Source organism: Pseudoduganella sp. GW821-FHT12E03 (genome assembly GCF_058807115.1).
Window position 1 is genome coordinate 57,672 of the sequence record NZ_JBXAQJ010000002.1, and the last position, 115,343, is coordinate 173,014.

At 64.1% G+C, this 115,343-nt stretch carries 94 protein-coding genes and 1 pseudogene (2 of these 95 cut by a window edge); 62 read left to right on the forward strand and 33 right to left on the reverse strand.

All coding sequences use genetic code 11. From position 1 onward, the window contains the following. From AC1RRC_RS04105 to AC1RRC_RS04160, 12 genes are all read left to right on the forward strand, one after another. Positions 1–1,602 carry the 3' portion of a DUF1302 domain-containing protein gene (locus tag AC1RRC_RS04105; RefSeq protein ID WP_493053989.1) on the forward strand. It extends 27 nt beyond the left edge of the window, so only the last 1,602 of its 1,629 coding nucleotides appear in the window; its start codon lies beyond the left edge, outside the window; the stop codon is at positions 1,600–1,602. Between the two features lie 139 nt (positions 1,603–1,741). Continuing rightward, entirely contained in the window at positions 1,742–4,063 is a 2,322-nt protein-coding gene (locus AC1RRC_RS04110; RefSeq protein ID WP_493054691.1) for an efflux RND transporter permease subunit, read from the forward strand. Positions 4,064–4,075: 12 nt separating this feature from the next. After that, on the forward strand, positions 4,076–5,080 hold the full coding sequence (locus AC1RRC_RS04115; RefSeq protein WP_493053990.1) for a WD40/YVTN/BNR-like repeat-containing protein: 1,005 nt from the start codon (positions 4,076–4,078) through the stop codon (positions 5,078–5,080). A 24-nt stretch (positions 5,081–5,104) separates the two neighbouring features. After that, the gene (locus tag AC1RRC_RS04120) at positions 5,105–6,529 is read left to right on the forward strand and encodes an amidase (RefSeq protein WP_493053991.1); all 1,425 of its coding nucleotides are present in this window, start codon (positions 5,105–5,107) and stop codon (positions 6,527–6,529) included. Position 6,530: 1 nt separating this feature from the next. Then, positions 6,531–7,883, forward strand: coding sequence for an APC family permease (locus AC1RRC_RS04125; protein WP_493053992.1), 1,353 nt, complete (start codon positions 6,531–6,533; stop codon positions 7,881–7,883). Between the two features lie 58 nt (positions 7,884–7,941). Then, on the forward strand, positions 7,942–9,498 hold the full coding sequence (locus tag AC1RRC_RS04130) for a flavin monoamine oxidase family protein (protein WP_493053993.1): 1,557 nt from the start codon (positions 7,942–7,944) through the stop codon (positions 9,496–9,498). A gap of 200 nt (positions 9,499–9,698) precedes the next feature. Beyond that, a complete protein-coding gene (locus AC1RRC_RS04135) occupies positions 9,699–11,228 on the forward strand; it encodes an aldehyde dehydrogenase family protein (RefSeq protein ID WP_493053994.1) in 1,530 nt (509 codons plus the stop codon). 21 nt (positions 11,229–11,249) lie between these two features. Continuing rightward, entirely contained in the window at positions 11,250–12,713 is a 1,464-nt protein-coding gene (locus AC1RRC_RS04140; RefSeq protein WP_493053995.1) for an amidase, read from the forward strand. A 39-nt stretch (positions 12,714–12,752) separates the two neighbouring features. Next, positions 12,753–13,523: a TetR/AcrR family transcriptional regulator gene (locus AC1RRC_RS04145; protein ID WP_493053996.1), complete on the forward strand. Its 771-nt coding sequence runs from the start codon at positions 12,753–12,755 to the stop codon at positions 13,521–13,523. A 143-nt stretch (positions 13,524–13,666) separates the two neighbouring features. Next, positions 13,667–15,049: a glutamine synthetase family protein gene (locus AC1RRC_RS04150; protein ID WP_493053997.1), complete on the forward strand. Its 1,383-nt coding sequence runs from the start codon at positions 13,667–13,669 to the stop codon at positions 15,047–15,049. After that, complete coding sequence (locus AC1RRC_RS04155; RefSeq protein WP_493053998.1) at positions 15,049–16,347, forward strand: NAD(P)/FAD-dependent oxidoreductase; 1,299 nt, start codon at positions 15,049–15,051, stop codon at positions 16,345–16,347. Before AC1RRC_RS04150 ends, AC1RRC_RS04155 begins: the two co-directional genes overlap by 1 nt. A gap of 185 nt (positions 16,348–16,532) precedes the next feature. Continuing rightward, entirely contained in the window at positions 16,533–17,288 is a 756-nt protein-coding gene (locus tag AC1RRC_RS04160; RefSeq protein ID WP_493053999.1) for a substrate-binding periplasmic protein, read from the forward strand. A gap of 7 nt (positions 17,289–17,295) precedes the next feature. Here the strand turns inward: AC1RRC_RS04160 and AC1RRC_RS04165 are convergent, their stop codons facing one another. Next, positions 17,296–17,976 (reverse strand): TetR/AcrR family transcriptional regulator, encoded by a 681-nt coding sequence (locus tag AC1RRC_RS04165; protein ID WP_493054000.1) that lies wholly within the window; start codon positions 17,974–17,976, stop codon positions 17,296–17,298. Positions 17,977–18,152: 176 nt separating this feature from the next. Between AC1RRC_RS04165 and AC1RRC_RS04170 the strand changes: the two genes are divergently transcribed. Both AC1RRC_RS04170 and AC1RRC_RS04175 read left to right on the forward strand, forming a co-directional pair. Then, positions 18,153–19,817 carry an AMP-binding protein gene (locus tag AC1RRC_RS04170; RefSeq protein WP_493054001.1) on the forward strand — a complete coding sequence of 555 codons (1,665 nt, stop codon included), beginning with the start codon at positions 18,153–18,155 and terminating at the stop codon, positions 19,815–19,817. A gap of 41 nt (positions 19,818–19,858) precedes the next feature. Further along, positions 19,859–21,241, forward strand: a complete 1,383-nt coding sequence (locus AC1RRC_RS04175; RefSeq protein WP_493054002.1) for an MFS transporter — start codon at positions 19,859–19,861, stop codon at positions 21,239–21,241. 64 nt (positions 21,242–21,305) lie between these two features. On the opposite strand, the gene AC1RRC_RS04180 is transcribed toward AC1RRC_RS04175, so the two are convergent. Next, complete coding sequence (locus tag AC1RRC_RS04180) at positions 21,306–22,319, reverse strand: AraC family transcriptional regulator (RefSeq protein WP_493054003.1); 1,014 nt, start codon at positions 22,317–22,319, stop codon at positions 21,306–21,308. 201 nt (positions 22,320–22,520) lie between these two features. On the opposite strand from AC1RRC_RS04180, the gene AC1RRC_RS04185 reads away from it, so the two are divergent. From AC1RRC_RS04185 to AC1RRC_RS04215, 7 genes are read left to right on the forward strand one after another with little or no spacing between them, the layout of a single operon-like run. Then, positions 22,521–24,026, forward strand: a complete 1,506-nt coding sequence (locus AC1RRC_RS04185; protein ID WP_493054004.1) for a CoA-acylating methylmalonate-semialdehyde dehydrogenase — start codon at positions 22,521–22,523, stop codon at positions 24,024–24,026. Positions 24,027–24,035: 9 nt separating this feature from the next. Next, the gene (locus AC1RRC_RS04190) at positions 24,036–25,196 is read left to right on the forward strand and encodes an acyl-CoA dehydrogenase family protein (RefSeq protein WP_493054692.1); all 1,161 of its coding nucleotides are present in this window, start codon (positions 24,036–24,038) and stop codon (positions 25,194–25,196) included. Beyond that, entirely contained in the window at positions 25,193–25,984 is a 792-nt protein-coding gene (locus tag AC1RRC_RS04195) for an enoyl-CoA hydratase (RefSeq protein ID WP_493054005.1), read from the forward strand. The genes AC1RRC_RS04190 and AC1RRC_RS04195 overlap by 4 nt, the downstream gene beginning before the upstream one ends. Next, positions 25,984–27,138 carry an enoyl-CoA hydratase/isomerase family protein gene (locus tag AC1RRC_RS04200; RefSeq protein ID WP_493054006.1) on the forward strand — a complete coding sequence of 385 codons (1,155 nt, stop codon included), beginning with the start codon at positions 25,984–25,986 and terminating at the stop codon, positions 27,136–27,138. Before AC1RRC_RS04195 ends, AC1RRC_RS04200 begins: the two co-directional genes overlap by 1 nt. A gap of 12 nt (positions 27,139–27,150) precedes the next feature. After that, complete coding sequence (gene mmsB, locus AC1RRC_RS04205) at positions 27,151–28,050, forward strand: 3-hydroxyisobutyrate dehydrogenase (protein ID WP_493054007.1); 900 nt, start codon at positions 27,151–27,153, stop codon at positions 28,048–28,050. Continuing rightward, on the forward strand, positions 28,047–28,796 hold the full coding sequence (locus AC1RRC_RS04210; protein WP_493054008.1) for an electron transfer flavoprotein subunit beta/FixA family protein: 750 nt from the start codon (positions 28,047–28,049) through the stop codon (positions 28,794–28,796). Before mmsB ends, AC1RRC_RS04210 begins: the two co-directional genes overlap by 4 nt. Positions 28,797–28,806: 10 nt before the next feature. After that, positions 28,807–29,763 (forward strand): electron transfer flavoprotein subunit alpha/FixB family protein, encoded by a 957-nt coding sequence (locus AC1RRC_RS04215; protein ID WP_493054009.1) that lies wholly within the window; start codon positions 28,807–28,809, stop codon positions 29,761–29,763. Between the two features lie 21 nt (positions 29,764–29,784). On the opposite strand, the gene AC1RRC_RS04220 is transcribed toward AC1RRC_RS04215, so the two are convergent. The 3 genes from AC1RRC_RS04220 to AC1RRC_RS04230 all read right to left on the reverse strand — a co-directional run bounded on the left by AC1RRC_RS04220 (position 29,785) and on the right by AC1RRC_RS04230 (position 34,902). After that, entirely contained in the window at positions 29,785–30,798 is a 1,014-nt protein-coding gene (locus AC1RRC_RS04220; protein ID WP_493054010.1) for a bestrophin family protein, read from the reverse strand. Between the two features lie 56 nt (positions 30,799–30,854). Next, positions 30,855–33,428: an ATP-binding protein gene (locus AC1RRC_RS04225; protein WP_493054011.1), complete on the reverse strand. Its 2,574-nt coding sequence runs from the start codon at positions 33,426–33,428 to the stop codon at positions 30,855–30,857. A gap of 61 nt (positions 33,429–33,489) precedes the next feature. Beyond that, on the reverse strand, positions 33,490–34,902 hold the full coding sequence (locus AC1RRC_RS04230; protein ID WP_493054012.1) for an aspartate kinase: 1,413 nt from the start codon (positions 34,900–34,902) through the stop codon (positions 33,490–33,492). 161 nt (positions 34,903–35,063) lie between these two features. Here AC1RRC_RS04230 and AC1RRC_RS04235 point away from each other — a divergent pair, with 161 nt between their 5' ends. Continuing rightward, on the forward strand, positions 35,064–36,449 hold the full coding sequence (locus tag AC1RRC_RS04235; protein ID WP_493054013.1) for a Fic family protein: 1,386 nt from the start codon (positions 35,064–35,066) through the stop codon (positions 36,447–36,449). 7 nt (positions 36,450–36,456) lie between these two features. Here the strand turns inward: AC1RRC_RS04235 and AC1RRC_RS04240 are convergent, their stop codons facing one another. After that, complete coding sequence (locus tag AC1RRC_RS04240) at positions 36,457–39,069, reverse strand: TonB-dependent receptor (RefSeq protein ID WP_493054014.1); 2,613 nt, start codon at positions 39,067–39,069, stop codon at positions 36,457–36,459. Between the two features lie 164 nt (positions 39,070–39,233). Here AC1RRC_RS04240 and AC1RRC_RS04245 point away from each other — a divergent pair, with 164 nt between their 5' ends. The 3 genes from AC1RRC_RS04245 (at position 39,234) to AC1RRC_RS04255 (ending at position 41,698) form a co-directional block, all read left to right on the forward strand. Beyond that, on the forward strand, positions 39,234–40,553 hold the full coding sequence (locus AC1RRC_RS04245; RefSeq protein WP_493054015.1) for a sensor histidine kinase: 1,320 nt from the start codon (positions 39,234–39,236) through the stop codon (positions 40,551–40,553). Then, positions 40,550–41,194: a response regulator transcription factor gene (locus AC1RRC_RS04250; RefSeq protein WP_493054016.1), complete on the forward strand. Its 645-nt coding sequence runs from the start codon at positions 40,550–40,552 to the stop codon at positions 41,192–41,194. The genes AC1RRC_RS04245 and AC1RRC_RS04250 overlap by 4 nt, the downstream gene beginning before the upstream one ends. A gap of 111 nt (positions 41,195–41,305) precedes the next feature. Then, a complete protein-coding gene (locus tag AC1RRC_RS04255) occupies positions 41,306–41,698 on the forward strand; it encodes a hypothetical protein (protein WP_493054017.1) in 393 nt (130 codons plus the stop codon). A gap of 60 nt (positions 41,699–41,758) precedes the next feature. Here AC1RRC_RS04255 and AC1RRC_RS04260 read toward each other — a convergent pair whose 3' ends face one another. From AC1RRC_RS04260 to AC1RRC_RS04280, 5 genes are all read right to left on the reverse strand, one after another. Next, positions 41,759–42,637 (reverse strand): cupin-like domain-containing protein, encoded by an 879-nt coding sequence (locus tag AC1RRC_RS04260; RefSeq protein WP_493054018.1) that lies wholly within the window; start codon positions 42,635–42,637, stop codon positions 41,759–41,761. After that, the gene (locus AC1RRC_RS04265; protein WP_493054019.1) at positions 42,634–44,466 is read right to left on the reverse strand and encodes an AI-2E family transporter; all 1,833 of its coding nucleotides are present in this window, start codon (positions 44,464–44,466) and stop codon (positions 42,634–42,636) included. Before AC1RRC_RS04265 ends, AC1RRC_RS04260 begins: the two co-directional genes overlap by 4 nt. A gap of 62 nt (positions 44,467–44,528) precedes the next feature. Further along, positions 44,529–46,304, reverse strand: a complete 1,776-nt coding sequence (locus AC1RRC_RS04270) for a putative bifunctional diguanylate cyclase/phosphodiesterase (protein ID WP_493054020.1) — start codon at positions 46,302–46,304, stop codon at positions 44,529–44,531. A 141-nt stretch (positions 46,305–46,445) separates the two neighbouring features. Next, on the reverse strand, positions 46,446–46,958 hold the full coding sequence (locus tag AC1RRC_RS04275) for an ankyrin repeat domain-containing protein (protein WP_493054021.1): 513 nt from the start codon (positions 46,956–46,958) through the stop codon (positions 46,446–46,448). A 91-nt stretch (positions 46,959–47,049) separates the two neighbouring features. Further along, positions 47,050–49,278: an NADP-dependent isocitrate dehydrogenase gene (locus tag AC1RRC_RS04280; RefSeq protein ID WP_493054022.1), complete on the reverse strand. Its 2,229-nt coding sequence runs from the start codon at positions 49,276–49,278 to the stop codon at positions 47,050–47,052. A gap of 323 nt (positions 49,279–49,601) precedes the next feature. On the opposite strand from AC1RRC_RS04280, the gene AC1RRC_RS04285 reads away from it, so the two are divergent. Further along, positions 49,602–51,545 (forward strand): DUF4214 domain-containing protein, encoded by a 1,944-nt coding sequence (locus AC1RRC_RS04285; protein WP_493054023.1) that lies wholly within the window; start codon positions 49,602–49,604, stop codon positions 51,543–51,545. On the opposite strand, the gene AC1RRC_RS04290 is transcribed toward AC1RRC_RS04285, so the two are convergent. The 3 genes from AC1RRC_RS04290 to AC1RRC_RS04300 all read right to left on the reverse strand — a co-directional run bounded on the left by AC1RRC_RS04290 (position 51,528) and on the right by AC1RRC_RS04300 (position 53,557). Next, on the reverse strand, positions 51,528–51,758 hold the full coding sequence (locus AC1RRC_RS04290; protein ID WP_493054024.1) for a DUF4287 domain-containing protein: 231 nt from the start codon (positions 51,756–51,758) through the stop codon (positions 51,528–51,530). The two genes, AC1RRC_RS04285 and AC1RRC_RS04290, sit on opposite strands and share 18 nt — an antisense overlap. Before the next feature lie 106 nt (positions 51,759–51,864). Then, the gene (locus tag AC1RRC_RS04295) at positions 51,865–52,512 is read right to left on the reverse strand and encodes a hypothetical protein (RefSeq protein ID WP_493054025.1); all 648 of its coding nucleotides are present in this window, start codon (positions 52,510–52,512) and stop codon (positions 51,865–51,867) included. A gap of 7 nt (positions 52,513–52,519) precedes the next feature. After that, positions 52,520–53,557 (reverse strand): 5'/3'-nucleotidase SurE, encoded by a 1,038-nt coding sequence (locus AC1RRC_RS04300; protein WP_493054026.1) that lies wholly within the window; start codon positions 53,555–53,557, stop codon positions 52,520–52,522. Positions 53,558–53,707: 150 nt separating this feature from the next. Between AC1RRC_RS04300 and AC1RRC_RS04305 the strand changes: the two genes are divergently transcribed. From AC1RRC_RS04305 to AC1RRC_RS04330, 6 genes are read left to right on the forward strand one after another with little or no spacing between them, the layout of a single operon-like run. Then, positions 53,708–54,928 carry an acyl-CoA dehydrogenase family protein gene (locus tag AC1RRC_RS04305; RefSeq protein ID WP_493054027.1) on the forward strand — a complete coding sequence of 407 codons (1,221 nt, stop codon included), beginning with the start codon at positions 53,708–53,710 and terminating at the stop codon, positions 54,926–54,928. A gap of 7 nt (positions 54,929–54,935) precedes the next feature. Then, positions 54,936–56,600: an FAD-binding protein gene (locus AC1RRC_RS04310; protein ID WP_493054028.1), complete on the forward strand. Its 1,665-nt coding sequence runs from the start codon at positions 54,936–54,938 to the stop codon at positions 56,598–56,600. After that, on the forward strand, positions 56,587–57,360 hold the full coding sequence (locus AC1RRC_RS04315) for a glucose 1-dehydrogenase (RefSeq protein ID WP_493054029.1): 774 nt from the start codon (positions 56,587–56,589) through the stop codon (positions 57,358–57,360). Before AC1RRC_RS04310 ends, AC1RRC_RS04315 begins: the two co-directional genes overlap by 14 nt. Before the next feature lie 10 nt (positions 57,361–57,370). Further along, positions 57,371–58,414, forward strand: coding sequence for a 2Fe-2S iron-sulfur cluster-binding protein (locus tag AC1RRC_RS04320; RefSeq protein WP_493054030.1), 1,044 nt, complete (start codon positions 57,371–57,373; stop codon positions 58,412–58,414). A gap of 3 nt (positions 58,415–58,417) precedes the next feature. Continuing rightward, positions 58,418–60,019 (forward strand): FadD3 family acyl-CoA ligase, encoded by a 1,602-nt coding sequence (locus tag AC1RRC_RS04325; RefSeq protein ID WP_493054031.1) that lies wholly within the window; start codon positions 58,418–58,420, stop codon positions 60,017–60,019. A 60-nt stretch (positions 60,020–60,079) separates the two neighbouring features. Continuing rightward, positions 60,080–60,256 (forward strand): hypothetical protein, encoded by a 177-nt coding sequence (locus tag AC1RRC_RS04330; protein WP_493054032.1) that lies wholly within the window; start codon positions 60,080–60,082, stop codon positions 60,254–60,256. 116 nt (positions 60,257–60,372) lie between these two features. On the opposite strand, the gene AC1RRC_RS04335 is transcribed toward AC1RRC_RS04330, so the two are convergent. The 7 genes from AC1RRC_RS04335 to AC1RRC_RS04365 form a co-directional block, all read right to left on the reverse strand. Then, positions 60,373–60,819, reverse strand: coding sequence for a hypothetical protein (locus AC1RRC_RS04335; protein ID WP_493054033.1), 447 nt, complete (start codon positions 60,817–60,819; stop codon positions 60,373–60,375). Between the two features lie 2 nt (positions 60,820–60,821). Then, positions 60,822–61,337 carry a hypothetical protein gene (locus AC1RRC_RS04340; protein WP_493054034.1) on the reverse strand — a complete coding sequence of 172 codons (516 nt, stop codon included), beginning with the start codon at positions 61,335–61,337 and terminating at the stop codon, positions 60,822–60,824. A 282-nt stretch (positions 61,338–61,619) separates the two neighbouring features. Continuing rightward, complete coding sequence (locus AC1RRC_RS04345) at positions 61,620–61,892, reverse strand: hypothetical protein (RefSeq protein ID WP_493054035.1); 273 nt, start codon at positions 61,890–61,892, stop codon at positions 61,620–61,622. A 65-nt stretch (positions 61,893–61,957) separates the two neighbouring features. Further along, positions 61,958–62,518 carry an RHS repeat-associated core domain-containing protein gene (locus tag AC1RRC_RS04350; RefSeq protein ID WP_493054693.1) on the reverse strand — a complete coding sequence of 187 codons (561 nt, stop codon included), beginning with the start codon at positions 62,516–62,518 and terminating at the stop codon, positions 61,958–61,960. Between the two features lie 531 nt (positions 62,519–63,049). Then, positions 63,050–64,171, reverse strand: a complete 1,122-nt coding sequence (xerC, locus tag AC1RRC_RS04355; RefSeq protein WP_493054036.1) for a site-specific tyrosine recombinase XerC — start codon at positions 64,169–64,171, stop codon at positions 63,050–63,052. 2 nt (positions 64,172–64,173) lie between these two features. Continuing rightward, a complete protein-coding gene (locus tag AC1RRC_RS04360) occupies positions 64,174–66,564 on the reverse strand; it encodes a toprim domain-containing protein (RefSeq protein WP_493054037.1) in 2,391 nt (796 codons plus the stop codon). After that, a complete protein-coding gene (locus AC1RRC_RS04365) occupies positions 66,543–67,211 on the reverse strand; it encodes a CHC2 zinc finger domain-containing protein (protein WP_493054038.1) in 669 nt (222 codons plus the stop codon). The genes AC1RRC_RS04360 and AC1RRC_RS04365 overlap by 22 nt, the downstream gene beginning before the upstream one ends. A gap of 249 nt (positions 67,212–67,460) precedes the next feature. On the opposite strand from AC1RRC_RS04365, the gene AC1RRC_RS04370 reads away from it, so the two are divergent. Next, the gene (locus AC1RRC_RS04370; RefSeq protein WP_493054039.1) at positions 67,461–67,703 is read left to right on the forward strand and encodes a hypothetical protein; all 243 of its coding nucleotides are present in this window, start codon (positions 67,461–67,463) and stop codon (positions 67,701–67,703) included. After that, the gene (locus AC1RRC_RS04375) at positions 67,700–68,317 is read left to right on the forward strand and encodes an ORF6N domain-containing protein (protein ID WP_493054040.1); all 618 of its coding nucleotides are present in this window, start codon (positions 67,700–67,702) and stop codon (positions 68,315–68,317) included. Before AC1RRC_RS04370 ends, AC1RRC_RS04375 begins: the two co-directional genes overlap by 4 nt. Before the next feature lie 168 nt (positions 68,318–68,485). Here AC1RRC_RS04375 and AC1RRC_RS04380 read toward each other — a convergent pair whose 3' ends face one another. From AC1RRC_RS04380 to AC1RRC_RS04400, 5 genes are all read right to left on the reverse strand, one after another. Beyond that, on the reverse strand, positions 68,486–68,791 hold the full coding sequence (locus AC1RRC_RS04380) for a hypothetical protein (RefSeq protein WP_493054041.1): 306 nt from the start codon (positions 68,789–68,791) through the stop codon (positions 68,486–68,488). Then, complete coding sequence (locus AC1RRC_RS04385) at positions 68,781–69,914, reverse strand: RHS repeat-associated core domain-containing protein (RefSeq protein WP_493054042.1); 1,134 nt, start codon at positions 69,912–69,914, stop codon at positions 68,781–68,783. Before AC1RRC_RS04385 ends, AC1RRC_RS04380 begins: the two co-directional genes overlap by 11 nt. A 12-nt stretch (positions 69,915–69,926) precedes the next feature. Continuing rightward, positions 69,927–71,639, reverse strand: coding sequence for a hypothetical protein (locus tag AC1RRC_RS04390; protein ID WP_493054043.1), 1,713 nt, complete (start codon positions 71,637–71,639; stop codon positions 69,927–69,929). Beyond that, the gene (locus AC1RRC_RS04395) at positions 71,636–73,681 is read right to left on the reverse strand and encodes an RHS repeat protein (RefSeq protein ID WP_493054044.1); all 2,046 of its coding nucleotides are present in this window, start codon (positions 73,679–73,681) and stop codon (positions 71,636–71,638) included. Before AC1RRC_RS04395 ends, AC1RRC_RS04390 begins: the two co-directional genes overlap by 4 nt. A 437-nt stretch (positions 73,682–74,118) precedes the next feature. Next, complete coding sequence (locus tag AC1RRC_RS04400; RefSeq protein WP_493054045.1) at positions 74,119–75,093, reverse strand: flavin reductase; 975 nt, start codon at positions 75,091–75,093, stop codon at positions 74,119–74,121. Between the two features lie 182 nt (positions 75,094–75,275). On the opposite strand from AC1RRC_RS04400, the gene AC1RRC_RS04405 reads away from it, so the two are divergent. The 17 genes and pseudogenes from AC1RRC_RS04405 to AC1RRC_RS04485 all read left to right on the forward strand — a co-directional run bounded on the left by AC1RRC_RS04405 (position 75,276) and on the right by AC1RRC_RS04485 (position 95,045). After that, the gene (locus AC1RRC_RS04405) at positions 75,276–76,172 is read left to right on the forward strand and encodes a VOC family protein (RefSeq protein ID WP_493054046.1); all 897 of its coding nucleotides are present in this window, start codon (positions 75,276–75,278) and stop codon (positions 76,170–76,172) included. 10 nt (positions 76,173–76,182) lie between these two features. After that, complete coding sequence (locus tag AC1RRC_RS04410) at positions 76,183–77,058, forward strand: CoA transferase subunit A (RefSeq protein WP_493054047.1); 876 nt, start codon at positions 76,183–76,185, stop codon at positions 77,056–77,058. A 10-nt stretch (positions 77,059–77,068) separates the two neighbouring features. Then, on the forward strand, positions 77,069–77,839 hold the full coding sequence (locus tag AC1RRC_RS04415; protein WP_493054048.1) for a CoA-transferase subunit beta: 771 nt from the start codon (positions 77,069–77,071) through the stop codon (positions 77,837–77,839). Continuing rightward, complete coding sequence (locus AC1RRC_RS04420) at positions 77,836–78,738, forward strand: enoyl-CoA hydratase (RefSeq protein ID WP_493054049.1); 903 nt, start codon at positions 77,836–77,838, stop codon at positions 78,736–78,738. Before AC1RRC_RS04415 ends, AC1RRC_RS04420 begins: the two co-directional genes overlap by 4 nt. Beyond that, entirely contained in the window at positions 78,735–79,865 is a 1,131-nt protein-coding gene (locus tag AC1RRC_RS04425; RefSeq protein WP_493054050.1) for an NAD(P)H-dependent flavin oxidoreductase, read from the forward strand. Before AC1RRC_RS04420 ends, AC1RRC_RS04425 begins: the two co-directional genes overlap by 4 nt. Next, on the forward strand, positions 79,862–80,626 hold the full coding sequence (locus tag AC1RRC_RS04430) for an enoyl-CoA hydratase family protein (RefSeq protein ID WP_493054051.1): 765 nt from the start codon (positions 79,862–79,864) through the stop codon (positions 80,624–80,626). Before AC1RRC_RS04425 ends, AC1RRC_RS04430 begins: the two co-directional genes overlap by 4 nt. A gap of 2 nt (positions 80,627–80,628) precedes the next feature. Further along, complete coding sequence (locus tag AC1RRC_RS04435; protein WP_493054052.1) at positions 80,629–81,801, forward strand: acyl-CoA dehydrogenase family protein; 1,173 nt, start codon at positions 80,629–80,631, stop codon at positions 81,799–81,801. A gap of 24 nt (positions 81,802–81,825) precedes the next feature. Then, a complete protein-coding gene (locus AC1RRC_RS04440) occupies positions 81,826–82,881 on the forward strand; it encodes an acyl-CoA dehydrogenase family protein (protein WP_493054053.1) in 1,056 nt (351 codons plus the stop codon). After that, positions 82,881–84,035 carry an acetyl-CoA C-acetyltransferase gene (locus tag AC1RRC_RS04445; RefSeq protein ID WP_493054694.1) on the forward strand — a complete coding sequence of 385 codons (1,155 nt, stop codon included), beginning with the start codon at positions 82,881–82,883 and terminating at the stop codon, positions 84,033–84,035. The genes AC1RRC_RS04440 and AC1RRC_RS04445 overlap by 1 nt, the downstream gene beginning before the upstream one ends. A gap of 10 nt (positions 84,036–84,045) precedes the next feature. Then, complete coding sequence (locus AC1RRC_RS04450; protein ID WP_493054054.1) at positions 84,046–84,924, forward strand: SDR family oxidoreductase; 879 nt, start codon at positions 84,046–84,048, stop codon at positions 84,922–84,924. Positions 84,925–84,931: 7 nt separating this feature from the next. Further along, positions 84,932–86,095: pseudogene (locus tag AC1RRC_RS04455) on the forward strand (acyl-CoA dehydrogenase family protein); the annotation flags it as partial. 72 nt (positions 86,096–86,167) lie between these two features. Continuing rightward, the gene (locus tag AC1RRC_RS04460; protein WP_493054695.1) at positions 86,168–87,304 is read left to right on the forward strand and encodes an acyl-CoA dehydrogenase family protein; all 1,137 of its coding nucleotides are present in this window, start codon (positions 86,168–86,170) and stop codon (positions 87,302–87,304) included. Next, positions 87,301–88,089, forward strand: coding sequence for an SDR family oxidoreductase (locus AC1RRC_RS04465; protein WP_493054055.1), 789 nt, complete (start codon positions 87,301–87,303; stop codon positions 88,087–88,089). The genes AC1RRC_RS04460 and AC1RRC_RS04465 overlap by 4 nt, the downstream gene beginning before the upstream one ends. Before the next feature lie 8 nt (positions 88,090–88,097). Further along, the gene (locus AC1RRC_RS04470) at positions 88,098–88,556 is read left to right on the forward strand and encodes a MaoC family dehydratase (RefSeq protein ID WP_493054056.1); all 459 of its coding nucleotides are present in this window, start codon (positions 88,098–88,100) and stop codon (positions 88,554–88,556) included. Positions 88,557–88,580: 24 nt separating this feature from the next. Next, positions 88,581–89,786: an acetyl-CoA C-acyltransferase gene (locus tag AC1RRC_RS04475; protein WP_493054057.1), complete on the forward strand. Its 1,206-nt coding sequence runs from the start codon at positions 88,581–88,583 to the stop codon at positions 89,784–89,786. Positions 89,787–89,927: 141 nt separating this feature from the next. After that, the gene (locus AC1RRC_RS04480; protein ID WP_493054058.1) at positions 89,928–90,905 is read left to right on the forward strand and encodes a WD40/YVTN/BNR-like repeat-containing protein; all 978 of its coding nucleotides are present in this window, start codon (positions 89,928–89,930) and stop codon (positions 90,903–90,905) included. A 42-nt stretch (positions 90,906–90,947) separates the two neighbouring features. Continuing rightward, positions 90,948–95,045: an FAD-dependent oxidoreductase gene (locus tag AC1RRC_RS04485; protein ID WP_493054059.1), complete on the forward strand. Its 4,098-nt coding sequence runs from the start codon at positions 90,948–90,950 to the stop codon at positions 95,043–95,045. Between the two features lie 355 nt (positions 95,046–95,400). On the opposite strand, the gene AC1RRC_RS04490 is transcribed toward AC1RRC_RS04485, so the two are convergent. From AC1RRC_RS04490 to lipP1, 5 genes are all read right to left on the reverse strand, one after another. Continuing rightward, entirely contained in the window at positions 95,401–95,847 is a 447-nt protein-coding gene (locus AC1RRC_RS04490; RefSeq protein ID WP_493054060.1) for a hypothetical protein, read from the reverse strand. Next, positions 95,844–97,049: an RHS repeat-associated core domain-containing protein gene (locus tag AC1RRC_RS04495; protein WP_493054061.1), complete on the reverse strand. Its 1,206-nt coding sequence runs from the start codon at positions 97,047–97,049 to the stop codon at positions 95,844–95,846. Before AC1RRC_RS04495 ends, AC1RRC_RS04490 begins: the two co-directional genes overlap by 4 nt. A 12-nt stretch (positions 97,050–97,061) precedes the next feature. Then, the gene (locus AC1RRC_RS04500) at positions 97,062–98,777 is read right to left on the reverse strand and encodes a hypothetical protein (RefSeq protein ID WP_493054062.1); all 1,716 of its coding nucleotides are present in this window, start codon (positions 98,775–98,777) and stop codon (positions 97,062–97,064) included. Beyond that, positions 98,774–101,224: a DUF6531 domain-containing protein gene (locus AC1RRC_RS04505; RefSeq protein WP_493054063.1), complete on the reverse strand. Its 2,451-nt coding sequence runs from the start codon at positions 101,222–101,224 to the stop codon at positions 98,774–98,776. The genes AC1RRC_RS04500 and AC1RRC_RS04505 overlap by 4 nt, the downstream gene beginning before the upstream one ends. 321 nt (positions 101,225–101,545) lie before the next feature. Then, a complete protein-coding gene (lipP1, locus tag AC1RRC_RS04510) occupies positions 101,546–102,481 on the reverse strand; it encodes a LipP1 family hormone-sensitive lipase (protein ID WP_493054064.1) in 936 nt (311 codons plus the stop codon). A 157-nt stretch (positions 102,482–102,638) separates the two neighbouring features. Here lipP1 and AC1RRC_RS04515 point away from each other — a divergent pair, with 157 nt between their 5' ends. Continuing rightward, entirely contained in the window at positions 102,639–103,673 is a 1,035-nt protein-coding gene (locus tag AC1RRC_RS04515) for a 3-ketosteroid-9-alpha-monooxygenase, oxygenase component (protein WP_493054065.1), read from the forward strand. A gap of 25 nt (positions 103,674–103,698) precedes the next feature. Next, the gene (locus tag AC1RRC_RS04520) at positions 103,699–104,847 is read left to right on the forward strand and encodes a helix-turn-helix transcriptional regulator (protein WP_493054066.1); all 1,149 of its coding nucleotides are present in this window, start codon (positions 103,699–103,701) and stop codon (positions 104,845–104,847) included. Positions 104,848–104,978: 131 nt separating this feature from the next. On the opposite strand, the gene AC1RRC_RS04525 is transcribed toward AC1RRC_RS04520, so the two are convergent. Together AC1RRC_RS04525 and AC1RRC_RS04530 are read right to left on the reverse strand one after the other, a co-directional pair. Next, positions 104,979–105,398 (reverse strand): nuclear transport factor 2 family protein, encoded by a 420-nt coding sequence (locus AC1RRC_RS04525; protein ID WP_493054067.1) that lies wholly within the window; start codon positions 105,396–105,398, stop codon positions 104,979–104,981. After that, positions 105,395–106,228, reverse strand: coding sequence for an alpha/beta fold hydrolase (locus AC1RRC_RS04530; protein ID WP_493054068.1), 834 nt, complete (start codon positions 106,226–106,228; stop codon positions 105,395–105,397). The genes AC1RRC_RS04525 and AC1RRC_RS04530 overlap by 4 nt, the downstream gene beginning before the upstream one ends. Positions 106,229–106,354: 126 nt before the next feature. Between AC1RRC_RS04530 and AC1RRC_RS04535 the strand changes: the two genes are divergently transcribed. From AC1RRC_RS04535 to AC1RRC_RS04575, 9 genes are all read left to right on the forward strand, one after another. Next, positions 106,355–107,125: an SDR family oxidoreductase gene (locus tag AC1RRC_RS04535; protein WP_493054069.1), complete on the forward strand. Its 771-nt coding sequence runs from the start codon at positions 106,355–106,357 to the stop codon at positions 107,123–107,125. A 223-nt stretch (positions 107,126–107,348) separates the two neighbouring features. Continuing rightward, on the forward strand, positions 107,349–109,082 hold the full coding sequence (locus AC1RRC_RS04540) for a DUF1302 domain-containing protein (RefSeq protein WP_493054070.1): 1,734 nt from the start codon (positions 107,349–107,351) through the stop codon (positions 109,080–109,082). 14 nt (positions 109,083–109,096) lie between these two features. After that, positions 109,097–110,485: a DUF1329 domain-containing protein gene (locus AC1RRC_RS04545; protein ID WP_493054071.1), complete on the forward strand. Its 1,389-nt coding sequence runs from the start codon at positions 109,097–109,099 to the stop codon at positions 110,483–110,485. 33 nt (positions 110,486–110,518) lie between these two features. Continuing rightward, complete coding sequence (locus AC1RRC_RS04550; protein ID WP_493054072.1) at positions 110,519–111,301, forward strand: fumarylacetoacetate hydrolase family protein; 783 nt, start codon at positions 110,519–110,521, stop codon at positions 111,299–111,301. Between the two features lie 24 nt (positions 111,302–111,325). Next, the gene (locus tag AC1RRC_RS04555) at positions 111,326–112,228 is read left to right on the forward strand and encodes an acetaldehyde dehydrogenase (acetylating) (protein ID WP_493054073.1); all 903 of its coding nucleotides are present in this window, start codon (positions 111,326–111,328) and stop codon (positions 112,226–112,228) included. Further along, a complete protein-coding gene (gene dmpG, locus AC1RRC_RS04560; RefSeq protein ID WP_493054074.1) occupies positions 112,225–113,265 on the forward strand; it encodes a 4-hydroxy-2-oxovalerate aldolase in 1,041 nt (346 codons plus the stop codon). The genes AC1RRC_RS04555 and dmpG overlap by 4 nt, the downstream gene beginning before the upstream one ends. A 31-nt stretch (positions 113,266–113,296) precedes the next feature. Beyond that, positions 113,297–114,022, forward strand: a complete 726-nt coding sequence (locus tag AC1RRC_RS04565) for an EthD domain-containing protein (RefSeq protein WP_493054075.1) — start codon at positions 113,297–113,299, stop codon at positions 114,020–114,022. Continuing rightward, the gene (locus AC1RRC_RS04570) at positions 114,023–114,511 is read left to right on the forward strand and encodes a nuclear transport factor 2 family protein (RefSeq protein WP_493054076.1); all 489 of its coding nucleotides are present in this window, start codon (positions 114,023–114,025) and stop codon (positions 114,509–114,511) included. Positions 114,512–114,642: 131 nt separating this feature from the next. Next, positions 114,643–115,343, forward strand: partial view of a diguanylate cyclase domain-containing protein gene (locus AC1RRC_RS04575; protein WP_493054077.1) — the beginning only. Its footprint extends 994 nt past the window's final position; only the first 701 of its 1,695 coding nucleotides appear in the window; it begins with the start codon at positions 114,643–114,645; its stop codon lies off the right edge, out of view.

Genomic DNA, 115,343 nt, shown 5'->3' on the forward strand with positions numbered 1-115,343 from the left:
GCGGTCGGCACGGCCGTCGCCAGCCTCGGCGCGCACGCCGAAACCTTCAGCACCGACACCATCAAAGGCAGTTTTGACTCCACCATCAGCATCGGCACCGGCATCCGCACCCACGCGCCCAGCCCCGGCCTGGTCATCGCCGGCAACAGCGGCGGGCCGGACGGCTTGCTGTCTCCCACCAGCGGCCTGGGCGACCAGGGCGATTTGAATTACGGCAAAGGCGATCCGTTCACCACGTACTTGAAAGGGTCGCACGAACTGTTGCTGCGCTTCCCGCAAGGCATTACCACCATGGCGCGGGTCAGCTGGCTGCGCGATTTTTCATCCACGCACACCACCGGCTGGACCAGCGCCGGCACGCCGCCGGGCCTGGACGGCAACCTGGCGCCGGACGCCCGCAAGGATTTGCGCTTCAAGGCGCGCCTGCTGGACCTGTGGGTCAGCAAGCGCTTTGACTTCGATGAACAGACCCTGCGCATCCGCGCCGGCAACCAGGTGATTTCCTGGGGCGAAAGCCTGTTCATCGCGGGCGGCATCAATGTCACCAACGCGGTCGACATCATGCGCCTGTCGCAACCGGGCACGCAGTTGAAGGAAGCGATCCTGCCGGCCCCGATCGTCAGCGCGGCGGCGGGCTTGGGCCACGGCTGGAACGCGGAAGCCTATGTGCAGCTGGGCTGGAACGCCAATTACATGCCGCCGACCGGCAGCTACTGGTCCACCTTCAACGGCATCGGCGCAGGCCACGACAGCTACTTCCTGCAAGAGACCAAGGCGAAGCACAGTGGCCAGTGGGGCATGTCGCTGCGCTACCAGCCGCCCGGCACGCAACTGAACCTGGGCGCCTACGCCATCAATTACCACGACAAGTCGCCATCGTTCACGTTCAATAACCCGAACGGCACGCTGGGCTGGGTGTATGGCGAGAACCGCAAGCTGTATGGCGTGTCGGCCAACTTCCCGGTCGGCGACTGGGCGGTCGGCGGGGAATTCTCGTACCGCCCGAAAGATGCCGCCACCCTGAACGCGGCCACCACCGGCTGCGCCTCGCAGGGCGGCAATTGCTGGGTCAACACCGCGCGCATGCAGGCCGCCGTGACGGGCATGTTCAGCCTGACGCCGGATACCGCGCCGGCATTGCTCGGCTTCCTGCGCGCCGATTCCGGCAACTTGCTGGCTGAAGCCGTGGCGATCCGCTTCCCGCATTTGCAGCAGCAATATGGCGCCGACCTGGTGTCGGCGGGCGGCTGGGGCTGGGGCCAGGAATATTCGCCGGCCAGCTTGCCGGTGGCGAAAGGCACGCGCAATTCGTCCGGCATGAATGTCGATTTCAGCTGGGTCTACGACGGCACCTTGATCCCGGGCTGGCAAGTGGTGCCGGAAGTGTTTTACTTCCGCGCGCTGGGCGGCCGCACGCCGAACGGCGCCGCCACCTTCATGAAGGGGGCGCAGTCGGTCAACTTCATCGTCAGCTTCATCCAGAATCCGGCCAACTGGCAAGTCTCGCTCAACTATGCGCGTTTCATGGGCGGCACGTCCGTGTTCGACCAGCCTTACCGCGACCGCAGCTTTGTCGGCTTGACGGTGGCGCGCAACTTCTGATCGGGATGCCATGAGTGAAATGACCGATATGAGCGGCATCGCGGATGCGCCTGGAGCAGCGGCCGCCGCGCCGGCCCGGGTCCGCCCGGGGCTGCTGGCACGCTTCGAAGCGGCCTGCTTTGCGCACCGCGCCTGGCTGATGTGGGCGTTGCTGGCGCTGACGGCGGGCATGGGCGTGCTGGGCGCGCAGTTGCGGATGGAAGCGGGCTTTGAAAAGCAGTTGCCCGCCAACCACCCGTATGTGGACACCTTCCACCAGTACCGCGCCGACGTGATGGGAGCCAACCGGCTCACCATCGTGGTCCGCGCCCGCAACGGCACGATCTGGAGCACGGCGGGGTTGAAACGCCTGTACGACGTGACGCAGGCCGTGACGTTCCTGCCGAACGTCGAGCGGCTGGGTGTGCAGTCGCTGTGGACGCCGAACTCCTTTGTCAATGAAATCACGGAAGAGGGTTTTCGGGCCGACCCGCTGATCGACGGCAGCGTGACGCCGGAACGGCTCGATGCCGCGGCGATCGCGAAGATCCGCGCGGCCGCCGCGCAGGGCGGGTTTGTCGGCACACTGGTGTCGCGCGGCCAGGACAGTGCGCTGGTCAGCGCCGAGTTGCTGGAAACGGGCCAGGATGGCAAACAGCTCGACTACGTGGCGTATAACACGCTGCTCGAGCAATTGCGCCAGCGCTTCGAAGACGGCGATTTCACCATCGAGATCATCGGTTTCGCCAAACAGGTCGGAGAGATTGCCGATTCCGCGAAGTCCGTGCTGCAATTCTTTGCGCTGGCGCTGCTGCTGACGGCCGCCGCCGTGTACTGGTATTGCCGTTCGCTGGTGTTTACGCTGCTGCCGATCGTCTGTTCGCTGACGTCGCTGGTGTGGCAATTCGGCGCGCTGCACCTGCTGGGGTTCGGGCTCGATCCGCTGGCGGTGCTGGTGCCTTTCCTGGTGTTTGCCATCGGTGTGTCGCACGGCGTGCAGCAAGTCAATTTCATCGTGCGCGAAGTGTCGCTGGGCCACAGTTGCATGCAGGCGTGCCGCGCCAGCTTTTCCGGCCTGCTGATCCCGGGCACCCTGGCGCTGGCCACCGCGTTCGTGTCGTTTGTCACCTTGCTGCTGATCCCGATCCCGATGGTGCGCGAACTGGCCATGGCGGCGTCGCTGGGCGTGGCGTTCAAGATCGTGACGAACCTGGTGATGTTGCCGGTGGCGGCGTCGTGGTGCCGCATCGATAAACGCTATGCCGACGCCGCGATGGCGCTGCGTGAACAGCGCGCCGGCTGGCTGCGCGTGCTGGCCCGCATCGCGCGGCCGCGCAACGCCGCCTGCTGCCTGGCCATCGTCGGCGCCGTGTTCGCGCTGGCGGTGTGGCAGAGCCAGGGCCGGGTGGTGGGCACGGTGGAGCCGGGCGCGCCGGAATTGCGTCCCGATGCGCGTTTCAACCGCGACGCCGTGTCGATCGCCGCCAATTACGACACGGGACTGGACTGGCTGACGGTGCTGTTCGAAGCCACGCCCGGCACGGCTGGAGGGCCGGGCGTGGGCGCCTGCGGCAACGTCAACATCGGCCTGGCGCAGGACCGCTTCACGTGGGCGCTGCAGGCGGTGCCGGGCGTGCTGTCGGTGGCGTCGTTTTCGGACCAGATGAAGCAGTACAACCGTGGCTATAACGAAGGCCACCCGAAGATGGACGTGGTGCCGATCGACGAGGGCAATTTCGCCGGCCTGGCCACGGAAATTTCCCGCACCCGGGGCACCATGCGCAAGGATTGCAGCATGACGGCGGTGCACCTGTACCTGACCGACCACAAGGCCGTCACCATCAACCGCGTGATCGCCGCCGTGGAAGCGTTTGCCGCCAGTCACCACGAGCCGGGTATGACGATCCGGCTGGCCTCCGGCAATGCCGGGGTGCTGGCCGCCGTCAACCAGACGCTGGAACACAGCGAGTTGCCGATGATGCTGTGGGTCTATGGCGCCATCGTGCTGCTGGTGCTGGCGACCTACCGCGATTTCCGCGCCGTGCTGGCGTGCTGCCTGCCGCTGACGGTGGGGACGTTTATCGGTTACTGGTTCATGAAAGAGCTGAACATCGGGCTGACCGTGGCGACCCTGCCGGTGATGGTGCTGGCGGTCGGCATCGGCGTGGACTACGCTTTCTATATCTATAACCGCCTGCAACTGCACCTGGCGCAGGGTTTGCCGATCGTGCAGGCGCTGGAACACGCGATCCTGGAAGTGGGGACGGCCACGATCTTCACGGCGGTCACCCTGGCCGTGGGCGTGGCGACGTGGTCATTCTCGGCACTGAAGTTCCAGGCCGACATGGGCAAGCTGCTGGCTTTCATGTTCATGGTGAACATGATGATGGCGATGACGGCGCTGCCGGCGTTTGCCGTGTGGCTGGAACGGCTGTTTCCGCGCAGGGGACCGGTGCGGGCGCCGGGCTTGCTGCAGCATTGAATGGAGAAGGACATGAAGAATCAATTTTCCCGGCGTGTGCTGTCTGGTATTACCGCACTGGCCTGTTCCATGATGGCCACGGCATCGGATGTGTCCCCCGGCGCCACCCGGGCTGTATTGCGTCCCGCCGCCACCGTGGCCCACGCGGCGCAAGCCAATATGCTGGCCGCCGCGTGGGCCGGCAAGCGCGCCGTGGCGGTGGGCGCGCATGGCGTGATCCTGCTGTCGGACGACAAGGGGCGCACCTGGCGCCAGGCCGGCAAGGTGCCGGTCGACGCCACCCTGACCGCCGTGTCGTTTGCCGGCGACAGGGAAGGCTGGGTGGTTGGCCACGCCGGCGTGGTGCTGCATACCCGTGACGGCGGCGAACAGTGGGAATTGCAGCGCAGCGCGCCGGAACAAGACCGTCCGTTGTTTTCCGTGCACTTTTTCGACCGTGAGCAAGGCGTGGCGGTTGGACTGTGGTCGCTGGTGCTGACCACCAGCGACGGTGGCCGCAGCTGGACCGAACGCCAGCCGGACGCGCCGCCCGGCAGCCGCCGCGCCGACCTGAACCTGTATGGCCTGTTCACTGGGCCGGGAGCGGGCGGTGCGCTGTATGCGGCGGCGGAAAAGGGCTATGTGCTGAAGTCGGAAGACCAGGGACATACATGGACTTACCTCGCCACCGGCCATAGGGGCTCGCTGTGGACCGGGGCCGCGCTGCCCGATGGCGCCTTGCTGGCCGGCGGCTTGCGCGGCGCGCTGTTGCGCAGCACCGATGGCGGCCGGCACTGGAGCCGCATTGCCGGCGCCGGCGCCGCTTCCATCACCAGCCTGGTCGCCACCGGCAGTGACCGTGGCGGCGTGCTGGCGGTCGGCCAGGATGGCCTGACCCTGCGCAGCACCGATGGCGGTGCCACGTTCCAGGCCAGCCACCGGCAAGACCGCCTGCCGCTGAACGCGGCGCTGCCGATGGCCGGCTTCACGCCGCCGCTGATGTCGGCACGCGGCCCAGCGCCATCAATAAAACAATAACGGACACCTTACCGAAGGAATACCATGCAAGCTGATGATTTGTGTTACCTGCCCGCCACCGAAGCGCTGGCCATGTTCCGCAGCCGCGCGCTGTCGCCGGTGGAATTGCTGCACGCGGTCCAGGCCCGCGCCGAGCGCCTGGAACCGGTGCTGAACGCGTTCAGCGCGCAGCGGGGCGAGGCGGCGCTGGCCGCGGCGCGCGCGGCCGAACAGGCCTATGGCCGCCGCAGTGCGACCCTGCGGGCGCTGGAAGGCATCCCGGTGGCGCTGAAAAACGAGCACACGCTGTGCGGCTGGGTCACCACCAAGGGCTCGTGGCTGCAGGGCAATACGCCGGACACGGTCAACGCGCCGATCACCCAGCGCCTGCTCGACGCGGGCGGCGTGATCCACGCCCAGACCAACGTGCCCGAGTATTACATGGCCGGTTTTACCCGCTCGGCGCGCCACGGCGTGACGCGCAACCCGTGGAATCCCGCCATGACGCCGGGCGGCTCGAGCGGCGGCAGCGGCGCCGCGCTGGCGGCCGGCATGACGGCGCTGGCCTCCGGTTCCGATATCGGCGGCTCGATCCGCATGCCGGCCAGCTATTGCGGCGTGGTGGGACTGAAACCCAGCTATGGCCGCGTGCCGGTGACGCCGATCGGCTATGCGCTGCACACCATGAACCATATCGGCCCGATGGCGCGCACCGTGGCCGACTGCGCGCTGATGTTCAACGTGGTCAATGGTCCGCACCCGCTGGACCCCGCCGCCATCAGCCCCAAGCTGGAAGCGCCGCTGGAGTACGCGCCGGTGCGGGGCATGCGCATCGCGCTGTCGTATGACCTCGATTACTGCGAAGTGCATGACGAGGTGCGGGCCGCGCTGCAAGACGTGGTCGATGCGCTGCGCGCGCAGGGTGCCGTGGTGGAGCAGGTCAAACTGGGCTGGGACAGCAGCGCCGCCGATGCGGTGGATCACCGCCTGGGCTACGAGACCGGGCGCGAGTTCGCGATCCGCATCCTGCAGAACAACCTGGAGACCAGCGACTATATCCGCCATTTCTGCGTGCTGGGCCTGCAGGTGACGGGCGAACAGTACCTGGCGTCGAACGCCATCATTGGCCGCATGTATGACTCGCTGTCCGCCGTGATGGCGGAGTACGACGCGCTGATCTGCCCGACCATGGCCGGCATTGGCAGCGCGGCCGAAGGAGAACTGGACAGCATGGCGCTGTTGCGCAAGGATGCCATGACTTATCCGTTCAACCTGCTGAGCCGCCACCCGGTGTTGAGCGTACCGTCCGGCATCGCCAGCAATGGCGTGCCGACCGGCGTGCAGGTGGTGGGCCGTCCGTATGACGAAAGCACCGTGTTCCGCGTCGGCGCCGCGATCGAAGGCGCCGTCTGGCGGGGACGCCGTCCGCCGGCCAATGCCGTGCCACATCCACTTTGCGAGGAAACCTGAGATGGCAACCCTTTCCACAGGCGATGAACCGGGGCAGCTCAAGCGCGCGCTGGGTTACCGCGACCTGGTGTTCTATGGCCTGGCGTACACGGCGCCGGTGGCGCCGCTCACCATGGCGGGCTTCCTCTGGACCGTGTCCGGCGGTTTGCCGATGCTGGCCTATGTGCTGGGCGCGCTGTGCATTTACTTCACCGCCAACAGCTACGCGGTGATGACGCCGGCCATGCCGGGCGCCGGTTCCGTGTACGGTTTCGCGGGCCGCACCATGGGCCCGTTCGCTGGCTTTATCGCCGGCTGGATGATCCTGCTCGATTACCTGCTGGTGCCCGCGTTCACCTATGCGCTGTGCGCCGTCAGCCTGGAAACGCTGCTGCCGCACGGCGACCGCGCCACCTGGATCGCGGTCACGGTGGCGGCGACCTTTGCCGTCAACTGGTTCGGCATCAGCGTCACGTCGCGCGTCAGCTTCTTGTCGGTGGTGCTGCAGCTGGTGCTGATGGCCGGTGTCCTGGCGCTGTTCGTGGTGGCGCTGGCCGACGGCAAGGGCAGCGGCGGCTTGACCATGGCGCCGCTGTTCACGCCCGGAAAATTCGACGGCGCCGCCGTGCTGGCGGCCACCTCGATCTGCGTGATGTCGTACCTGGGCTTCGATGCGGTGTCGACCTTGGCCGAGGAAGTCAAGGATGGCAATACCCGCGTGGTGGGCAAGGCCATCATGACCAACCTGGCCATCAGCGGCAGCATCTTCGTGCTGGCGGCGTGGGTGCTGGGCAACCTGCTGGCCGGTTTCCCGATCGGCGATCCGGCCCGGGTGCCGTATGACTTGCTCGATGCCGTGGCGGGCCCGCAAGCCGGGGTCTGGCTGGCCTGGTTCCTGATCATCGTGGTCGGCGTGCCGAATGTGCTGCCGATGCAGGTCGGCGTGGCGCGGGTGCTGTTCGCCATGGGGCGCGACCGGACCTTGCCGGCCGCGCTGGCGAAGGTCAACCGGCGCCACGGCAATCCCTATGTCGCGATGATCGTCTCGACTTGCGTGTCGCTGGGCATCGCGCTGCTGATGCGCGACCGTATCGATGAACTGGCGATCCTGATCAGCGTGGGCGCGATGACGGGCTTCCTGTTCGTGCACCTGTCGGTGCTGGTGCACTTCGGCAGGAACCGGGAGCGCAGCTTGTGGCGCCACGTCGGCGCGCCATTGTGCGGCATCGCCGCCGTGCTGGTGATCCTGACGCAACTGAGCGCCATGGCGCTGACGGTCGGCGCCTGCTGGCTGGCGGCCGGTATCGCGTACTGGCTGGTGGCGCAGCGCAAGAACAACCGGCCGGCCACGGCCCCGGTTATGCAAGCGAAGTAGGCAGTGGCACCAAGTAGCGATCCGTTCCAACACACAAACCGATAATAAAGGAGACAACATGCCGCATTCCCCCTTGAAGCGCATCCTGATGTCCGTCATGGACGTGGCGCGCCTGCGCAACCAGCACGGGATTTCAAACCAGGAAGCTCTGGCCATGCAGCGCGAGCGCCGCAAGCTGTTGAAACTGTCGGCCGCCGGTTCCGCCGCGATGCTGGCCAGCGGGCCGCTGATGGCGGCGCGGCGCATGTTCGACGGCCCGGGCAACCGCCGCGTGGTGGTGGTGGGCGCCGGCCTGGGCGGCCTGGCCTGCGCTTATGAATTGAAGAAAGCCGGCATTTGCGCCACCGTGTATGAAGCGTCCGACCGGCTGGGTGGGCGCTGCTGGTCCAATACCACGGCGTTTCCCGGCCAAGTGGCGGAAAACGGCGGTGAGCTGATCGATACCGGCCACCTTGAATTGCGCCGGCTGGCCGCCGAGCTGGACCTCGACATGGACGACTTGAATGCCTATGACGAAGAGCAGGGCGGCGAGCTGACCTTCTGGATCGACGGCGCGCGCTATACGTGGGATGAGCAGGTGGAAGACTTTGCCGCCTTTGCCGATCAGATCGATGCCGACAACCGCGCCGCGCCGTTCCCGCAAACCTATAACCAGCACACCCAGCGCGGCGTGGAACTGGACAACATGTCGGTGACGGACTACATCACGATGTACGTGCCGGGCGGGCTGGCGTCGCGCCAGGGCAAGTTGCTCAAATTGCTGATGGATGCGTCGGCCGGTGTCGCCGCCACGCAAGCGAGCGCCCTGGACCTGGTGGGTTTCTTTGCCGCCCGTGGTTCGGACGAACGCTTCCATATCCGTGGCGGCAATGACCAGCTGGTCACCCGCATGGCCGCCACGTTGGACCCGGGCCAGGTCGTCAAGAACCATGCGCTGACCCGCATCGTCAAGAACAGCAACGATAGCTACACATTGACGTTCCGCAACGGCGTCGGCAACGTGACCGTGCCGGCCGACCACGTGGTGCTGGCGCTGCCGTTTTCCATCCTGCAAAGCGCGGTCGACTACAGCGGCGCGGGCTTCGATGCGCGCAAGGCCGAGACCATCCGCACCTTCCGCATGGGCATGCACTCGAAGTTCCAGATGCAGTTCGACCGCCGCATCTGGCGCGAGCAAGGTTATACCGGCTTGAGCGACAGCGACGAGGGGTACCAGATCAGTTGGGAAGTCACGCGCGCGCAGCCCGGGACCAGCGGCATCCTGACCTGTTTCTCGGGCGACGCGGTGGCGGTGGCCATGAACGACCAGCCACTCAACGTCAAGGCCAACGCCATGCTCAATGGCTTGAATCTGACCTTCCCCGGCATCAAGCCATTGTGGAACGGCCGCGCAATCTTGAATTACTGGCCCGGCAACCCGTGGAGCAAGGGCGCGTACACGGCGCACCCGAAAGGCAGCTACACCAGCCACTTTGGCTATGCCGGGGTACGCCAGGGTAATTGCCACTTTGCGGGGGAACACGCGTCGGTGCAGCATTCCGGCTTCCTGAACGGCGCCGTGGAAACCGGCCAGGCCTGCGCCACGGCGATCATCCGCGCGCTGCGCACCAGTTGATGCCATTGCGCTGGCGCCCAATCAATTCACCGTGTTGACGCCAAACCCGTGGGGCGGTTTCCGCCGGGGCGGAAGCCGCCATGCCGGCGCCGCCGCCAACGCGGACCGCACCGCGACGCGAGCATGGCGGCTCGATACCCCCGATCCGCCCTACGTGAGCACGCGCCACGTGGCTCACATTTTCAATAACAGGACTTACCATGCAAGTGAATTTCTCAGGCTTTAATCCACTGCGCCCGCAGCTCTACCTGGACGGCGCCTATGTCGCCCCGCTGTCGCTACAGTCGAAGGAAGCGATCAACCCCGCCACGCTGGCGCCGGTCGGCCGCTATGCCATCTGCGGCGAAGACGACGTGCAGCGCGCCGTGGACAGCGCCAACCGCGCGCAGAAACAGTGGAAACATACCGACACGCAAAGCCGCGCCGCGCTGTTGCACGCCATCGCGCACCAGCTGGAAACAGCGCCGATCCGCAGCGAGGTCGCCAAGCTGGTGTGCCGCGAAATGGGCAAACCTTACCCGGACGCGGAAGGCGAACTGGCGATCTGCGCGTCGGTGTTCCGCTATGTCGCGGAAATGGCGCGCGACGATGGCGGCAAGGTGGCGGGCAGCAACCAGCCAGGTTCGTTCCAGCACATGCGCTATGAACCGTATGGCGTCAGCGTGCACATTTTGCCGTTCAACTACCCGATCCTGCTGCTGTGCTGGACGGTGGCGGCATCGCTGGCGGCCGGCAACGCCTGCATCATCAAGCCCGCCGAAGCCACCTCGCTGTGCACCTTGCGTTTCATGGAATACTTTGCGGCGTTGCCGCCCGGCCTGGTGTCCTGCCTGCCTGGCGATGCGCAGACCGGCCAGTTGCTGGTGCAGTCACCCGGTACCCACGCGGTGGCCTTCACCGGCAGCGTCAACGCGGCGCGCGCGGTCGGCGTGGCCTGCGCCGAGCGCATGAAACCGTGCGTGCTGGAAGCGGGCGGCAGCGATCCGATGATCATATCCCGCCATGCGCCGCTGGACGTGGCGGCGGCCGGCTGCGTCAATTCCGCATTCCTGCTGGCGGGGCAGGTGTGCACCTCGTCCGAGCGCTTCTTTGTCGTCGATGCCATCCACGACGCCTTCGTGGCCGAGTTTGCGCGCCGCACGCGGCAATTGCGCGTCGGCGACGGCATGGGCGTGGCCGACATCGGCCCGCTGGTCAGCCAGGCTGCGCGCGACAAGGTGGACCGCCTGGTGCGCGGCGCGGTGGAGCAGGGCGCCACCATTGTGTGCGGCGGCCGCATTCCGCCCGATTGCCCGCCGGGCTGGTTTTATGAACCCACCATCCTGACCGGCGTCACGCCGGACATGGCCATCATGCGCGAGGAGTGCTTTGGCCCGGTGGCGGCGATTTGCAAGGTCGGCGATTTCGACCAGGCGCTGCAACTGGCCAACGACAGTGAATTCGGGCTCGGCGCGTCGGTCTTCACCACCGACCTGGCCGAAGCCATGGAAGCGGCCAGCCGGCTCGAATCGGGCATGGTGTGGATTAACAACCCGCTGATCGACAACGATGCGCTGCCATTTTCCGGCAGCAAGCTGTCGGGACTGGGCTGCGAGCTGGGACGGCAGGGCCTGGACGCCTTCCGCCGCACCAAGATGGTCATCCTCGACCACCAGCCGCGCATCCACGACTGGTGGCTGCCGCGCCCCGACACCGCGTTTTACCCGGCCCGCAAGGCCGCCACCGAATAACTCATCACCGATACCATGACCATGCAAAAACCAAGCTACCTCTCCGCCACCGAACTGCGGGCGCACTTCCGCGCCGGCACCCTGGATCCGGTGGATTACCTGGAAACCGTGATCGACGCGGCGCACGGCCAGCAAGCCACCGTCAATTGCGCGGCCGGCCTGTATCTCGACGGGGCCCGCGCCATGGCGCAGGAAGCGCGCCGCCGCTATGCGGCGGGCGCCGCCCGCGCGCTCGAAGGCGTGCCGGTCATCATCAAGGAAGAAACCAGCGTCAAAGGCTGGCCGCGTCCACTGGCGTCGCTGCTGTACCGCGACCGCATCGCCACGGAAAACCATCCGATCGTCGACAAGTTGCTGGACGCCGGCGCGATCCCGTATTTCCAGGCCACCAATCCTGAATTCTGCGTGATGGGCCATACGTGGAGCAAGCTGTATGGCGTGACGCGCAACCCCTGGGCGCTGCCGTATTCGTGCGGCGGCTCGTCCGGCGGTTCCGGCGCGGCGCTGGCGGCCGGCGTGGCGCCGCTGGCCACCGGCAGCGACATGGCCGGTTCGATCCGCCTGCCGGCGTCGCTGTGCGGCGTGTATGGCTACAAGCCGCCGTTTGGCCGGCTGCCGTGCGCGCCCGGCGATGAATACATGGTGCAGGCGGTGGAAGGGCCGATGGCGCGCACCTTCGATGACCTGGTGCTGATGCAAAACGTGCTGGCCGGCCCCCATCCGGCATCGTTCACCACCCTGCCATACACGCCGCTGCCCGCCACCTACGGCGACCTGGCCGGCATGCGTATCGCGTACAGCCCCGCGTTCGGCCACACGGCGCTGGCGCCGGATATCCGCCACAACCTGCTGCGCGCGCTGGACGGCTTGCGCAGCCGTGGCGCCATCGTCGAGGAGGTTGCCCTGCACTGGGACCTGGAAGAAGTCAACCAGGTGTTGCTGGACGGCTTGCGCGCGCTGTTCGTCGATGAATTCATGCACGGCATCACGGATGCCGAGGCGGGGCAATTGTGCAGCTATACGAGTACGCTGCATAAGCAGGCCAAAACACAGCAGCCGCCATCGATCTGGCCCAGCGCGGCGGTGGGCCAGAAACTGCACCGCGACATGCAGGAGCGGGTGTGGAGCAAGGGCTACGCGGCCTTCATTTGCGCGTCGATGCTGACCACGGACCTGGCGGCGGACCAGGACCCGGCGGCCGAACCCGTGCTGCAAGTGGGCGGGCAGGCCATCGACGCCTACCTGGGCTGGTGCCTGACCCCGCCGTTCAATTTGCTGAACCGCTATCCGGTGCTGGCCGCGCCGACCGGCTTGTCCGAACTGGGCGTGCCAACCGGGATGCAGATCGTCGCCAATGCGTATGACGATGAAACCGTGTTCCGGATTGCCGCCAACCATGCGCAGGCCGGAACCTCCCGATTGTTCGTGGACCGGTTCCCGCCGGCCGGACAGGCGTCCCTGGCGCCGCAAAAGGCTGTGGCATAATCGGCTGCGCTCCCATCAACCTGACTTACCCTGATCAGCATGCAAAAACAACCTTCCGCCGTTACTGAAGCCGAACCCGCCGCCGCTGGCACCGCCAGCGCCGCGCAGCGGACCGGCGGCAAGCGGCGCGTCCCGCAACAGGAGCGCGGGCTTAAAACCATCGAAGTCATCTTGCAGGCAACCGGCGAGGAAATCGCGCGCGGCGGCCTGGCCAAGCTGACCACCAAGCGCATCGCGGAAGCGGCCGGCCTGTCCGTCGGCGGCCTGTATGAATACTTCCCCAACAAGGAAGCCGTGGTCCACGCGCTGGCCAGCCAGTGGCTCGAGCGCGTGAAAGACGCGGTGGCGGCGGTCCATCCGGCCAAGACCGGCTGCGTGGACTTGATCCGCTACCTGGACACCGTGTATGAAGCGGTGCGTCCGCTGTATGAACAGGTGCCGGGCGTCAGCGTGCTGATTTCCGTATTGGCGTCGGTGCCGGCCTTGCAGGCGCTGGAAGATGAGATCGACTTGCAGGTCAACGCCTTGCTGACCGATGCGATTTTGCACCTGGCGCCATACGTCAGCCGCGAGCAGTGCAGTGTGATGGCGCGCACCATGACCATCCTCGATCATTACCTGCTGATCGAAGCCATCATGCGCGATCCGGCGCACGCGGCGCTGTTCGACACCAGCCACCGGGTCTGCCAGCATGCGCTGGCCAGCCACCTGATCCTGGTCAACGAGCAGGCCCGCCTGGCGCAGTCGGCGGGCCGGCAGCCCGCATCGTGGCCGGCGCCGCGTCCCGAAGCACCGCCGGACGTCATCTAAGTCCGTTTCTTGTCGCGGCGGGCCGCACGCCCGCCGCTTCAACACGCCCGCTATACACCCGATTGACACCCGATCACCGGCACTCTGCCTGCCGGTGGCGCGCTCCTGCGCGCGTGCAGGAGCGATTGCATGGAAACGACATCATGAATACGACAACCGCATTACCCCCCGCATTGAAAGCCCCGGCCGCATTCAGCCCGGACTTGCTGGCCTCGCAACCCTATGGCCGCTTCATGGTCACCGACATCGACGGCGTTTGCCGTGGCAAGCACGTGTCCGGCGAAAAGCTGGCCGCCATGCTCGAAGGCGGCGGCACCATTGCCAGCGCGGTCTTTGGCTGGGACATCGCCGACCAGTTGTATGAGAACGTCAGCTATACCGGCTTTCATACCGGCTTTCCCGATATCGGCCTGGTGCTGGACCGCGCCACGGCGCGCCGCCTGCCGTGGGATGGCGATTGTTGGCTGCTGATCGGCGACCACACGCAGGCCGATGGCGCGCCGCTGCCGGTGTGTCCGCGCCAGGTATTGAAGCGCGTGCTGGCGCAAGCCGGCGCGATGGGCTATTCCGCCCAGGTGGGCGTGGAATTCGAATGGACGGTCCTGACGGAAACCGAGCTATCGGTGCGCGCCAAGGGTTACCGGGGCTTGCAGCCCGCCACCCAGGGCCTGACCAATTATTCGCCGTTCCGCATCGGCGCCGAACAGGCCTTCGTGCGCGACTTGTTTGACAGCCTGGCCGCCATCGACGTGCCGCTGGAAGCGCTGCATACGGAAGCGGGGCCGGGCAATTTTGAAGCGGCGATCCGCTATGGCGACGCGCTGCAAACAGCCGACCGCGCCGTGCTGTTCAAGGAATCCGTGCGTGAAATCGGCCGTCGCCACGATTTGCTGAACACCTTCATGGCCAAATACTCGATGGACCATGCGGGATGCGGCCAGCACTTGCACCAGAGCCTGTGGCGCGATGGCCGCAACTGTTTTCATGATGAAGACGAGCCGCACCGCATCAGCGCCACCATGCGCCATTTTATCGCCGGCCAGCTGCATTGCTTGCCGCACCTGCTGCCGATGTATGCGCCCTTTATCAACAGCTATAAACGCCTGGTCGACCATAACCTGGCGCCCGTCAAGCCGACATGGGCGGTGGACAACCGCAATGCCTCGCTGCGCGTGATTCCCGGCAGCCGCAGCGCGATGCGCCTGGAAACCCGTACCCCGGGCGCGGATGCCAATCCCTATCTCGCCATGGCGGCGGCGCTGGCGTCCGGGCTGTATGGCATCCGCCACCAGTTGGCGCTGGACGCGCCGCCCGTTGCCGGCGCCAACAGCGGCGCGGAACAGGTCGAACGGCTGCCGCGCACGCTGGCCGAAGCGACGGAAGCCATGCGGCGCTCCGCGCTGGCGCGCGAACTGTTTGGCGCCCCCTTCGTGGACCATTTCGTCGAGACGCGGCAGTGGGAAGTGCGCCGTTTCAACCACAGTGTGACGGACTGGGAATTGCAGCGCTACCTGGAGCTGGTGTGATGACGTCCTTGAACACTGAGCGCATTTCATCGTATTACGCCGACAGCGCCAACAGCGCCGTGCGCTACCCGTCACTGGAAGGCGAGGTGCGGGTCGACGTCGCCGTGATCGGCGGCGGCTTCACCGGCCTGGCCACGGCCGTGGAACTGGCCGAGCGGGGCCGCAAGGTGGCGCTGGTGGAAGCGCACCGCATCGGCTGGGGCCAGTCCGGGCGCAATGGCGGGCAGGTGACGGGCAGCCTGTCCGGCGACGCCGCCTTGCTGCGGCAGTTGACGCGGACGGTGGGACGCGAAGCCGCCGACGATTTTATCTGGTACCTGCGCTGGCGCGGCCATGAACTGATCCGCAACCGCATCGCGCGCTACGGCATCGAGTGCGACCTGCGCTTCGGCCACCTGCATACCGCGTACAAGCGCGCGCACTTGCGCGGGTTGCGGGATACCTTTGACGACATGGTCCGGCGCGGCATGGGCGGCATGGTGGACTGGGTGCCGGAACAGGATATCGGCGCCTTCCTCGACACGCCGCTGTATCTCGGCGCGATCCACAACCGCAACAACATGCACTTGCACCCGCTGAACCTGTGCCTGGGCGAAGCCGCCGCGCTGGCGGGCCTGGGCGGGCTGGTGTTCGAGCAGTCGCCGGTGCTGGAAATCAGCCATGGCCGCCTGCCGGTGTTGCGCCTGCCGCGCGGCTGCATCGTGGCCGACCAGGTGATGCTGGCCGGTGACGTCAGCCACAAGCTGGAACGGCGCAAGCTGGGCGGCATGATTTTCCCGGCGGCGGGCGGCATCGTCACGACGGAACCGCTGGGCGAGCTGGCGCGGCAACTCAATCCGAACAACGTCGCGGTGTATGACAGCCGCTTCGTGCTCGATTATTACCGCATGACGGCCGATGGCCGCCTGCTCTTTGGCGGCGGCGCCAATTACTCCGGCAAACCGTCGCGCGACATTGCCGCCGAACTGCGGCCCTGCATCGAACGCACCTTCCCGCAATTGCGCGGCGTGGGGATTTCACACCAGTGGAGCTGCGACATGGGCATCGTGTTCAACCGCATCCCGCAGCTGGGCAAGCTGGCGCCCAATGTCTGGTATGCGCAGGGCTACTCGGGGCATGGCCTGGCGACATCGCATATCGTGGGCGAGGTCATGGCCAGCGCCATCAATGGCACCATGGAGCAGTTCGACACGTTCCAGCGCTTCAGCCATCTGCGCATGCCGGTGGGGGACTGGATGGGACGGCAGGTGCTGGCACTGGGGATGTGGTACTTCCAGATGCTGGAAAAGCTGCGGTAGTGGGGCGGAGGAGTAAGCGGTACAGTCGGCACTCGCTGGGGATGTGGTATTTCCAGATGCTGGAAAAGCTGCGGTAAAGGCGGGGCCCGATGGCGCGCGGGCCACACTCCGGTGCGGATTCGACGCCGCCGCCCGGTGTCCGGGTGTATGCTGCAAGCTCGGCTGTTTTTCTCCAGGGAGGATCCATGCTCAAGCGTACTCCGCTCGCCGCAGTGACTATCCTGGCCGCGCTGTCCGGCCATGTTACTGCTCAGGAAGTTGTCCCCGCCTACAACACTTACCAGTCGGTGCCCTTTGTCGTGGGCGAGGGCGGCCTGGCCGCCGACCTGGTGGCGTACCTGAACGACAAGCTCAAAGGCAAATACCAGTTCAAGCTGCAGCAGTTGCGGCGCGATGTGCTCAACAAGACGGTCATCCACGAGCCGAATTTCAAGGGCGCCGTGCTGTTTTTGAATCCCCTGTTTGTCGACGATGCGCAAAAGTCGAAATACAGCTGGACCCAGCCGCTGATGAGCGATGCCAACCTGGTGATTTCCCACACCTCGAAACCCATTGAATACACCGGCGTCGATGCGCTGAAAGGCTTGAAATTCGGGGGCATTGCCGGCAACCGCTACGCCGGCTTTGACGCGATTGAAAAGGATATCCAGCGCGAAGACGTGTCGGAAGAACTCACCAACATCAAGAAAGTGGCGGGCAAGAAGGTCGATGTGACCATCATGGCGGCCAGCACCTATACCTTCCTGCTGGGCCAGATGGGAAAAAGCAGTGCGGCCGGCAGCAGCCTGCATGTGTCAGCGAAAAAACATGCGGAATATGAGCGCTTCCTGTTTGTCGGCAAGGACAACACGGCGTTGCAAAAGGACTTGAACACCGTGCTGGCGGCCATGCGGGGCGACCCCGCGTGGAAAGCCATCCAGGTCAAATATGGCTTGAACTGAGCGGCTGTTAACCGGCCTGGCGCGGCGCCGGCGGCGCGAAGGTGCACGGGCTGCCGCATACGCCGCGCAGGCAAAAGCTGATGATCGCCACCGCCTGCGCCGTCAGCGCGGGGTCGTCGTCCGCCGCGTCGAGCGCCAGCGGTCCGACCAGGCCTTCGAACAGGCAGCCGACTATGCAGTCGGCCGAGGCCTGCGCGTCCTGCGCGGGAAATTCGCCGCTGCGCATGCCCTGTTCAATGATGGTGACGAACACGCGCGACAGGGCGCGGTGGTACTTCATGCGCACCGCCTCGACTTCCGGATCCACCGGCTCGGCCACCAGCGCATGGGCCATGCGGCGGCCATGCAGCGCGCGGCTGGCAAAGGTCCAGGCGGCGCCGCCCAGCCGTTCGGCGGCCGAGCCTTCGCCCATGGCGACGCCGGCCACCACGTCGATTTCACGCTGGCCGGTCTGGTCCACCACTTCCATCATCAATTCGACTTTCGCGGGGAAGTAGCGGTACAGCGTGCCGATGGCAATCCCGGCCGCCTCGGCGATGGCGGACATCTGCACCTCGCGGAAACCCGCCTGCGCCACCAGCCGGCGCGCCGCGTTCAGGATCAGCGGGTATTTGTCCGGCCCCCGGTGGCGGATGCGTGGTTTGCGCGCATTGCCGGCCGCGCCGCTGATATCGATGTCGTCGTCCACGTGTTGCCCCAGGTTGTCATGCGCGCGATTGTACGCCGGGGCGGAGGGCTCGTAAAGCGAACGATCGTTCTCGTAAAAAAACCTTTGACAACCGGGAGTCTGGGTCATAACCTTAAGTGAAGATAGATTCTAATAACTACTTAGCTTCACCATCATTTCACACAATGGAGACAACCATGGACTTCGGCACCCCAGGCGCCACGCCGCAGCAACGCATTACACAATTAACCGGACAGTACGCGGCCAGCCAGGTGTGCGCGGCGCACCTGCTGTGCGACCGCCACGACCCGGCATCGATTGCCTACCGCATCGTCGGCAGCGACCTGTCGGTCGAGGCTTTCACTTACGGCGACCTGAAACTGGAATCGGAACGGTTTGCCGCCGCGCTGGCGGCGCTGGGCGTGCGCCCGGGCGACCGGGTCGCGACCCTGATGGGCAAGAGCAAGCAATTCCTCATCGCCCTGATGGGCATCTGGCGCCTGGGCGCCGTGCACGTGCCGCTGTTTACCGCGTTTGCCCCGGCCGCCGTGGCGCTGCGCCTGACCGGCAGCGACGCCAGGGCCGTGGTGTGCGACGCGTCGCAGCGCGCCAAGCTCGATCCCGGCCCGGACATGCCGCCCGGCGCGCCGTGGCGCATCATCACGGTGGGCGGCACCAGCATTGAAGGCGATCCGCGCGCGATCGGTTTCCAGCAGGCGCTCGATGCGCACATCCCCGGATTTCCGGCCGCCACGCTTGGCCCGGACAGCCCGCTGATCCAGATTTACACCTCCGGCACCACCGGCCGCCCGAAAGGCGTGGTGGTGCCGATGCGGGCGCTGGCCGCCTTCCATGCGTACGCGGAATTCAGCCTGGGCCTGCGCCCGGACGATACCTACTGGTGCGCGGCCGATCCCGGCTGGGCCTATGGCCTGTACTTCGGCGTGCTGGGCTCCTTCACCACCGGCGTCTCCAGCGTGCTGCTGCAGGCCGGCTTTGACGCGGCGCTGACGTACCGCGTGCTGGAACAGTGCGGCGTGACGAATTTCGCCGCCGCGCCCACCGTCTACCGTTCGATGCTGGCGTCCGATGCCCGGCCCGGCCCCTTGCGCATCCGCTGCGCATCGAGCGCCGGCGAGCCGCTGACACCGGAAGTCAATGCATGGGCGGTGGGTACGCTGGGCGTGCCGGTGTATGACCACTATGGCCAGACTGAAACCGGCATGACGCTCTGCAATCACCATGATCCGCGCCTGGCGGCCCCGGTGCAAGCCGGTTCCATGGGCAGGCCGATGCCGGGATGGACGGCGGCCGTGCTGGCCAAGGAAGCCGATGTGCCGGCGGCGGCGGGGGAAGTGGGGCGTGTGGTGTTCGACCTGGCGGCCAGCCCGCTGGCGTGGTTCGGCGGCTATGAGGGCGAGCCGGAAAAGAGCGCGGAAAAATTCACCGCCGATGGCCGCTGGTACGTGACGGGCGACCTGGGCCAGGTCGACGAGGATGGCTACTTCCGGTTCTCGTCCCGCGAAGACGACGTCATCATCATGGCCGGGTACCGCATCGGGCCGTTTGAAATCGAATCCGTGCTGGCGGTCCACCCCGCCGTGGCGGAATGCGCGGTGATTGCCGTGCCGGACCTGGTGCGCGGCGAAGTCATCGAAGCCTACGTGGTGCCGCGCGACGGCGCCGGCGCGTCGGATGCGCTGGAAAAGGAATTGCAGCGCTGGGTCAAGGAACGCTATGCGGCCCATGCCTATCCCCGCAAGGTCCACTTCGCGCAGCAATTGCCCAAGACCCCGAGCGGCAAGGTGCAGCGCTTCGTGCTGCGCGAACAGCGCAAGCAGCAGCTGGCGCTGGCCGCCTGACGCGGCGTCCCGCCACACATCACTATAAAAAGGAGACAGCAGTGAAGAAAATCAACGTGAGCGAACTGGCCGGACAGGCGCGGTTCGGCGCCTTCCACCGCAAGCTATTGGTCTGGTGCGGCCTGGTGATCATTTTCGACGGCTATGACCTGGCGGTGGCCGGCATTGCGCTGCCATCGATCATGGCCACCATGGGCGTCAACGCGGCCAGCGCCGGTTTCATGGTCAGTTCGGCCCTGTTTGGCATGATGATCGGCGCGATCGGGTTCGGCACCGCCGCCGACCGCATAGGCCGGCCCAAGGCCATCGCAATTTCGATGGCGCTGTTCAGCGTATTTACGCTGGCCACCGGCTTTACCAGCGATCCCGTCACCTTCAGCGCGGTGCGCTTCCTGGCGGGGCTGGGCATCGGCGGCGTGCTGCCCAACCTGGTGGCGGAAATGGCGGAATTTTCGCCGGCCCGCATCCGCACCACGCTGACCACGTTCATGTTCAGCGGCTACGCGGTGGGCGGCATGCTGGCCGCCGTCACCGGCAAAAGCCTGCTCGACGCCTATGGCTGGCAATCGGTTTTCCTGGTGGCCGGCATGCCGGTCGTACTGGTGCCGTTCGTGCTGAAATCGCTGCCGGAATCGATGCCTTACCTGATCCGCAACCAGCGCATACCGGAACTCAAGCGCATCCTGGCGGCCATGGACCCGTCGTACCAGCCGCAGGTGGGCGACACGTTCGTGACGTCTTCCGGCACGGCGCGGTGCGATGGCGTGAAAGCCCTGTTTGCGCAGGGACGCGGTTTCAGCACGGTGATGCTGTGGATGGTGTTTTTCATGTGCCTGTTCATGGTCTACGCGCTCAGCGCATGGCTGGCCAAACTGATGGCGTCCGCCGGCTACAGCCTGGGTTCGGCGCTGAACTTTGTGCTGGCGCTCAATTTCGGCGCGGTGGTGGGCGCGATCGGCGGCGGCTGGCTGGCCGACCGCATGAACATCAAGCACGTCTTGATGGCGTTCTTCCTGGTGGCGGCGGCATCGATCGGCATGCTGGGCTATGACACGCCGCTGGCGGTGCGCTTCCTGCTGGTGGGCATCGCCGGCGCCACCACCATCGGCACCCAGTTGCTGGCGTACGCCTATGTCAGCCAGTTTTATCCGCTGACGGCCGGCGGCACGGGCCTGGGCTGGGCGTCGGGCGTGGGACGCACCGGCGCCATCATCGCCCCGATCGTGATCGGCACGATTGTCGGCATGCGGCTGGAATTGCAGCACAACTTCTTTGCCATCGCCGTGCCGGGATTGCTGGCGTTTATCGCCATGGGCCTGGTCGATCACCGTTTCCATGCATCGGCCGCGGTGGCCGGCGCATCCACTGCGCCGGAACCGCTGTTCGAGCCCGAACCGGTGCAGGCCGCGGGAGGCCGCCGATGAATGACCTCGTCAAACCGCATGGCCAGGTGCGCGGCGCCTGTAAGCAGTAAGCGGGGAAAAGGCGTCAGCCCTGGCTGGCGCCTTGCAGCCGGTATTGCCCGGGATTGGCGCCAGTCCATTTCTTGAACGCCCGGTGGAAGGCGCTCGGTTCCGCAAAGCCCAGCATGACGGCGATGTCGGCCACGCTGTGCGTGTGGTGGCACAGCAAATCCACCGCCATGTCGCGCCGCAACTGGTCCTTGATCAGCTGGAAGGTCTGGCCTTCATCATCGAGGCGCCGGCGCAAGGTGGCCGGCGTCATTTTCAGCTGTGCGGCCACGTCGTCGAAACCCGCCCATTCGCCCGCGCTGGACGCGCGCAAGCGGCGCCGGATCTGCGCCGCCAGGCCATCGGTGTTCTTGTACTTGATGACGATATTGCCGGGCGCCTTGCGCACAAAGGCGCGTGCTTCCTGCTGGTCGCGGATCACCGGCAAGTCCAGCGCGGCGCGGGAAAAATGCAGCGCCGTGGCATCTTGCCCGAAGTGCAAATTCTCTGAATACATGCGCTGGTATTCCGCGCTGTGCGGCGCTTCCGCATAGCAGAAAGCTGCCGACAGCAGCGGGATGCGGCGGCCCACCAGCCAGCACGCCAGGCCGTGCTGCAGCATCAGCAAGGTTTCGAAACCAAACACGCGCGGCGCGCCGTGCCGGCCTGCGGGACGTATCGTCAGCATGGCCTCGTTGCCGCTGGTTTCCAGCGCGCAATGGAAATCATCGAGCAACAGGTTAAAGAAGCGGGCCATGCGTTTCAGCGCATCGCCCAGGGTCGGGCAATCCGTCAAAATCGTCGCCAGCATGGCGAAACTGCCCACCTTCATGCGGCGGCTGTCCTGCCCGAATAATTCATCGTCGAGCGCGGCCGCCACCGACAGCCACAGCTTGCTGAAGCTCTCCGGCGTCACGCGCCCATGCGGTGATTGCACCGTGGCCGGCGCAATGCCGGCATCGAGCAGCAGCGTATCGGCGGCGATGCCTTTTGCCCGCAGCGAGTCCAGCGCCGATTGCACGAAATAAACAGAGACACTGCCTTTTTCCATAAACGGGAATTTTTCTGTATTGAAGAAAGCCTTACGCCACAAGGCGCCGTTCAATCAGTATAAACAGATGCGGGCGATTCGGCAAAGCACTGGGACAGTGGCTTTTTTTCGCACTGAAATTGATTTTTTCCGGCATAGGCGCGGCGCCCCGGCGTGCGTATTCTGTTTTCAAGCACTCACACCACCCTACAAGGAGACACCATGAGCACATCCATTCCTACCGTCAAACTGCTGATCAATGGCGAATTCGTCGAGTCGTCCACCACCGAATGGCGCGACGTGATCAACCCTGCGACGCAGGAAGTGCTGGCGCGCGTGCCGCTGGCCACCACCACGGAAATCAATGCCGCCGTGGCCGCCGCCAAGGACGCCTTTAAAACCTGGCGCCGCACGCCGATCGGCGCGCGCGCCCGCATCTTCCTCAAGTACCAGCAACTGATCCGCGACAACATGAAGGAACTGGCCGCGCTGTTGACGGCGGAGCAGGGCAAGACCCTGGCGGACGCCGAGGGTGACATCTTCCGGGGCCTGGAAGTGGTGGAACACGCGGCCAATATCGGCACCCTGCAAATGGGCGAGATGGCCAACAACGTGGCGTCCGGCGTCGACACCTACACCTTGCAGCAAGCCATCGGCGTGTGCGCCGGCATCACCCCGTTCAACTTCCCCGCCATGATCCCGCTGTGGATGTTCCCGATGGCGATCGCCTGCGGCAATACCTTCGTGCTGAAGCCGTCCGAGCAGGACCCGGTGGTGACCATGCGCCTGGTGGAGCTGGCGCTGCAGGCCGGCATTCCCGCCGGTGTGCTGAACGTGATCCACGGCGGCGAAACCGCCGTCAATGCGATTTGCGACCACCCGGACATCAAGGCCGTGTCGTTTGTCGGCTCCACCCGCGTCGGTACCCACGTGTACCAGCGCGCCACCCTGGCGGGCAAGCGCGTGCAGTGCATGATGGGCGCGAAAAACCACGCCATTGTGCTGCCCGATGCGAACAAGGACCAGGCTATCAACAACATCCTGGGCGCGGCGTTCGGCGCGGCCGGGCAGCGCTGCATGGCCTTGCCGGTGGTGGTGCTGGTGGGCGAAGCGAACAGCTGGATCCCGGAACTGGTGGCCAAGGCGCGCGCCATGAAGATCAGCGGCGGCACCGAGCCGGGCACCGACATCGGCCCGCTGATTTCCTGCGCCGCGAAATCCCGCGTGGAACGCCTGATCGGCCAGGGTATCGAGCAGGGCGCCAGGCTGGAACTCGATGGCCGCCAGCCGGACGTGCCGGGCTACAGCGGCGGCAACTTCGTGGGCCCGACGATTTTCTCCGGCGTGAAGCCCGGCATGGACATCTACGACGAAGAAATCTTTGGCCCGGTGCTGGCGCTGGTGCCGGCCGCCACCCTGGACGAGGCGCTGGCCTTCATCAACAGCAACCCGAATGGCAACGGCACCGCCATCTTCACGCAATCCGGCGCGGCCGCGCGCAAGTTCCAGGAAGAAGTGGAAGCCGGCCAGATCGGCATCAACGTGCCGATTCCTGTTCCTGTTCCCCTGTTCTCGTTCACCGGTTCGGGCGCATCGAAACTGGGCGACCTGGGGCCGTATGGCAAGCAGGTGATCCTGTTCTACACGCAAACCAAGACCGTCACGGCGCGCTGGTTCGAAGACGGCAGCGTGGCGGGCGGCGTCAACACCACGATCTCGCTGAAGTAGGGGGACATGATGGATTTCGAACTGACCGAAGTGCAGGGCGCATTCCAGCAAAGCGCCCGCGATTTCGCCGCGGGTGAAATGGCGCCGCACGCGGCGCGCTGGGACGCGGATTGCGAGTTTCCTTTGGCGACCATCCGCAAGGCCGGCGAACTGGGTTTTTGTGGCATGTACACGCCGCATGACATGGGGGGCCTGGGCCTGTCGCGGCTCGATGCGGCGCTGGTGTTCGAGGAACTCGCGGCCGCCTGCCCGTCGACCACGGCCTACATCACGATCCACAACATGGTCAGCTGGATGGTGGCGACCTGGGCCCAGCCCGAGGTGCGGGACCATTGGGCGCCGCTGCTGGCCAGCGGCGAGCAACTGGGCTCGTATTGCCTGACCGAGCCGGGCGCGGGATCGGACGCCGGGGCGCTGGCCATGCGCGCTGTGCTGAAGGACGGTTATTACCAGCTCGACGGCTGCAAGGCATTTATTTCCGGCGCCGGTTCCACCGATCTGCTGGTGGTGATGGCGCGCACCGGCGACGCGGGACCGAAAGGTATCAGCGCCTTTGCCGTGCCGGCCGATACACCCGGCATCAGCTATGGCCGCAAGGAAGTCAAGATGGGCTGGAACAGCCAGCCCACGCGGGTCGTGAGTTTTGACGGCGTGCGCATTCCCGCCAGCCACCTGCTGGGCAAGGAGGGAGAAGGCTTCCGCATTGCGATGCGGGGACTGGACGGGGGGCGCATCAATATCGCCACCTGTTCCGTTGGCGCGGCGCAGGCGGCGCTTGACGCGGCGCGCACTTACATGACGGAACGGCGCCAGTTCGGCAACCGGCTGTCGGCCTTCCAGCACCTGCAGTTCGAGCTGGCCGACATGCAGACCGAACTGGTGGCCGCGCGCCAGATGGTGCGCCTCGCGGCCGCCAAGCTCGATGCGAAGGCGCCCAATGCCAGCGTGTATTGCGCGATGGCGAAGCGGCTGGCGACCGATGTCGGCTTCAAGGTCTGCAACCAGGCGCTGCAAATCCATGGCGGCAACGGCTATATCCGCGAATATCCGCTCGAGCGCTACCTGCGCGATGTGCGCGTGCACCAGATCCTGGAAGGCACCAATGAAATCATGCGCGTCATCGTGGCGCGCCACTTACTCGAACAACCCAGTGCGGAGGAATTGCGATGAACACGACAAATACCTATACCAATTTGCAGGTCGAGATTACCGGCCATACGGCGATTGTCACGCTGGCCAACCCGCCGGCCCATACCTGGACTGCGCAGAGCCTGTCCGCCCTGACGCGGCTGGTGGCGGACTTGAACGTCAACCGTGAAATCTACAGCCTGGTGGTGACGGGGCAGGGCGAGAAATTCTTTTCCGCCGGGGCGGATTTAAAAGTGTTTTCCGACGGCGACAAGGCCGCGGCCCGCACCATGGCGCGCCGTTTCGGCGAAGCGTTTGAAGCGCTGTCGCGCTTCCGTGGCGTGTCGATCGCCGCCATCAATGGCTATGCCATGGGCGGCGGACTGGAATGCGCATTGGCGTGCGATCTGCGCATCGCGGAAAGCCATGCGCAAATGGCGCTGCCGGAAGCGGCGGTCGGCTTGCTGCCGTGCGCCGGGGGCACGCAAAACCTGGCGTGGCTGGTGGGCGAAGGCTGGGCCAAGCGCATGGTGCTGTGCGGCGAACGTGTCGATGCGGACACCGCGTTGCGTATAGGCCTGGTCGAGCAAGTGGTGCCGAAAGGCGAAGCGCTGGCCGCCGCGCTGGCGCTGGCGAAGTCGGTGGAAAAGCAAAGTCCGACCAGCGTGGCGGCCTGCAAGAAACTGATCCAGGGTGCGCGCCATGAAGCGCCGGCGCAATGGCTGCCGGTCGAGCGCGAATTGTTTGTCGACCTGTTTGACACCGAAGACCAGAAGGAAGGGGTGCAAGCCTTCCTGGAAAAACGCCCGGCGCAATGGAGGAATTGCTGATGGACGGTTCGAACGAATTGCCGGTCACCGCGTTGCCGGTGCTGGCGGAAACCCTGCCCACGGCCAATGGCCGCCTGATCGGCGTGCTGACCCTGAACGCGGAAAAGACATTGAATGCCGTGTCGCTGCCGATGATCGAACTGCTGGCCGGGCACCTTTCGGCCTGGGCCGAGGACGACAACATCGCCATGGTGCTGTTGCAGGGCGCGGGCCCCAAGGCGTTTTGCGCCGGCGGCGACTTGCACAACCTGTACCGCACCATGCACGCGCACCACGAATCGGCCGACAGCGGCAATGTGCTGGGTAATGAGTACGCCAACACGTTTTTCCGCTGCGAATACCGGCTCGATTACCAAATTCACACCTATCCGAAGCCGGTCCTGTGCTGGGGCCATGGCATCGTCATGGGCGGCGGCATTGGCCTGATGGCGGGCGCCAGCCACCGCGTGGCGACCGAGCGCACGCGCATGGCCATGCCGGAAGCGGGTATCGGCTTGTTCCCGGACGTCGGCGGCTCGTGGTTCCTGAGCCGCATGCCGGGCCACAGCGGGCGCTTCCTGGCGCTGACCGGCGCATCGATCGAGGCGGCCGATGCCCGTTACGTCGGGCTGGCCGATTACGTACTGCCCCATGCCGCCAAGGACGATGTGCTGGAAGCGCTGCTGGTCCAGCCGTGGAGTGCGAACCACGAAGCCAACCACGCGCTGGTCGGCTATGTACTGCGCCGGGCCGAAGCGCGCGGCGGCGACCAGGGCTGGACCCAGGCCGGGCCGCTGCGCCAGCACCAGGACCTGGTGGATCACCTGTGCGGCCACGATACGGTGGAAGCGGTATTGTCTGCCCTGGCCGCGCTGGAAACCAACAACCCGTGGCTGGACAAGGCGGCCGCCGCGCCGTTGCGGGCGTCGCCCGGCGCCCTGCGGCTGGCGTGGCGCATGCTGGAAGCGGCCAGGCACCTGTCGCTGGCCGAAGTGTTCCGCCTGGAGTATGGCGTGGCGCTGCATTGCGCGGCGCAGGGCGATTTCGCGGAAGGCATCCGCGCGCTGCTGATCGACAAGGACATGGCGCCGCGCTGGCTGCCCGCCAGCAGCAGCGCCACCTTCCTCGACAGCCTGTGGGCAGCGGAACGCCATCCGCTGGCGGACCTTAAATAACCTGGAGACATCATGAGCAACACCAACATCGCATTTATTGGCCTGGGCAACATGGGTGGCCCAATGGCACTCAACCTGGTCAAGGCAGGCCACACACTGACCGTGTACGACCTGTCCCCGGCCGCACTGAAAACGCTGGGCGACGCCGGCGCCACCGTGGCCCAATCGGCACGCGCCGCCGCCGAAGGGGCGGACATCGTGATTTCCATGCTGCCGGCCAGCCGCCACGTGGAAAGCCTGTACCTCGGCACGGACGGTGTCATCGGCGTGCTGCGTCCCGGCGCCCTGGTGATCGATTGCAGCACCATCGCCGCGCAATCGGCCATCGCGGTGGCTGGGGCGGCCCAGGTGGCGGGATTGGACATGATCGATGCGCCGGTATCGGGCGGCACCGGCGGCGCGCAGGCCGGCACGTTGACCTTCATGGTCGGCGGCCCGGCCGACGTGCTGGAACGGGCGCGCGGCGTGCTGCTGGCCATGGGCCGCAATATCTTCCATGCGGGCGGTCATGGCGCGGGCCAGACCGCCAAGGTGTGCAACAACATGCTGCTGGGGATCCTGATGGCCGGCACCGCCGAAGCGTTGGCGCTGGGCATGGCCAACGGCCTCGATCCGCGTGTGCTCTCCGACATCATGGTCAAGAGTTCCGGCCGCAACTGGGTGCTGGAGCTGTACAACCCGGTGCCTGGCGTGATGGACAACGTGCCGGCTTCGCGCGGCTACAGCGGCGGCTTCGGCGTGGACCTGATGCTGAAAGACCTGGGCCTGGCGGCGGAAGCGGCGATGGGCGCGAAGTCGCCGGCGCCGCTGGGGGAACTGGCGCGCAACCTGTATGCGCTGCACAGCACGCGGGGCGCGGGTGCGCTGGACTTTTCCAGCATCATCGGCTTGCTGCAAAAGGCGCCAGCATGAAGGTACTGGTGCCCGTAAAAAGAGTCGTCGACTTCAACGTCAAGGTGCGTGTCAAGGCCGACGGCAGCGGTGTCGACCTCGCCAACGTGAAAATGGCGATGAACCCGTTCGATGAAATCGCGCTGGAAGAAGCGACCCGCCTGAAGGAAGCCGGCAAGGTCACGGAAATCGTCGCGCTGTCGTGCGGCGTGGCGCTGTGCCAGGAAACCCTGCGCACCGGCATGGCGATCGGCGCCGACCGGGGCATCCTGGTGGAAACCAGTGTGGCGCTGGAACCGCTGGCGGTGGCCAAGCTGCTGAAAGCCGTGGCGGACCGGGAGCAGCCGCAATTGATCATCCTGGGCAAGCAGGCGATCGACGACGACGCCAACCAGACCGGCCAGATGCTGGCCAGCCTGCTGGGCTGGCCGCAAGCCACGTTTGCATCGAAGGTGGTGCTGGACGAGGGTACTGCCGTGGTCACGCGGGAAATCGATGGCGGGCTGGAAACCCTGTCGCTGTCGCTGCCGGCCGTCATCACCACCGATTTGCGCCTGAACGAGCCGCGCTATGTGACCTTGCCGAACATTATGAAGGCCAAGAAAAAGCCGCTGGACACGGTGACGCCGGAAGCGCTCGGTGTCGATGTCACGCCGCGCCTGAAAACGCTGAAAGTCGCGGAGCCCGCGAAGCGCTCAAGCGGCATCAAGGTGCCGGATGTGGCGACCTTGCTGGCCAAACTGCGCACTGAAGCCAAAGTCATTTGAAGGAGTCAACATGGTTGCATTAGTCATTGCGGAACACGACAACACCAGCCTGAAATCGAGCACCCTGCACGTGGCCACGGCGGCGGCGCAGTGCGGCGGCGCGGTCCACGTGCTGGTGGCGGGTGCTGCTGTATCGGGCGTTGCGGCGCAGGCCGCGCGGATCCCGGGTGTGGCGAAGGTATTGCTGGCCGACGCGCCGCACTTTGCGGACGGCCTGGCGGAAAACGTGGCGGAACAGGTGCTGGCGCTGGCCACCGCTCACACCTACACCCACATCCTGGCCCCGGCCACCGCGTATGGCAAAAACATCTTGCCGCGCGTGGCGGCGCGGCTGGATGTGGCGCAAATTTCAGAAATCACGAAAGTGCTGGACGGCGCGACGTTCGAGCGGCCGGTTTATGCGGGCAACGCGATCGCCACCGTGCAGTCGGCCGACCCGGTCAAGGTCATCACCGTGCGCACCACGGGGTTTGACGCGGCGCCGGCCGATGGCGGCAGCGCGGCGGTCGAACCGGTGGCCGTGGTGAAGGGCCTGGGTTTGTCCGCCTTTGTCCGCCGCGAACTGGCGAAGTCGGACCGGCCGGAATTGACGGCGGCGAAAGTCATCGTGTCCGGCGGACGCGGCATGGGTTCCGGCGAAGCGTTCGGCTTGCTGGAACCGCTGGCCGACAAGCTGGGCGCGGCGCTGGGCGCATCGCGTGCGGCGGTGGATGCCGGCTATGTGCCGAATGACTGGCAAGTGGGGCAGACCGGCAAGATCGTCGCGCCGCAGTTGTATATCGCGGTGGGGATTTCCGGCGCGATCCAGCATTTGGCGGGCATGAAGGATTCGAAAACCATTGTCGCCATCAACAAGGACCCGGACGCGCCGATCTTCGCGGTGGCTGATTATGGCATTGTCGGGGATTTGTTTGAGGTGGTGCCTGAGCTGGCCGCAGGTTTGCAGGACGCGCTGCCCCGCGCGTAGCCGCCCTGGCCGCGCGCCGCGTCACAGGATGATAGCGCTCCGCGCCGGCGCAGCGTCGGCCGGCGGCGCTTCCTCCCCCAGCAGTTCGCGCAGATCGCCTTCGATCTGACGGCACATGTGTGTGATCGGCACGTCGTTGGCGCCGCCCTCGAAGGGATTCTCGGTGCTTTCGCCCACCTGGTCGAGCGAAACGTACATCCACGCCACCAATACACTGAACGGAATTGCCAGCCAGGCCATGTGGCCGGCCAGCGCGCCGCCCACCACATCGTTGAGTTTGTCGAATTCCCTGACCACCCCCAGCGGCAGCAGGGTGGCGAAGATCCACACGAAGATGGTGTGGATGATGGCGTACTGGCGAGGGTAGGGGAAGTTTTTGATGCGCTCCGCGCGGCTGTGCAGGTCGATCATGTCCTTCAGCGTCTTCTGCATCTCGGTGTGATGCAGCACCGGGATCGCCTGGCTGGCAAACAGCTCCTTGATGGCGCGGCTCTGCATGCCGATCAGCGTCAGCGCGGGCTGGCGGGAGTGCGCCAGCCTCGCCGCGTCTTCGGCAGGCAGGTAGCCGCCCAGCACCGATTCCAGAGGCACGTCGTGCTCGGGAACCGTATAGCAGTTGGTGCGGTATTCGAAGTTGTAGCGATTGGCCGCCGTTTCCCACACGCGGGCGGTGCGCAGCTGGTAGCGCAGGCATGCCAGCCACGCCAGATGCTGCTGCACCAGCTCCCGCGCCGCCTGCGGCATGCCGGTGAAATCGCGGCAAATCACGCCCCAGTAGCGGCTGATGCCGGCGATGCTGCTCCACACCTGCTGCGCTTCCAGTGTCCGGTTGTAGGTCTGGACGTTCTTGAAGCCCACAATGAACGAGGCCGCCGTGCCCAGCAGCGCCGCCACCGCCCACGGCATGGCCAGCCAGCGCCATTCCAGCAACTCGTAGGCCGCCACCTGGGCGGTGGACAGCGCCAGCAGGATATAGGCCTTGCGCCGCGTCCAGCGCAGGAATTCGGCCAGGCTATAGGATCGTCCGATGTGCATGATGTGCTCCGTGGGCGTGGGATGAATACAGTATCGCACGCGGGGGGCGCCTTGAATCAGCTCGGCGGGCTTTCCGTTCGCATTGCTTCGGGTGGCGCACGATACCGTTCCACCAAGGCCATGATGGCCTTGGATTGATAGCTGTCCGCAAGGCGCCGAAGGCGTGACGCGAAGGGACGGTAGCGCTGGTCCAGCTGTTCCAGGTAATCGGCGCGCGCCCTGATCATCGCCATGTTGCCCAGCCTGGCCAGCCCGTACAGCGTTTCGATTTCGTCCGGTGGAGGGGCGGTGAAATCCCCGGTGTCGGCCGCTTTCTCCAGTCCTGCCTCGTCGTGAATCCAGGCCAGGGACAGCAAATTGCCGATGGTTTCCAGCAGCAGGTCATGTTCGATGGGTTTGGGAATGAAGGCGCTGGCGCCGGCTTCCATGTTTTTCGCCTCATCGTCGCGGCTCGCACTGGCCGTAACGATGATGATGGGAATGCCGGCGAACTCCGGCATGCGGCGTATCCTGCGCGTCGCTTCCCGGCCATCCATGACCGGCATCATGACATCCATCACGATGAGATCAGGGAGGACGGCATCGAGCATTTCCAGGCATTCCGCGCCATTGGCCGCATCGACGGCGTCGAAACCGAGCGGTTGCAAGACTTCGAGCAGCATGGCGCGATTGTGCGGCACGTCATCCACGACCAGTATTTTTTTGCGCGGGCCCGCATAACCGACTATCCGCGCCGGTGCCGGCAGTGCGGTCAACAGGGGAGTGGCAAGTGGCAGGTCCAGCTCAAACCAGAACAGGCTGCCCTTGCCCAATTCGCTGCATACCTGGATAGTCCCGCCCATCAGCCGAATCAGTTGCTGGCTGATGGCCAGGCCAAGGCCCGTGCCCGCTTCGCGCCGCCGTATATCGCCGACCTGTTCAAACGGTTGGAAGATGCGTGTGAGCTGTTCATCGCTCATGCCGATACCGTTGTCCTTCACTTCGAAGCGCAGCCGGACCGTGGCTTGGTCGTTCCCTGCGGCCCCTGCGGCCACAATGCGCTGTACGCCCAGGACGACTTCGCCCTGGTCGGTGAACTTCACCGCATTGCCCAAAAGGTTGAGTAGCACCTGGCGCAAGCGCTTGGCGTCCACGTTGACCGCCGCGGGCAGGTCCGGCGCGGCCTGGAACTCGAACGACAGGTCTTTCTCGTCCGCCTTGACGCGGATGATGGCGTCAACCATGCGAAGAAGGTCGGCAAGATCGACATCGGTGGGATCCAGGTGCAACTTGCCGGCTTCAACGCGCGCCAGGTCGAGGATATCGTTGATGAGCGTGAGCAGGTGGTGACCGCTTTCATGGATCGTCGCCAGGCCTGCGGTCTGCCGCGTCGACAAGTGCGGATCCCGCTGCAGGATTTGTGCATAGCCGAGGATGGCGTTCAGCGGTGTGCGCAATTCATGGCTCATCTGCGCCAGGAATTCGCTGCGCTGGCGCGCCAGCCGCACCGCTTCGGCCAGCGCCGTTTCGCGTGCATCTTCGGCCGCCTTGCGCTCGCTGATGTTGCGCGACACGCCCACCATCCCCAGCAGTGTGCCGTCGTCGTCCAGCACCGGGGCCCGGTAGGTTTCCATCCAGACCAGACCGTCCGCGCTGGCGATGGCCTGTTCCACGGTGACGCGTTGGCGCGTCGTGATTACTTCGGTGTCGCTGGCGTGAGAGGGCATGGCCAGTTCGGGTGGCCACAATTCCCGGTCCGACTTGCCCACCATCTCGTCGACGCTGCTCCCGCAGGCCGCGGCTTTGGCCTGGTTGACCGCCAGATAGCGGTAGCCTGTATCCTTGAGCCAGACCCACAGCGGCAACGTGTCGATCAGTGTGCGCAGATAACGGGTTTGCTGGCGCAGTTCGGCGGTGCGGCTTTGCATGGTGACCAAGCCAAGAATGCCGAATCCGATCCACACGGACACCAGATACATCAGAAGTTTTGCCTGCGATATCCATTTTCCCCGGAATTGAATCGACTGCAGCTCGATGGTGATCGGTTGACCAGTCGGGTAGCTTGCCGTTGACAGTTCCACGGCCGTCACGTTGTCAAACCGGGCGTAGCTCTTGGACAGCGGCACCTTGTGTGTGCCGCGCCACCAGTCCGCCGTGCGCAGGACATTGAAGGGAATCGTGACGGTGGGCTGGCCGGCGGGTTCAATTTCAGCTTCGTTATACCGCTGCGAGTTCCATTCTCCAACCGTGGAAAACTCCGGTTCGAAATTCATCAGATGGAGCCGGATATATTGCGGGGACGATGCTGAATAGCGCAAGTTGAGCGCAATCGTGTCGAACTGGGAAAGGTTCACCCCTTTATCGGCGGCGCCGATCAGGAATTGCAGCTTGCAAAAAGGATAAGCAGCGGCCCGCCCCAGCGCGCAGCGCATGATGAAGGCATCGTCGCTGCGAACCAGCGACGAGACCGAGTTACCCTGATCGCGCTGACTGTCATCGGTCACCCTGGCGCCGTGCGGCTGGAGAGGGGATATCTCAATGACCCGGGTCATGCCGAAATGCTGCCAGATCAATAGTGCGGGCGTGAGCAACAACAGACAAGTTATTAAATAATAACTTGTCCTCATCGTGCGGGAGGCTGGCAGATTCATGTTCGGCATTCCGCGAGAGGCCTGCTAAGGATGCGACTCCCCCTGGCCACGCACCGTATCGTCAGGACTGGCCTGCCCCAAAGAAGTGATCGTGAATCGCCTGCAGCGCCAGCTTGCGGTCATTGCGGTCCACCAGCATGTAAGCCGCCACTTCGCTGGCCCCTGCCGCCGCCAGGGTCACGCGCACGCCGCCCGCCAGCGCGGCGGACAAGGCCCGGCTGGCGATCGCGCTGCCGACATTCGACGCATCGAGCACGCCATCGCCGACCACGGCGACGATCGCCACCGCATCGTTGCGGGACACTTCCACCACGCCGGGGATATGGTGTTCCGCCAGCGCCGCATAGGCCGCATCGAGGTGATCGCGCGCCAGCAGGACATTAATGGCGGTTTGCGCCGTCAGCACGCTCTTGATATTGATGCCGTTGCGGTCCAGGGTGGACGTGACTTCCGCCAGGATGCCGGGCTTGAAGCCGACGCCGGGACCGTGCAGTTTCAGGATCGCCACGTCGTCGCTGGACGACACGCTTTTCACCACGTCATGCGTGACGGTGCGCTCGGCATCGATGACGGTAAACGGATGCAGGCCCAGTTCCGGCTTGGTGATGTTCAAAATGCGGATCGGGATGCCCTGGTCGAAAATCGGTTCTACCGTGCGCGGATGCAGGATCTTCGCGCCGAAGTAGGACAATTCCGCCGCTTCCAGGTAGTGCAGCCGCGCGATCGAATGCGGTTTGCCAACGGCGCCCGGATCGGCGCTGAGGAAGCCATCGACATCCTTCCACACGTCCAGCGATTCGGCGCCGATGCAGCGCGCAATCGAGGCGGCGGAATAGTCGGAACCGCCCCGGCCGAACAGGGTCGGCTTGCCTTCGCGGCTGACGCCATAAAAGCCTGGCACCACCACCACGCCGTCGCCGGACAAGGCTTGCGACACCGGTCCGGTGCTGGCGTCGAAGTCGCAGGCGGCGTTGCCGAAGACGCCATCGGACACCAGCCCGATATCTTCCGGCAGCGCTTCGCGCGCATTGATGCCACGGCTTTGCAGCACATCGGCCAGCAGCAGGCTCGACAGGCGTTCACCATAACTGAGGATGGCGTCGTTGACGAAGTCCGGCACGTCGCCTATGTAATGGATGCCGGTCAGGTAGCGCGTCAGCTGGTCCAGCCGCGCATTCAACGCCGCCTCGGTTTTCGCGCGCTGCGCCGGATCCTTGATGTTGGCTTCGAGGATTTCTTTTTTCAGCGCACGCAGCGCCAGCGTGTAATCCTGGCTTTCTTCCAGCGCCGAGATGGTGCCGGCGCCCTTGCGGGCGGCCTGCACGCAATCGATCAGCGCATTGGTGATGCCGTAGAAGGCTGACACCACCAGCACCAGCGGGCGGTTATAGGTTTGCACCACATCGGCCACGCGGTCGATGTCTTCCGGCCGCCGCAGGTTGGAGCCTCCGAATTTCACGACGATTTTTTTCATTTTCATATTCCCGCTGGGCAAAAGTGCAGTATAGCGGGATTCCCGGTGCAATCGATGTCGCGATATGTCGCGATATGTCGCCATACACGGTTTTACTGCGAGTTTTACGTCGCGATAGTAGAATTGCGACACCGATGTCGCGATACTGCCCTGAAGAGACGATGAACACACCATCCTTACCCGCATATTTGAAAGCGGTCCTTGACGTTGTCGGGACATTTTCCGATGGTGTAACGCTGGAAGAAATCGAAGCGGCCTTGCCTGCACCGCCGACGCGGCGCACGCTGCAACGCTGGCTGGCAAATCTCATCGAGCGACAGTTGTTGCTGCGGAATGGCTCCGCGCGCGCAATCCGTTACCATCATTACGGTCCGATCTCTTCCGAAGCGGTGCGCCACCCGGATGATGTCATGGAAGCATCGTCTTCGATTCCTTTGTCCGATGCGGCACGGGAAGTGGGGGCGTACGTCACACAACCGCTGACGAAGCGTGAGCCTGTTGGCTATAACCGCCAGTTCCTCGATGCGTATCGGCCGAACGAAACGTTTTACCTGTCTGACGAGATGCGGGCAGCCTTGCTGAAGCAAGGGCAGTCGGTCGCGTCCGACGAACCTGCCGGAACGTATGCGCGGCAAATTGCCAATCGTCTGTTGATTGACCTGTCCTGGAATTCCAGCAGGCTTGAAGGAAACACGTATTCGTTGCTGGAAACTGAGCGTTTGCTGTCCGCCGGCGTGGCCATCGATGGCAAGGATGCGCAAGAAACCCAGATGATTCTCAATCACAAAGGCGCCATTGAATTCCTGATCGAGTCGGCGGGGGAAATCGGTTTTAACCGCTATACGGTCATGAACCTTCATGCCTTACTGTCCGATAATTTGCTGCAAGACCCGACGGCCGGTGGCCGAATCCGCGCGATACCTGTTGGTATTGGGCGCACGGTGTTTGTCCCGCTGGCAGGACCACAATTGATCGAGGAGTGTTTTGCACAGGTACTCGATACGGCTGCGGCCATTCGCGATCCATTTGAGCAGGCTTTCTTTGCCATGGTGCACCTGCCTTACTTGCAGCCCTTCGAAGACGTCAATAAGCGGCTCTCGCGACTGGTGGCGAATATCCCTTTTATTCAACGGAACCTTTGTCCGCTCTCGTTTGTCGACGTGGAGCAAGCGCTGTATATCAGCGCGGTCCTTGGCGTTTATGAATTGAATCGGGTGGAATTGCTGCGTGACGTGTTTGTCTGGGCCTACAAGCGTTCGTGTGCCCGCTACTCTGCTGTGCGCCAGTCATTAGGAGAGCCAGACCCGTTCCGTTTGCGGCATCGCCAGTTGATTATGGATACGGTGGCGCACGTGGTGCGTCTGCGGCTTGGTAAAAGCGAGGCGGTACGGTTTGTTCGCGAGCAGGCGGAACATGCCTTGGGCAGCGAGGAGCGGCAGAGGTTCGTCGAGGTTGTGGAGACGCAATTGATGGCGCTGCACGAGGGAAGCATTGCCCGCTACCGCTTGCGGCCCAGCGAATATCACGCCTGGGCCGCCGGCTGGTAAGGAAGGGCTACTTCCCAAACTCATACCGCAACCCCAACCGCACCATGCGCGGCGCGCCGGGGGCGTAAAACGTGGACGACATCAACGTCGCATTGTCGCCCTGCGCCGCATAGGGACGGGCAATGAAGTTGCCGTTGGCCGTGAACGCGGTGGCGCCCAGTTGCGCGGCGGTGGCGTAACGCTTGCCGAACAGGTTGCCGATGTGGGCAAACACGGTCAGGCGCGGTGTGGCGCGGTAGCGGGTATCTAAGTCGAACACCGCGTACCCGGACGACTTGCCGGGTCCCAGGAAGTATTTGCCATCGGCCTGGTGCCGCCCGTTTTCATTGCCGCGCGCGGTGGCGCCGGACACCGCCTGCAAGCCCAGGCCCACTTTCCACGCCGGCGTCACTTGCCAGTCCAGGTTCGCCTTCAGGATATGGGCCGGGACCAGCGGCAGCCGGTCGCCGGGATGGATCGCGATGTTGCCATCGGCATCCTTGCTGCTGTTGGCGGCGCCGTTCACCAGTTCGGCGCTGCGGAAGGTGGCATCGAGCCACGTGTAGCTGGCCGAATACGTCACGGCGCCGAGGGCGCCATCGATGCCCAGTTCCAGCCCCTGGCGGCGGGTCTTGCCGAAGTTGCGGAAGTAGCCGAAGCCGGCGGCGTCGTCGGCCACGAACAGGATGTCGCCGGTATTGGCGGCGCGGAACAAGCCTGCGTGCCATTGCAGGCCGGCGCCGGAGTTGCCTGCGCCGCCGCGCATGCCGGCTTCCCAGGTCCGGGTCACCACTTGCCGCAGCGGCGGATCGCCCGCCATCGCGTTGGGCAGCTTGCACGGGTTGGCCGGGTCGGCGCAGCCCAGTTCCACCGCGGTCGGGGTGCGGCTGCCTTCACTGTAGCCGCCATAGACGGTGGCCTGCGGCGACCAGTCCCAGGTGGCGCCCAGCGCCGGATTGAGGCGGCGGAAGTGGTGGTCGCCATCGAGCGAACCGCCGCCGCCGCCCGGCGTGATGCGGTCGCGGTTATGCACGGTGGTGCGGTTGTAGCGGCCGGACAGGGTCACGTGCAAGCGGTCGGTGATGCCGACGGTATCGGTTGCATACAAGCTCCAGGTCCGTGTCCGTCCCTGCAGGTCGACGCGCATGTCGATGGGATGGCCATCGTCATCGGTTTGCGTGCCATCGGCATAAAAATCCACCGGCTCGATGCCTCGGCCGGGATTGACGTAGCCGAATTGCGCGGTTTGCCGGAAATCCGCACGGCTGGCGTCATGGGCCGCGCCGATGGCGACACGGTGCCGCAGCGCGCCAGTTTTGCCCTGAGCGGCAAGTTGTCCGCTGAAACCCCATTGCTGTTGCTTGGTGGCGGTACGGTTGATCAGGCCATTGCATTTTTCCGCCGGTTCATCCCGCAGCAAGACATTGGCGATGCAGCGCCAGTGAGGGAAGGGCGTGTTGGCCGCATTGGCGCCGCTGGCGGGAAAACCCGTGTAGCCGGCGGCCGCCAGCGCGTTGCGTTCGGCCACGCCGGGCTGGTACAGCGACTGGTCCAGCGCATCGTCATTGATGTCGCCGTTGTAAGTCGTGGTGCGGATCTTTCGGTGATACGCGTTGCCGGACAGTTGCAGCGCGCTCGATAAGCGATGGCTGCCGCTCAGCGTGAGCAGCATGGCGCGGTTGCTGGTCTCATCGGGTTTGGTGTACACGCCGCGGTAGTCTTGCAGCAGCAGGCGCTGTTCCTGCAAGCCGTTGCCGGTCAGGCGGGAATTGGCCAGCGCGGCGGAAATGGCCACCTCGGTCCCGACATCGGCCCAGCCCAGTTTGCCGAACAGCTGGCCGACGCGCGAGGGAGAATCGTCGCGCCAGCCGCGTTCCTTGAAGCCATTGCCCGTGACAAACCAGTGCAGACCCCCGCCATCGTGGCCGCCATGTTCGAATTCCACGGTGCGGCGGCCATGGCGCCCGGTTTGCGCCTGCAGCGATGTCCCCGCGTGGTCGCGGCCATCCTTGGTGTGCATGGCCAGTGCGCCGCCCAGCGTATTCAAGCCAAACAGGGGATTGGAACCCGGCATCAGGCTGGCGCCGGCCATCGCGGCGCGCGGGATCAGGTCCCAGCTGACCACGTCGCCAAACGGCTGGTTCAGGCGCACGCCGTCGACATAGACCGACAAGCCTTGCGCCGTGCCCAGTAACGGCGACGCGGTGAAGCCACGGTAGCCGACGTCGGCCTGGAATGGGTTGCCCTGGATATCGTTGATGACGATGCCGCCCAGGCGGCGGTTCAGCAAGTCCGGCACGCTGGCGTACGCAGGATCGTCGAGCAGGGGCGCGCCCAGCGATTGCAACTGGGCCGGGACTTGCCGGTACGGCAGCGCGGCGCCGGGCAACGGCGTGGCGCTGATGACCACCACGGCGGCGGGGGCCACGGCAGCCGCGCCGGCCGCACCCGTCATACCAGCCACACTGGCGCCACCGGCCGCGCCAGCGGTACTTGCCGCCTCGGCGGCATCCGGCGCGGCAACCGCCGCCGGAGCCGCTGTCGCCGTGCATTGCCAGCAGACGGCCAGCATGGCGGCGATCACGGTCAATCGGCATTGCCGTCCCGGCGCGGCGCCCGGTGGTGGGTTCAGCTGGTTCATGCTTTTGTCTCCCGATGTTGACACCGCTGTGGCGGCGTTGGTTTATGGCGCCGATTATTCCGGCACAGGCATGACGGCCGCTAGGGAAAAATTCCCGCTGTCGTTTCCGCTGATGCGCTGGCACGGGAGTTGCACTCATCCGTGACAAACAATCGGAGGAAACCATGGACTTGCGCCGCCGCCTGACCGCGACACTGGGCTTGATGCTGGCTTGCCTGATGGCTGTTGCCACGGTGATCCAGTTTTATTCACTGCGTTCCGATATCGATGCGGAAATCAGTGCGTCGGCGCGGATGGTCAACCTGCTGCTGGCGGCGGAAAGCGGCGGCAGCGCCATGGCGGCGCAGTTGCCGGAAACTGGCATCCGCCACTTGCGCATCCGCGCCGCCGGGCAGCCTGCGGCGCCGGTGGCTATGCAGTCCGTCACCCACCCTCTGCTGACCTGGCTGGGCATGGCGCCGCCGGTGCAGGGCGAACGGGAAATCCATCTCGGCGGCCAGACCCTGTACATTTCCTCCAACCCCGGCTCGGAAATCAGTGAGCGCTGGCGTGACACTGTGCGAATTTGGCACACCCTGTTGTTCTTTTCCGGCACAACCTTGCTGGCGGTGTGGTGGGCGGCGGACCGCGCATTGCGGCCGGTGCGGGCGCTGGAAGAGGGCTTGCAGCGGCTGGCGCGGGGTGAAACCGACCCGGACCTGCCGCCATTCGCGCTGCGCGAATTCCGCCAGGTGGCTTGCGCCATCGAGCAACTGGCCGGCGCCCTGGCTGAATCGCGCGCCGCGCAGCAGGTGCTGGCCCGGGATCTGATCTCGGTGCAGGAAAATGAACGCAAGGCGCTGGCGCGTGAACTGCACGATGACATGGGCCAGACCCTGACCGCGCTCAACGCCACGGCGGCGCACCTGGCGCGCAACGCGGCAAAGCTGGCGCCGGGTGACGTGGCGGAATGCGCCAACGAGATGCGCCACGATATCCGCGCCAGCGGCGAACAATTGCGCGCCATGCTGGCATCGCTGCGCCCGCACGGCTTGCATGCCAGTGGCGTCATGCGGGCACTGGGCGACCTGGTGGAAAGCTGGCAGGGACGCGGCACCGGCATTGCCTTTTCCATGGCGGCGCCGGACACGGTGCCCGAGGTGGCGGACATTACGGCGCTGACCTTGTACCGCGTGGTGCAGGAAGCCGTGACGAATGTGGTGCGCCATAGCCACGCCAGCCATTGCGCCATCACGCTGACGTGCATGCCGGGGCAATTGCGGGTGGAGGTGGCGGACAATGGCATTGGTCTACAGGCGACAGGCATGGTTACGGCCTGGCGCGGCGGCTTGCTCGGCATGCGCGAGCGGGTGGAAATGGCCGGCGGCGCGTTGTCGCTGCTGCCGAATGGCGACGGCGGATTGCAGCTGGCGGCGCGGCTGCCGGTTCAATGTACAGGCGCCGGCGGCGAACAAGCCCTGCCGGCCGAAGGAGCACTGGCATGATACGAATGATCCTGGTCGACGACCACGCGGTGGTCCGCAACGGCTATCGCCGCCTGCTGTCGGCGGAACCGGATTTCCAGGTGGTGGGGGAGGCCGCCAGCGCCGGCGAGGCCAATGCAGTGGTGCAGCAGGCGCAGCCCGACGTGGCGCTGGTGGACTTGAGCCTGAAAGGCAGCAGCGGCCTGGAAGCCATCGCCGGCATGCTGGCGCGCCAGCCCGGCTTGCGCATCCTGGTGCTGTCGATGTACAGCAGCCATGGCCACGTCAGCCAGGCGTTGAGGGCCGGGGCGCACGGCTATCTGACCAAACACAGCGAACCGGAAGACGTGATCGACGGCATCCGCCAGGTGATGCGGGGCCGGCGGGCTTTTTCCGCCGACGTGCGCAGTGCGGCGCTGGCCGATGAATCGGGTGGCGATGCGTTGCGGCACCTGACTCCGAGGGAATTCGAAGTACTGCGCCAACTGGTGCACGGGGAATCCGCGCACAGCATCGCGTCGGCCATGCATTTGAGCCCGAAGACCGTGCTTAATTACCTGACCCTGATCCGGCAAAAGCTGGCGGTCGATAACGATTTCAAGTTGATGCACCTGGCGGCGCAAACGGGGATGGTGGAATTCGGCGGGGCCACGGTGGCGTGAGCGCCGGCTTGGCATGCGGACACATTTGCTTGCATCTTTTTCATTGCCAGGAGGTTGTGAAAAAAACCACCATGCGTACAATCGAAAATTCCTGAATGCAACGAGATCCCCATGAAACAATTGACCGTGTTATTTGCCTTGTTGCTCGCGGGCGTGGCCCACGCCGACAGCAACAGCCTGTGCAAACCCGTGTGTGAAACCGAGAAGCGCGAATGCCGCAGCCATGCGGCATCGGTGGCGGAAGACGACAAGCTGCCGTTGTTATCGATGGAAGACAGGAACCCGAATGCGCGGGTCGCGCGGGGGCTGGCGGACAAGCCGAGCGATGCCCAGGCGCGGCAGGGTTATGAAAGCCGCCGCTTGCGCGAGCAGCGCACGTGCGATACGCAATACCTGCGCTGCGTGCAGGCTTGCGCAAAACAGGCGGCCCCAAAGCAGGAAACGCCTAAGCAGGAAACGCCTAAGCAGCCGGCGCCGGGGGCGGATGCGCCCAGGCAGAATTAAGCGGGGCAGGAACCGGCCAGTGCGGGGCAACCGTCATATGCCCTGATGGCCATTGCGGGATCAAGGCGGCAGCGTTGCATCGCCCTGCAAGGCAAACGGCACGCCGCGCGCCCAGCGGTTGGCGGACAAGGAAAACGTTTGTGCCCGCACCTGGTGGTACCAGCCGGCCGGCACATACAGCATGTCGCCCGGCTGCACGATGCATTCGATGATCGTGGCCTGGCGCGCCAGCGGGAACTGCTCGTAGTCCGGCGCTTCCGGATCGAACGGTGAACCGAACAGCATGGCGTTGGCTTCGCGCGGGTAGAGGAAGGCGTCGTGATGGGGCGGCGCCAGGAAAATGCGTTTGGTGCCCCAGATCTGCGCAAAGATATTGTCGTCGTAATCGCAGTGCAGCGGCGTCACGGTTTTCGCCGGACCGATCCAGAAACGCGCCGGCCCCATCTTGCCGAAGTAGGTCGGCCAGTGGCACAGGTGGTTCAATTCCCGCAATTCCAGGTTGCCGACATAGGGCGGCAAGTCCGATGCCTCCGCCGACGACAGGTCCAGGTAATCGAGCATCGACATGTCGTGCATGGCGCGGTCCGGCGCGAAGGCCGTGTTGACGTAATCGCCGACCCGCGCACGCACGTGCAAATGGCCATATTGTTCGCGCAGCTGTTGCGGCGTGAGTCCGCACAGCGGCCAGCGGTCGACGATGCCTTCGATCAGGAATGGCAAGCCTTCGCCGGCCCGTGCCCGGAATACGGCCGCGCCAGGCTTCTTCAGGCGAGGAACCGACGTGATGGCCGGGGCCACCCGGCTGGCCTGCTTGATGGCGTCGCGCATCTGCTGGATCGAGGCGACGCCGCGGATTTGCGCGGCTTTGTGTTCCCGGGCCGCGCGCACGGCGGCGGAGTTTTCCGGCAACGGCGGCAGGGTGGGGCGCGGGTCCGTCATGTGCCGCTCTCTACAAACGCGCGCGCCTGTTCGAACGATTGCACCACCAGGTCGACCGATTTCTCCACTTCCGGCTGGCGCGCGATCTTGCCGTCGAGCTGCAGTTTCAATACCACGATGCACGCGTGCGGCATGGCCGTGCGCAGGTCCGCCACGGCATCGAGCCACGCTGCCACGCTGGTCTCTTCCGGATAGGGCAGGATCACGGTCGAAACCAGCTGTGCCTTGTCTTCGCCGGGATTGTCTTCCGGGCGGTTCAGCACCACGCTGCGCGCATCGGCGCCGCCTTCGGCCAGCGCGCGCACCAGCAGCTCCGACAGGAAGTCTTCGCGGTCGGAACCCAGTCCCGCGCACAAGGTCACCGAGCGGGCCGGGACGTCGAGCGAGCCTTGCCACTGGCCGGTGCGGGCCTGGCGCAGCTTGCGCAAGTGCGAACCGATATTCTTGTCCATCAGCGGCACGCGCTTGCGCTTGCAGGGCCCGTCGGCGGAGGGCGCGGAGATTTCTTCCGTGACTTCGACAATAGTCTTGCGCAACTGGTCCAGCTGGCCGTCGCCGACCTTGCCGCTTTCGATTTCCGGCACCGCCATCGCCATGCCGGGAATTAAGACCTTGTCGCAATAGGCCGCCAGGCTGCCCCGTTTCAGGCGGGCCTGGCCATCGCGCACGATGGCGGCGATATCGCCGGCCAGCGCGCGCTGGTAAAAGCGCTGAGCCGCGCCCACGCTGGGCGCCGCGCCCAGCAACGTCGTCAGCGGCGACAGCGCCTGCACGTGGCGGCCCGCCACCACCAGGCACAAGGTCAATGGCGTGGACAGGATCAGGCCGACCGGACCCCACAAGGTGCCCCACACCAGCGCCGCGACAATCACCGCCAGCGGCGACAGTCCGGAGGAATGGCCGTACACGCGCGGCTCGACCAGGTAAGCCACGCCTACTTCCAGCACCAGGAACAGCGCCATGCAGGTCAGCGCCAGGGTCCAGCCGGGATCGACGGCGGCCGCGAACATGGCGATCAGGGAACCGGCAATCAGCATGCCGAGGTAAGGTACGAAGCGCAGCACGCCGGACAACATGCCCCACAGGAAGGCGTGCGGCAGCCCCAGTAGCCAGAGCGTGACGGCGATCGACAGCCCGAAGGCGGCGTTGACGACGATTTGCGCAAAGAAGAAGCGGGAAATGCCCTGCGCCGCGTCGGCCAGGGTTTGCATGGTGCGGCTGATGGCGGTGTCGCCCGCCAGCCGTATCAGGCGGTCTTGCAGCGATTCATGCTCCAGCGAGATAAAGATGAACAGCACCAGCACGATGCCGGCCTTGCCGAGCGGGCCTGAAATCTGCGACAGCAGCCTGCCGGCGGTGTCTTGCACGCTGGGGCGGGGCTGGGCGCCCGTCACGCCGGGCTGCGCCGGCGCCGTGGCGCGGACGCCGCCAGCGGCTGCCGGCGCGGCATACAGCGCGCCCGGCACGTCCACGACTTGCAGCCGCGCTTCCAGGGTGGCCAGCGGACGTTCCGCCAGGCGCTGCAATTGCCGGGTCTTGGCCCGCAATTCCTTGCGGTAGCTGGGTAAATCATCGGTCAGGCTGGCAAATTGGCCGACCATCACGGCTCCCAGCCCGGCCAGCACCAGCGCCGCCATGATGACGGTGACCAGGGTGGCGGGCGCGCGGCTCAGGCCCAGGCGCGTAAAGCGGCGCGTCAGCGGCGCCACGGCGGCACTGAGGATGGCGGCCAGCGCCAGGGATTGCAGCACGTCGCGGCCAAAATACAGGATGGCCAGCAGGCAGGTGGCGCTGATGATGTAGAGCGGGCGGGTGGGCAGGGTGGACATCGGCGTGACGAATGGTGTGAGCCCGTCATTGTAACTGCGCCACCCGCCGTGGCACAGGGGTGTCAGTTCACGGCGCAGGCCTGCGCATGAGCGATAAACGCATCCGGCGGCAAGGGCTTGGCAAAATGGTAACCTTGCGCGATCTGGCATCCCCAACTGCGGATCAGGTCCAGCGACTGCCCGGTTTCCACGCCCTCGGCCACCACGTCATAACCCAGTTCCCGCGCCAGCGCGATCAGCGAGCGCACAATGCGCTGGTCGCGTTCGCTGGTGTGCACGTTGCGGATCAGCGACTGGTCCACCTTGATGACGGTGGCGGGAATTTTTTGCAGGTAGGCGAAATTGCTGTAACCGGTGCCGAAATCGTCCAGCGCCAGGCTCATGCCCATGGCGCGGATGGTATTGAGCGTTTGCAGGATGCCGGGGCTTTCCATCCAGATGCCTTCCGTGCATTCCACTTCCACGTAACGGGGATCGAGGCCGAATTCTTCGCAGGCGCCGCGCAGGCGGTCGCAAATATCCGGTTCTTCAAAGTTGTAGGCGGACAGGTTGATGGCAATCTTGATGCGGTGGCCGGCGCAGTGCCATGCCGCCGTCTGCCGGATCGCGGTGCGGATCACCCACGCGGTCAAGGGGCCGATCAACGCGGTTTTTTCCACCAGCGGGATGAATTCCGCCGGGGAGACAAAGCCCAGTTCCGGATGCTGCCAGCGCAGCAGCGCTTCGGCCGCCTGGCAGGCGCCGTTATGCGCATCGTGCTTGGGCTGGTACAGCAGGTGGAACGCGTTGTTGGCGATGCTGTGCTGCACGCTGTTCAATAAGCGGAAGGCGCGCTGCTGCCCCTGGTCGGACTGCGTGTCGTAGCTGCGCCAGCGCTGCTGCGCCAGCAAGGCCTGGTTGACGGCGGCCGACGCCTTGCGGGGCGCATCCATCGACGAGCTTGGGCACAATTTAAAGGGTACGATGCCGCCAAAGCTGGCCAGATTCAACGGGACATTCATGTCCATCAGCGGTTCCTGCAATGCGGGTTCCAGGCCGTGGGCAAAGGCAATGAAGCCGTCGGTATCCGCATCGCGCGACAGCACGGCAAAGCGGGCATCGGTGATGTGATACACGGTGCCTTTATTGCGGAACAGGGCGGCGAGCTTGCGCGCCACGCCACGGATCAAGTCATCGTAGACCGTGATCCCCAGCACGCTGGCGATTTCAAACGCTTTCGACGCGTCGGGCATGTCGACATACAGCAGCACGCGCTGTTCGCCCTCGGCGACGGCGCCTTGCTCATTCAAGTCTTCATCGAGCTGGAATTTGTTCGGCATGCCGGTGACGGCGTCGACATGGCCGACGGCGCGGCGCAACTCGATATGCGCGATCACCAGCGCCGCCAGGCCTTGCAGCTGGCCGCGCTGCGCGGCGGTAAAGGGCTGCGGTTGCTGCGCGATCACGCACAGGGCGCCGACCGCATAACCGGCGCTGGTCAGCAGCGGCGCGCCGGCATAAAAACGGATCCGGTCCGGACCGGTGACGGCGGGATTGTTGCGGAAGCGTTCGTCCAGCAAGGTGTCTTCGATGACCAGCACGTCGGCGCCACGGATCGTGTGGTTGCAAAACGATGCTTCGCGCGAGTCGCCTGGCGTGCAAAAGCCGGCGCTGGCCTTGAGCCACTGGCGGTCGCGGTCGATCAGCGAAATATACGCGCCCGGCATGTTGAACATGTCCATCGCCAGCCGCGTGACGCCGTCGAAGTAATCGCTGGTCTGGCTGTCGAGGATGCCGAGTTTTTCCAGCGCGGCGACGCGTTCTTCTTCGCTGTTACGCGGCATCAGTTGCGGGTCCATGGTGTGCGGGCCTTTTGCTCTGTGGAATCGAGCAACTTTACCATACCGGATTTTAGTAAGGAATATCGCGAATTCGCGCTGGTTATGGCGGGGTAGTGGCTTTTAGTGACACTGCGCCGTGAGACCACGATGCCCCTGGGGTCAGGTTTTTAAGATCGAGCGCAGGTATTGCTGGCACTCCAGCGGAACGCGATGAATGTTCGCGTAGTCCAGTGCATCAAGGGGATATTCCCCGTCTTCCTCAGTGACAGCGCGCACGTTGCAGCCGCGTGCCACCAGGAGTTGAAGCAACGCCAGATCGCCACGACTGCATGCCTTGAGGAATGGTGTTTTTTCCATATAGCCGCGCATTTCCATGTCCGCGCCTGCATCAAGCAGCAGGGTGACAATCTCGGTTGCCGCGCAAGGATTGTGGCTGACCACATCGATTGCGCAGAGCAACGGTGTATCGCGGTCTGAATTTTGTACATTGACATCTGCGCCGCTTGAAAGCAGTAATCGAACTGTTTCAGTTTGCAACCTGCGGCAGGCGACAGTGAGCAAATAGTCGCCAAACTCGTCCGGATTGTTGACGTGAAGCGTCGGCAGCATGTGCGCGAGATCGGCCGCTGGCATATCCCATATCAGCGCAGCGTAACAGATGTCGGTGGTCATGTTGATGGCGCCTAAGGAGTGACGACACGGTAACTGTAAAAAAGCAGCCCGGCTTTCACCGGGCTGCCTGTCTCACGCTACAACGCGACGCTTAGATCGTGTTCAGCGCAGCATTGAAGGTCGCGCTAGGACGCATTGCCGCCGAAGTCTTCTCCGGGCTAGGGAAGTAGTAGCCGCCGATGTCGACTTCCTTGCCTTGCACGGCATTGAGTTCTTCGACGATCTTGGCTTCGTTTTCCGTCAGCGACTTGGCCAGCGGTGCGAACTTGGCGGCCAGTTCCGCGTCGTCGGTTTGCGCCGCCAGCGCCTGTGCCCAGTACAGCGACAGGTAGAAGTGGCTGCCACGGTTGTCCAGTTCACCGGTGCGGGTCGATGGCGATTTGCGGTTGTCCAGCAGTTTGCCGGTGGCGTCGTCCAGGGTCTTGGCCAGCACTTTGGCTTTCGCGTTGCCGGTCTTGATGCCCAGGTCTTCCAGCGATGCGCCCAGCGCCAGGAACTCGCCCAGCGAATCCCAGCGCAGGTGGTTTTCTTCCACCAGCTGCTTGACGTGCTTCGGAGCGGAACCGCCCGCGCCGGTTTCGTACATGCCGCCGCCGGCCATCAGTGGCACGATCGACAGCATCTTGGCGGAGGTGCCCAGTTCCAGGATCGGGAACAGGTCGGTCAGGTAGTCGCGCAGGATGTTGCCGGTCACCGAGATGGTGTCCAGGCCACGGAACGCGCGCTCCAGGGTGTAGCGCATGGCGCGGGTCTGCGACATGATCTGGATATCCAGGCCGGACGTGTCGTGGTCTTTCAGGTACGTCTGTACCTTCTTGATCACTTCATTTTCGTGAGGACGGTAGGAATCGAGCCAGAACACGGCAGGCATGCCGGAGTTGCGGGCGCGGGTGACGGCCAGCTTGACCCAGTCGCGGATCGGCGCGTCTTTCACCTGGCACATGCGCCAGATGTCGCCTTCTTCCACGTTTTGCGTCAGCAGCACTTCGCCGGTGGCCAGGTCAACGATGTTGGCCACGCCGGCTTCCGGTACTTCGAAGGTCTTGTCGTGCGAACCGTATTCCTCGGCTTGCTGCGCCATCAGGCCCACGTTCGGCACGGTGCCCATGGTGGTCGGGTCGAAGTTGCCGTGCCATTTGCAGAAGTTGATCATCTCCTGGTAGATGCGGGCAAAGGTCGACTCGGGCATGACAGCCTTGACGTCTTTCGGACGGCCGTCGGCGCCCCACATCTTGCCGCCCAGGCGGATCATGGCCGGCATCGACGCGTCAACGATGATGTCGTTTGGCGAGTGGAAGTTGGTGATGCCCTTGGCCGAGTCCACCATCGCCAGTTCCGGACGGTTGGCGTGGCAGGCGTGCAGGTCCTTCAGGATTTCTTCCTTCTGGGAGGCCGGCAGTTTTTCAATCTTGTCGTACAGGTTGACCATGCCGTTGTTGACGTTCACGCCCAGTTCTTCGAACGTCTTGGCGTGCTTGGCGAAGGCTTCCTTGTAGAAGATGCGGACGCAGTGGCCGAACACGATCGGGTGCGACACCTTCATCATGGTGGCTTTCACGTGCAGCGAGAACATCACGCCGGTCTTGCGCGCGTCTTCCAGCTGGGTTTCATAGAACTCCAGCAGGGCTTTCTTGCTCATGAACATGCTGTCGATGATTTCGCCGGCTTGCAGCGCGACCTTCGGTTTCAGCACGATGGTGTTGCCGGACGCTGTCAGCAATTCCATCTTGACTTCGCGGGCCTTGTCCAGGGTCATGGACTTTTCGCCGTGGTAGAAGTCGCCGTGGTGCATGTGCGACACGTGGGTGCGCGAAGCCTGGCTCCATTCGCCCATCGAGTGCGGGTTTTTCTTTGCGTACTCTTTCACCGCTTTTGGCGCGCGGCGATCCGAGTTGCCTTCACGCAGGACCGGGTTCACGGACGAGCCGATGCACTTGCCATAGCGGGCTTTCAGTGCTTTCTCTTCGTCGGTCTTCGCATCTTCCGGGAAATCCGGCAGATTGTAGCCGCGCGCTTGCAGTTCGCGCACGCAGGCGATCAGCTGCGCCACGGAAGCGGAAATGTTCGGCAGCTTGATGATGTTGGTTTCAGGCTTGAGGGTCAGCTGGCCCAGTTCGGCCAGGTTGTTTGGCACTTTCTGGTCGTCCGTCAGGAACTCGGGGAACTCGGCCAGCACACGTGCTGCCACCGAGATGTCGCTGGTGACGACATCCACGCCGGCCGGCGCGGTGAATTTCTGAACGATAGGCAGCAGCGAGTAGGTCGCCAGCAGCGGCGCCTCATCGGTCAGCGTGTAGATGATTTTGGAATTCTGGGTCATAGGTTTTCCCTCGTGTGCGGTCGAAGCCCGGGTGGTTAACTTTCTCAGCTCTCTTCAGTTTGGACACAGCTTTTTGCTGGAGCAGAGCGATTTTAGCAGATGGAATAACGTTCTACACTATGCAACTTGTATGTCTTATATAAGTTACATGTGTTGCAATAATAAAAATATTGCTTCGTTGGAATGAGTACGGTTGTTTTTTTCCGTTTCGACCAGGGGGCCGCGCGGCGGAGCAGGGGGCGGCAAATCCGGTATCATCCCTTCACCGCAGCCGCCGCAGGCATTGTCGTCCGCACCGCTCCCCAAACACCGCAAGGAACCCCATGCTCCCCACCTCATCCCGCGCCAGGCGCAACCTTGCCCTTGGCATCACCCTGGTGCTGGCGGCCTGCGGCGGAGCGGACCGCGCGCCGCAGCGGCAGGGGCAGGCGGGACCACTGGCGGCGCAAGGTGCGGCGGCGCCTGCCCGGAGCGCGGCCGAATACACCAACCTGGTGCAGATGGTGTATGTCGCTTATTTTGGCCGGCCCGCCGACCCCGGCGGCCTGGCCTACTATGCGGACATGTACGCGGGGCACGGCGCGGCCACCACGCTGGCTGAATTCAACCGAAGCTATGGCCGCGACGACCTGGTGCGGGCCACCATTGACGGCTTCGGCGCCAGCCGGGAATCGGCCGCGTTGTATTCGGGCGACAATGACGCGTTTATTACCGCGATCTACCAAAACCTATTCAACCGGGCGCCGGACACGGCCGGCAAGCAATACTGGGTTGGCCTGCTCGACAGCGGTGCCATGACGCGGGGTAATGCCGCCGTCGCACTGATGGCAGGGGCCATCGGGGCGGACATGCGGTCGGTCGAGAATAAAGCGCTGGTGGCTGCGGCGTATACCGGCATCGCCGGCACGGTGGAACCGGTGGCGGTCTACAACACGAAATTGCCCGCCACCCTGGGGCGCGACACGCTGCGCACGGTGACCGCCGGCACGGACGTCGCCGCCGCGATCCGCGCGCTGGAACAGCGGGTGCTGCAATTGCTGAGCGTCGCGTCCGCTCCCGCTTCGCCGGTGGCGCCGCACGGTGTGACCGCCGTGGCGGGCGATGGCCGGGTGTTCCTGCAATTTACCCATCCATTGTCCAGCGGCGCCTCCGCCATCACCGGCTTTACCGCCGCTTGCAGCGCCAATGGCGTGGTGACCGGCGCAACCTCGGCCACCAGTCCTGTGGTGGTGACAGGCTTGCCAAACGGCGTCGCGCAATCATGCACGGTCGCGGCCATCGGCGGCGGGGGCGAACCGGGCGCCGTGTCGGCGGCGGTTGCCGCGACGCCAAGGACCGATGCCGTGATCTGGCCCGCGCCCGTCAAGCTTGCCGCGACCGGCCTGGCAACCATCGGCGCGGGGCGCGCCCATATCGCGTTCGAAGCACCGGCCGGCGCCGGCGGGGCCCGCCCCACCGACCATATTGCCACCTGCAGAGCGCCGGACGATGTGAAAACCGGCATCGCGTCGGCCAGCCCGGTGCTGGTCGAAGGGTTGTTGCATGGCCGCGAGTATGCTTGCACGGTCCGTTCGTCCAGCGCCGCCGGGGTCAGTCCCGAATCGGCGCTGGTGGCGGCGGTGATCCCCGTGCCGAACGAGAACCGGCTGCGCTTCGTGTATGCGATACCGCTCGACCGCCAGTACAACCCGGTCTGGTCGCGCGCGCTGCAGTCGGCGGCGGCGGAATTGCAGCAATGGTACAAGCAGCAGTTGAACGGACCCACCTTCACGGTGCACGCGATCGAACCGGAAATCTGTTACTTGCCGCGCGCGTCAGCCGCGTATTTCAGTTCGAATACGTGGAATATGGTTTCCAGCGACCTGCGCACCCATTGCGGCGCGAGTTTTTCCAGGACCGATACCGATTGGGTGGTGTTTGCCGACGTGCTGCATGAGCTGAACACGCCGGGACGCCTGGGCGCCGGCACCCCGGGCCTGACCATGATGCCGCGACAGGACCTGGAAGCCTTTGGTGGCGCCGCCTGCACCATCTCGGACGAAGGCACGCGAATCTGCCAGCCGCTGCGGGTCAAGCTTGGCGGTGCCGCCCATGAAATCGGCCATTCACTGGGCTTGCCGCATCCGCCCGGCTGCGATCAAAACCTGCCGGCCTGCGATACCCATGCGCGGATGTCGATCATGTACAGCGGTTACGGCAATTATCCGGACACGTATTTTTTACCGGATGATAAAAGCATCCTTCTGAACTCACGGTTTATCCGTTGAAGCCTGCGCCTGCTTCAAATGATGGGCCACCAGCGCGTTGGCATGCCCGTGCCCCAAACCGTGCTCAGCCTTGAGCCAAGCCACCAGCTCCATATGTTTCATTCCGTTCTTGCCTGAAAGTAAGCCCAGCCAGTGCGCGACCGGCTGGCCGTACTTTTTCTCAATGGAGGGGAAATACGATGCCGGATTCGGTGCTTTGTCGGTGGTTGCCATGCTCGTTCCTTTCGCTGGTTTGTTGAGTCAGTCATTGGCCGCCTCGTGGGCTGCATGACTGGACGACGGATGGCGGAACCCGGAATCGACAAATGCACCCGAAAAATTACATTTTCCCTGCCCCCGCGATGGCAACCGCATACCCATCCACCACCCGCTTGCCATCATCGGCCACCACGCGGAACGCCCCCGGCGCATAGTCCGCCGACCGGATCAGGTACCCTTCGTACTTGCCCTCGGCCGTGCAGCCGCTGACGGTCAAGCTGACCGGCAAGGTGCCCGGCACGGCTCCCGTGGCCTGCACGGTGCCGGACAACTGGCAGGCGCCACCCGCAGACGTTAGCTTCCCATCCGCATCCAGCTTGAAATCGGCACTCAGCCCGCCGAGCTGGATGGTATAGCCGCCAGCCAGCTGCGCCGGCGCCACGGCGGATGCGCGCAGCTTCATGACGCTGGACGGGTTCAGGTTTACCGTGCCGCCCAGCGCGCCCGGAGAGCGCTGCACGATGCCGCCGTCGAGACGGTACAGCGCCTGCGCGGCCTGGCCGTCGCTGGGGCCGACCACGATAAAACCCTTGCCCTCGGCATCGATGAACGCTTCGCCGTAGTTGCCGGCCGGGTCGCCTTCCAGCAGGAAGGCGGTGGACTGGCCGGGCGAGGGCGCGCCGCCCAGCAACACGTTGGACTGGGCGCCGCCGCCGCCGTTGCAGGCGGCCAGGATCAGGCAGGCGGGAATTACATATGCGGTTCGCATGGCGGCCTCACTTGATGAAGTTGGCCAGCTTGGCGCGGATCACGGCTTCCTGCGCCCGCGTGCCCTGGTGCGTGCCCTGCATGACCGAGACGGCAATCGCACCGCTGTTGACCACGTTTTGTTCCGATTCCGGATCGGTATCGGGCGTATACATCAGGCCGGCCGGGGCGGGCGCCGGGTTGACCAGCAGGGTCACGCCCGGATAGGGCGGCACACCGTTGGGGAAGGCCTTGGCCAGGTAACTCTGGGCCAGCGCATCTTTCGACAAGTCTTCGATGAAGTAGGGCAGCGCGATGGTGGCCAGGCCCAGCTTCGCGTACTTGAACGGCAGCGTTGCCGCGCCGCCCTTGGCGAATTTCGGCAAGTTCACGTTCAGGCCCACGCCTTTCGGCAGCAGGCCGTCGCCCACGGATTTGCGTTTTTCCAGTTCCGCCACCAGCCGCACGACGACATCGGCGGCTTCATATTCCGGATCGCCTTCGGCCAGTTTGGTGTACGGACGGTAATCGGTCGGCTGCTCCGAGCTGACGGCAATCGCCGGGATGCCCCGGTTGATCGCCACCAGCGCGGCGTTCACGGTACCGGAGCCGTTGTTGATGAAGCCTGTGTTGTTGCCGTAGTTCGGGCCGGACACCACCAGGTCGGGCGCCTTGCCCCAGGTTTTTTTCGACGCGATGTCGATGCCATACAGCGTCGCCGCCACCGGCGTGCTGTTCACGTAAAACGCAAACGGCATGCCGGGCAGGGTGCCGGTGCCCGGGGCTCCGGCGGCCAGCGCACCGCCACGGCTGGGCGTGGCGCCGCACGTGGTGGCGCTCAGTGGGCCGATCGGACGCAAGAAGCCCAGTGCGCCGCCCTGGCCGCTGTTGTCGCACACCTCGGACGAGATGATGACGTTATGCCCGGCCGCCGCCAGCCGCTGCTGCAGCGCGTGCACGGTGGACGATTCGGCGCCGTCGTCATTGGTCACGAGGATATTCAGCGCCTGCGATGGACTTGCAAAAGATGCAAGCAGCAGAGGCGCAATCATGGTCAGTCGTTTCATGGAGTCTCCTGTAGTTGGTGGTGCGCGATTTCTTGTCGCGTCGTCCACAGAGTCCCCCATCGTCCCTGTCCCCTCATCGTCTGTTCGGACGATGTTGCAGCCAGCCCGTTGCGTGAACATGGTCCTCAGACACCTCAACAAGGAGCAGACATGCAACAGAACGTGGCCTCGTTACCCCTTCCAGCAGAGCGGCTGGACCATCCCACCCCCGCTGAACTGGTCGGGCGCGCCCGCGCCTTGCTGCCCGCGCTGGCCGAACGCGCCGCCCAGGCCGAGCGCGAGCAGAAAGTGCCGGAGCAGACCATCGCGGACTTGCAGCAGGCGGGCCTGTTCCGCGTGCTGCAGCCGAAGCGCTACGGTGGTTATGAAATGGATCCGCAAGTGTTTTTCGATATCCAGCTGGCGCTGGCCGAAGCCTGCATGTCCACCGCCTGGGTCTATGGCGTGGTGGCCGTGCATAACTGGCAGTTGGCGCTGTTCGACGACCGCGCGCAGCAGGATGTGTGGGGCAATGATGACAGCGTGCTGACGTCGTCGACCTACATGCCGGTGGCGAAAGTCGTGCCGGTCGACGGCGGCTTCGAGTTTTCCGGCCGCTGGGGCTTTTCCAGCGGCAGCGAACATTGCCAATGGGTATTGCTGGGCGGGCTGGTGCCGCCGAAGGAAGCGGGCGGCCCGCCGGAATACCGCACCTTCCTGCTGCCGCGCGGCGACTACCGCATCGAGCCTAACTGGGACGTGCTGGGCTTGCGCGGCACCGGCAGCCACGACATCGTGGTGGATGGCTGCTTCGTGCCCGAGTACCGCACCCACAAGTCAAGCGACGGCTTCCAGTGCGACAGCCCGGGCAACGCCGTCAATACGGCGCCCCTGTACCGGCTGCCGTTCGCGCAAATCTTCGTGCGCGCGGTGTCCACCGCGTCGCTGGGCGCGCTGCAGGGCGCCATCAACCAGTTCCGCGCCTACTCGGCGAAACTGGTCAGTATCAATACCGGCCAAAAGACCACGGAAGACACCGGCGCGCAAATGGCTTGCGCCGAAGCCCAGGCGGCGGCCGATGAAATGCGCGTGGTCTTGCAGCGCAACTTTGCCCACCTGATGGCGCTGGCGCGCGCAGGCCAGCCGCTGCCGCTGGAAACCCGGATCGAATACCGCTACCAGTCGGCCGCCGTGCCGGAACGCTGCGCGCAACAGGTCAACCGCCTGCTGCGCTATTGCGGTGGCCGTGGCATTTACTTGAGCAATCCGCTGACGCGCATCTTCCTCGATACCCATACGGCGCGCGCCCACGTCGCCAACAACCTGGACCCTTATGGGCGCAATTACGGCGGCGTGCTGATGGGCCAGGCCAACCGCGACTTCTTCGTGTGAGCCGGCCATGGACCAGCCTTTGCAAATAAGCGCCGCCTGCCGTCACTGGGACGACGAATGCGACGTGCTGGTGCTGGGCTTCGGCGCGGCCGGGGCCTGCGCCGCGCTGGCGGCCAGCGAAGGCGGCGCGCGGGTGCTGGTGGCGGACCGCTTCAACCGGGGCGGAGCCAGCGCGAAAAGCGGCGGCGTGGTGTATGCGGGCGGCGGCACGCCACAGCAACTGGCTGCTGGTGTGAATGACACGCCGCAAGCCATGTTCGACTACCTGCGCCAGGAAACCGGCGATGCCGTCAGCCCCGCCACCTTGCGCGCGTTTTGCGAGGGCAGCCGGGATATGGTGGCGTGGCTGTCCGGACTTGGCGTGCAGTTCGATAGCGCCATGCCGCCCGTGAAGACATCGTATCCGCAAGATGGCTATTACCTGTACTACTCGGGCAGCGAAGCGGTGCCCGCGTTTGCGCGGCATGCGCAACCCGCCCCTCGTGGCCACCGCGTCAAGGGTCGTGGCATGTCCGGTGCCGCCCTGTTCGGCGTGCTGCGCGCCGCCGTGGCCCGCGCCGGTATCACGGTGCGGGGCCAGTGGAGCGCCCGCCGCCTGATCACCGATACCAACGGTACCGTCATCGGCGCGGAACTCGCCTGCATGGAGGGCGCCGCGGCGCTGCTGCACCGCCGCCTGGAAGGGCTTGCCGACGCTGCCCACAACATGGCGCCCGGCCTGGCCGACGGCGCGCGCGCCGCGCTGGCGGTACTGGAGCACAAATTTGCCAAGGTGCGCCAGGTGCGCGCCCGTGGCGGCGTGGTGCTGGCCACCGGCGGCTTTATTTTCAACCGCGCCATGGTGGGCCGGTACGCGCCACGCTACCTGCGCGCATGGCGCCTGGGGGGCACGGGGTGTTCGGGCAGCGGCATCGCACTGGGCGAGTCGGTTGGCGGCGCCACGTCCCACATGCACAAGGTGTCGGCCTGGCGCTTCATCAATCCGCCGTTCGACTGGGCGCGCGGCATGGTGGTGGACCGCTCTGGCCGGCGCATCTGCAATGAAGAAGTGTACGGTGCGCGGCTCGGTCACGCCATGTGCGAACAGGCCGATGGCCGGGCATGGCTGGTGATCGATGGGCGCCTGCGCAGCGCGGCGCTGCGGGAATGCCGCAGCGGCAAGCTGTGGCTGTTCCAGAGCGGACCGGCCATGCTGCTGATGCTGTTGGGCGCGGTGAAGGCGCCCGATGCCGCCGCGCTGGCGTCCCGGCTGGGTATGCCGGTCGCGCAATTGCAGCAAACCGTCGATGCCTATAACGCCGCCGCGCGCGGCGAGGCGGCCGATGCGCTGGGCAAATCGGCCGCCATGCTGGCGCAACTCGAGGGGCCGCTGTATGCGATCGACATTTCCATGGACAGCAAGTTATTCCCATGCCCCGCCATCACATTGGGCGGCTTGCGTGTGAACGAGGGGAGCGGCGCGGTGCTGCGGGCCGACGGCCGCGCAATCAAAGGCCTCTATGCAGCGGGACGCGCCGCGCTGGGCATCGCTTCGAACCAGTACGTCAGCGGCCTGTCGCTGGCCGACTGCGTGTGGTCCGGGCGCAGGGCGGGGGCGGCTGCCGCTTCAACTGCCCATCAATCTATTCATTCGACATCACTACAACAAGGAGACAACTATGGGCAAGGATAACGGACGGGTCAAAGGCAAGGTGGTGCTGGTCACGGGAGCGGCCAGCGGCGTGGGCAAGGAAAACGCGCTGCTGCTTGCCGCCGAAGGCGCCAAGGTCGTGCTGACCGACGTCAATGAAGAAGGCGTGCAAGCCGTGGCGCAGGACATTGGCGACAACGCCTATGCGCTGGCCCACAACATTGCCAGCGAAGGCGACTGGCAGCGCGTGGTGGTGGCCACCCTGGAGCGCTTTGGCCGCCTCGATGTGCTGGTCAACAATGCCGCCATCCTGGCCATGGGCACGATTGAATCGACCACCTTGGACGACTGGCAAAAAATCCAGCGCATCAATGCCGAAGGCTATTTCCTCGGCTGTAAATACGGTGTGCAGGCGATGAAGCAGCACGGCGGCGCCATCATCAACATGGCGTCGCTGGCGGCGCTGGCCGGCATGGCGCAGTTCTGCGCCTATAGCGCGTCGAAAGGCGCGGTGACAGCGCTGACGCGCAGCGTGGCGGCCCACTGCAAGCAGCAGCGCTACAACATCCGCTGCAATTCCGTGCATCCGGACGGCATTTTGACGCCGATGGTGCTGAACCTGATGGGCGCCGCCGGCAAGGGCGACCAGCCTGAGGTCAAGGTGGAAGGCGACCCGATGGCGCGCATGTGCCTGCCCAAGGATATCGCCAACCTGGTGCTGTTCCTGGCGTCGGACGAATCGCGCTTCATCAACGGTTCGGAACTGCGGATCGACAACGGCCAGTTGTCGATCGATTCGTAAGGAGTACAGCATGAACGCCGCCCTGCCTGTGTACCATGCGCTGAAGGTGGCGCGGGTCATCGCGGAAACCGCCGACGCGACGTCGGTGGAATTCGACGTGCCGCCGCCGCTGGCGCCGTTGTTCGCCTACCGTCCCGGCCAGTTCCTGACCTTGCGCGTGGCCCATCCCGAAGGGGAGCTGGCGCGCTGCTATTCGCTGTCCAGCAGCCCGGGCATCGATGCGCGGCCGCGCGTGACGATCAAGCGGGTGGCTGCTGGCCGCGCGTCGAACTGGCTGTGCGACCGCTTGCATGAAGGTGTGCAAGTGGACGTGATGGCGCCGGCCGGCGTGTTCGTGCCGGCGCGGTTCGATGGCGACTTCACGTTGCTGGCGGGCGGCAGCGGCATTACGCCGATGCTGTCGATCATCAAGGCCGTGCTGGCGCACCCCGGCGGCGGCAGGATCTGGCTGCTGTATGCGAACCGCGATCCGGCGTCGATTATTTTCCGCGGCGAGCTGCAGGCGCTGGCGCGGCAATACCCGCGGCGGCTGGTCGTACAGCACTGGCTGGATGAGGTGCAGGGCGTGCCTGGCCCGGAACAATTACAGGCGCTGCTGGCGGCGCACGGCGCGGACCAGTATTTTATTTGCGGTCCTACACCCTTTATGGATGGCGCGCAGGCGGCGTTGAAGGCGCTGGGCGTGGAACGGGGCAAGGTGCGGGTGGAACGCTTCGTGTCGCTGGACGCCGTGGCGCCGGTGCCTGCGGCCGATGCGGCGTCCGCCGCCGCCCAATCCGGCGCGCAACTGGCCTTGACACTGGACGGCGCGGAACACCAGCTGCACGTTCCTGCCGGCGCAACCCTGCTCGACACCATCCTGGCCGCCGGCCTGAATCCCCCCAACTCCTGCCGCAGCGGTTCGTGCGGCGCCTGCATGTGCAAGGTGGAAGAGGGCAGCGTGAGCCTGAAACTCAACGCGGTGCTCGATGACGACGACCTGGCGGAAGGCTGGACCCTGGCGTGCCAGGGCGTCCCCGCCAGCGCATCGCTGCGCATCCGTTTTCCGGATTAAAACATGAACCATACTAATTCCATCCTGGCCAGCGACCCCACCGCCGCGCAAACCACGCCGCAGTTGCTTTCGGCCGCCGCCGCGCGCTGGCCGCTGGCCCGGGCAATCTGCGAGCCTGGCCACACACTGACCTATGCCGACCTCGATGCGTTGCGCTGGCAAGCCACGCGCGCACTGATGGCGGCCGGCATCGAACGCGGCGACCGCGTTGCCATCTGGGCCCCGAACGGCCACCAGTGGATCGCCGCAGCGCTGGCCATTCACAGCGCGGGCGCCGTGCTGGTGCCGGTCAATACCCGCCTGCGCGGCGTCGAGGCAGGCGGCATCCTGGCCGACAGCGGCGCGCGGCTGCTGTTCTGTTCCGGCGACTTCCTCGGCGACTACTACCCGGCGCTGCTGGGCAGCCACCGCCCCGCATCCCTGGAAAGAATCGTGGTGCTGGGGACGGCCCGTCCCGGCGCCGGTCCCGGTGTGGAAGACTGGTGCACCTTCCTGTCGCGCGCCGGCAGTGTGCGCTGGGAACTGGCGGCGGGCCGCGCGGCGGACGTGAAACCGGGCGACTTGTCGGATGTGATGTTCACGTCCGGCACCACGGGGCGGCCCAAGGGCGTGATGGCGGCCCACGGCCAGAACTTGACCGCCATCGCCTCGTGGGGCGCGGCGGTCGGCTTGCAGCCCGGGGAGCGCTACCTGATCGTGTCGCCGTTTTTCCACGCCTTTGGCTACAAGGCCGGCTGGCTGGCGGCGCTGATGCATGGCTGCACCATCGCGCCGCATCAGGTGTTCGACGCGCAAGCCATCCTCGAACGCATTGCCAAAGAGCGCATCCATGTCCTCCCCGGCCCTCCGACGCTGTACCTGTCGATGCTGGCACACCCGCAATTGCGCGACTATGACTTGTCCAGCCTGCGCGCGGCGGTGACCGGCGCCGCCACCATTGCGCCGTCGCTGATCGAACGAATGCGTTCCGAACTGGGTTTCCGTACCGTGCTGACCGGCTATGGCCTGACGGAATCGTGCGGTTTTGCCACCTTGTGCGACGGCCGCGATCCGGCCGAACTGGTGGCCGCCACCTGCGGGCGCGCCATGCCGGGCGTCGAGTTGCGCTGCGCCGACCCGGAAGGCCGTGCCGTGCCGGCCGGGGCCACGGGCGAAGTGCAACTGCGCGGCTACAACGTGATGCAGGGTTATTTCAACGATACCGCCGCCACGCGGCGTGCCATCGGCTTTGACGGCTGGCTGCGCACCGGGGACGTCGGCGTCATCGATGAACAGGGTTATTTGCGCATCACCGACCGGCTGGGCGATATGTATATCTGCGGCGGCTTCAATTGCTATCCCGCTGAAATCGAACGTTTATTGGCGGCCCATCCGGCCATTGCCCAGGTGGCGGTGATCGGCGTGCCGGATGAACGGATGGGAGAAGTGGGTAAGGCGTGCATCGTGCTGCGGCCGGGCGCGCGCCTGGCCGAACCTGAACTGATTGCCTGGGCGCGCGGGCAGATGGCCAATTACAAGGTGCCGCGCGCGGTGGACTTCATGGAGGCGTTGCCGCAAAACGCGTCCGGCAAGGTGCTGAAGTACCAGCTCAGGGTTTCTGTGTAGTGGATGACGCCGCAAGCCGGGGCGGAACAAAGACCCGGCACATACAAAGGAGACACCAACATGACTACCTTGCCCAGCGCCGCGGTACAACTGGAATCCGTCATGCGCACTGTATTGAATGCCGTCGTGTCACCGGGGGCGTGGCTGCTCGACAGCTGGCCGGCGGTGCTGGTGGCCACCGGGATGGCGGTGGCGGCCGCCTCGCTGGCGTTTTTGTTGCGGCGGCAGATGGGATAAAAAGAATGGGGACAGGCCCGAATGCCGTTCAGTTAGGCGCTGAGTGGCATTCCGTTAGATTTCGAGTGGCAGGCGCCCCCCTCAGCTCACCGACCAATCACCGTCCTGCCGCACCGCTATTTGGCAGCCAGGAGCTCTCCATAATCTTCACGCACCTCATTAGTGAGCTCTGCTACATCGCCACCCAATGACTCCTCATGCATTAATAGTTCAAGTAATTGTTGATAATAAGCCAGCGCTTTTTCCTTGGATCCAAAGTTTTTTTGATGATCAGCCATGTCCTTCAAAGTCAGCAAATCATTCGGCTCTTGCTTAAGAATATGCTCGTAACACGCCTTCGCATTAGCTATTTCAGCGCTATGACTAATGGATGGTGAAATCTCCATTTGCGACAGAACTTTGAGTTCAATCGTGTTCCCTTTTAAGCGTATAGCGGCAATATTGTCAGGATATTCACTAAGAAGTATTTCGATCATGCTCAGTGCACCGTCGTAGTCGCCGGAAAGTGTAGCCATTCTTGCAGCTTCAATCAGCCCAGAAGCGAACGTCGGCGTTTTCATCATTTTTAAGCGTTTGAAGCACTTCTCGAGCTCTCGCATGACGCCTCGTACTCGTAAGTGCGAACGCAACGCAACTGCGCACATCCGCGGAAGGATCGGCGGCGGCCGAAATCAGGGGCATCGAGCGCAGTTTTTGCTCCAAGATGACCTAATGCGGCGGCAGCGTGAACCGCACTAGACTTATCCGATTTTAGACGCTCTGAAATTATCAGAATAGACCTTTCCTTGAACGGAAATTTCGGAGTACCAAGCTGACCAAGAATAAAAACTCCAATCTCTGGAACGAATGCGCGCTTATCATCGAGGAGACCAACCGCAACCTTAAACGATTTCGCTTTCCCTTGAATTTGCACTTGCCGTGCCGCAGCACTTCTTACAAGAGTATTTCCGTCGTCGAGCAGAAGATGAAGGGCATCAATCGAATAAGCGCGGAGCGCCTGCGCCACTAACAGCCGAAGCGATTCTCCGGCGCGGTCTACTCCAATATCAATCATCTTATCGACCTTTCCCACCTTTCCCATGCCGCGAGCCCCTACAACCCCAGGCTTTCTCTGTTGCTTTCACCACCGCTGCCGGATATTTGCTGGCGTTCTTCGCAAGCCAGTCACACTTATCGTCGGGCTTTTTCTGCCCACTGCCACTTCTTGGCGGGTTTCGTATTAGTGGGGATTTTTCGCAGACCTGGATAGGATTCGATTAAGCTACAGCAGAATACGAATCAGCTAGGGTCAGGATATGGACGGCCTACGAACAGGATACGATATACGCCAACTTATGCTGACGCTGCATCTTGCCCGAATGCCCTAACGCTGATCCGATTTTTTTTCCAGGCGAAATTCACTCGGAAGCAAGTAGAGTCCCCCGGTCGCGATCCCTTCAGCGCATTCCCACTGAATCGAAACGCTTGCCTTCGATCCATCCTCAACAATTTCATCAATATGATAAGTGTTGTTGAGCATTGCCAGATGATGCTTCCGCTCAATCTCATCATCCAGGAAGCTCAGAAAGTCGTTATCAACTGACAGGACGCGGATCAGATCACCGACTTCGACTTCATTTCCGTCAATATCATTCATAAAAGCTCCTATTTGGTAATTGAGTGCGGACAGGCCGCGTCAGAGAGCCTGTCCAACTAATCACATTATCTGGTAGGAATTATTTGATCGCCCTTGGGTCCCGTACAACGGCACGTAGGATGATGAGTAGACTTCGCTCCTAAAATGTCCTTGGCAGCCTTCTCGGCTGCCTTCTTTGCCGCTTGCACCGTTGGACCACTCGCAGTGGCCTGAGCGGACTCCAGATTGTTATTTGAATAGTTATCCCTGCAACGACCATCCTTGTTCACTCTGCAAGTACATGTGTACTGGCCTTTACTTCGTTCTGGGTAAGACACTGGCTGCGCAGCAGCGCGGGCCTCGTTGGCATCCTGCACCATGGCCATATAAACATCACGATCATATTGTGATGCTTGTTGTGGCTGATGATTCGAACTCCACCAAATTGCACCGCCAGCGGCGATGGCACCACCTGCCCAATAAACGGCTGGGATTGCGAAGAAGAACTCGCCTGTTGGATCGACGTTAGAAAGTGGATTCCCGCCGACATAGCCGTACGTGTTTATTCCGCCATCCAACCCAATCGGATCACTCTGGATATACCGCCCCGTCTGCGGATCATAATCCCTGAAGTAGTTGTAGTGTATTGGCCTTGACGCGAATTTGTCGTAGACGCGGAAATTTCCCTATACGCTTCAACGACTTGCGCACCTGCGCATCAATATCCTCGCTGATTTCTCCAAAATTTTCTAGACGCTTATTTTGGACCGCAAATCTCGGCGCTGCAATACGCTGCTTGAAGGGGGCGGCCGCGCAGCGGCCTCCGGGGTTGGGGTTGCATTTGCGTAGGGCTGACCGCTTGATGCGCCCGCAAGGCGCACATGATGGCTTGGCAGCCGCGCAGGGGCGCAAGACAGAATGCCGCGTTATGTGAAATCGGGCGCGCAGCGCACGATTTCCCCCGGAGCGGCTGTGCCTTTCACGGTGTTGACCCGACTAACGGCGAAGCGCGGCGGCAAGCGCCGGCGGCGCGCGCCCTGTAAGCCACGAACGAACCAAGCGTGGCTGTTGCCTTCCGAAGGCTGGAGGTATCGCGGAGCGACTAACTTTGCCGTTGTTTCGTGCGCATCCAGCGTCGTCAGGACACGATCACCGCCGACACGTCCTGGCCCGCCTCATCAATCGATGTCGGTGTCGCCATCATCGGCCTCGGCGGCGATAGCATCTAACAATGCTTGTCCTTGCTCGGCCATGGCAGCCTTGTCGTGATCTGTCCCGACCCGCTCGAACCGCGCCGGGTGCGTCAACGCATGCACGGCCTTGAGCTTGCCGATGGCGACATGCGTGTAGATCTGCGTCGTCGACAACTCAGAGTGTCCCAGGATCGCCTGGATATAGCGGATATCCGCGCCGTTCTCCAGCATATGCGTGGCCATCGCGTGCCGGAAGGCGTGGCAGCCACCACTCGCAAAGCCGGCATGGCGCATGTGCAGCTTCACCATGTCCGACAGCCGGTTCTTCTCGAACGCCTCGCCATAGTCGGTCAGGAACAGCGTGCGCTGGTCCAGGTTCAAGGCAAACTGCGGCCTCACTTCTTGCTGGTAGCGCGCCACCCACGCGCAAGCGCGCGCACCGATCGGCACCAGCCTGTCCCGCCGTCCTTTCCCCTGCCGCACCATCAAGGTTCCACGTTCAAGATCGACGTCGTACAGCGTCAAGCCGATCATTTCCGAGCGCCGGATGCCGGTGCTGTACAAGGTCTCCAGCATGGCCCGGTTGCGCACGCCCGACGGCGTCTCGATGTCGGCCTGGCTCAGCACAGCCTCGATCTCGGCCACGCTCATCAAGTGGCGCGGCAACTGGCGCGGTGGCTTGGGCAACTCCAGGTCCGATGCCGGGTTGTGCAGGATATGGTTTTCGCGCGCGCACCATTTGAAAAAGGCCACGATGGGCAGCAGGCGCGTGGCCTGGGTGTTGAACGACAGCGGCTGGCCATTGGCCTTACGGTAGTGGTACAGATGATCCTGGTAGCGTTGCAGGATGGGGCGTGTAATGTCTTGCGGCCTGTCCAGCCCGCGCTCGTCGCACCATGTGATAAACCCGTCCAGTGCACGGCGCCGGATCACGGCCGTCGATTCGGCCAGGCCGCTTGTGACCGTCCATTCCAGAAAAGCGCGCTGGTAGGAACGCAACAAGTTGCCAGCGGCCGGATCGGCAGTCTTCTCGCGCACCGGCTGCAGCGGCTTGGCGCGCAGCTTGCGCTGCTTCTGGCGTATCCCGCGCTCACCCTTGCGCGCCATGGTCAGCCAACCGATGCCGCCGTGGCGGCCATGGAAATATGCGGGTACGACGCAGCTTCGCCGTCAGCGCCCAAGGCGTGCTTGGGGCGGTTGAGTTCAGTCGATTCAAAAGCAGACCATGCACCATCTAGCTCGCCTTCATTTTGCACGACCCGGACCAGGCCCGAATCATCCCCGTGATGGGGCCGGGATGCCCCCGTGACCTGCACCAACTGCCCCCGTGAACTCGCCGTCGTAGTCCTGTTTTTTAGTGCTTCGACGTCGATCAATCCCGCCACGAACGGCGTGCCATTGCCACCGGAACCGTCGTAAAGCATCTCGTATTCGAATGACTGGCCACGCATGCCCCGGTGCACCAGCACATATTCAAGCGCCACCAGTCGCTCAACGTGGATGCAGCATTGCGTATCCGACAAGCCCGTTACGCGCCGCACGTCGCTGCGCGTAAAACGCACATCCGGCCGGCGCAACTGCCGCTCGGCCATCACGCTCTCGATCCAGCCGTTCAGCGCGGCCAGAACGCGCCTTGTCTGCGGCGGCAGCTCGTCCAGGCTGCGCCCCAATACCTCGTGCGCCAGCGTGTTGGCGGCCTCGATATCGGCCTGCGTCACCTCGATGTACTCGATGCTCGCGCCGCCCACGGTGGCCCGTTTGATGGGCCGCTGGTACTGGTGCAGCACGGCGATGGTGTCGATCAGCGTCAGATACTTCTCGTGATCTCGGCGCATCCGCGTGCGGTCGTCCAGGAACGTCAACTGGTCAGCGTAGGGATTGACCACGGCCAGCTTCTTCAACAGGCGCTGGGCGTTGCGGTGCAGCTCCAGGATGGCCTGCTTCCGCGCCTTCTTCGCCAGCCCCTGCAAGGTCCGCTTCTCGCGTTGCAGGCGGTGGATGGCGCGCGTCTGTTCCCGGTCCTCGTCCACTGTCAGCACCAGGCAGCGGTTCATCAGTTCTTCGTCGATGTCGATCGCCGTCGTGGTCAAGAACATCATCACCGGCCCCTCGACCCGGTATTCCTGGGTCACCAGGTTGCCCGTCTTCGGATCGCTGCCGGTGGTTGCGATTGTCAGCTCGCCCTCGGATTGCAACAGCTTCAGGGCGTAGCTGGCGCGGCTGGCGCCTTCCTCCTCGGCGATGGCCAGGATCTTGTGCTTCAGGTTCATCTCGCCCATGTAGTACAGCGATTGGCCTGTCATGGCGCTATACTTGATGCGTTCCTCGCCCGGCATCATGGCCAGCACCGCGTCCATCAGCGAACTTTTACCAGCCGCCGACGAGGACTGGATCACGATGGCCAGCGGCGCATCGAGGCGGCGGCTGGTCGCGGCCAGGTAGCCCACCAGTTTATTGGTCGCCTCGCCCACGATGCCGCAGGCGTCAAAATCCTCCACGATCCGGGCCAGCAGGTCGGGGGCCGACAGCAGGGCCAATGCCGCCTCGCGCTCGGCCGGCGCCATCGTCACCGCCTCCTGCTCCTTTGGCTTCAAGGCCGATTGGATTTGTTCCTCTTGCAAGGCTTCGAGCTTGAGCAGCACCCGGCCCAAGTCCGCCTTGAGCACGTCTTCCGCGATGCGCAGTTCGATCGCCGCCTTAGAAATGTAGCTGGCCCGCGCCCGTGCGTTGTACAAATCAAAAGTATCAACATGGAAGGCGTCGCCATGCGAGGCCAGCACGTTCACCTTAAACACATCGTAGGCCAGGTTCTTGGACAGCCCTCGCACCCGGTAGCGCCGCTCGCCAAAGGCCAGCACCACCTCGTTGTCCTTTACCTCGGCCTCGATGGCGAACGCGGGGCCGAGTACAGGTGACGCTGGCAGCGGCGCCAGAGTGGGCGGCTCCGGCTCTTCCTTAGCGGCTAAAGGAAGGATGCTCACCGGCGCGGCTACCAGCACGGGCGACGGCTGGGCGGGCGCTCCGCCTTTCCCCATCCAAGCCGCCTTGCGGATCAGCGCGCCCAGGCTCTTGCTGGCCGGTTGCACCTTCAGGGCGTATTCATTGGCGTCCATCCCTTTCGGGAACACGATCCGGTAGCACTCGATGCCGCAGGCCAGCAGGCGCTCGGCCAGCTTGTCGGCGGCGCGCTCGCCCGCGTCGTCCCTGTCGTAGGCGATCAATATCCGCTTGTTGCCGTGCGCCTTGAACGCGGCCAAGTGGTCGTCCGTAAAACCCTCCACACCATAGCTGGCCGTCACATTGCGGTAGCCTGCGCACCAGAACGTCATCGCGTCGATCAGCGACTCGCACAGGATGATTTCGTCCGACGCCGCCAGCGCCGCCCCGTTCCATACGCCGCGGTGCGGGCCGGGCAGGTACAAGTGCAGCGGCGTGCCCTTGCGCAAGCCGTCCGTGATCTTGCGGCCGTACATTTCGGTCACGTTGCCGTCGCCGTCCACCACCGGCACCACCAGCGAGCCATTGAAATGCTCATGCCCGCTCTCGCGGTAGATGCCGACTTTTTCCAGGCGCGCGCGAATGTCGGCGCCGGCCTTGCGGGTCTTTCCGGCAGACGCAGGCCCAACGTGCGGTTGGCGTAGCCCAGTTTGAAGTGAGTGACCAGTTCCGGGTGGTCCAGGCCGCGCGCCTGCAGGTAAGCCAGCGCCTCGGGCGACTGCTTCAAGGTTTCGTTGTAGTAGCCCGACACCTGGTTCAACAACGCCTGCTCGTCGGCGTCGAAAGCCACCGGCGGTGGCAAACTGCGCACGCGGGTTTGCTTGACCGGGGCGGCAGTGGCATCGGCAGCGCAGGCCGGATCGGCGCGCAGCAACTCCACGGCATGGCGGAACGACACCCCGCGCAGCTTCATCACCCAGTCGATCGGTCCGCCGCCGCTCTGGCAGCCGAAGCAATGCCACAGATTTTTCGCCGGTGTCACCACCAATGACGGTTCGCCATCGTCGTGAAAGGGGCAGTGCCCGATGCGGTCCTTGCCGGATTTACGCAGCGCGATCCGCCCGATTCGACCAAGCGCTCGACCGACACCTCGTCCTTGATCCTGTCGATGTCCGATTGCGCGATGCGTGCCATATTCCCTCGTTTCCACGAAAACCGGTCAATACCCGTTTCATGTTTTATTTTTTTTAATACCTTATACTGTTGTTGTGTCAAACACTGCAAAAAACAGGGGATAGAGTATGGAACTCACCGCACTTTGGTTTCTGCCCATGCACTTCCCGACCCGGCTCATCCAGCTACGCAAGGCACGCGGCCTCACCCAGCAAGAACTGGCCGAGGCCGCCCAACTGCACGTCAATCAATTCGTCGCTACGAGGCGGGGTCGGCACAACCAACCTTGGAGGCCCTCATTCGCCTGAGTAAGTCCCTGCATGTGCACCTGGACGACCTGGTCTTTGCCGAAGGCGAACGCGGTCCCGGCGAAGACCTGGCCCTGCTGTTCGAGGCGATTCAGGAGTTTTCGGAGGCGGAGAAGGAAACCGTGCGAATGGTCCTGTCGGGCATGGTGCTGCAGCATTCGGCACGCCGTTTCGACGCGAGAAGCGCGCCAGCGGCCAAGGCGCGGGGAAATAAACAATGACGCCACCGGCCACGCAGGCACCGGTGCGCATCGAGCAGCGCATTGTTCTCATCCGCAATCACAAGGTGATGCTCGATGCCGACCTGGCCGCGCTCTATGGCGTCACCACCGGCGTGCTGGTCCAGGCCGTCAAACGCAACCTGGCCCGCTTCCCGGACGACTTCATGTTCCAGCTCGACACTGAAGAATGGACGGCTTTGAGATCACAATCTGTGATCTCAAACACGGGCCGTGGTGGCCGGCGCTACGCGCCCTATGCCTTCACCGAGCAGGGCGTGGCGATGCTCTCGTCGGTGTTGGGCAGCGCCCAGGCCATCGCCGTCAACACCGAGATCATGCGCGCCTTCGTGCGCCTGCGCGAGGTGATCGTCTCGAACAAGGAATTGGCCTTGCGGCTCGACGAACTCGAAAACAAGACCGATTTCATGTCGCTCAAGCAGGACACCTTCGAGCACAACACCCGGGTACAACTGAAGCAGATTTTCGACGCCCTGCGCGAAATGATGGCGCCGCCCGAAGCGCCGAAAAAACGCGCCATCGGCTTCGTCACGCCGGACGACGAATCGGGCAAACCCAGGGCGGCTAAAGGAAAAATGGACAAGACGCCGAAGTAGCTTTTTTCCTTAGCCGCTAAAAAAGAAGCCGTACCCGTAACCCGCACGTGAAGTAGCGGGTTGGGGACGGCTTTTTTATTTAAGAAAGAATACCGGCAACGGCACGTAGATCAGCCCCCAGTGGTGGACGCTTGCCGCTCCAGTGCTCGATCATGCACTTTTCACATTTCATTGTCCCACCCTGTGTGCGATGTATCTAAGCAAAGGGGCAACGTGTAACAACATGAGTGAGACTGCCTCATCCTTGTCTCGTGACATCCCGTTCAAAAACTCAAGGTCATCTGCAAGACTGCCGATCAAAGGGTTGTCTAAAGCTTCTCCTACCGCGTACAAAGACTCCTCTGGCACTTCCGTGTAATAGTCCTGGATAAGCGGAATTTCTTGAAGACCCAGGCCTTCCGTCATGTGCAAGAAGATCGCATCAATCGCGGATTTAAGCTCAGTGAGGTTTATCACTATCGGTTTATTTTCCATGAGTTTTCTCGCACTGTTCGAGCTGCTTGCGGAAATCACTGATTTGCTTATCCAAGTTCCGAATGCGCCCGTTAATGATATTCGTATAGCGAGTCATATCGCCCGAATTATAGGCGGCCGATAGAATTCCCATATTGTCACCTGCACTCGGGTTTGCAATATAGTCCCGATATTTCTGCTCGTGCGCAGCCAACTGATCGCGCAAGCCCTTACAGGGATCTTGATTACCAGGGCTAGGGGGACACGCGTTCGAAGCCCCAGCTCCACCAGAAGAGCTATTGTGTCCGCTGGCCATTGGCTGATGCGAAATACCCCACCATCCGGCTCCTATGGCGGCAGCGCCAAAGAGCGCTTCACATCCACCTGCTGCGCATACTCCACCGATTACGAGCGGAACAAACTCACCAGTTGGATCCGTATATTTAACTGGATTTCCAAGCGCGTAGGCGTACGTATTGATGCCGCCACCGAGCCCAATCGGGTCCGACTGCACATACCGCCCCGTCTGCGGATCATAATCCCTGAAGTAGTTGTTGTGAAGCCCACTCTCCCGATCAAAATACTGCCCCGCAAACCGCGGATTGAACTCAAACCGCGCCGCCGCGCCAGGTTGCTCATTCGGCGGCGCGGAACCAAACCCGTCACTCTCCCACTTCCACACCACCGCCTGGCTCTGGTCCGTAATCACGCGCGGCGTATTGAGCTGGTCCGTATGGATATAGTAGATCGCCGCGCTTGCCGCTGTCCCGCCGGTGATCGTCACTGCGACCGGCGCGGAAACCAGCATGGTATTCTGCCCGTCCGCCAGCCACGCGTAGGCCTTGATGACATAGTTTCCCGGCCCCAGGCCGGGCAAGTTCAGGCTGAACGGCGCCGCGCTGGTCTCGCCCAGAATACTGTTGCCGTTATAGTACCGGACGCGTGCGACCGTCACCGGATTCGGATTGGCGGTCACCACCACGGACAGCGCGACGTTGGCTGGCGCCACCGCAGCGGACGGGGTTGCGACGACGCTGACCGATGTGGCGGCCGACGCCATAGTGCAGCAGAGCCAGGCCAGCATCAGCCATATGGTCATCAACATGGTTTTGAACATGCCTGGAATTGGATGTTGGAGGTGCATGTCGGGTGCTCCTTAGAAGCTGCCTTGATAGAGCACGGGTGTGTAAATGACCATGGAACGGGCCGGACCGCTGAAGGTCAGCGGCACACTGATGGCCGCACCAGCATTCAATGGACCGGGCACGGTAACATACGGCGCCCCTGCATCGGTACCGGTTGCGTTGTCGAGCGAGAGGCCGGTGGCCAGGTTGCTGAGCTTGAGTTGCAGGGGGCCGGCCAGCGCCGCGCCGCTGGTGTTGGTCACCGCCACACTGCCGACATATTTGCCGGTGACACGGTTGTAGGTGGCGCCATGCTGCGTCAGTTGCACCAAGCCGCTGACGTGGAGCGGGCCCCCCATATACTTCAGCACCGCGACCGGCACATCATCCAGGTAGACATATTCTGTGCTGGCGGCGCCGGTGGTCTCGGCGATCAGTTTTCCAGCCAGGTCGTAGTGGAATACGGTCGTGGCCGTGGCCGTGATTTTTTGTACGCGCTGGCCCAGGGCGTTGATCGTGTACGTGACCGGTCCGATTGCCGTATTCGCCGACACCATGCGCCCGCGCGCGTCGTAGCCAAATTGGCTGCCTGCGCCGTTGGCGGTGATGCTGCCATTGGCGTCCATGCCGATCGCGGAGCCGCCCAGCTGCGCCAGGCGGTTGCTGGCTGGCGCATAGGAGTAATTGGTGGCGGCAGCGTTCAGCGTGGATTGCGTGCGGTTGCCCACCGCGTCATAGGCGTAGGCGCGACTGCTGTTCGGATACAGTTCGCTGGTCAGCCGGTCCAGCTGGTCGTAACCAAAGGTGCGGCTGTTGTTTGCGTTGCCCGTATCGGCAATGCCCGTCAGGCGGCTGGCCGCGTCATAGCTTACTGTCTGCACCACACCATTCAGCGTGAAGCTGGCCAGGCGGCCATCGAGGTCATAGCTGCGGCTGTAGGTTTGGCCATTGCCGAAGTTCAGCGATTTCAATGGGCCGAACGGTTGATATTGCACCTCGGTCGCCAGTACCGTCGTGACGCCATCGATGGTGGTGCTGACGGAGCCGATGCGGCCCATGCTGTCACGGGCGTAATCAACACGGCGCCCGCTCGGGTAGGTCATCCCGGACAAGCGTGCAGCAGCGTCATAACGGTATGCAGTGACGTAGGCCTGCCCACCGACCGTGCGGGTTTCCTGTGTCACGCGGCCTTGCTGGTCATACCCGTACCGCATCTCGCCGCTGATGTCCGTCACCTGCGTCAGCCGTCCGATGCCGTTCGTCCCCTGGTCATACACATAGGCCGCGCTGCCGCCATCGCCATACGCCACGGAGGTGACACGGTTGAGCGCATCGTACTGGTACGTGGTGACCTGGTTCTTCGCATCGGTACTGGTTTTCAGGTTGCCCGCTTCATCAAAGGTGCGGCTGGTGACACCGGTATCGGGGCTGATGGTTTTGCTCAGGTTACCGAGGCCGTCGATTGTGTAGGTCGTCACCAGGTTGCGCGCATCGGTCACCTTGGCTAGCTGGTCCAGGCCGTCATAGCCGAACTGCGTGATGCCGTTCTTGGCGTCCGTGGTCTTGATGCGGCGGTTCAGCGCATCGTAGTCATGCTTCGTGATCTGGTTGAGCGGATCGGTCACCTGCTTCAGGTTGCCAATCGTGTCGTACACATAGTGGGTGGTGCTGTTCTGGACTTGGGCCTGCGCCGTGCCCAACAGGCTGGTGGCCACCGCCAGCGCGGTCAGTGGAAGGCGCATCATTGCAGGGCTCCCGTGATTTGTTGCAGGCGGTTCAGCGGATCGTAGACACGGGCGATCTGGCGCAGCAGCATACCGCCGCTGTCCTTGACCTGTTCACCGGAGCGGTTGCCCATGGCATCGAGCGTGTACTGAATGCGATTGCCTCCGTTGTCGGTAATCGCAGTCAGGCGGTGCGCGGCATCGTAGCTGTAGATTAGCGTGGCGCCGCCGGGCATGGTCACGCTCGTCAACTGCCCCGCATTGTCGTAGGTGTAGCTGGTGGTGGCGCCCCCCACCGTGGTGGACGACAGCCAGCCGCGTGGCGTATAGCTGAAATCCGTGATGAGGCCGTTCGGATCGGTCATGCGGCCCACGCGGCCATGCGCGTCGTAGTTCGACAGGGTCGTAACATGGCCAAGCGCATTGGTGGCGGTGGACAGGTTGCCGTGCTCCTCATACGTAAACGTGGTGGTGTCGGTCGCGTCGCTCCGTGGTCCGGTCACCGTCAGCAACTGGCCCAGGGCCGAATAGGTATACGCCCAAGTGCGGGCAGTGCCGGTTAAGGTCGCATTGAAACCTTGCGATCCGTTCGCATCAGTCGTGGCTTGCACGGTCTTGGTCAGCACATTGCCTGCCGCATCGCGCGTATACGTGGTGCGACGCAGTGGTTCCGAGATCCGTTGGGGTACGCGTAAGGTGGCGTGCCATTCCGTGCTGATGGTGCGGGCGGCCGATGTGCCGGACGCTTCCACCCGCCGGGTTTCAAGGTTGCGCGTCAAGTCGTAGGTATAGCTGATCATGGCGCCATCGAAATCTGTATACAGCGAGATATTCGCGTTGGCGTCGTAGCTGATGGAGGCGGTGACGGTCCCAACTCCACCGGCGCCGGGCCGGCGTGTGCCGATGTTACGTGCCATGCCAACCGTGGACAGATAGGCATATTTGTAATTCGCACCCAGGGGGTCCACCACCAGCGTTTCCGCGTAGGATGGGTAGGTCACCGTGTATTTCTCCACGCCACCCGCATGTTCCGTCGACAAGGCCTTTGGTTCGCTGGTATAGGCAAACGTTGCGAAGCGGCTGCCATTCTCGTCAACGATGCCGGTCAGGAGGCTGGTGCGGGCGATATTGGCGGTCATGGCAAGCTCGTTGTAGACGTAGGTTTTGCTCTTGCCATCCGGGTAGGTCACCTTGAGCAAGTTGCCCAGCGCATCGTATTCGTACGCCGTGGCGTTGCCCGCCGGGTCGGTCAGCGTGACCAGGCGGCCAAGCGCGTCGTAGACGAAGCCAATCGATTGCCCGAAAGCGTCCTGTACCTTCAATAACAGGCCGGGATAAGGTGCGATGGCCAGGGGCGTCGATGCGTCACTGTAGGTCAGCGTGGTCGCCTGGCCGTTGGCGTCGGTGCTCGACAACAAGTAGCCATTCAGGTCGAATACTTCCGTGGTGCGTCTGGCGGCATTGGCTACGCTGGTGCCAACACGGGCGCCGGCAGCGTCCAGCATCGGCATCACACGGTCATTGACATCCTTGGGCGCCTGATAGCCTGATGCGGAACCGAAGTCGACACGCCGGCCGGCGCCACGCCGCAAGGTGAAGCTGTACGCGGTGCCCTTGCCCATGTAGGGCAGGCATTCATGCTTGCCCAGAGTCGTGTTCCTGCCACAGACGCTTGCCGCGCCGGGCAACATCTTAAAATCGGCAACCTGGTAATCGACGCCGGTGACTTGATGGTTATGTGACCAGCGGCCCTCGTCGCTGCGGTAGGTGCGCGTCAGCTCCAGGGTGCCGGAAGCGTTGCGGTAATCCCGTTCGGTTTGAACTTTAATGCCGCCGGTGACGGCGATCGGATTGCCGACTTGTGGCGACTCCTTGCCGCCGCACTGTTCGCACGATACTTCGGGTTTGTCCGGCCGGGAACAGCGATTGGATTTATTGGGGAGATCGTAGGGTGTCCATCCTTCAAGGCAACTGTAGGTTATGAGGCCGGCAATCGGTACCGAATGGGTTGACCCTGACGTGTGCGTATAGGTCAGCATGGCATTCCAGAACCAGTTGGACATGGCGCTGCTCCATACCTCACCAGTGAAGCTGGCGGAGCAATCGCGCACATATTGATTTTTGCAATATTCCGTTGCGAAATCCTGCGCAGCCTCGTTGCCACTTTCGCGGTAAGCAGTACTGCCCAAAAAAAGTTTATGTGCCTGAGTAAATTCTGTGGCCAGAGCAGCCGACGGCGCCTGAGTGATTACCAACAGAAACAGCGAAAGCAGCCATTGCCAGCGGTGAAGCGGACGGGGAAAGAGCATGGCGAATCTCCTGAGAGTGCATTGCCACCACGTGAAGACGTGCTCGACTTTAATCTGGATCAAGCCGCCAAATTCTCTCGAAAAGTCTCCAAACCAAAAATTTCTTGGTCAACCCGCACAGTTGTAATTTTATTAATTCACTCTCTTCCTCGGCGTCACCAACGTCGTCTGTTGTACTTAAACGCACGGCATCAGGCACTCCACGGATGCGCCAGCCCCGGATCCGTATGCAAAATAAACTGCTTCAACAGGTTTTTCAGCGCCGCCGCATCCGTTTCGTCCAGCTTGCCCAGCATGTCCGCTTCCAGCGCCTTGGCCGCCGCGATAATGCGCAAGGTCAGGTCCCGTCCCGCTTCGCTCAGGTAGCACAGCTGCTGACCCGCCGGCCCCACGGTGCGCACCAGTCCCTTCACTTCCAGCCGCGCGATCAGTTGCGGCGTCACCTGGTGCCCGGTATAGGAAAAACGTTCATTGAAATTCGCAATGCTGCGCCCGTCGCGCACCACCAGCACGCTCAGCACGAAGTATTCGCAGTCGCTCAAGCCCTGTTGCTGCAAATGGCTGCGCAATTGGCTGTAGAACTGGAAGTGGGCGCGGGCCAGCAGGTAGCCCATGAAATTTTCGCTGAAGCTGGCGTTTTCATCCTGGGCATCGTCGGTCAGGGCTTGCGCCGCTGTCTTGGCGGTGGCCACCGCATAGCGGCCGGCCTGGAACACCAGCGGCGGCGCGTCGCGGCGGTCCATGGCGATCACTTCGCCGACAAAGATGATGTGGTCGCCCCCTTCGTACTGGAACGCCGTGCGGCATTGCAGGCGGGCCACGCAGCCGGTCAGCAGCGGCACGCCGCTGGCGCCATGTTCCAGGCTGAGGCCCGCGAACTTGTCCGCGCCGCTGCGGGCAAAGCGGTTTGACAGCGCATCCTGGTCCAGCGCCAGGATGTGGACCGCGAAATGCGGGCTTTGCGTGAACGCGGCCAGGCTGCGCGAGCTCTTGGCCAGGCTCCACAGCACCATCGGCGGGTCCAGCGAGACGGAATTGAAACTGTTGGCGGTGACGCCGACCGGCGCGCCATCGCTGGCGACGCCGGTAATAACGGTCACGCCAGTGGTGAATGCGCCCAGCGCCTTGCGGAATTCCTGCTGGTCGAAGGGGGTATCGGTTGCCATCGCAATGTCTCCTAAGGTGATGTATGCGCCCCAGTGTCGCGCCGTGGCATGGCGCAGGCATCGTCTGGGCGGACTACCCTGCCACAGCTAGTCTTATCAGACGATGTTGCCTCTTTTGCTTTTGCCCAGAATCGGTTCCAGCTGCAAGAAAAACCGAACCAAGCAAATACAGGGGAGCAAACATGATCGAACTACGTGGACTGGGCTATATCGTGGCGGAATCCACCAATACCGCGGCGTGGCGCCATTACGGCGAGCAGGTGCTGGGCATGGTGGTGACCGATGCTCCGGATAGTGGCCTGGCGCTGAAAATGGATGAACGGGCCGCCCGGATCCATATCGTCAAGGGGGAGCGCGACCGCTACCTGGCTTCCGGCTGGGAACTGGCCAGCGAACAGGCCTTCCAGGCCGCGCAAGCCATGCTGCGCCAGCGCGAAGTCGCGTTCGAACTGGCCGACGGCGCCACCTGCGCGCTGCGCCACGTGCAGCAAATGCTGTGCGTGACCGACCCTTCAGGCAACCGCCATGAACTGTACTGGGGCGTCAAGACCGATTTCCGCCGCTTTGCCTCGCCGATCGGCGTGCCGGGCTTTGTGACCGGTGAACTGGGCCTGGGCCACGTGGTGCTGCCGGCGCCGGACTTCGACAGCACATATGCCTTCCTGAAAGACGTGCTGGGTTTCGGCCTGTCGGATATTTTCCGCATGCGCTTCACGCCGGACCCTGCCGAGCCGGAAAAACGCATCTATTTCCTGCATTGCGCCAATGGCCGCCACCACAGCCTCGGCATCTTTGAAATGCCGTCGCCGTCCGGCTGCGTGCATGCGATGGTGGAAGTGCCGTCGATGGATGAAGTCGGCCGCGCGCTGGACCGGGTGCGCCAGCATGGCGTGAAAATGTCCGCCACCCTGGGCCGCCATTGCAATGACCGCATGACGTCGTTCTACATGAAAACCCCGGGCGGCTTCGACATGGAATATGGCCACGGCGGCCTGGTGGTCGACTGGGACCGGCACAGCGTCTATGAGGCCACGGCCGTCAGCCTGTGGGGCCATGACTTTTCCATTGGTTTCCAATAAGGAGGCGGCCATGGACAAGCAAACAACCGCCCAGGAAGTGGTGGCACGGCTGAAGGATGGCATGACCATCGGGATCGGCGGCTGGGGCCCGCGCCGCAAGCCCATGGCGCTGGTGCGCGAACTGCTGCGCTCTCCGGTCAAGGAATTGACCGTGGTGGCTTACGGCGGCGCCGATGTCGGCATGCTGTGCGCGGCCGGCAAGGTGAAAAAACTGGTTTTCGCCTTCGTGTCGCTGGACTTCATTCCACTGGAACCGTATTTCCGGGCCGCGCGCCAGCAGGGCGCCATCGATGTCATGGAAATCGACGAAGGCATGCTGCTGCTGGGTTTAAAGGCCGCCGCCATGCGCATCCCGTTCATTCCGACCGCAGTGGGACTGGGCACCGATGTGCTGCGCCATAACCCGGACATTGCGGTGATCGATTCGCCCTATGACAACAAGCAGTGGGTGGCCATGCCGGCCTTGAAACTCGACGCGGCGCTGCTGCACGTGGACCGCGCCGATGTGCGCGGCGTGTGCCAGGTCAAGGGGCCGGACCTGTACATGGACGACCTGTTTGCGCGCGCGGCGCGCCATACCTATGTGTCGTGCGATGAACTGGTGGACAGCGCGTACTTTGCGCAGGGCGACGAAGCCCGTTACGTGCACTGGGAACGCGCCGCGACGACAGCCGTGGTGCATGCGCCGGGCGGCGCCCATCCAACGTCGTGCGCGCCGCTGTACGGTTTCGACCCGGCCCATTTCAAGCAGTACGCGGCCGGTGCGCGCGAGCCGGACGGCTGGCGCCAATACCACGAACGTTATATCGCCTGCGGCGAGCAGGAATACCTGCGCCGCGTCGGCGGCATCGACGCCATCCGCAAGCTGGCCTTGCCCGTGTTTTAAGGAAACCACCATGACCAATATGACTGCGACCTTGATCGATACCATCGCCTGCGCCGCCGCGCGGGCATGGCGGGGCGACGGCGAAGTGCTGGCCACCGGCATTGGCGTGCTGCCGCGCCTGGCCGCCTCGCTGGCCATGAAGTCCGTCAACCCGGACTTGATGATGACCGATTCCGAAGCGTGGCTGCTGTCGGAACCGGCGCCGCTCGGGCCGCGCGGCGATTACCAGCTGCGGCGCGAAACCTGGATGGGCTTTGCGCGCATTTTCGACAACGTCTGGAGCGGCCGCCGCCACGCGATGGTGGCGCCGACACAGATCGACCGCCACGGCCAGGCCAATATCTCGATGATTGGCAAGGATTACAGCAAGCCCGCCGTGCAAATGCTGGGCGTGCGGGGTTTTCCCGGCAATTCCATCAGCCACGCGAATTCCTTCTTCGTCCCGAACCACAGCCGCAAGGTCTTCGTCGAAGGCGAGGTCGATATGGTGGCGTCGATCGGCTACAACCCGGCGCGCCTGCCGCGCGGCTACCAGCTGGACGATATCGCGCTGCGCTACGTCATCACCAACCTGTGCGTGATGGACTTCGGCGGCCCACAGCACCAGTTGCGCATTGTCTCGCTGCATCCCGGCGTGACGGCGCAGCAAGTGCGGGACGCCACCGGTTTTCCGCTGCATGGCGAGGATTCACTTCCGGAAACCGCCGCGCCTACGGCTGACGAACTGGCGTTGATCGCGCAGCTCGATCCCCACAACCTGCGTGCCACGGTGCTGTCATGAATGCCGCAACCGACAGCCAGTTCATCGAGCGCGAAGACACGTCCGTGTATGAGACGGGCGAACCGGTCCTGTACGCGGTGGCGGACGGCGTTGCCACGGTCACTCTGAACCGCCCGCAATTCCACAACGCGCAAAATTCGCAAATGACATACGCGCTCGACGCGGCCTTCCAGCGCGCGGTCGGCGATGATACGGTCAAGGTCATCGTGCTGCGCGGCGCGGGCCGGCATTTCTCGGCCGGCCACGATATCGGCACGCCGGGCCGCGACATCAACAAGTCGTTCGACCGCGTCTCCGGCTGGTATGACCACGTAAACAAGCCGGGCGGGGAATTCCTGTATGCCCGCGAACAGGAAGTCTACCTGGGCATGTGCCGCCGCTGGCGCGATCTGCCCAAGCCGACCATCGCCATGGTGCAGGGCGCCTGCGTGGCGGGCGGCTTGATGCTGGCCTGGGTGTGCGACCTGATCATCGCATCGGACGACGCCTTCTTCAGCGACCCGGTGGTGCGCATGGGGATACCCGGCGTTGAATACTTTGCCCATCCCTTTGAAATGCACCCCCGCATCGCCAAGGAATTCCTGTTCCTCGGTGAACGCATGGGAGCGACCCGCGCCCATGAACTGGGCATGGTGAACCGCGTGGTGGCGTCCACCGGGCTGGAACAGGCGACTTACGACATCGCGCGGCGCATCGCGGCCATGCCCCGCATGGGCCTCGCGCTGGCCAAGCAGGCCGTCAACCACGCCGAGGAATTGCAGGGCAAGCGCGCCGCCATGGAAGCGGCGTTTGGCTGGCATCACTTCGCGCATGTCCACAATGAACTGGTGTCCGGCGACAAGCTGGGCGGCTATGACGCGCGCAGCATGGCGACCTCCCAGCGCGGAGGTGAACAATGAAGAACGAGTTGAAAAACGAGGTGAAAAGCGGGCCGCTCGATACGGTGCTGTGCCGCATGCTGGGCTGCCGCTATCCGATCGTGCAAACCGCCATGGGCTGGGTGGCCGATGCGAAATTGGTGGCCGCCACCGGCAACGCGGGCGGCTTCGGTTTCCTGGCCGGCGCCACCATCGAACCGGACCGGCTGGAAGCGGAAATCCTGCGCGTGAAAGCGCTGACCGATGCGCCATTCGGCTTGAATTTCCACATGTTCCAGCCCAATGCGCAAGAGGCCATCAACCTCGCGATCAAATATCAACTGCGCGCCGTCAGTTATGGCCGTGGGCCGGACAAGCGCGCCATCGGCCGCCTGAAAGATGCCGGTGTGCTGTGCATGCCGACTGTCGGCGCGGTCAAGCACGCGCAAAAGGCGATTGAACTGGGTGCGGACATCGTCACCGTGCAAGGCGGCGAGGGCGGCGGCCATACGGGTTCCGTGCCGACAACCCTGCTGCTGCCGCAAGTGCTCGACGCGGTGCAGGTGCCGGTGGTGGCTGCGGGCGGCTTTTATGACGGCCGTGGCCTGGCGGCCGCGCTGGCGTATGGCGCGGCCGGTATCGCGATGGGCACGCGCTTCCTGATGACGACCGATTCTCCGGTCCCCGCCGCCACCTTGGCGCAATACGTGGCGGTGCGCGATCCGTCCGCCATCCGCGTCTCGCTGGCCATCGATGGCTTGCCGCAGCGGATGATCGATAACCCGTATCTGACCCACCTGGAGCGGGCCGGCGCGCTGCGCCGCGTGCTGCTGGCGCTGGCCACGGCGCAGCGCTGGCGCCGGCACACCGGCATGGGCTGGGGCGCGATGCTGCGCACGGCCGCCCAGGCGTTGAAAGGCGATGGCATGAGCGCCGCGCAAACGTTGATGGCGGCCAACGCGCCGGTGCTGATCCAGCGTGCGATGGTCGATGGCCTGCCCGATGAAGGCGTGCTGCCCAGCGGCCAGGCCGCCGCCGCCATCGGCAGCCTGGAATCGTGCGCCACGCTGATCGAGCGCATTGCGGCGGATGCCGAACTGCGCCTGTCCAGCTGCTTTACCACGAACGTCAACCCTATCCCCAATCTGAACGGGAGGCATACCGCATGAATCATCCATTCCACATCACGATCGCCGGCGGCATTGCCGAACTGGTGATCGACCGGCCGCCCGTCAATGCGCTCGACTGCGCGGGCTGGCGGCAACTGGCCGATACCCTCGACGCCCTGGGCGGCAACGACGACGTGCGCGTGATCGTGCTGCGCGGCGCGGGCCGGGGCTTTTGCGCCGGTGTCGACATCAAGGAACTGGCCGCGCATCCGGAACGCATCGTCGCCGTCAATGCGGGCAATTACGCGTCGTTCCGCGCCGTGCACCGCAACCCCAAGCCTGTCATCGTCGCGCTGCACGGCTATGTGCTGGGTGGCGGCATCGGCCTGTCCGGCGCGGCCGACATCGTGGTGGCGTCCGAATGCGCGCGCTTTGGCGTGCCGGAAATCGACCGGGGCGCGATGGGCGGCGGCGCGCATTTGCAGCGCCTGTTCCCGGTGCAAAAGGTACGCCACATGTACTTCACCGGCGACATGATCACGGCGCACGAAGCGTACCGCCTGGGTTCCATCGAGCGGGTGGTCCCGCTGGCCGACTTGCGCGAAGCCGCGCTCGATATCGCGCGCAGCATTGCCGCGAAGAGTCCCGCCATGCTGCGCCTGGCCAAGGAATCGCTGAATGGCGTGGAAGACGGCAACCTGGAAGACAAATACCGCTGGGAACAGGGTTTTACCTTGCAGGCGTATATGAGTGCGGATTCCGATGAAGCGCGCGCGGCGTTCGTGGAAAAACGCGACGCCCAATTTGCCAGCGGAGGCTGATCATGGACTTGCGCTACACCGATGCCGAACGCGCATTCCGCGCCGAGATCCGCGCCTGGCTGGCCGAACACGCGCCATCGAAGCCACTGAAAAGCTTCGATACCGAGGAAGGCTTTGCCGAACACCGCGCGTGGGAACGTACCCTGTATTCGGGCCGCTGGAGCATGGTGACGTGGCCGCGCGAACTGGGTGGACGCGGCTGCAGCCTGATCGAGTGGCTGATCTTCGAGGAAGAATACTGGCGCGCGGGCGCGCCCTTGCGCGTCAACCAGAATGGCGTGTTCCTGCTGGGCCCGACCCTGATGGACGTGGGCACGCCGGAGCAGCAGGCCCGCTTCCTGCCGCGCATCGCCTCCGGCGACGATATCTGGGCCCAGGCCTGGTCGGAGCCGAATGCCGGTTCCGACATGGCGGCGATCCGCTGCGGCGCGCGGCTCGACGGCGACCATTACGTCGTCAATGGCCAGAAAATCTGGTCGACCCGCGCCGTGTGGGCCGATTGCGCGTTTAGCCTGTTCCGCACCGATCCGGAATCGAGCCGCCACCATGGCCTGTCGTTCCTGCTGACGCCACTCGACGCGCCCGGCATCACGGTGCGCCCGATCCGCCAGTTGAATGGCCAGACCGGCTTCGCGGAAATCTTCTTTGACGATGTGCGCATTCCCGTCGCCAACCGCCTGGGCCAGGAAGGCGCGGGCTGGCAAGTGGCGATGGCGACGGCCGGTTTTGAACGGGGCCTGATGCTGCGCTCCCCGGCACGCTTCCAGGAAACCGCGCGGGCGCTGGCGGCGCTGTACCGCGAACGTGAAGGCGGCGCGGCGGGCATGCCTGACGGCGCCCTGGCCGAAGACGTGGCGCGCGGCTGGATGGATGCGGAAGCGTACGCGTTGTCGACCTATGCCACTGCCAGCCGGCTGGAAAAGGGCGGCCATATCGGCCCCGAGTCGTCGACCAACAAAGTGTTCTGGTCTGAACTGGATATCCGCCTGCATGAAACCGCGCAGCGCCTGGCCGGTCCGCTGGCCGAATTGACGGCCGGCGCGCCGCTGGCGCTGGAACACGGGCGCTGGCTGGAAGGCTACATGTTTGCGCAGTCCGGCCCGATCTATGCGGGCACCAATGAAATCCAGCGCAACATCGTGGCCGAACGCATGCTGGGCATGCCGCGCGGCTGAGGTGCGCCCTTACTGGAGATGATGATGGATTTTACCTTTGCAGATGACCAGGTCTTGCTGGCCGATACGGTGCGCCGCTTCCTGGTCAATGAAGTATCGCCGGAGCTGATCCGCGAACTGTGGAACCGCCCCGGCGGCCGTTCGCAGGATTTGTGGCGGCAACTGGCGGAGCAGGGCTTGACGGGCTTGTCGGTGCCGCTGGAACACGGTGGCATGGGCATGTCGGACGTGGACTGGGTCTTGCTGGCGCGGGAATGCGGCTACCACGGCTTGCCGGCGCCGCTGCTGGAGTCATCGTGGGTGGCGGCCGGCTTGCTGGCGCAACTGCCGCCAGGAGAATTGCGCGACCGCACCCTGGCGGGCATTGCCGATGGCAGCGTGCGGGTGGCGCTGGGCCATGCGCACAGCCCGCTGGTGGCCGATGCCGACCAGGCCAACCTGGTGTTGCTCGAGCGCGATGGCCGCCTGTTTGCCGTGCCGTCGAGCCGTATCGCCATGACGGCGCAAGCCAGCATCGATCCGTCGCGCCGTCTGTTCACCGTGCAATGGGACAGCGAACCGCAATATTGCATCGCCGAACAGGCGCACGACCTGATGCAACAGGCGTTCCTGCGCGGCGCGCTGGCCGCCAGCGCGCAATTGCTGGGACTGGCCCAGCGCATGCTGGACTTGGCCATTGATTACTCGGCGCAGCGCAAGCAGTTCGGCAAACCGATCGGCGTCAACCAGGCGCTCAAGCACCACCTGGCCGATGTCGCGGTCAAGCTGGAATTCGCGGGGCCGGTGGTGTTCCGCGCCGCCCACGCGCTGGCGCATGGCGCCAGTGAATGCGCGGTGCACGTGTCGCACGCCAAGGTGGCGGCCAGCGAAGCGGCGCTGCTGGCGGCCCGCAACGCCATGCAGGTGCATGGCGCAATGGGCTACACGTGGGAAATGGACTTGCAGATATTTATGAAGATGGCCTGGGCGCTCGATGCCGCGTGGGGCGACCGCAGCCTGCACCTGGCGCGTGTCCGCGCCCATGTGCTGCGCGATGGCGCGGCGTTGGGACCGGGCAGCACCTTCACGGAGGAATCATGATGAAACGGAGCGAAGCCTATATCGTCGATGCGCTGCGCACGCCGGTGGGCAAGCGGCGCGGCAGCCTGGCGCACCTGCACGCGGCGGACCTGGGCGGCTTTGTATTGAAGGCGCTGGTGGAACGCAACGCTATACCGGCGGAAGACTATGACGACGTGGTGTTTGGCTGCGTCGACACCATCGGCCCGCTGGCCGGCAATATCGCCCGTTCCAGCTGGCTTGCTGCGGGGCTGCCTTTGTGCGTGCCGGGCGTGACGGTGGACCGCCAGTGCGGCTCGTCGCAGCAGGCGCTGCACTTTGCCGCGCAAGCGGTGATGAGCGGCACCCAGCACGTGGTGGTGGCGGGCGGTGTGCAAACCATGAGCAGCATTCCGATTTCGTCGGCCATGCTGGCGGGCCAGCCGCTGGGCTTTGCGGACCCGTTTTCCGGCAGCACCGGCTGGCAGGCGCGCTTCGGCAACCAACCGGTGTCGCAATTCCATGCGGCGCAAATGATCGCCGAGCGCTGGGATTGCAGCCGTGCGGAGATGGAAGCGTATGCGCTGGAAAGCCACCGGCGCGCGCTGCGGGCGGCCGCCGAGGGACGCTTTGCGCGTGAAATCGTGCCGTGCGCCGGGCTGGCGCACGATGAAACGCCGCGCAACACGTCGCTGGCAAAGATGGCGGAACTGGAGCCTCTGGGCACAGGCAGCTGGCTGACGGCCGGCGTGGCCAGCCAGACGTGCGACGCCGCCGCCGCGCTGCTGGTGGTGTCGGAGGAAGCGCTGAAACGCTACAACCTGACGCCGCGCGCCCGCATCCACCATATCTCCGTGATGGGCGACGACCCGGTCTGGATGCTGACCGCCCCGATCGCCGCCAGCAAGAAAGCGCTGCAGCGCAGCGGCATGCGCTGGAGCGACATCGACCTGGTGGAAATCAATGAAGCGTTTGCCAGCGTGGCGCAAGCCTGGCTGAAGGAAACCGGCTATCCGCACGAACGCACCAACGTCAATGGCGGCGCGATTGCGCTGGGGCACCCGCTGGGGGCGACCGGCGCGCGCCTGGCCACGACCTTGCTGCATGAACTGGAGCGCAGTGAAGGCCGTTTTGGCCTGCAAACCATGTGCGAAGGTGGCGGCTTGGCCAACGTGACGATTATCGAACGAATGTGAGGGCGGCATCATGAAAATCTGTAATGGCAGGACCGTCATCGTGACGGGAGCGGGTGGTGGACTGGGACGCGCATATGCGCTGGCGCTGGCGCAGTCCGGCGCCACCGTGGTGGTCAACGATATCCGTCTGGACGCGGCGCAAGCGGTGGCGGACGAGATCGTGGCCGCGGGCGGCCAGGCGCTGGCCAACGGCGGCGACATCACCAGCATGGCGGGTGCGGAAAGCATCGTGGCGGCTGGTGTGGCGGCGTACGGCGAAGTGCATGCGCTGGTCAACAACGCCGGCATTTGCCGCGACCGCATGTTTGCCAGCATGGGCGAGGCCGACTGGGATGATGTGATGCGGGTGCATTTGAAAGGCCACTTTTGCCTGGCCAATGTGCTGGCGCGCCGCTGGCGCGACGCTTCGAAAGCCGGCGCGCCGGTGGCGGGGCGCATCATCAACACCAGTTCCGGCGCGGGCCTGGCCGGTTCCGTGGGGCAGTCGAATTACGCGGCGGCCAAGGCGGGCATTGCCGCGCTGACCCTGGTGCAGGCGGTGGAACTGGCGCGCTATGGCGTGACGGCCAATTGCCTGGCGCCGGCCGCGCGCACCGGCATGACGGAAGACGTGTTTGCCGCCATGATGAAGGCGCCGGACCATGGCGGGTTTGACTTTTACGATCCGGCCAATGTGGCGCCCATCGTGGTGTGGCTGGCCAGCGCGGAATCGGCGCCGGTGACGGGCCGCACCTTTGAAGTGGCGGGCGGGAAGATTTCGCTGGCTGAAGGCTGGCAAGCGGGCCCGGCGCGCGACAAGGGGGCGCGCTGGCTGCCGCACGAAGTGGGCGACGCGGTGGTGCAATTGCTGGCGCAGGGCCGCGCCGCGCAGCCTGTATACGGCGGGTGAGGCCAGCATGGACTTCACGCTCAACGAAGAACAGCAAATGATACGGGACGCGGCGGCCGCCTTCCTGGCGGAACGCTGTGATTCCGGGGCATTGCGCGCCGTGCTGGAAAAAGCATGCGCGGCCGGCGGCGCAAGTGCCGGCCCCGTTGGCGGGGCGGCTCACGATGCCGGCTTGTGGCGGGAAATGGGCACGGCGCTGGGCTGGTGCGCCTTGACCGTGCCGGAACACTGTGGCGGGATGGGCATGGGGCAGATGGAGCGTGCGCTGCTGATGGAACAGATGGGCCGCCGCTTGCCTGCCGTGCCGTACTTCGCCAGCGCCTGCCTGGCGGCCGATGCGCTGCAATATGGCGCGCCGCAGGCGGGCCGGCAATGGCTGGAACCATTGGTGTCGGGCGACATCACGGCGGCGCTGGCCTTGCCCCGGCTGGCGCGCTGGGACGCCGCGCATTGCACGGTCACGGCGCAGCGCACTACACACGGCTATGCGCTGAACGGCGAGGTGGCCCAGGTGATGGGCGGGGCGCAGGCGGACTTGCTGCTGGTTCCGGCCCGTACCGGCGATGGCGGTGTTGCCTTGTTCGCTGTCCGTGCCGATACGCCGGGCATGAAGATCACGCCGCTGCGCACCATGGACATGACCCGCGCTATCGCTACTTTGCAATTAACGAACATGCATGTTGCAGCGGATGCGTGGCTGGCGGCGGGCGAAGCCTTGCAGGCCGGCTTGCGCCACACCACCACCCTGGCGGCGCTGGCACTGGCGGCCGAGCAGGTGGGGGCCGCTCGCCAGTGCCTGGAACTGACGCTGGCATATATCGGGGAAAGGGTGCAGTTTGGCCGCAGCATCGCCTCGTTCCAGGCCGTCAAGCACCGCTGCGCGCAGATGATGGTGGGGCTGGAATCGGCGGCTTCGATGGTCTATGGCGCCGCGCTGCGGGCCGATAGTGGCGGATCAGGAACGGAAGGCCAGGACACCGCGGGGCTGGAAACCGACGTCGCCTGCGCCAAGTACGCCGCCAACCACGCGTTGTTCTTTTGCGCCCAGGAAGCCATCCAACTGCATGGTGGCGTGGGTTTTACGTGGGAATACGATCCGCACCTGTATTTCAAGCGGGCGCAGGCCGCGCGCAGTTGGTTTGGCAGTGACGGCGATTGCCTGCAACAGGTGGCGCAGGCGCTGGCCGATGGCGCGGCGCACCCGCCATGCAACGATGCGCCGCCCGGCGAATTCGAACAGTGGCTGGAAGCGCAACTGTCCAGCCGGTTCGCCGAACTGCGCCACCGGGGCGGCCCGGGCGATGAAGATGCGTTCCCGGAACAGCGCAAGCACTGGGAGCGCGCCATGGCCGCCGCGGGTTGGACGTGCCCTGGCTGGCCGAGGGAACATGGCGGCGCGGGACTGAGCTTGTCCGAACAGGTGGCCCACCATGAACGGTATGCGCGTGCCGGCGGGCCGGGCCGGGTCGGCCATATCGGCGAAGGCTTGATTGGTCCCACCCTGATCGCATTGGGCACGGCAGACCAGCAACAGCGCCACCTGCCCGGCATCGTGGCGGGCACCACGCTGTGGTGCCAGGGCTATTCGGAACCGAACGCGGGTTCCGACCTGGCCAATGTGCAAACCCGCGCCGTGCTCGATGAGGCGACCGGCGACTGGATCGTCACCGGCCAGAAGGTCTGGACCTCGCTGGCCCACGAATCGCAATGGATTTTCGTTGTCGCGCGCTGCGAACCCGGTTCGCGCGGCGGCAAAGGGTTGATCTTCCTGCTGATGCCGCTGGACCAGCCGGGCATCGAGATCCGTCCGATCCGCCAGATCAGCGGCAGCGCGGAATTCAATGAAGTGTTCTTCGATGGCGCCCGCGCCAGGGCGTGCGACGTGGTGGGCAAGCCGGGCGACGGCTGGCAAGTCTCGATGGCGCTGCTCGGCTTTGAACGGGGGCTGTCGACACTGGGCCAGCAAATGCAATTCCTGCATGAACTGGAACTGGTGATGGCCGCCGCGCGCGACAACGGCAGCTGGGACGACCGCGCGGTGCGCGACCGCATTGCCCGCGCGTGGATCGGTTTGCGCACGATGCGCTGCAATGCGCTGCGCATGTTGTCCGGCGCCGACCGTGGCCAACTGGCGCCGGAATCGCTGATCTACAAGTATCACTGGTCCAACTGGCACCGCGACCTCGGTGAACTGGCGATGGATGTGCTGGGGGCAGAGGGCAACGTCTTCGATGCCGGCGAAGCACGCCGCCAGCGCCTGCAAAGCCTGTTCCTGTTCAGCCGCGCCGACACGATTTACGCCGGTTCCAATGAAATCCAACTCAACATCATTGCCGAGCGTGGCCTCGGCATGCCGAAAGAACCAAGGGGCAACGCATGAAACCTGTAATTCCAGACTATGTCAAAGGCCACGGCCTGCTGGCCGGAAAATCCGTGCTGATCACGGCCGCCGCCGGCGGCGGCATCGGTTTTTCAGCGGCGCGCCGCGCTGCCGAAGAGGGTTGCCGCGCGCTGATGATTTCCGATATCCATGCCCAGCGGCTGGAAACCGCCGTGGCGCAGCTGCGTGAAGAAACCGGCCTGCAAGAGATTTACGGCCAGCTGTGCGACGTGACGCAGGAAGAGCAGGTGCGGGCGCTGGTTGCCAAAGCCGAAGAGCGCTTGCACGGCGTCGATGTGTTGATCAATAACGCGGGCCTGGGTGGCAGCCGCCGCGTGGTCGATATGTCGGACGCGGAATGGAACCGCGTGCTGGACATTACCCTGACCGGGACGTTCCGCATGACGCGCGCCATGCTGCCCGCCATGCAGCAGCGCGGCAAGGGCGTGATTGTCAATAACGCGTCGGTGCTGGGCTGGCGCGCGCAAAAAGAGCAAGCGCATTACGCGGCCGCCAAGGCCGGTGTGATGGCGCTGACGCGCTGCAGCGCGCTGGAAGCGGCGGAATTCGGGGTGCGCATCAATGCGGTCGCGCCCAGCATTGCGCTGCACGACTTCCTGCGCAAGGCCGCGCCCCAGGATTTGCTGGACCACCTGGCGTCGCGCGAAGCCTTCGGGCGCGCGGCCGAAGTGTGGGAAGTGGCCAACGTGATGATGTTCCTGGCCAGCGACTACGCCTCGTACATGGTGGGCGAAGTGCTGTCCACCAGCAGCCAGCACGCGTAGGAGGGGATATGGCGACGACACTGCGCGGCAGCGCGGACTTCCTGTCCGGCATCGGCCGCGAACTGGGCGCCAGCCCGTGGCTGGCGGTGGAGCAGCGCCGCATTGATTTATTTGCCGAAGCGACCGGCGACCACCAGTGGATCCACATCGATCCGGTGCGTGCGGCCGAGGGCCCGTTTGGCGCCTGCGTGGCGCACGGTTACCTGACCTTATCGCTGGTGAACCTGTTTTTGCCGCAGGTGCTGACGGTCGAAGGCATGACGATGGGCGTCAATTATGGCTGCGAGCGGGTGCGCTTCCCCGCGCCGCTGCGAGTGGGCAGCCGTGTGCGTGGCGTGTGCCAACTGGTGCATGCCGAAGCCCTTGCCAACAACGGGGTGCAGGCCACGATCCGGGTCACCCTGGAAATCGAGGGGCAACCAAAGCCCGCGTGCGTGGCCGATGCGATCAGCCGCTATTACTTTTAGAAATCGACAATCAGGGAGTTCACCATGCAGGAAGCAGTCATCGTTTCAACCGCCCGCACGCCGATCGGCAAGGCATACCGTGGCGCATTCAACGATACGGAAGCCCCCGCGCTCGGTGGCCACGTGATCCGCGCGGCGCTGGCGAAAGTGCCGGACATCGCCGCCCATGAAGTGGAAGATGTGCTGATGGGCGCCGCGGCGCAGCAGGGCACGCAGGGCTACAACATTGGCCGTTTGAGCGCCCTGGCGGCGGGCTTGCCGTCCAGCGTGCCGGGCATGGCGCTGGACCGCATGTGTTCATCGGGCCTGATGGCGATCGCCGGCGCGGCGAAATCCATCATGTGCGGTGAAATCGAGATTGCCGTGGCGGGCGGCGTGGAATCGATCTCGCTGACGCAAAACAAGCATAAAAACACCTTCCGCAACCAGGCGCAGGCCGTGCTGGCGCATGACCCGGCGGCCTACATCCCGATGATCGAGACGGCGGAAATCGTCGCCCGCCGCTATGGCGTCAGCCGCGCCGCGCAGGACGACTATGCGCTGCAAAGCCAGCAGCGCGTTGCCAGCGCCCAGCGCGCCGGCCTGTTTGATGCGGAAATCGTGCCAATGGCCAGCGTGCACCAGCTGTTCGACCGCGAAGGCAACCCGAATGGCAGCGAAGTCATGACCCTGGTGCGCGACGAGTGCGCGCGCAGCGCCACCGATTGCGCGTCGCTGGCGGCTTTGAGACCCGTGTGGCAGGGCGGGCAATGGGTGCCGCGGGGGGAGTTCATCACAGCCGGCAATGCCTCGCAACTGGCCGATGGCGCATCGGCCTGCGTGCTGACCAGCGCCGCGCTGGCCCGCGCACGGGGGCTGGCGCCGCTGGGCGTCTACCGGGGCATGGCGGTGGCGGGCTGCGCATCGGACGAAATGGGCATCGGCCCTGTCTACGCGATTCCCAAGCTGTTGAAGCGCCACGGCATGACGGTGGCCGATATCGGCCTGTGGGAGCTGAATGAAGCCTTTGCCAGCCAGGTGTTGTATTGCCGCGACCAGCTGGGGATTCCCGATGCGCGCCTGAATGTCAATGGCGGCGCCATCGCCATGGGCCACCCGTTCGGCATGTCCGGTTCGCGCCTGGTGGGGCATGCGCTGCTGGAGGGCCAACGCCGGGGTGTGCGTTATGTGGTGGTAACGATGTGCATCGGCGGCGGCATGGGGGCAGCGGCGTTGTTTGAAGTGTTGTAACAAAACCCGTAGGGTGGTTTCCGCGCAGCGGAAGCCACCATGCATGCGCCGCCTAGTCCAAGTTGACGATGCTGCGCGGCGTGATACGCGGTGTACTGGTCCCATGAAAACCGCAGCCGCAGAGCTGCAAAGGAGACAACAATGCTGAATTCTCTGCATGTACAGCCGTTGCGATACGCCAGCCTGGCGCTGTCCGTCGCGGTGGCGGCCGGCGCGGTCTATGCGTTCGCCTTCCGCCCCCATCCCGTCTTTGCCGCCACCGAAGTGCGGGCCGACCGCCTGCACATCAATGCGCTGGCGCTGGCAGGCCGGCGCGTGGTGGCGGTGGGCGAGGCCGGCCACATCCTGTATTCCGATGATGGCGGCGTCCAGTGGCGCGATGCCAAGGTCGCGGGACAGCCCGGTTCCACCCTGACCCAGGTCAGCTTCAGCGATGAGAAGCGCGGCCTCGCGGTTGGCCATGATGGCGTGGTGCTGCGCACCGGGGACGGCGGCGAACATTGGCAAAAATGGCGGTTTGACGCCGCCAACACCGATCCGCTACTCGATGTGGCGCTGCGCAGTGACGGCAGCGCCATGGCCGCCGGCAGTTTCGGCCGTTTCCTGGTCTCGAAAGATGGCGGCGCCCAGTGGCAGCCCGCCGCCACGCCGCCCGCGATTGCCGATGGCCATGCCAATGCGCTGGTGCGCAGCAGCGGCAACGCCATGCTGCTCGTCGGCGAGGCGGGCATGTTGCAGCGCTCGAACGATGGCGGCGCGACGTGGGAAGCGCTGGCCTTGCCCTATAAAGGCTCGCTGTTTGGCGGGTTGGCGCTGAAGGATGGCGCCTGGCTGGTGTTCGGCATGCGCGGCCACGTGTTCCGCAGTGCGGACTTCGGTTCCACCTGGGCCGCTGTGGACACCGGCCTGCCCACATCGTATTTCGGCGGCGCGCAATTGAAGGATGGGCGCGTGGTGCTGGTGGGGCAGGGCGGCGCGGTGGTGCTGTCCGGCGACGGCGGCAAGACGTTCCGCATCCACCGGGTCGGCGGGCGCGCCAGCCTGGCCGCCGTGGCGGAAGCGCAGGCCGGCCACGTGCTGCTGGCCGGCGAAGCCGGCATTACACGCGAAGCGCTGTAATGCGGCGCACCGATTCAACTGAACCTGATTGCGAGTGATTTTATGAGCGCATTGATCCACGCCTGCGGCGCCGCCTTGCTGCGCCACCGGGGCGCCTTGCTGTGGCTGTTCCTGCTGGCCACTATCGCCCTGGGCTTTTCCGCCACCCGTGTCCGGCTCGATCCCGGCTTTGCCAAGACCGTGCCGCTGCAGCACCCGTATATGCAGACTTATACGGAATTCGCCCGCCAGTTCGCCGGCGCCAACCGCATCCAGGTCAGCCTGCGCTGGCGCGGCGAGGGCGATATCTATAACGCGCAATTCCTGGCCGCGCTGCGCGAAGCCACCGATGACGTGTTCTTCGTGCCGGGTGTGGTGCGCAGCCGCGTATCGTCGCTGTTTACGCCGAACACGCGCTATACGGAAGTCACCGAAGCGGGCTTTTATGGCGATGTGGTGGTACCGGCCCGGTTTTCCGGCTTGCCCGATGAACTGGCGCTGGTCCGGACCAACGTGGCCCGTTCCGGCCAAATCGGCCAGCTGGTGTCGAATGACTTGAAATCCGCGATGGTGCAGGCGGAATTGCTGGAAACCGATCCCGCCACCGGCAAGAAGCTCGATTACGTGGACGTGGCGAACCGCCTGGAACAGTTGCGCGCCAAATATGCCGCGCGCAACATCGATGTCCACATCTCGGGCTTTTCCAAAGTCATCGGTGATGTCATGGAAGGCATCAATGGCGTATTGGGTTTCTTTGGCGTGGCGTTTGCCATCACGGCCTTGCTGCTGCTGGCCTATACCCGCTCGCCGCGCATGAGCGCCCTGGCGCTGGCGGTGGCGCTGATGCCGGTGGTCTGGCTGCTCGGTGTGCTGCCGCTGATCGGCTATGGCATCGACCCGATGTCGATCCTGGTGCCGTTCCTGATCTTCTCGATTGGCGTGTCGCACGCGGTGCAGATGACCAACGCGTGGCGCCAGGCCGTGCATGCGGGGGCCGATGGCCGCAAGGCGGCGCTGGATGCCTTCAGTGCCCTGTTCGTGCCGGGCACCCTGGCGCTGCTGACCAATGCGCTGGGCTTCCTCGTCATCATGACGATTGACATCGCCATCGTGCGCGAACTGGGCGTGACGGCGTGCATCGGCGTGTTGCTGATGATCTTGACCAACAAGGTGTTCCTGCCGGTGCTGCTGTCGTATTGCAGCGCGCGGGTTGCCGGGCCCGCGCCGGACCGGCGCGCGGCGCGCAGCGCCTTCTGGTGGACCCTGTCCGCCGCCGCTTCGCCGCGCGTGGCGCCCTGGGTGATGGCGGCGAGCGCCGTGCTGCTGGGCGTGGGCGCCTACGGCGCGCGCAGCCTGCATATCGGCGACATTGGTTCCGGCGCGCCGGAATTGCGCGCCGACTCGCGCTATAACCGCGACCACGCCGCCATCAGCGGCCAGTACAACGTGGGTTCGGATGTGCTGTCGGTGATTGCCGTTGCAGGGGCCGACGCAGGTGCGAAGGACAGCGCGGCGGACGCCTGCCTGCGCTATCCCGTGATGAGCGCCATCGAGCGCTTTGAAATATACATGCGCGGCGTGGCGGGTGTGCGCTCTGTCGTCAGCGTACCGTCGCTGGCGAAAGTCACGATCGGCGCCTACAACGAAGGCAGCCCGCGCTGGCAGGCATTGCCGCGCACCAGCGCCGGACTGCAGCAGGGCGCCCGCAGTTTCAATCCGGACGATGGCATGAATACGGAAAACTGCAAGGCGATCCAGGTATTGGTGTACACCGATAACCATGAAGGCGCGACCATCGCTCATGTGGTGGCGGAAGTGAAGGCGTTTATCGCCTCAGGTGGCGCCGCGCCGGTTGAGCTGCGGCTGGCCAGCGGTGACGTCGGCGTGATGGCGGCCACCAATGAAGCGGTGGAGCAGGCCGAAGTCGGCATGCTGCTGGCGATCTTCGGTGCGATCACGGTGCTGTGCCTGCTGACGTTCCGCTCAACGCAAGCCGTCTTGTGCATCATCGTGCCCCTGGCGCTGGTGTCCGTGCTGTGCAATGCATTGATGCCGCTGCTGGGTATCGGCCTGAAGGTATCGACCCTGCCAGTGGTGGCGCTGGGTGTCGGGGTCGGCGTCGACTACGGCATTTACCTGTACGAGCGCATTGCGCACCAGATGCAGGTGGAAGGCCAGGAATTCCGCACCGCGTTTTATGAAGCGATGCGCCAGCGCGGCACGGCTGCCGTGTTTACCGCCGTGACGATGTCGCTCGGTGTGGCCACGTGGACCTTCTCCGCGTTGAAATTCCAGGCCGATATGGGCGTGCTGCTGGCGTTCATGTTCCTGGTGAATGTGCTGGGCTCGATCTTCCTGTTGCCGGCGCTGGCGGCGGGCTTGCTGTCGCGGCGTGCTGGAGTGGCTCCGCAACCGGGGCCCGGCGATGCTGCGCCGGTGGCCGATCCTGACGTGATTGTCGTGGGTTCCGGCGGCGGCGCCATGCTGGCGGCCATCCGCGCGGCCGATAACGGCTTGTCGGTGCTGGTGGTGGAAAAATGTGCGCAATACGGCGGCACCACGGCGATTTCCGGCGGCGGGATCTGGATCCCGAATAATCACCTGGGCGAGCAGGCCGGCGCGAAAGACAGTTTCGAGGAGGCGCTGGCGTATGTGCGGGCGTGCGTGACGCCGCATTTCGACGAGGCGCGGGTGCACGCCTACCTGCAGGCCGGCCCACGGCTGGTGCGCTACCTGCACGAACGCACGCGGGTACGTTTTACCGCGCTGCCGCATTACGCCGACTACTTCCAGCACAAGCCTTGCGCCAAGCCCGGTTTCCGCTCGCTGGACCCGGCGCCGTTCGATGCGGCGCAACTGGGCGCCGACTTTGCGCTGCAGCGCCCGCCGCTGGGCGCCACCCTGATTGGCGGCCGCCTGTCGATGACACAGACGGAGGCGCGCCTGATCCTCGGCAAGCATCCGGGCTGGATCGGCAAACTGTTGAAGATCGTGCTGCGCTATGCATTCGACCTACCCTGGCGGCTGCGCCACCCGGCCGACCGCCGCCTGACCCTGGGCGCGGCGCTGGTGGCCAGCCTGCGCGCATCGCTGCGCGACCGTGGCGTGCCGCTGTGGCTCGATACCCCGCTGACCAGTTTGATTGTCGAGCATGGCAAGGTGGCCGGCGTGGTGGTGCAGCGCGACGGCAAGCCAATGACACTGCGGGCACGCCGTGGCGTGATCCTGGCGGCCGGTGGCTTCGAATGGAACCAGGCCATGCGCGAACAATACCTGCCGCAGCCGACCCGCGCTGAATGGAGCGTGACGCCGCCGCACGCCAACACGGGCGACGCGATCCGCGCCGGCCAAGCCGTGGGTGCGCGCACGGACCTGATGGGCTACATGTGGGGCGTGCCTGCCGTGCAGGTGCCGGGCATGCCGCACACGCATCCGATTTTCGTTGAACGTTCATTGCCGGGCTGCGTGATTGTCGATGCGGCGGGCAAGCGCTTTGCCAATGAAAACCTGGCGTATTCGGAACTGGTGCAAACCATGTATGCGCGGGCGGAGCAGGGCCATGCATCCGCTGTTCCTGCCTGGATTGTGTTCGATGCGCGCTTCCGCAAGCAATATCCGTGCGGCCCGATCCTGCCGGGTTCCGTGATGCCGGACAGCCGCTTGCCGCCAGCCTTGAAGGAAGTGTTGCACAAGGCGGAGTCGCTGGAAGCGCTGGCGGCCATCATTGGCGTCGACGCGGCCGGGCTGCAAGCCAGCGTGGACAGCATGAACCGCTATGCGGCCACCGGCGTCGATGAGGAATTCGGCAAGGGCGACAACGTGTTCGACACGTATTACGGCGACATCAACATCAAGCCCAATCCCTGCCTGGCGCCGCTGGCGCAGGGACCGTTCTATGCCATCAAGCTGGTGCCGGGCGATATCGGCACCAAGGGTGGCATGGTGACGGATATCCACGCGCGAGTGCTGGGGCAGGATGGGGAAGTGATACCGGGGCTGTATGCGATTGGCAATTGCAGTGCGGCTGTAATGGGGACCACTTATCCGGGGGCTGGTTCCACGATTGGGCCTGCGATGGTGTTTGGCATGCTGGCGGCGGATCACCTGGCCGGCGCGGCGGAGGCGGTTGCGCTGCCTGCGGACCTGGCGGAAGCGTCGTAAGGCAAATGCCCTCGAATGGCTTCGGGGGCATTATTAACGACCGGTTACGGGGTTGCCACCCGCGTAGGCGGAAGATCTGTTTAAGCGTGAATCGGCGTCACAATTTTTTCCTGGACGCGATTGTAAGCCATGAATTTTTCTGCCAGACCAGTCAGTTGCCAGGATTGCCCGACAGGAGCGCCGCATCATCAAGGCCTTGCTCGACGGCATGATCATCAAGTAAAAGAGACGGCCGGGAAGGCTTGCCTCACCATACTCGCCTGGCAGTTTTCCGAACCCGTTGCGAATATCGGGGGGGCGCCATGACTCAAGAGGTAGTCAACTGCGCAGGAGCGCCTAGTTATAAACATGCTGATCAGGTAAGCTGTTCAACTTCCTGTTGAATGCGTGCTGCCTTTATCAGCAAATTGCCGTAGATATCAGCTGCATTTCCGAAAAATTCCGGATTCTCGACAATGAATTCTAAGCTTGACAGTATCGCGTATGATGCGGCTTTCACCGCTTGCGGGTCCGAAAGCAAACGGTCTTCGACAACATCAATGAACGCATCTGCTACATGAGCGCAGTCTTGCTTGCAATTGGCACGCAAATAGTCACCGAAGCCACCTATGTAGTACACGAAGGGTAATCGTGGCATATAGCGGATATCCTGTGCACGCATCAAGACGTCTTCCGAAAAAAACTTCCGCATATCAGCATTGGTGCGACCGAAAAAACTGCGATACGCGTCTTCCAGGTCAGCGTCCCCACTAAGGTCGCCCCAATCGGCTTTCGAAGGCATTTCCGCCAAAATTTTGCTCATGGACAGCCCTCCTTTTGTTTGCACGCCTTCCACTTTTCAAATAAATCCGCAGCTCTTTTCGCTTGAATCGCGATGTCGCGGGAATGGCGACCAGGCATCCAACGGTCATCCCAATCACTCATACTGCTAGCACAAGCAACTGCACGCTCCCATTCTTGCTTAATGTCAGCGCATCGGTCGCCTGTTGGCATTTTCTTATCTTGGCACTTGGATTTGTACCAGTCATGTTCCCCCTGTGCCTGCTTTTCTTCCTCCGGTGTACGCACGGGTTTCGAACTTGGTGCAACGCTGGCTTGTGGATGAAGCGCGTCATAGATGCTGCCTCCGAAAGGCTGACCAACAAAATGCTCCCAAGTGGAATTGAAGCCGAGTCCAATGCCCGCCCCGACTCCTGCTGATGCGGCAATCGCCGCACTTGCCGTTGCAGCGGTGGTGCCAGCAGCTCCGGCCCAAGTTAGCACGCTGGGAGGCGGAACAAATAAACCTGATGGGTCCGAGTACACGATCGGACTTCCCAGCGCATAGCCATACGTGTTAACCCCACCACCGAGCCCGATCGGATCACTCTGCACATACCGCCCCGACTGCGGATCATAATCCCTGAAGTAGTTGTAGTGAAGCCCACTCTCCCGATCAAAATACTGTCCCGCGAACCTGGGATTGAACTCAAACCGCGCCGCCGCGCCGGGCTGTTCATTTGGCGGTGCGGAACCAAACCCATCGCTTTCCCACTTCCACACGACCGCCTGGTTCTGGTCCGCGATCACGCGCGGCGTATCGAGCTGGTCCGTATGGATATAGTAGACCGCCGCGCTTGCCGCCGTCCCACCGGTGATTGTCAATGCGACAGGCGCGGAAACCAGCATGGTATTTTGCCCATCTGCCAGCCACGCATAGGCCTTGATCACGTATTTTCCTGGGCCCAGGCTGGGCAAATCCAGGCTGAACGGCGCCGTGGTGGCCTCGCCCAGGCGACTGTTGCCGTTGACATATTCGACCCGTGCCACCGTCACCGGATTCGGGTTGGCTGTCACCACCACGGACAATGTAACGTTGGCTGGCGCCACCGCGGCCGATGGGGTGACGGCCACGCTGACCGAGGTGGCGGCCGCCACCGCGGTGCAGCAGAGCCAGGCCAGCACCAGCCATGTGGCCATGTGCAGGGTTTTGAACAAGCCCGGGGTTGGGTGTTGGATGTGCATGTCGGGTGCTCCTTAGAAGCTGCCTTGGTAAAGCACAGGCGTGTAGCTGACCATGGAACGGGCAGGGCCGCTGAAGGTCAGCGGCACACTGATGACGGCGCCCGCGTTCAATGTCCCGGGCACGGTAACGTATGGCGCACCCGCGTCCGTGCCGCTGGCGTTGTCTAATGTGAGACCCGCAGTCAGGTTATTCAGCTTCAGTTGCAGGGGACCGGAAAGCGCAGCACCGCTGGTATTGGTCACCGCCACGCTGCCGGTATATTTACCGTTGACGCGGTTATAGAGAGCGCCATGCTGTGTCAATTGCACAAGGCCGCTGACATTGAGCGGGCCGCCCATATACTTCAGCACCGCGACCGGCACATCGTCCAGGTAGACATACTCGGTGGTGGCGCCAGCGGTGGTTTCGGCGATCAGCTTGCCGGCCAGATCGTAGTGGAATACGGTCGTGGCCGTGGGCGTCACCTTTTGTACGCGCTGGCCCAGGGCGTTGATCTTGTACGTGACCGGTCCGATTGCCGTATTCGCCGACACCATGCGCCCGCGCGCGTCATAGCTGAATTGCGGCCCGGCGCCGTTATTGGTGGTGCTGCCATTGGCATCCATCGTGACCGCATTGCCGCCGGCCGTGGCCAGGCGGTTGCTGGCCGCCGCATAGGTGTAACTGGTGGCGGCAGCGTTGAGCGTGGATTGCGTGCGGTTGCCCACCGCGTCATAGGTGTAGCTGCGGCTGCTGTTCGAGTACTGTTCGCTGGTCAACCGGTCCAACTGGTCGTAGCCATACGTGCGGCTGTTGTTGGCGTTGCCGCCATCCGTCACGCCGGTCAGGCGGCTGGCCGCGTCATAGCCGACTGTCTGCATCACACCTTGCAACGTATAGCTGGCCATGCGCCCGTCGAGGTCATAGCTGCGGCTGTACACCTGGCCATTACCAAAGGTCAGCGACTTCAACGGGCCAAATGGCCGATACACCACGCCACTGGCCAGCGTGGCGCTGGCGCCGGCCACAGTGGTGGTGACCGTCGCAATGCGCCCCATGCCGTCGCGCGTGTAATCGATACTGCGCCCGCTGGGATAGGTCATGCCCGACAGGCGCCCCGCGGCATCGTAGCGGTAGGCTGTCGCGTATGCCGCGCCTTCAATCGTCCGGGTTTCCGATAGTATCCGCCCATGCTGGTCATAGCCGTATTGCGTTATGCCGCTGAGGTCCGTGATCTTGTTCAGCCGCCCCAGCGCGTAATCGCCCTGGTCGTAGGCATAGGCGGCGCTGGTACCGTCGCCATAGCTGATCGCCGTTACCCGGTTCAGCACATCGTAGGTATAGGTTGTGACCTGGCCTTTCGCATCCGTGCTGGTGGCAAGATTGCCGGCTTCATCGTATGTACGAGTGGTGACGCCGGTATCGGGGCTGGTGGTCTTGCTCAGGTTGCCCAGGCCATCAATGGTGTAGGTGGTCACCAGGTTGCGTGCATCGGTGACCCTTGCCAGCTGGTCCTGGCCATCATAGCCAAATTGCGTCACCCCATTTTTTGCATCGGTGGTTTTCACGCGTCGGTTCAGCGCATCGTAGTCATGCTTTGTAATCTGGTTGAGCGGATCGGTCACCTGTTTCAGGTTCCCCATCGTGTCGTAGGCATATGCGGTGGTGGTGTTCTGCACCTGTGCGTGAGCGGCAGCGCCCGGCAAGGCCAGCACCGCTGCCAAGGTGGTAGGGATGGCGCGCATCATTGCAGGCCTCCAGTGATCTGGGTCAGCCGGTTCAGTGTGTTGTACGTGCGGCTGATCTGGCGCGCCAGTACGCCGCCGCTATCCTTCACCTGTTCACCAATGCGGTTGCCGGCCAGGTCCAGCGTGAACGTGACGCTGTTGCCGTCGCTGTCTGTTATCGCCGTCAGACGACGCGCGGCATCATAGGTGTACGACACCCATGCGCCATCCGGCTGCGTGGCTTTGATGAGTTGCCCCACGCCGTCATATTCATAGACAGTGTTTTCCCCTCCCGTGTTGCTGGACGCAAGCCAGCCGCGCGGGGTGTACGTCATGTCGGTGGCGAGGCCATTCGGGTCAGTGATGCGGCCCAGCCGGCCATTGGCGTCGTAGTTGCTCAATGTGGTGGCGTGGCCTGCGGCATTGGTGATGCTGGCCAGGCGCCCCTCGGCGTCATAGCTGTAAGTAGTGGTGGCATTGCGCGGTCCTGTCGCCGTGGAGACCTGGCCCAGCTCGTTATAGGCATAGGTCCAGGCCCGCGCCGTGCCATCGGCCGTCGCGTTAAAACCCTGCGCGCCCGAGGCGTCCGTGGTCGGCTGGATAGACTTTGTGACCAGGTTCCCGCCGACGTCATATGTGAACGTGGTGATGCGCAGCGGCTCCGCAATCTTTGTCCGCAGGCGCAGTGTTGGGTGCCATGCGGTTGTGATGGTCCTTGCCACGCCGGTGCCGGCGGCTTCGGTCCGGCTGGTCTCCAGGTTGCGGGCCAGATCGTAGGTGTAGTTGGTCTGGTTGCCGTTCCAATCCTTGGCCGTCAGTACATTGCCATTGGCATCGTAGGTGCGCGCCATCATGCCGTCGCAGCCGGCGCAGGGCTGGTCCAGCGTATCGCTCCTGGCAACCCCCAGGATGACTTTGAAGTGGTAATTGCGTGCAATGGTGACCGGGTTGGCCGCCGTGCCAAGATAGGAGGTGACGGTATTGGTTTGCGAACCGTCCGCGGCAGGCGTGCCATAGGCGATCCTGACCTTATCGACACCGCCCGCATGCTCCGACCCCACTACCACCCCCTTGCAGCTGTAATTCCAGCTTGCATAACGAAGACCCTTCTCGTCGGTGATGCCGGTCAGCGCATTGGGCAAATGGCCGTAAGTGACGCTGATGTTCGTGACGTTGTTGTTGCAGGGCGATCCGTCGTTGATCCGCGCACGCTCATTGTAGTGGTAGGTTTTAGACTTCCCGTCCGGGTAGGTCACCTGCGTCAGGTTGCCCGCGCTGCAGGCCCGATTGGTGGCGCCGCCCGGAACGCATCCGCCGGTGCTCCCATCGTACGCGTAGGAATAGACCTGATTCGCGGGATCACGCGCCTTGACGACGCGCCCCAGTGCATCGTATTCATACTGGACCTGCCGGTTCCAATTGTCCGTCACGCACACCAGCAAGCCAGCCTTAATTGCCGCACCCGGCTGCACATTCGGACATGCCGGAGCATCGGCGGGCACGCGCGCCAGGCTGGTATCGTTGGTGCTGCCATCGCTGTAGGTGAAGCGATGCGATGCGCCAGTTCTTGCGATGAATGCAATCAATCTGCCATTGGCGTCGTATTGCTCGGTATCGCCGCCAGGCGTGGTGTAGGTCCACAGATCCGGCGTGACGCCGTCCGCCGCGTATTGTGCACTGATGCGGGAATCGACATCGGCGTCACCCACCCAGGCATTGCCCGAACGGGTGAATACATAAACTTTTCCGTCCGGCCTGGTGGCGGAGACCGCTTGCGGCGTATTGGCGACGGGCCCGTTTTCGCAGAACTGGACGCCGGTATCATTGCGCGTATAGCACTTTGTCAGTACCCGGTTGGGCAGCAGTTGCACCTTGCGATCGATCGGGTGTGTCCAGTAAGTGCCGAAGGAGCCTGCTATGCCGGCAACGGCGTTCGGGCCATAGTTATAGGTGCGGGTCAGCGATAAGGGCAAGCCTGCGGACTGGTCTTCGTAATCGACTTCCCGTTGCACTTTGGTGCCGGAACCAGGGTTGATCGGATTACCGCACGATGGCTGCCGGTTCTGCGGGTTGGCGGGGCACGATGCGCCGTTGTCCTTGGGGTTGGACGGCGTTGGTGTCGGCACCTGGGTGATACCGATGCATTGTTTGGTATCAGCAAAGTAGCGGATCTTGTCGCTGTTCTTACAGGCATAGGCCGAAAGCAGGTAGAACCTGTAAGTGCCCGGCGGTGTGGTTTTATCCTGAATCCAGCCGCCATATATGCTGCTGTACCCGTCAGCAGGTACGGTTGGCGCACTGGCGCCGCACCAGGCGGTCACGCTTTGCCCTATGCTGCCCACCAGGTCGGCACATGCGCCGTACAGCGCGGCTCCCGTTTCATAGTTGCCAACCCACATGAAGTGCGTTCCCGGGATGGTCACTTCCAATTCCGCGTGGGCTTTGGCGCTGGCTAGCAGCATGGCCATATAAGCAAACTTCCTGCTGGGCTTCATCGCGGGCCTCCCTTGGCTGAGAGAACTGCGCTGGGCAAGGGCATCATTGCAGCGGATATGACAGGGAAACGTATCTCGGTGCTGGGAAAAGGCATCGCATCACTCCGGGAAATGTTGTGGTTTCTGCACAAAAGCAAAAATCACTTTAATCCGAAGTTCCTGCATGGATTCTCACCAATTATTTCCAGGTGAGCTTTTTCTGCAAAATCGCCGGCGGATGGATGCCCGGTCCGGTATGCGCGGTGGCAGGAATGCCACAGCAATCCCCGTTCCTCAAGCGGCAGCAAGCGCTACTCAGCCCAGCAACGCCTCCCTCACCTCCGCCGCCCCCACCGCCAGCGCCTCATCCGCCGCCGGCAGCACCCCCGCCATGCTGGCAAAGCCATGGAACAAGCCTTCCCAGCTGCGCAGGGTCACCGGCACCCCGGCACCGCGCAAGCGTTCGGCGTATTGCCAGCCTTCGTCATGCAAGGGGTCGCACTGCGCCAGCAAGACCGTGGCGGCAGGCAGCCCGGCTACCGACGACGACAGGCCTGGTGACGCCCGTATGTCGGCGCGGTCGGCGGCGGAGGGCGCGTACTGTTTCCAGAACCAGCGCATCATCTCGCCCGTCAGCAAATACCCTTGCGCATACGCCTGGTACGACGGCGTGCCGCAGCCGCTGTCGAGCACGGGATACAGCAGCAACTGGTGCTCAATGGCCGGCAATTCCTGCGCCGGATCGCGCGCCTGCTGGGCGCAGGCGGCGGCCAGGTTGCCGCCCGCGCTGTCGCCCGCCACGGCCAGGCGTGAAGCGTCGAGCCCGAACTGCGCACCCTGTGCCGCCACCCAGCGCAGCGCGGCGCACGCGTCGTCCAGCGCGGCGGGAAACACGGCTTCCGGCGCCAGCCGGTAATCGACCGACAGCACGGCGCAGCCGCTCAGGCGCGCCAGGCGGCGGCAGATATTGTCATGCGAATCCAGGCCGCACGCGACCCAGCCGCCGCCGTGGAAAAACACGATGGCGGGCAGGGTGGCGCCGGGCTGCGGGTGGTACAGGCGGGCGGCGATGGGACCGGCAGGGCCGGGCAGTGCACATTCCGCCACGCGGGCAACGTCTTCATTCAATGGAATCGGTTGCATTTGCGCAACACCTGCGCGGTAATCAAGCGCGCGCAGCGTCGCGTAATCGGGCGTCGGCAGGCTGGCGAACATCGCCAGGATGGCCTGCACTTGGGGATCGGTGGACATGGGAACTCCAGGAAAAGGTGGACGGCCGGTATCCGCGGCGCGGATGGGCTGTTGGCACTATCGGCCCGGCGGCCTTGCCGGGCATCGTCCGTTAAGACGATGCCGGAACCCCGGCAAATTCGTACTTTGTCTCTATACAAAAAAAGGAGACACCAGCATGGCAAAAGTTTACAAGATCGAAGCAGCCCCCGTGGCCAACCGCTACGCGCGCGGATGGCACTGCCTGGGCCTGGCGGACGATTATAAGGATGGCAAGCCGCATACGCTGAACATCTTTGGCCGCCGCCTCGTGGCGTACCAGGGCGAGTCGGGCGGCTTGCATGTGCTGGACGGCTATTGCCCGCACATGGGCGCGGATTTGAGCCAGGGCCAGGTCAAGGGCGATACGCTGGCGTGCCCGTTCCATGACTGGCGCTGGTCCGGCGATGGTTCGTGCAGCGAAATCCCGTATTGCAAGCGGGTGCCGCCCAAGGCGCGCATTGGCGCCTGGCCGACCATGGAGCAAAACAAGCTGCTGTTTGTCTGGAACGACCCGGAAGGTAACGCGCCGCCGGACAACGTCGCGATTCCCCGCATCGATGCGTCGTTCTCGGATGAGTGGACCGACTGGGTGATCGACCGCATGGAGATCAATACCAATTGCCGCGAATTGATCGACAACGTGGCCGATATGGCGCACTTCGGTCACGTGCACGGCGCGCAGGTGGTGGGTTTCCATAACCGTTTCGAAGGCCATGAAGCGGAGCAGGTGATGGTCAGCCGCAGCCCGCGCCTGTCGGCGGACGGCATCCTCACCAGCACCGCCACCTATTACGGCCCGTCGTACCAGATCACCGTCATGCAGGGCGAAATGAATGGTTATCCGGTCGATTCCATCCTGCTGAACTGCCACGTGCCGATTGACCTGGACCGTTTTGAATTGCGTTTCGGCGTCATGGTGCGCAAGTTCCCCGGCCTGGATGAACAACAAAACCACGCGGCCGCCATGCAATACGTGAAATTGGCGCAAGAAGCGTTCTATGAGGATGTTGCAATCTGGCATAATAAAACGCGCATCGACAACCCTCTGCTGTGCGAAGCGGACGGTCCGGTGTACCAGTTGCGCGAATGGTATGCGCAGTTTTATACCGATGCCGCGCAGGTGCCGCCGCATCTTGGCGAGCGCCGCATCTTTGAATCGAAGCTGGCCTGAGCGCGGCGGCCAGCCGAGGGGCACTATGAAGAACGCTGTCGCCACCTTCCCGCTGGAGAAATTCAGCGAATTAACCGCCTCCATCTACGATGGTTTGCTGGAACCCATCCCCTGGGAAAAGTGCCTGATGGGGTTGCGCAGTTTGCTCGAAGCGAACTACGTGACCCTGATCCTGCGCCAGCCCAAGGTTGGCGACCACGGCTTGATGGTCAATGTTGGCGATGTCACGACGGAAGGCTTGATTTCCTACAACAGCCACTTCTTTGCGATGGACCCGTTTGTCGGCCTGCCGGGGGACCGCATGGTGACGATCAATGACATCCTCGATGAAAAAGCGTGGATGGCATCGCCGTTTTACCAGGAGTTTTTAAAACCATACGATGTGCACCGCCTGATGGGCGCCGACATCCTCACCGCCGACGGCGGCGAATGCCGGCTGCGCGTGTGCCGTGGCCACGGCGCGCCGAACTTCACCAGCGCGGACAAGGAATTGTGCGGCTTGCTGCTGCCGCACTTTAAACGCGCGGTGCACTTCCATGGAAAACTGGACCTGGCGGAATCCGAACGCCGCCTGTATGCGGGTGCCATGGACCGCCTGATGGTCGCCACCATCATCCTCGACAAGAATGGCCGCGTGCTGAAGACCAACAAGCAGGCCGACGAATTGCTGGCATCCGCCGACGGCATGCGCCTGGTGAGCAACATGCCCCATGCGACCCATGCCGGCGGCAACCGGGAATTGCAGCGGCTGATCAAGCATGCGCTGGACAATTACGGCATGGCGCGCCGCACCGCCGTGGTGGAAGCCATTTCCATCGAGCGCCATTCCGGCAAGCGCAACCTCGGCGTGGTGGTCCATAGCGTGCCGCCCAGCGAGTGGTCGGAAGGGGCCAGCAGCCCGGCCGCCGCGATCTATATCCGCGACCCGGAAGGCAAGGCGGAAGCGCCGGTCGACATCGTGCGCCAGTTGTTCAGTTTCACCCCGGCCGAAGCGGCGCTGGCGGTGCAACTGGCCAATGGCTTGTCGCTGGAGGATGCCGCGATGGAGCTGGGCATCCGCCGCAATACCGCGCGCGCGCATTTGCGGGCGATTTTCTCGAAGACCGATGTGACGCGGCAGACGGAGCTGGTGCGGCTGTTGCTTAACAGTGTCGCCAACATGGGAATTCGTTAAAGTAAATCCGGGTATCAACCCCGTAGGGCGGTTTCCACGCAGTGGAAGCCGCCATGCATGCGCGGCCGCAACGCATGCATGGCGGCTTTGCCCAAGGCTCGGCGCCCCCGCCGGAAACCGCCCTACGAAATTTATTCCACGGAGTGGGTATCCCAAAACGCCCGCAGCCGCCTGATCTTGCCCTGTGCATCAAACTGGAAGTTGTCGATAATCCGCAGCACAGCACTGCCGGCACCCGCATATTCCACCGTCAGGTTGAACACCGCCACCGCTTCGTCGCCGCACACCGTCAGCCGCACCAGCTCCGGTTCGAACGTCGCATGCGGCCCCTCGGCCCGCGCCCAGAACGCCAGCAGCGCCGCCTTGCCTTCGATGGGCGCGGCGCCGACCGGGTCTTCCAGCACCACGTCATCGGCAAACAGGCTGGCGCGCGCCACGGCGTCGCCGCTGCGCCAGCTGTGTAGGTAAGCGCGTACCCCGGCGTCGACTTGCGCCGCCGGCACACTGACGGTAATCCCCTGCAGCATTTGCCGCATCATGTCCTTGATCATGATCCCTCCTCAAAAAAAGCCAGGCATTCACGATTGAATACCTCGCGGTGTTCCACCATGACCCAGTGGCCGCAGCGGTTCAGCAACAGGCAGCGCGCGTCCGCGCAGTGGTCGAGCAGCTTATGGACGCCGGAGACTGGATTGAAACGGTCGCCCGTGCCCCAGAACGCCAGTACCGGGCAAGCCAGGTCGCGCAGGCGTTCCGTCATGTTTGGCACGCGCATGGTGGACAGCACCGTGGTTGGCTGGCTGTCGGCGATCGGCAGGCGTTCGGCAATCAGTGCATCGGTGATGTGGGCGGGATCGTCCACCAGCAGCGACATCAGGCCGCGCATATTGGGCTCGTCGAGCTGGCGGCCGGCAAACAGTTTCACCATTTGCCGGATACCTTCCATTGCAAAGTACGTTTCGCGTTCTTCCACGCCGCCCGGCGCCATCAGCACCAGTTTCACCACGTCGGATGGAAAATCCAGCGCGTACTTGATGGCGATGGCGCCGCCCAGCGAATTGCCGACCAGGATGCAGCGGCGGATGTCGAGCGCCTGCAACAGTTCGCGCAGCGCGCAAACGAAATAATCGAGCACATACTCCGCATCGGCAGGCTTCGATGACAAGCCATACCCGGGCAAGTCCGGCACGATAACGCGATGGCCACAGGCTGCGAACACCGGGTAGTTGTGCTTGAAATTGCTGTAGCCGCTGGCGCCGGGGCCGCTGCCGTGTAGGAAAACCACGGGGATATTGCCGCTGCCTTCCTCGTGGTAGTGCAAAGTCAACCCGCCCGGCAATTGCACGTGGCGGCCGACCGGAATCGGGGAATCTGATGTCATGAAATGCTCCGTTTGCCATAGGTGAGCCCCATCGTCGCGCAAGGTGATATGCGGGGCATCGTCCCTTCAGACTAAGACGGCGGCCCCGGATTTTCCTACCATCGGAACTTTCAGGGAGAGCTGCACATGGAACCTTTATTCGACTATTCCGGCCAGGTGGTACTGGTCACCGGCGGCACGCGCGGCATCGGCCGTGCGATTGCTTTCGCCTTTTTGCAACAGGGCGCGACAGTCTACGTCTGCGGCCGCAAGGAACCCGATCTGCCCATAGCGGACGGGGGCAGAGAAGCCACATTTATCGCCGCCGACGTGCGCGACGCGGAACAGGCGGCCGCCATGGTGGACGGCATCGCGCAGCGCCACGGCCGGCTGGACATCCTTGTCAACAATGCCGGCGGCAGCCCGCACGTGATGGCCGGCGATGCCTCGCCGCGCCTGTCCGCATCGATCATCGCCCTGAACCTCACCGCGCCATTGCTGCTGGCGCAGCGCGCCTATGGCCACATGCGGGAGCGGGGCGGCGTGATCCTGTTTATCGGCAGCGTCAGTGCGCTGCGGCCATCGCCCGGCACAGCGGCCTATGGCGCGGCCAAGGCGGGCATCGTGAACCTGGTGCGTTCGCTGGCGGTCGAGTGGGCGCCCCGGGTCCGGGTCGCCGCGGTCAGTCCCGGTCTGGTGCGAACGGAAGAAGCGCTGCAGCACTATGGCGACGAAGCGGGCTTGCGGGCAATCGGCGCAACGATTCCCATGGGCCGCCTGGCGCGGCCGGAAGAAATCGCGTCCGCCTGCCTGTACCTGGCCTCGCCCGCCGCGGCCTATGCCAGCGGCAGCAACCTGGTGCTCGATGGCGGTGGCGAACGTCCCGCCTTCCTGGCCGCCGCCAATGCTCAAACGTAGGGCGGTTTTGCCGGAGGCAAAGCCGCCATGCATGCAGCACGGCGGCGCATGCATGGCGGCTTCCGCTGCGCGGAAACCACCCTACGGATTCGGCGTCAACCGGTTTCCGCGCAACTGAACTAGTCCATTCAGCCGATGTTGGCGGCCCGCCAAAAATCGACACTGAATCCCATGCTGCACCACCTTAGATGAAAACAACGTGAAAACAACGAGGAGACAGAGCATGAAACGAATGACCCGAGGGATGACCCGAGCAGTGCCGCCAGGGAAGCTGCGCCTGATCGCCCAGGCAGCCATGCTGGCCGCTTGCGCACCGGCGCTGGCCGCTCCCACCATCAACCTGGGCGAGGAAGCCACGCTGGATTTCAACGCCACCGTCAACTACGGCATTGCCATGCGCACCAAGGCGCCCAGCGCGGCGCTGGTCAATGGTCCGGTTGGCGCGGCAGGGCTGCCGTCGACCATCAATGCCGACGACGGCGACCGCAATTTTAAACGCCACAGCCTGATTGAAAACCGCTTCAGCGCCCTGCTGGAAGGCGACTTGAAATACCAGAACCTGGGCTTGTTTGCGCGCGCCAGCATGTTCTATGACAACGTCTACAACCGCCGCAACGACAACAACGCGCCAGCCACCGTCAACCGCGGGGGCGATCCGCAATCGTTCACCGAAGGCGCACGCGATTACGCGGGCCGCCGCGCCCGCATGCTGGACGTCTACGCTTACGGCGCCTTTACGCCGGGCGACACCAAGCTGAACCTGCGTGTGGGCCAGCAAGTGGTGCAGTGGGGGGAGGCGCTGTACTTCCCGAACATCGCCGGCGCCCAGGCCCCGGCGGACGCCACCAAGTCCAATGTGGCGGGCGCGGAAGTCAAGGATATCCTGCTGCCGACCGGCCAGGTGTCCGCGCAGTGGGCCCTCACGCCGTCGCTGAGCGTGATGGCGTACTACCAGTACAAATACAAACCCACCGAAGTCTCCCCGGCCGGCACGTACTTCAGCTATGCCGACATGATCGGTCCCGGCGCGGACCGCATTTATACGATGGCCAATCCGCTGCTGGCCAATCCCGCCACGGCCGCCTTGCCGGGCTTGCCGATGGTGCTGGCGGCCATGCGCGGCCCGGATATCCGTCCCGCCGACCGTGGCCAGTTCGGTGTCGGTGCGCGCTTCCGCCCGGCCGCCGGTACCGAGCTGGGCCTGTACTACCTGCGCTACCACGACAAGAACCCCAGCGTGCAAATGAACTTCGGCATCGCCACCCTGTATCCGGGCTTGCCGCAGGCAGGCATCCCGGCCATCACGTCGGCCGCGTTGCCGCCCGCGTACCAGTTTCTGCCGACGACGTACCAGGTCAAATACTTCGATGGCATCCACCTGACCGGCGCCACGTTCTCGACGCAGGTTGCCGGCATCAGCCTGGCCGGTGAACTGAGCCACCGCAGCGGCGCCCCGGTGCTGGTCAACACGCCCGCCGGTCCGACCGCGTCGCGCTCGGCGTCGTGGCAGGGCCAGATTTCCGCCATCAAGGCGATGGAAAAAACGCCGCTGGCCGATTCCATGATCCTGGTGGCGGAAGTGGGCGTGCATAGAGTCAGCAGCGTCGAGGCGCTGACCATCGCCGGCACCCAATACAGCCAGCTGGCCGCGACCCGCTCGTCGTGGGGCTACGTGGTCGGCCCGACGCTCAGCTACCAGAACGTGTTCGGCGGCTGGGACATGGACATGCCGATCACGTTCCAGCACCTGGTGCGCGGCGTGCCGGCCGTGGCGGGGTCGTTCGGCGCGCTGACCGGCAAGGGCGACAAGCGCCTCAGCGTGGGCGTCACGTTCCGCTACCTGAGCAACCTGGAAGTGGGGGCCGCCTATAACGCCTTCCTGGGCGGGGCCGACGCGGCCTTGCGTCCTTTGGGCGACCGCAATTATCTGAGCTTCAACGTCAAGTATCGCTTTTAAGCCGGGAGATCGTCATGTATAGCAAGTTCAAATCATTCGCGCTGTGCGCGGTTGCAATCGTTGCCACCATGCCTTACGTGGCCCATGCCGCCACGGCGGAAGAAATCAAGGCACTGGGCACCACACTGACCCCGATGGGCGCGGAAAAAGAAGGCAACAAGGATGGCAGCATTCCCCAATATGCCGGCAAGTGGCTGGGCGTGCCGCAGGGCGTGCATTTCCAGGGTACCGGCAGCGTCCATCCTGATCCGTATCCCAACGAAAAGCCGCTGTACATCATCACCGCGCAAAACATGGCGCAGTATGCCGAGCGTCTCAGCGATGGCCAGAAAGCCCTGTTCAAACGCTATCCGACCACGTTCCGCATCCCGGTGTACCCAAGCCACCGCGATTTCCGCTATCCGGACAAGGTGGCCGCCAACGTGAAGGAGAACGCCGCCAACGCGGCGCTGGCCAACGGTGGCCTGACCCTGACGGGCGCCTTTGCCGGTCCCGCCTTCCCGCTGCCGAAATCCGGCCTGGAACTGTTCTGGAATACGCAGACCGTGTACCGCGCCAACAATGAAATCGCGATCTACGACCAGGCGGTGGTTTACCCGGATGGCAACAAGGCGTGGGGCCGCACCAATTACCGCATGATGGCCATGTTCAACAACCTGACCATGGAGCGCAAGGCGGTGCTGGACCGTGGCGCCGGTGGCCCGTCGAACTACTTCCTGACCAACACGATCTTGCCGGAACGCGAAAAGGGCACCATCAACGTGGGTTTTGAAACCAATGACTTTGCCAACCACCCGCGCCAGACCTGGAGCTACAACCCGGGCACGCGCCGCGTGCGCCAGGCGCCGGAATTCGGCTTTGACCAGCCGTTCGGCCCCGGCGGTTTCCACACCATCGATGAAGACCGCCTGTTCAACGGTTCGCCGGAACGCTATGACTGGAAGATCGTCGGCAAGCGCGAAATGTTTATCCCGTACCACGCCAACCGCCTGGACGATACCAGCGTCAAGTACGACACCATGCTGGCCAAGGGCCATTTGAATCCCGATCTGATGCGCTATGAGTTGCACCGCGTGTGGGTCCTGGAAGGCAAGGTCAAGACCGGCATGCGCCACCTGTATGCGCGCCGCGTCATGTATGTCGATGAAGACACGTGGAACGCCGTGATGGCGGACCACTACGATGCGCGCGGTGAACTGTGGCGCGTGGCGATGGTGAACCTGGTGTATGCGTATGAATTGCAGGCTTACCACGCCCGCGTCACGGTCTATCACGACCTGGTGTCGGGCGCGTACATGGCGGACCGGCTGACCAACCAGCAACCGAAGGCGGCCCGTATCAATACCGGTGAACTGAAGGCGTCGGATTACACCCCTGACGCCGCGCGCCAGTCCGGGCTGTAACGATACGCCGGCACCAAACGCAAGGAATGAAAAATGATCAGCAACCAGCAATTAGACGCGCTAGGCGACCGGCTGTATGAAGCCTGGCAAACCCGCACCCCGTTGCCGCCGCCCAGTGAGAACAACGCGCTCACCATCGACGACGCTTACCGCATCCAGCAGCGCATGGTGGCGCGCCGCATCGGCCAGGGTGAAACCGTGATCGGCAAGAAAATCGGCGTCACCAGCAAGGCTGTGCAAGACATGCTCGATGTGCGCCAGCCGGACTTCGGCATCCTGTTGTCCGGCATGGCGTATGCGGATGGCGCGGCGATTCCGGCAGATATGCTGATCCAGCCCCGCGCGGAAGGTGAAATCGCCTTCTTCCTCAAGGAGCGCTTGCAAGGCCCCGGTGTCACGGCGCGGCAAGTCCTGGACGCCACCCGCAGCGTGGCGGCCTGTTTTGAAATCGTCGACTCGCGGGTACAGGACTGGCGCATCCGGATTGCCGACACGGTGGCGGACAACGCGTCGTGCGGCGTGTTCGCCATCGGCGCGGAGCGGGTGGCACCGCAGGGGCTGGACCTGGCGGCGTGCGCCATGACGATCACCAAGAACGGTGAGACCGTCGCCACCGGTGTCGGCGCCGCCGCGCTGGGCCATCCGGCCGAAGCGGTGGCGTGGCTGGCCAATGAACTGGGCCGGCGCGGCATCGCGCTGGAAGCGGGGGAACCGATTTTATCGGGTTCGCTGGCGGTGCTGGTCCCGGTCCAGGCGGGCGATGCGCTTTCGGTGTGCATCGAAGGCATCGGCTCCTGTGCCGTGTCGTTCGTATAGTTTTTTTGAACCTCGGGAACCACCATGAAGAAAATCAGATGTGCACTGATCGGGCCGGGCAATATCGGCACCGACTTGCTGTATAAATTGCGCCGCAGTCCGTGGCTGGAGCCGGTCTGGATGGTCGGTATCGACGCCGCGTCCGAAGGCTTGCAGCGTGCCGCGGACCTGGGCCTGAAAACCACGGCGCAAGGCGTGGATGGCTTGCTGCCGCACGTGAAGGAAGACGGCATCCAGATCGCGTTCGACGCCACCTCGGCCTACGTGCACGCGGAAAATTCCCGCAAGCTCAATGCGCTGGGCGTGATGATGATCGACCTGACGCCGGCCGCCATCGGCCCGTTCTGCGTGCCGCCGGTCAACCTGCTCAACTACCTGCGGGCGGAGCCGGGCGCCAATGCGCTCAATGTCAACATGGTGACGTGCGGCGGCCAGGCCACGATACCGATGGTCGCCGCCGTGTCGCGTGTGCAGGCGGTGGGCTATGCGGAAATCGTGGCCACCGCGTCGTCGCGCTCGGTCGGTCCCGGCACCCGCGCCAATATCGATGAATTCACCCGCACCACGGCCGCCGCCGTGGAACAGGTTGGTGGTGCCAGGAAGGGCAAGGCCATCATCGTCATTAACCCGGCGGAACCGCCGATGATCATGCGCGACACCGTGCACTGCCTGGTGGAAGGGGAACCGCAGGTGGACGCCATCACCGCGTCGATCCACGCCATGATCGCCGAAGTGCAGCAATACGTGCCGGGCTATCGCCTGGTCAATGGTCCGGTGTTCGACGGCCAGCGCGTGTCGGTGTTCCTGGAAGTGGAAGGGCTGGGCGACTACCTGCCGAAATACGCGGGCAACCTCGACATCATGACGGCCGCCGCTGCCCGCACGGCGGAACTGTATGCACAATCGATCCTGCGGGAGGCGGCATGAAATCCATTACCTTGCATGACATGACACTGCGCGACGGCATGCATCCGAAGCGCCATCAAATGACCTTGCAGCAAATGACGACCGTGGCGCAGGCGCTCGATGAGGCGGGCATGCCGCTGATCGAAGTCACGCACGGCGACGGCCTGGGCGGTTCGTCCGTCAATTACGGCTTCCCGGTGCACAGCGACGAGGAATACCTCGGCGCCGTGATTCCGCTGATGAAGCGCGCCAAGGTGTCGGCGCTGCTGTTGCCGGGCATCGGCACGGTCGACCATTTGCGCATGGCCCATGAACTGGGCGTGTCCACCATCCGTGTCGCCACCCACTGCACGGAAGCCGATGTGTCGCAGCAGCACATTGCCCACGCGCGCAAGCTGGGCATGGATACGGTCGGCTTCCTGATGATGGTGCACATGGCGTCGCCGGAAAAGCTGGTGGAGCAGGCGAAGCTGATGGAAAGCTATGGCGCCAATTGTATCTATTGCACGGACTCCGCCGGCACCATGCTGACCGAAGACGTCAAGCGCCGTATCGGACTGCTGCGCGAAAAACTGAAGCCGGAAACGGAACTCGGCTTCCATGCCCACCACAACCTGGCGATGGGCGTCGCCAATTCGCTGACCGCGATCGAATACGGCGCCAACCGCATCGATGCGGCGGCCGCAGGACTGGGCGCCGGCGCGGGCAATACGCCGATGGAAGTGCTGGTGGCCGTGTGCAAACGCCTGGGGATTGAAACCGGTGTGGACCTGTACAAGATCCAGGATGCGGCGGAAGACCTGGTGGTGCCGATGATGGATTTCCCGATCCGCATCGACCGCGACGCGCTGACCCTGGGGTTTGCTGGCGTGTATGGCTCGTTCCTGTTGTTTGCCAAGCGCGCGGAACAGCGCTACGGCGTGCCGGCGCGCGACATCCTGGTGGAAATGGGCCGGCGCGGCATGGTCGGCGGACAGGAAGACATGATTGAAGACACCGCGCTGACCATGGCGCGCGAACGCGGCATCCAGCTCCCTGGCGCAATGCGCTCCGCATAAACTTTGCATCAGCAACTCCGAGGAAGGCATCATGGAAAAAGTGATCTACGCGCTGTGGCGCGACCCGCGCACCAGCGTGGAAACCTTCGCCGCCACGGTGCGTGGCGAACTGGCGCGGCAACTGCTGGCGCTGGGCGCGCGCGGCGTGCAAGCCAATGTGTGCGACGAAGCGGTGCTGCCTGCCGCGTCGCTGCGCCAGGCCCAGACCCAGCCCGCCATTTCCGGCGCCATCTCGGTCTGGCTGGACAGTGCCAACACGGCCTTCCGCAAACCGTTTGATGAAGCGGTGGCGGCCGTGGTCAGCCACATGGCCGCCTACCTGGTGTCGGAATCGGAGCCCATCAAAAATACCCGCTATCCGGCCGGCGAGGGCGAGCGCACCGCCGGTTTCTCTCAACTGGCCTTTCTCAGCGTGCCGCCGCGCCTGACGCCGGGCGCGTGGCTCGATATCTGGCACGGGCACCATACCCAGGTGGCGATCGATACGCAGGATAACTTCCAGTACGTTCAGAATTTCGTGGTGCGTCCGCTGACCTATGGCGCGCCCCGCTATTCCGCGATCGTCGAGGAATGCTTCCCGCAGGCGGCCATGACGGATATGCACGCGTTTTTCAATGCCATCGGCGACACCGACAAATTCAAGCGCAACCTCGACGCGATGATGGATTCGTGCAGCCGCTTTATTGATTTCGACAAGATTGACGTGGTGCCAACCAGCCAGTACCTGGTGCGCCGCCCGACCTGGGAGGCGGCATAAATGGAACGCGCAATGGAGCTCGCGGCGCGCATTGCCCGCCTGGAAGCGGTGGAAGCCATCCGCCAGTTGAAGGCGCGCTATTTCCACAGTTGCGACAGCAAGAATCCGGACGCCATGCGCGAGTGTTTTGTATCCGGGCCGGTGGACATCGATTATGGCGCACTGGGGCGTTTCACGGACCGCGATGGCCTGGTGCAACTGTTCACGCAACTGGGCTGCCATCCGCATATCGTGGAAATGCACCATGGCGCCAATCCCGACATCGCCATCATCGATGCGGACCATGCGCACGGCACGTGGAGCCTGCATTACCAGCAAATCGACACCGTCAAACAGACGGTCACGCAATTGGGCGCGTTTTATCACGATGCCTACCGCCGTGAAGATGGCGTGTGGAAGATCAGCGCAACGCGCTGCGCAGTGACGTCTTGCGCGATGCTGTCGATCGCGGAGGGAATGCCGCGCGTACTGCACGCCGGCGCGGCATAGCGGCGTTGTTGATATCAATCCGCAAGCCATCTGGTATCATCGGAAACGTTATGTGATCAGCCGGCCCGCTGTTAATAAACTGGCATTGTCACCGTTGCAAGGCAGTGTGGCGACGGCAGGCGGGATGGCTTATGGCCCGTGCTTCCATGATGATCTTGTGCCGCTTCCTGCTGGTCCTGTTGCTGGCCTGTGTACAGCAACCGGTATCGGCTGCCCCGGCAATCGTCAGCGGCGCCGACCTGATGCAGCGGGGCGGCGCGATTTATACGGCGGCCCCCCGCGCATCCCCAGCCGTGTTCCCGGCCGATGCCGCCGCTATTGAACGCTGGCGCCAGTCCCTTCATCAAGCACCGCAAGTCAGCCAGTTTGGCGGCGCCTACTGGCTGGTGGCGCACGTCCGCAATGACAGTGCTGAACAGGACTGGGTACTGGTGCCGGGCAGTGTCATGATCGAGCGGGTGGATGCGCGCATTTATGCCAGCGACGGCACGATCCAGCAATTTGCCGGCGGCTATCGGGGCGATTACCAGTATGGTCTGCACTATGGCCAGCGCTTCCGCCTGGCGCCGGGCGCCAGCGCCGTCATCGTGATCCACACGGACAGCCCGTTCTACCGTGCGCCGCCCGCCGTGCGCCTGTATCCGGAACGGGCATACCGGCGCCTGGTTGCCGTTGAAAACACGCTGATCCTCGGCGCGCTGGGCGCATTGGCCGCGCTGGCGCTGTTCAACCTGTTCGTGCACCTGATGAAGCCGGACCGCGCAACCCTGTTTTACGCGTTGTACCTGTTGCTGTACATGGTCGCCTGGTCGCAGGAATTCCTGCTACCGGC

Bases quoted from the DNA above. Each gene is read 5' to 3' on its own strand.
- AC1RRC_RS04540 (WP_493054070.1), top strand. From the start codon at position 107,349: ATGAAACGAATGACCCGAGGGATGACCCGAGCAGTGCCGCCAGGGAAG.
- AC1RRC_RS04210 (WP_493054008.1), top strand. From the start codon at position 28,047: ATGAAGGTACTGGTGCCCGTAAAAAGAGTCGTCGACTTCAACGTCAAG.
- AC1RRC_RS04235 (WP_493054013.1), top strand. From the start codon at position 35,064: ATGAACACACCATCCTTACCCGCATATTTGAAAGCGGTCCTTGACGTT.
- AC1RRC_RS04170 (WP_493054001.1), top strand. From the start codon at position 18,153: ATGGACTTCGGCACCCCAGGCGCCACGCCGCAGCAACGCATTACACAA.
- AC1RRC_RS04555 (WP_493054073.1), top strand. From the start codon at position 111,326: ATGAAGAAAATCAGATGTGCACTGATCGGGCCGGGCAATATCGGCACC.
- xerC (WP_493054036.1), bottom strand. From the start codon at position 64,171: ATGGCGCGCAAGGGTGAGCGCGGGATACGCCAGAAGCAGCGCAAGCTG.
- AC1RRC_RS04200 (WP_493054006.1), top strand. From the start codon at position 25,984: ATGGACGGTTCGAACGAATTGCCGGTCACCGCGTTGCCGGTGCTGGCG.
- AC1RRC_RS04125 (WP_493053992.1), top strand. From the start codon at position 6,531: ATGGCAACCCTTTCCACAGGCGATGAACCGGGGCAGCTCAAGCGCGCG.
- AC1RRC_RS04275 (WP_493054021.1), bottom strand. From the start codon at position 46,958: ATGACCACCGACATCTGTTACGCTGCGCTGATATGGGATATGCCAGCG.
- AC1RRC_RS04450 (WP_493054054.1), top strand. From the start codon at position 84,046: ATGAAAATCTGTAATGGCAGGACCGTCATCGTGACGGGAGCGGGTGGT.
- AC1RRC_RS04465 (WP_493054055.1), top strand. From the start codon at position 87,301: ATGAAACCTGTAATTCCAGACTATGTCAAAGGCCACGGCCTGCTGGCC.
- AC1RRC_RS04415 (WP_493054048.1), top strand. From the start codon at position 77,069: ATGACCAATATGACTGCGACCTTGATCGATACCATCGCCTGCGCCGCC.
- AC1RRC_RS04445 (WP_493054694.1), top strand. From the start codon at position 82,881: ATGAAACGGAGCGAAGCCTATATCGTCGATGCGCTGCGCACGCCGGTG.
- AC1RRC_RS04115 (WP_493053990.1), top strand. From the start codon at position 4,076: ATGAAGAATCAATTTTCCCGGCGTGTGCTGTCTGGTATTACCGCACTG.
- AC1RRC_RS04395 (WP_493054044.1), bottom strand. From the start codon at position 73,681: ATGTCCAACTGGTTCTGGAATGCCATGCTGACCTATACGCACACGTCA.
- AC1RRC_RS04190 (WP_493054692.1), top strand. From the start codon at position 24,036: ATGGATTTCGAACTGACCGAAGTGCAGGGCGCATTCCAGCAAAGCGCC.
- AC1RRC_RS04530 (WP_493054068.1), bottom strand. From the start codon at position 106,228: ATGACATCAGATTCCCCGATTCCGGTCGGCCGCCACGTGCAATTGCCG.
- AC1RRC_RS04215 (WP_493054009.1), top strand. From the start codon at position 28,807: ATGGTTGCATTAGTCATTGCGGAACACGACAACACCAGCCTGAAATCG.
- AC1RRC_RS04505 (WP_493054063.1), bottom strand. From the start codon at position 101,224: ATGGCCATGCTGCTAGCCAGCGCCAAAGCCCACGCGGAATTGGAAGTG.
- AC1RRC_RS04520 (WP_493054066.1), top strand. From the start codon at position 103,699: ATGAAGAACGCTGTCGCCACCTTCCCGCTGGAGAAATTCAGCGAATTA.
- AC1RRC_RS04550 (WP_493054072.1), top strand. From the start codon at position 110,519: ATGATCAGCAACCAGCAATTAGACGCGCTAGGCGACCGGCTGTATGAA.
- AC1RRC_RS04535 (WP_493054069.1), top strand. From the start codon at position 106,355: ATGGAACCTTTATTCGACTATTCCGGCCAGGTGGTACTGGTCACCGGC.
- AC1RRC_RS04325 (WP_493054031.1), top strand. From the start codon at position 58,418: ATGAACCATACTAATTCCATCCTGGCCAGCGACCCCACCGCCGCGCAA.
- AC1RRC_RS04290 (WP_493054024.1), bottom strand. From the start codon at position 51,758: ATGGCAACCACCGACAAAGCACCGAATCCGGCATCGTATTTCCCCTCC.
- AC1RRC_RS04435 (WP_493054052.1), top strand. From the start codon at position 80,629: ATGGACTTGCGCTACACCGATGCCGAACGCGCATTCCGCGCCGAGATC.
- AC1RRC_RS04375 (WP_493054040.1), top strand. From the start codon at position 67,700: ATGACGCCACCGGCCACGCAGGCACCGGTGCGCATCGAGCAGCGCATT.
- AC1RRC_RS04150 (WP_493053997.1), top strand. From the start codon at position 13,667: ATGAATACGACAACCGCATTACCCCCCGCATTGAAAGCCCCGGCCGCA.
- AC1RRC_RS04285 (WP_493054023.1), top strand. From the start codon at position 49,602: ATGCTCCCCACCTCATCCCGCGCCAGGCGCAACCTTGCCCTTGGCATC.
- AC1RRC_RS04565 (WP_493054075.1), top strand. From the start codon at position 113,297: ATGGAAAAAGTGATCTACGCGCTGTGGCGCGACCCGCGCACCAGCGTG.
- AC1RRC_RS04305 (WP_493054027.1), top strand. From the start codon at position 53,708: ATGCAACAGAACGTGGCCTCGTTACCCCTTCCAGCAGAGCGGCTGGAC.
- AC1RRC_RS04485 (WP_493054059.1), top strand. From the start codon at position 90,948: ATGAGCGCATTGATCCACGCCTGCGGCGCCGCCTTGCTGCGCCACCGG.
- AC1RRC_RS04470 (WP_493054056.1), top strand. From the start codon at position 88,098: ATGGCGACGACACTGCGCGGCAGCGCGGACTTCCTGTCCGGCATCGGC.
- AC1RRC_RS04140 (WP_493053995.1), top strand. From the start codon at position 11,250: ATGCAAAAACCAAGCTACCTCTCCGCCACCGAACTGCGGGCGCACTTC.
- AC1RRC_RS04475 (WP_493054057.1), top strand. From the start codon at position 88,581: ATGCAGGAAGCAGTCATCGTTTCAACCGCCCGCACGCCGATCGGCAAG.
- AC1RRC_RS04160 (WP_493053999.1), top strand. From the start codon at position 16,533: ATGCTCAAGCGTACTCCGCTCGCCGCAGTGACTATCCTGGCCGCGCTG.
- AC1RRC_RS04185 (WP_493054004.1), top strand. From the start codon at position 22,521: ATGAGCACATCCATTCCTACCGTCAAACTGCTGATCAATGGCGAATTC.
- AC1RRC_RS04135 (WP_493053994.1), top strand. From the start codon at position 9,699: ATGCAAGTGAATTTCTCAGGCTTTAATCCACTGCGCCCGCAGCTCTAC.
- AC1RRC_RS04495 (WP_493054061.1), bottom strand. From the start codon at position 97,049: ATGCACATCCAACACCCAACCCCGGGCTTGTTCAAAACCCTGCACATG.
- AC1RRC_RS04225 (WP_493054011.1), bottom strand. From the start codon at position 33,428: ATGAATCTGCCAGCCTCCCGCACGATGAGGACAAGTTATTATTTAATA.
- AC1RRC_RS04335 (WP_493054033.1), bottom strand. From the start codon at position 60,819: ATGATGAAAACGCCGACGTTCGCTTCTGGGCTGATTGAAGCTGCAAGA.
- AC1RRC_RS04390 (WP_493054043.1), bottom strand. From the start codon at position 71,639: ATGATGCGCCTTCCACTGACCGCGCTGGCGGTGGCCACCAGCCTGTTG.
- AC1RRC_RS04420 (WP_493054049.1), top strand. From the start codon at position 77,836: ATGAATGCCGCAACCGACAGCCAGTTCATCGAGCGCGAAGACACGTCC.
- AC1RRC_RS04300 (WP_493054026.1), bottom strand. From the start codon at position 53,557: ATGAAACGACTGACCATGATTGCGCCTCTGCTGCTTGCATCTTTTGCA.
- AC1RRC_RS04410 (WP_493054047.1), top strand. From the start codon at position 76,183: ATGGACAAGCAAACAACCGCCCAGGAAGTGGTGGCACGGCTGAAGGAT.
- AC1RRC_RS04430 (WP_493054051.1), top strand. From the start codon at position 79,862: ATGAATCATCCATTCCACATCACGATCGCCGGCGGCATTGCCGAACTG.
- AC1RRC_RS04440 (WP_493054053.1), top strand. From the start codon at position 81,826: ATGGATTTTACCTTTGCAGATGACCAGGTCTTGCTGGCCGATACGGTG.
- AC1RRC_RS04255 (WP_493054017.1), top strand. From the start codon at position 41,306: ATGAAACAATTGACCGTGTTATTTGCCTTGTTGCTCGCGGGCGTGGCC.
- AC1RRC_RS04385 (WP_493054042.1), bottom strand. From the start codon at position 69,914: ATGCACCTCCAACATCCAATTCCAGGCATGTTCAAAACCATGTTGATG.
- AC1RRC_RS04545 (WP_493054071.1), top strand. From the start codon at position 109,097: ATGTATAGCAAGTTCAAATCATTCGCGCTGTGCGCGGTTGCAATCGTT.
- AC1RRC_RS04315 (WP_493054029.1), top strand. From the start codon at position 56,587: ATGGGCAAGGATAACGGACGGGTCAAAGGCAAGGTGGTGCTGGTCACG.
- AC1RRC_RS04525 (WP_493054067.1), bottom strand. From the start codon at position 105,398: ATGATCAAGGACATGATGCGGCAAATGCTGCAGGGGATTACCGTCAGT.
- AC1RRC_RS04490 (WP_493054060.1), bottom strand. From the start codon at position 95,847: ATGAGCAAAATTTTGGCGGAAATGCCTTCGAAAGCCGATTGGGGCGAC.
- AC1RRC_RS04515 (WP_493054065.1), top strand. From the start codon at position 102,639: ATGGCAAAAGTTTACAAGATCGAAGCAGCCCCCGTGGCCAACCGCTAC.
- AC1RRC_RS04110 (WP_493054691.1), top strand. From the start codon at position 1,742: ATGTGGGCGTTGCTGGCGCTGACGGCGGGCATGGGCGTGCTGGGCGCG.
- AC1RRC_RS04500 (WP_493054062.1), bottom strand. From the start codon at position 98,777: ATGATGCGCGCCATCCCTACCACCTTGGCAGCGGTGCTGGCCTTGCCG.
- AC1RRC_RS04245 (WP_493054015.1), top strand. From the start codon at position 39,234: ATGGACTTGCGCCGCCGCCTGACCGCGACACTGGGCTTGATGCTGGCT.
- mmsB (WP_493054007.1), top strand. From the start codon at position 27,151: ATGAGCAACACCAACATCGCATTTATTGGCCTGGGCAACATGGGTGGC.
- AC1RRC_RS04295 (WP_493054025.1), bottom strand. From the start codon at position 52,512: ATGCGAACCGCATATGTAATTCCCGCCTGCCTGATCCTGGCCGCCTGC.
- dmpG (WP_493054074.1), top strand. From the start codon at position 112,225: ATGAAATCCATTACCTTGCATGACATGACACTGCGCGACGGCATGCAT.
- AC1RRC_RS04220 (WP_493054010.1), bottom strand. From the start codon at position 30,798: ATGCACATCGGACGATCCTATAGCCTGGCCGAATTCCTGCGCTGGACG.
- AC1RRC_RS04570 (WP_493054076.1), top strand. From the start codon at position 114,023: ATGGAACGCGCAATGGAGCTCGCGGCGCGCATTGCCCGCCTGGAAGCG.
- AC1RRC_RS04195 (WP_493054005.1), top strand. From the start codon at position 25,193: ATGAACACGACAAATACCTATACCAATTTGCAGGTCGAGATTACCGGC.
- AC1RRC_RS04265 (WP_493054019.1), bottom strand. From the start codon at position 44,466: ATGTCCACCCTGCCCACCCGCCCGCTCTACATCATCAGCGCCACCTGC.
- AC1RRC_RS04340 (WP_493054034.1), bottom strand. From the start codon at position 61,337: ATGGGAAAGGTGGGAAAGGTCGATAAGATGATTGATATTGGAGTAGAC.
- AC1RRC_RS04180 (WP_493054003.1), bottom strand. From the start codon at position 22,319: ATGGAAAAAGGCAGTGTCTCTGTTTATTTCGTGCAATCGGCGCTGGAC.
- AC1RRC_RS04380 (WP_493054041.1), bottom strand. From the start codon at position 68,791: ATGGAAAATAAACCGATAGTGATAAACCTCACTGAGCTTAAATCCGCG.
- AC1RRC_RS04260 (WP_493054018.1), bottom strand. From the start codon at position 42,637: ATGACGGACCCGCGCCCCACCCTGCCGCCGTTGCCGGAAAACTCCGCC.
- AC1RRC_RS04240 (WP_493054014.1), bottom strand. From the start codon at position 39,069: ATGAACCAGCTGAACCCACCACCGGGCGCCGCGCCGGGACGGCAATGC.
- AC1RRC_RS04250 (WP_493054016.1), top strand. From the start codon at position 40,550: ATGATACGAATGATCCTGGTCGACGACCACGCGGTGGTCCGCAACGGC.
- AC1RRC_RS04400 (WP_493054045.1), bottom strand. From the start codon at position 75,093: ATGGCAACCGATACCCCCTTCGACCAGCAGGAATTCCGCAAGGCGCTG.
- AC1RRC_RS04230 (WP_493054012.1), bottom strand. From the start codon at position 34,902: ATGAAAAAAATCGTCGTGAAATTCGGAGGCTCCAACCTGCGGCGGCCG.
- AC1RRC_RS04120 (WP_493053991.1), top strand. From the start codon at position 5,105: ATGCAAGCTGATGATTTGTGTTACCTGCCCGCCACCGAAGCGCTGGCC.
- AC1RRC_RS04320 (WP_493054030.1), top strand. From the start codon at position 57,371: ATGAACGCCGCCCTGCCTGTGTACCATGCGCTGAAGGTGGCGCGGGTC.
- AC1RRC_RS04425 (WP_493054050.1), top strand. From the start codon at position 78,735: ATGAAGAACGAGTTGAAAAACGAGGTGAAAAGCGGGCCGCTCGATACG.
- AC1RRC_RS04310 (WP_493054028.1), top strand. From the start codon at position 54,936: ATGGACCAGCCTTTGCAAATAAGCGCCGCCTGCCGTCACTGGGACGAC.
- AC1RRC_RS04480 (WP_493054058.1), top strand. From the start codon at position 89,928: ATGCTGAATTCTCTGCATGTACAGCCGTTGCGATACGCCAGCCTGGCG.
- AC1RRC_RS04155 (WP_493053998.1), top strand. From the start codon at position 15,049: ATGACGTCCTTGAACACTGAGCGCATTTCATCGTATTACGCCGACAGC.
- lipP1 (WP_493054064.1), bottom strand. From the start codon at position 102,481: ATGTCCACCGATCCCCAAGTGCAGGCCATCCTGGCGATGTTCGCCAGC.
- AC1RRC_RS04145 (WP_493053996.1), top strand. From the start codon at position 12,753: ATGCAAAAACAACCTTCCGCCGTTACTGAAGCCGAACCCGCCGCCGCT.
- AC1RRC_RS04405 (WP_493054046.1), top strand. From the start codon at position 75,276: ATGATCGAACTACGTGGACTGGGCTATATCGTGGCGGAATCCACCAAT.
- AC1RRC_RS04345 (WP_493054035.1), bottom strand. From the start codon at position 61,892: ATGAATGATATTGACGGAAATGAAGTCGAAGTCGGTGATCTGATCCGC.
- AC1RRC_RS04270 (WP_493054020.1), bottom strand. From the start codon at position 46,304: ATGGACCCGCAACTGATGCCGCGTAACAGCGAAGAAGAACGCGTCGCC.
- AC1RRC_RS04130 (WP_493053993.1), top strand. From the start codon at position 7,942: ATGCCGCATTCCCCCTTGAAGCGCATCCTGATGTCCGTCATGGACGTG.
- AC1RRC_RS04280 (WP_493054022.1), bottom strand. From the start codon at position 49,278: ATGACCCAGAATTCCAAAATCATCTACACGCTGACCGATGAGGCGCCG.
- AC1RRC_RS04330 (WP_493054032.1), top strand. From the start codon at position 60,080: ATGACTACCTTGCCCAGCGCCGCGGTACAACTGGAATCCGTCATGCGC.